General features: G+C 56.1%; 100 protein-coding genes (2 of these 100 cut by a window edge). 32 read left to right on the top strand and 68 right to left on the bottom strand.

Annotated elements, in window-relative coordinates; all coding sequences use genetic code 11:
• Window positions 1-895, top strand: the 3' portion of a protein-coding gene (gene ptsI, locus IAI47_RS05425) for a phosphoenolpyruvate-protein phosphotransferase PtsI (protein ID WP_003848857.1). Its footprint begins 833 nt before the window's first position; only the last 895 of its 1,728 coding nucleotides appear in the window; its start codon lies beyond the left edge, outside the window; the stop codon is at window positions 893-895.
• 42 nt (window positions 896-937) lie between these two features.
• Complete coding sequence (crr, locus tag IAI47_RS05420) at window positions 938-1,438, top strand: PTS glucose transporter subunit IIA (protein ID WP_008926530.1); 501 nt, start codon at window positions 938-940, stop codon at window positions 1,436-1,438.
• A 61-nt stretch (window positions 1,439-1,499) separates the two neighbouring features.
• On the opposite strand, the gene IAI47_RS05415 is transcribed toward crr, so the two are convergent.
• The 10 genes from IAI47_RS05415 to IAI47_RS05370 all read right to left on the bottom strand — a co-directional run bounded on the left by IAI47_RS05415 (window position 1,500) and on the right by IAI47_RS05370 (window position 10,273).
• Entirely contained in the window at window positions 1,500-2,840 is a 1,341-nt protein-coding gene (locus tag IAI47_RS05415; protein ID WP_008926531.1) for an ATP-binding protein, read from the bottom strand.
• Window positions 2,837-3,517, bottom strand: a complete 681-nt coding sequence (locus IAI47_RS05410; RefSeq protein ID WP_003848852.1) for a response regulator transcription factor — start codon at window positions 3,515-3,517, stop codon at window positions 2,837-2,839. The genes IAI47_RS05415 and IAI47_RS05410 overlap by 4 nt, the downstream gene beginning before the upstream one ends.
• Window positions 3,518-3,687: 170 nt before the next feature.
• Window positions 3,688-4,572, bottom strand: coding sequence for a cysteine synthase CysM (cysM, locus tag IAI47_RS05405; RefSeq protein ID WP_003848848.1), 885 nt, complete (start codon window positions 4,570-4,572; stop codon window positions 3,688-3,690).
• A gap of 81 nt (window positions 4,573-4,653) precedes the next feature.
• Complete coding sequence (gene cysA / locus IAI47_RS05400; protein ID WP_003848847.1) at window positions 4,654-5,742, bottom strand: sulfate/thiosulfate ABC transporter ATP-binding protein CysA; 1,089 nt, start codon at window positions 5,740-5,742, stop codon at window positions 4,654-4,656.
• Window positions 5,732-6,607, bottom strand: a complete 876-nt coding sequence (cysW, locus tag IAI47_RS05395) for a sulfate/thiosulfate ABC transporter permease CysW (RefSeq protein WP_008926532.1) — start codon at window positions 6,605-6,607, stop codon at window positions 5,732-5,734. Before cysW ends, cysA begins: the two co-directional genes overlap by 11 nt.
• A complete protein-coding gene (gene cysT, locus IAI47_RS05390; RefSeq protein ID WP_003848842.1) occupies window positions 6,607-7,440 on the bottom strand; it encodes a sulfate/thiosulfate ABC transporter permease CysT in 834 nt (277 codons plus the stop codon). The genes cysW and cysT overlap by 1 nt, the downstream gene beginning before the upstream one ends.
• Window positions 7,440-8,441 carry a sulfate ABC transporter substrate-binding protein gene (locus tag IAI47_RS05385; protein ID WP_370581726.1) on the bottom strand — a complete coding sequence of 334 codons (1,002 nt, stop codon included), beginning with the start codon at window positions 8,439-8,441 and terminating at the stop codon, window positions 7,440-7,442. The genes cysT and IAI47_RS05385 overlap by 1 nt, the downstream gene beginning before the upstream one ends.
• A 267-nt stretch (window positions 8,442-8,708) precedes the next feature.
• Entirely contained in the window at window positions 8,709-9,377 is a 669-nt protein-coding gene (locus tag IAI47_RS05380) for an RpoE-regulated lipoprotein (protein ID WP_255527148.1), read from the bottom strand.
• Window positions 9,378-9,390: 13 nt separating this feature from the next.
• Complete coding sequence (locus IAI47_RS05375; protein WP_008926533.1) at window positions 9,391-9,858, bottom strand: DUF2919 family protein; 468 nt, start codon at window positions 9,856-9,858, stop codon at window positions 9,391-9,393.
• Window positions 9,848-10,273, bottom strand: a complete 426-nt coding sequence (locus IAI47_RS05370) for a GNAT family acetyltransferase (RefSeq protein WP_003848834.1) — start codon at window positions 10,271-10,273, stop codon at window positions 9,848-9,850. The genes IAI47_RS05375 and IAI47_RS05370 overlap by 11 nt, the downstream gene beginning before the upstream one ends.
• Window positions 10,274-10,480: 207 nt before the next feature.
• Here IAI47_RS05370 and amiA point away from each other — a divergent pair, with 207 nt between their 5' ends.
• The 5 genes from amiA (at window position 10,481) to ampH (ending at window position 17,119) form a co-directional block, all read left to right on the top strand.
• Window positions 10,481-11,326 carry an N-acetylmuramoyl-L-alanine amidase AmiA gene (gene amiA / locus IAI47_RS05365; protein ID WP_008926534.1) on the top strand — a complete coding sequence of 282 codons (846 nt, stop codon included), beginning with the start codon at window positions 10,481-10,483 and terminating at the stop codon, window positions 11,324-11,326.
• 100 nt (window positions 11,327-11,426) lie between these two features.
• Window positions 11,427-12,341 (top strand): oxygen-dependent coproporphyrinogen oxidase, encoded by a 915-nt coding sequence (gene hemF / locus IAI47_RS05360; RefSeq protein ID WP_008926535.1) that lies wholly within the window; start codon window positions 11,427-11,429, stop codon window positions 12,339-12,341.
• A gap of 346 nt (window positions 12,342-12,687) precedes the next feature.
• Window positions 12,688-13,638: a transaldolase gene (gene tal, locus IAI47_RS05355; protein ID WP_003848827.1), complete on the top strand. Its 951-nt coding sequence runs from the start codon at window positions 12,688-12,690 to the stop codon at window positions 13,636-13,638.
• Between the two features lie 57 nt (window positions 13,639-13,695).
• A complete protein-coding gene (gene tkt / locus IAI47_RS05350; protein WP_008926536.1) occupies window positions 13,696-15,696 on the top strand; it encodes a transketolase in 2,001 nt (666 codons plus the stop codon).
• 259 nt (window positions 15,697-15,955) lie between these two features.
• Window positions 15,956-17,119, top strand: a complete 1,164-nt coding sequence (ampH, locus tag IAI47_RS05345; RefSeq protein WP_003848822.1) for a D-alanyl-D-alanine-carboxypeptidase/endopeptidase AmpH — start codon at window positions 15,956-15,958, stop codon at window positions 17,117-17,119.
• Here the strand turns inward: ampH and IAI47_RS05340 are convergent.
• From IAI47_RS05340 to IAI47_RS05325, 4 genes are all read right to left on the bottom strand, one after another.
• Window positions 17,116-18,189: a DUF1176 domain-containing protein gene (locus IAI47_RS05340; RefSeq protein WP_008926537.1), complete on the bottom strand. Its 1,074-nt coding sequence runs from the start codon at window positions 18,187-18,189 to the stop codon at window positions 17,116-17,118. The two genes, ampH and IAI47_RS05340, sit on opposite strands and share 4 nt — an antisense overlap.
• A gap of 189 nt (window positions 18,190-18,378) precedes the next feature.
• The gene (nudK, locus tag IAI47_RS05335) at window positions 18,379-18,957 is read right to left on the bottom strand and encodes a GDP-mannose pyrophosphatase NudK (RefSeq protein ID WP_008926538.1); all 579 of its coding nucleotides are present in this window, start codon (window positions 18,955-18,957) and stop codon (window positions 18,379-18,381) included.
• Window positions 18,958-19,101: 144 nt separating this feature from the next.
• Window positions 19,102-20,598, bottom strand: coding sequence for an L-asparagine permease (ansP, locus tag IAI47_RS05330; RefSeq protein WP_008926539.1), 1,497 nt, complete (start codon window positions 20,596-20,598; stop codon window positions 19,102-19,104).
• A gap of 280 nt (window positions 20,599-20,878) precedes the next feature.
• Complete coding sequence (locus IAI47_RS05325; protein WP_008926540.1) at window positions 20,879-21,151, bottom strand: DUF1471 domain-containing protein; 273 nt, start codon at window positions 21,149-21,151, stop codon at window positions 20,879-20,881.
• A 257-nt stretch (window positions 21,152-21,408) separates the two neighbouring features.
• Here IAI47_RS05325 and narQ point away from each other — a divergent pair, with 257 nt between their 5' ends.
• From narQ to IAI47_RS05295, 6 genes are all read left to right on the top strand, one after another.
• Window positions 21,409-23,097, top strand: coding sequence for a nitrate/nitrite two-component system sensor histidine kinase NarQ (gene narQ, locus IAI47_RS05320; RefSeq protein ID WP_008926541.1), 1,689 nt, complete (start codon window positions 21,409-21,411; stop codon window positions 23,095-23,097).
• 128 nt (window positions 23,098-23,225) lie between these two features.
• Window positions 23,226-23,855 (top strand): response regulator, encoded by a 630-nt coding sequence (locus tag IAI47_RS05315; protein ID WP_008926542.1) that lies wholly within the window; start codon window positions 23,226-23,228, stop codon window positions 23,853-23,855.
• 166 nt (window positions 23,856-24,021) lie between these two features.
• Window positions 24,022-27,138: a multidrug efflux RND transporter permease AcrD gene (acrD, locus tag IAI47_RS05310; protein ID WP_008926543.1), complete on the top strand. Its 3,117-nt coding sequence runs from the start codon at window positions 24,022-24,024 to the stop codon at window positions 27,136-27,138.
• A gap of 580 nt (window positions 27,139-27,718) precedes the next feature.
• Window positions 27,719-28,087, top strand: coding sequence for an ArsC family reductase (locus tag IAI47_RS05305; RefSeq protein ID WP_008926544.1), 369 nt, complete (start codon window positions 27,719-27,721; stop codon window positions 28,085-28,087).
• Between the two features lies 1 nt (window position 28,088).
• On the top strand, window positions 28,089-29,216 hold the full coding sequence (dapE, locus tag IAI47_RS05300) for a succinyl-diaminopimelate desuccinylase (RefSeq protein ID WP_003848801.1): 1,128 nt from the start codon (window positions 28,089-28,091) through the stop codon (window positions 29,214-29,216).
• Between the two features lie 22 nt (window positions 29,217-29,238).
• Window positions 29,239-29,427 (top strand): YpfN family protein, encoded by a 189-nt coding sequence (locus IAI47_RS05295; RefSeq protein WP_003848800.1) that lies wholly within the window; start codon window positions 29,239-29,241, stop codon window positions 29,425-29,427.
• A gap of 31 nt (window positions 29,428-29,458) precedes the next feature.
• On the opposite strand, the gene ypfH is transcribed toward IAI47_RS05295, so the two are convergent.
• The 6 genes from ypfH to dapA all read right to left on the bottom strand — a co-directional run bounded on the left by ypfH (window position 29,459) and on the right by dapA (window position 35,979).
• Entirely contained in the window at window positions 29,459-30,139 is a 681-nt protein-coding gene (ypfH, locus tag IAI47_RS05290) for an esterase (RefSeq protein WP_003848796.1), read from the bottom strand.
• 97 nt (window positions 30,140-30,236) lie between these two features.
• Window positions 30,237-32,189, bottom strand: a complete 1,953-nt coding sequence (locus tag IAI47_RS05285; RefSeq protein ID WP_008926545.1) for a tRNA(Met) cytidine acetyltransferase TmcA — start codon at window positions 32,187-32,189, stop codon at window positions 30,237-30,239.
• Window positions 32,189-33,055 (bottom strand): neutral zinc metallopeptidase, encoded by an 867-nt coding sequence (locus tag IAI47_RS05280; protein WP_003848793.1) that lies wholly within the window; start codon window positions 33,053-33,055, stop codon window positions 32,189-32,191. Before IAI47_RS05280 ends, IAI47_RS05285 begins: the two co-directional genes overlap by 1 nt.
• 140 nt (window positions 33,056-33,195) lie before the next feature.
• Window positions 33,196-33,909: a phosphoribosylaminoimidazolesuccinocarboxamide synthase gene (purC, locus tag IAI47_RS05275; RefSeq protein ID WP_003848791.1), complete on the bottom strand. Its 714-nt coding sequence runs from the start codon at window positions 33,907-33,909 to the stop codon at window positions 33,196-33,198.
• 145 nt (window positions 33,910-34,054) lie between these two features.
• Complete coding sequence (gene bamC / locus IAI47_RS05270; protein WP_003848789.1) at window positions 34,055-35,086, bottom strand: outer membrane protein assembly factor BamC; 1,032 nt, start codon at window positions 35,084-35,086, stop codon at window positions 34,055-34,057.
• 14 nt (window positions 35,087-35,100) lie between these two features.
• Window positions 35,101-35,979, bottom strand: coding sequence for a 4-hydroxy-tetrahydrodipicolinate synthase (gene dapA, locus IAI47_RS05265; RefSeq protein WP_003848787.1), 879 nt, complete (start codon window positions 35,977-35,979; stop codon window positions 35,101-35,103).
• A gap of 143 nt (window positions 35,980-36,122) precedes the next feature.
• Between dapA and IAI47_RS05260 the strand changes: the two genes are divergently transcribed.
• The gene (locus IAI47_RS05260) at window positions 36,123-36,704 is read left to right on the top strand and encodes a glycine cleavage system transcriptional repressor (RefSeq protein WP_003848785.1); all 582 of its coding nucleotides are present in this window, start codon (window positions 36,123-36,125) and stop codon (window positions 36,702-36,704) included.
• A 155-nt stretch (window positions 36,705-36,859) separates the two neighbouring features.
• Entirely contained in the window at window positions 36,860-37,327 is a 468-nt protein-coding gene (gene bcp / locus IAI47_RS05255; protein ID WP_003848783.1) for a thioredoxin-dependent thiol peroxidase, read from the top strand.
• A gap of 93 nt (window positions 37,328-37,420) precedes the next feature.
• On the opposite strand, the gene IAI47_RS05250 is transcribed toward bcp, so the two are convergent.
• The 9 genes from IAI47_RS05250 to IAI47_RS05210 form a co-directional block, all read right to left on the bottom strand.
• The gene (locus tag IAI47_RS05250; RefSeq protein WP_008926546.1) at window positions 37,421-38,986 is read right to left on the bottom strand and encodes a sensor domain-containing diguanylate cyclase; all 1,566 of its coding nucleotides are present in this window, start codon (window positions 38,984-38,986) and stop codon (window positions 37,421-37,423) included.
• A gap of 160 nt (window positions 38,987-39,146) precedes the next feature.
• Window positions 39,147-39,977 carry a phosphodiesterase gene (locus IAI47_RS05245; protein ID WP_008926547.1) on the bottom strand — a complete coding sequence of 277 codons (831 nt, stop codon included), beginning with the start codon at window positions 39,975-39,977 and terminating at the stop codon, window positions 39,147-39,149.
• Between the two features lie 10 nt (window positions 39,978-39,987).
• A complete protein-coding gene (locus tag IAI47_RS05240) occupies window positions 39,988-40,971 on the bottom strand; it encodes an ABC transporter ATP-binding protein (RefSeq protein ID WP_003848773.1) in 984 nt (327 codons plus the stop codon).
• Complete coding sequence (locus tag IAI47_RS05235; RefSeq protein WP_008926548.1) at window positions 40,968-41,783, bottom strand: ABC transporter permease; 816 nt, start codon at window positions 41,781-41,783, stop codon at window positions 40,968-40,970. Before IAI47_RS05235 ends, IAI47_RS05240 begins: the two co-directional genes overlap by 4 nt.
• Entirely contained in the window at window positions 41,780-42,655 is an 876-nt protein-coding gene (locus tag IAI47_RS05230) for an ABC transporter permease (protein ID WP_008926549.1), read from the bottom strand. The genes IAI47_RS05235 and IAI47_RS05230 overlap by 4 nt, the downstream gene beginning before the upstream one ends.
• Window positions 42,655-43,677: an ABC transporter substrate-binding protein gene (locus IAI47_RS05225; RefSeq protein ID WP_187961177.1), complete on the bottom strand. Its 1,023-nt coding sequence runs from the start codon at window positions 43,675-43,677 to the stop codon at window positions 42,655-42,657. The genes IAI47_RS05230 and IAI47_RS05225 overlap by 1 nt, the downstream gene beginning before the upstream one ends.
• Complete coding sequence (locus IAI47_RS05220) at window positions 43,661-44,683, bottom strand: LacI family DNA-binding transcriptional regulator (RefSeq protein WP_008926550.1); 1,023 nt, start codon at window positions 44,681-44,683, stop codon at window positions 43,661-43,663. Before IAI47_RS05220 ends, IAI47_RS05225 begins: the two co-directional genes overlap by 17 nt.
• Window positions 44,684-44,808: 125 nt before the next feature.
• On the bottom strand, window positions 44,809-45,417 hold the full coding sequence (locus IAI47_RS05215) for a DsrE family protein (protein ID WP_003848763.1): 609 nt from the start codon (window positions 45,415-45,417) through the stop codon (window positions 44,809-44,811).
• A gap of 30 nt (window positions 45,418-45,447) precedes the next feature.
• Complete coding sequence (locus tag IAI47_RS05210; RefSeq protein WP_003848761.1) at window positions 45,448-46,053, bottom strand: DsrE family protein; 606 nt, start codon at window positions 46,051-46,053, stop codon at window positions 45,448-45,450.
• A gap of 753 nt (window positions 46,054-46,806) precedes the next feature.
• On the opposite strand from IAI47_RS05210, the gene IAI47_RS05205 reads away from it, so the two are divergent.
• Together IAI47_RS05205 and arsC are read left to right on the top strand one after the other, a co-directional pair.
• On the top strand, window positions 46,807-48,270 hold the full coding sequence (locus IAI47_RS05205) for a M48 family metallopeptidase (RefSeq protein WP_003848757.1): 1,464 nt from the start codon (window positions 46,807-46,809) through the stop codon (window positions 48,268-48,270).
• 50 nt (window positions 48,271-48,320) lie between these two features.
• Complete coding sequence (arsC, locus tag IAI47_RS05200) at window positions 48,321-48,662, top strand: arsenate reductase (glutaredoxin) (RefSeq protein WP_008926552.1); 342 nt, start codon at window positions 48,321-48,323, stop codon at window positions 48,660-48,662.
• Here the strand turns inward: arsC and hda are convergent.
• From hda to upp, 3 genes are all read right to left on the bottom strand, one after another.
• Entirely contained in the window at window positions 48,659-49,366 is a 708-nt protein-coding gene (gene hda, locus IAI47_RS05195; RefSeq protein ID WP_033743385.1) for a DnaA inactivator Hda, read from the bottom strand. The genes arsC and hda overlap by 4 nt on opposite strands.
• 101 nt (window positions 49,367-49,467) lie before the next feature.
• Complete coding sequence (gene uraA, locus IAI47_RS05190; protein WP_008926554.1) at window positions 49,468-50,751, bottom strand: uracil permease; 1,284 nt, start codon at window positions 50,749-50,751, stop codon at window positions 49,468-49,470.
• Between the two features lie 137 nt (window positions 50,752-50,888).
• The gene (upp, locus tag IAI47_RS05185) at window positions 50,889-51,515 is read right to left on the bottom strand and encodes a uracil phosphoribosyltransferase (protein WP_003848753.1); all 627 of its coding nucleotides are present in this window, start codon (window positions 51,513-51,515) and stop codon (window positions 50,889-50,891) included.
• A 229-nt stretch (window positions 51,516-51,744) separates the two neighbouring features.
• Here upp and purM point away from each other — a divergent pair, with 229 nt between their 5' ends.
• On the top strand, window positions 51,745-52,785 hold the full coding sequence (purM, locus tag IAI47_RS05180; RefSeq protein WP_008926555.1) for a phosphoribosylformylglycinamidine cyclo-ligase: 1,041 nt from the start codon (window positions 51,745-51,747) through the stop codon (window positions 52,783-52,785).
• Complete coding sequence (gene purN / locus IAI47_RS05175; RefSeq protein ID WP_008926556.1) at window positions 52,782-53,420, top strand: phosphoribosylglycinamide formyltransferase; 639 nt, start codon at window positions 52,782-52,784, stop codon at window positions 53,418-53,420. Before purM ends, purN begins: the two co-directional genes overlap by 4 nt.
• 103 nt (window positions 53,421-53,523) lie before the next feature.
• Here the strand turns inward: purN and pstB are convergent, their stop codons facing one another.
• From pstB to IAI47_RS05160, 3 genes are read right to left on the bottom strand one after another with little or no spacing between them, the layout of a single operon-like run.
• Window positions 53,524-54,291 (bottom strand): phosphate ABC transporter ATP-binding protein PstB, encoded by a 768-nt coding sequence (gene pstB / locus IAI47_RS05170; RefSeq protein WP_003848740.1) that lies wholly within the window; start codon window positions 54,289-54,291, stop codon window positions 53,524-53,526.
• Window positions 54,292-54,303: 12 nt separating this feature from the next.
• Window positions 54,304-55,938 carry a phosphate ABC transporter permease PstA gene (pstA, locus tag IAI47_RS05165; protein WP_008926557.1) on the bottom strand — a complete coding sequence of 545 codons (1,635 nt, stop codon included), beginning with the start codon at window positions 55,936-55,938 and terminating at the stop codon, window positions 54,304-54,306.
• On the bottom strand, window positions 55,935-58,022 hold the full coding sequence (locus IAI47_RS05160) for an ABC transporter permease subunit (RefSeq protein WP_003848737.1): 2,088 nt from the start codon (window positions 58,020-58,022) through the stop codon (window positions 55,935-55,937). The genes pstA and IAI47_RS05160 overlap by 4 nt, the downstream gene beginning before the upstream one ends.
• Window positions 58,023-58,172: 150 nt before the next feature.
• Here IAI47_RS05160 and ppk1 point away from each other — a divergent pair, with 150 nt between their 5' ends.
• The 5 genes from ppk1 to mgtE all read left to right on the top strand — a co-directional run bounded on the left by ppk1 (window position 58,173) and on the right by mgtE (window position 64,274).
• Complete coding sequence (ppk1, locus tag IAI47_RS05155; RefSeq protein ID WP_003848735.1) at window positions 58,173-60,233, top strand: polyphosphate kinase 1; 2,061 nt, start codon at window positions 58,173-58,175, stop codon at window positions 60,231-60,233.
• A gap of 5 nt (window positions 60,234-60,238) precedes the next feature.
• Window positions 60,239-61,765: an exopolyphosphatase gene (ppx, locus tag IAI47_RS05150; RefSeq protein WP_003848733.1), complete on the top strand. Its 1,527-nt coding sequence runs from the start codon at window positions 60,239-60,241 to the stop codon at window positions 61,763-61,765.
• A 41-nt stretch (window positions 61,766-61,806) separates the two neighbouring features.
• Window positions 61,807-62,421: a tellurite resistance methyltransferase TehB gene (gene tehB, locus IAI47_RS05145; protein WP_008926558.1), complete on the top strand. Its 615-nt coding sequence runs from the start codon at window positions 61,807-61,809 to the stop codon at window positions 62,419-62,421.
• A 102-nt stretch (window positions 62,422-62,523) separates the two neighbouring features.
• Complete coding sequence (locus IAI47_RS05140) at window positions 62,524-62,709, top strand: YfgG family protein (protein WP_003848728.1); 186 nt, start codon at window positions 62,524-62,526, stop codon at window positions 62,707-62,709.
• Between the two features lie 131 nt (window positions 62,710-62,840).
• Window positions 62,841-64,274 (top strand): magnesium transporter, encoded by a 1,434-nt coding sequence (gene mgtE / locus IAI47_RS05135; RefSeq protein ID WP_008926560.1) that lies wholly within the window; start codon window positions 62,841-62,843, stop codon window positions 64,272-64,274.
• On the opposite strand, the gene IAI47_RS05130 is transcribed toward mgtE, so the two are convergent.
• On the bottom strand, window positions 64,275-64,772 hold the full coding sequence (locus IAI47_RS05130) for an AlpA family transcriptional regulator (protein ID WP_003848724.1): 498 nt from the start codon (window positions 64,770-64,772) through the stop codon (window positions 64,275-64,277).
• Between the two features lie 20 nt (window positions 64,773-64,792).
• Window positions 64,793-65,038 (bottom strand): hypothetical protein, encoded by a 246-nt coding sequence (locus IAI47_RS05125; protein ID WP_003848722.1) that lies wholly within the window; start codon window positions 65,036-65,038, stop codon window positions 64,793-64,795.
• Window positions 65,039-65,232: 194 nt separating this feature from the next.
• Between IAI47_RS05125 and IAI47_RS05120 the strand changes: the two genes are divergently transcribed.
• Entirely contained in the window at window positions 65,233-65,412 is a 180-nt protein-coding gene (locus IAI47_RS05120; protein ID WP_003848720.1) for a hypothetical protein, read from the top strand.
• A 30-nt stretch (window positions 65,413-65,442) separates the two neighbouring features.
• Here IAI47_RS05120 and IAI47_RS05115 read toward each other — a convergent pair whose 3' ends face one another.
• The 3 genes from IAI47_RS05115 to guaB form a co-directional block, all read right to left on the bottom strand.
• The gene (locus IAI47_RS05115; RefSeq protein ID WP_003848719.1) at window positions 65,443-66,216 is read right to left on the bottom strand and encodes a DUF3750 domain-containing protein; all 774 of its coding nucleotides are present in this window, start codon (window positions 66,214-66,216) and stop codon (window positions 65,443-65,445) included.
• A 302-nt stretch (window positions 66,217-66,518) separates the two neighbouring features.
• Window positions 66,519-68,099 carry a glutamine-hydrolyzing GMP synthase gene (guaA, locus tag IAI47_RS05110; RefSeq protein WP_003848716.1) on the bottom strand — a complete coding sequence of 527 codons (1,581 nt, stop codon included), beginning with the start codon at window positions 68,097-68,099 and terminating at the stop codon, window positions 66,519-66,521.
• 68 nt (window positions 68,100-68,167) lie between these two features.
• On the bottom strand, window positions 68,168-69,634 hold the full coding sequence (gene guaB / locus IAI47_RS05105; protein ID WP_003848714.1) for an IMP dehydrogenase: 1,467 nt from the start codon (window positions 69,632-69,634) through the stop codon (window positions 68,168-68,170).
• 168 nt (window positions 69,635-69,802) lie between these two features.
• Between guaB and xseA the strand changes: the two genes are divergently transcribed.
• From xseA to IAI47_RS05090, 3 genes are all read left to right on the top strand, one after another.
• On the top strand, window positions 69,803-71,176 hold the full coding sequence (gene xseA / locus IAI47_RS05100) for an exodeoxyribonuclease VII large subunit (RefSeq protein WP_008926698.1): 1,374 nt from the start codon (window positions 69,803-69,805) through the stop codon (window positions 71,174-71,176).
• A gap of 116 nt (window positions 71,177-71,292) precedes the next feature.
• Window positions 71,293-72,306, top strand: coding sequence for a M4 family metallopeptidase (locus IAI47_RS05095; protein ID WP_008926699.1), 1,014 nt, complete (start codon window positions 71,293-71,295; stop codon window positions 72,304-72,306).
• Window positions 72,303-72,635, top strand: a complete 333-nt coding sequence (locus tag IAI47_RS05090) for a protealysin inhibitor emfourin (protein ID WP_008926700.1) — start codon at window positions 72,303-72,305, stop codon at window positions 72,633-72,635. The genes IAI47_RS05095 and IAI47_RS05090 overlap by 4 nt, the downstream gene beginning before the upstream one ends.
• Window positions 72,636-72,675: 40 nt before the next feature.
• Here IAI47_RS05090 and IAI47_RS05085 read toward each other — a convergent pair whose 3' ends face one another.
• From IAI47_RS05085 to IAI47_RS05025, 13 genes are all read right to left on the bottom strand, one after another.
• A complete protein-coding gene (locus IAI47_RS05085) occupies window positions 72,676-75,117 on the bottom strand; it encodes a glucose/quinate/shikimate family membrane-bound PQQ-dependent dehydrogenase (protein ID WP_008926701.1) in 2,442 nt (813 codons plus the stop codon).
• A 310-nt stretch (window positions 75,118-75,427) separates the two neighbouring features.
• Window positions 75,428-75,649, bottom strand: a complete 222-nt coding sequence (locus tag IAI47_RS05080; protein ID WP_008926702.1) for a zinc ribbon domain-containing protein — start codon at window positions 75,647-75,649, stop codon at window positions 75,428-75,430.
• Window positions 75,650-75,711: 62 nt separating this feature from the next.
• Window positions 75,712-77,202: a ribosome biogenesis GTPase Der gene (der, locus tag IAI47_RS05075; RefSeq protein ID WP_008926703.1), complete on the bottom strand. Its 1,491-nt coding sequence runs from the start codon at window positions 77,200-77,202 to the stop codon at window positions 75,712-75,714.
• A 174-nt stretch (window positions 77,203-77,376) separates the two neighbouring features.
• Window positions 77,377-78,558: an outer membrane protein assembly factor BamB gene (gene bamB / locus IAI47_RS05070; RefSeq protein WP_003848699.1), complete on the bottom strand. Its 1,182-nt coding sequence runs from the start codon at window positions 78,556-78,558 to the stop codon at window positions 77,377-77,379.
• A gap of 19 nt (window positions 78,559-78,577) precedes the next feature.
• Window positions 78,578-79,195: a YfgM family protein gene (locus IAI47_RS05065; protein WP_008926704.1), complete on the bottom strand. Its 618-nt coding sequence runs from the start codon at window positions 79,193-79,195 to the stop codon at window positions 78,578-78,580.
• Between the two features lie 39 nt (window positions 79,196-79,234).
• On the bottom strand, window positions 79,235-80,509 hold the full coding sequence (hisS, locus tag IAI47_RS05060) for a histidine--tRNA ligase (RefSeq protein ID WP_008926705.1): 1,275 nt from the start codon (window positions 80,507-80,509) through the stop codon (window positions 79,235-79,237).
• A gap of 105 nt (window positions 80,510-80,614) precedes the next feature.
• On the bottom strand, window positions 80,615-81,736 hold the full coding sequence (gene ispG / locus IAI47_RS05055; protein ID WP_003848692.1) for a flavodoxin-dependent (E)-4-hydroxy-3-methylbut-2-enyl-diphosphate synthase: 1,122 nt from the start codon (window positions 81,734-81,736) through the stop codon (window positions 80,615-80,617).
• 37 nt (window positions 81,737-81,773) lie between these two features.
• Window positions 81,774-82,793, bottom strand: a complete 1,020-nt coding sequence (gene rodZ / locus IAI47_RS05050; protein WP_003848690.1) for a cytoskeleton protein RodZ — start codon at window positions 82,791-82,793, stop codon at window positions 81,774-81,776.
• Window positions 82,783-83,517 (bottom strand): type IV pilus biogenesis/stability protein PilW, encoded by a 735-nt coding sequence (pilW, locus tag IAI47_RS05045; RefSeq protein WP_008926706.1) that lies wholly within the window; start codon window positions 83,515-83,517, stop codon window positions 82,783-82,785. Before pilW ends, rodZ begins: the two co-directional genes overlap by 11 nt.
• A gap of 80 nt (window positions 83,518-83,597) precedes the next feature.
• Window positions 83,598-84,767, bottom strand: a complete 1,170-nt coding sequence (locus tag IAI47_RS05040; RefSeq protein ID WP_003848686.1) for a bifunctional tRNA (adenosine(37)-C2)-methyltransferase TrmG/ribosomal RNA large subunit methyltransferase RlmN — start codon at window positions 84,765-84,767, stop codon at window positions 83,598-83,600.
• A gap of 186 nt (window positions 84,768-84,953) precedes the next feature.
• The gene (ndk, locus tag IAI47_RS05035) at window positions 84,954-85,385 is read right to left on the bottom strand and encodes a nucleoside-diphosphate kinase (RefSeq protein WP_003848684.1); all 432 of its coding nucleotides are present in this window, start codon (window positions 85,383-85,385) and stop codon (window positions 84,954-84,956) included.
• 175 nt (window positions 85,386-85,560) lie between these two features.
• Window positions 85,561-87,897, bottom strand: coding sequence for a peptidoglycan glycosyltransferase PbpC (gene pbpC, locus IAI47_RS05030; protein WP_008926707.1), 2,337 nt, complete (start codon window positions 87,895-87,897; stop codon window positions 85,561-85,563).
• A 3-nt stretch (window positions 87,898-87,900) separates the two neighbouring features.
• A complete protein-coding gene (locus tag IAI47_RS05025; RefSeq protein ID WP_033743448.1) occupies window positions 87,901-92,796 on the bottom strand; it encodes an alpha-2-macroglobulin in 4,896 nt (1,631 codons plus the stop codon).
• A 146-nt stretch (window positions 92,797-92,942) separates the two neighbouring features.
• Between IAI47_RS05025 and sseA the strand changes: the two genes are divergently transcribed.
• Complete coding sequence (gene sseA / locus IAI47_RS05020) at window positions 92,943-93,785, top strand: 3-mercaptopyruvate sulfurtransferase (protein WP_003848671.1); 843 nt, start codon at window positions 92,943-92,945, stop codon at window positions 93,783-93,785.
• Between the two features lie 41 nt (window positions 93,786-93,826).
• On the opposite strand, the gene sseB is transcribed toward sseA, so the two are convergent.
• From sseB to trmJ, 5 genes are all read right to left on the bottom strand, one after another.
• Window positions 93,827-94,591, bottom strand: coding sequence for an enhanced serine sensitivity protein SseB (gene sseB / locus IAI47_RS05015; protein WP_003848669.1), 765 nt, complete (start codon window positions 94,589-94,591; stop codon window positions 93,827-93,829).
• 60 nt (window positions 94,592-94,651) lie between these two features.
• The gene (gene pepB / locus IAI47_RS05010) at window positions 94,652-95,938 is read right to left on the bottom strand and encodes an aminopeptidase PepB (protein ID WP_003848667.1); all 1,287 of its coding nucleotides are present in this window, start codon (window positions 95,936-95,938) and stop codon (window positions 94,652-94,654) included.
• A 161-nt stretch (window positions 95,939-96,099) separates the two neighbouring features.
• Complete coding sequence (locus IAI47_RS05005) at window positions 96,100-97,260, bottom strand: IscS subfamily cysteine desulfurase (RefSeq protein ID WP_003848666.1); 1,161 nt, start codon at window positions 97,258-97,260, stop codon at window positions 96,100-96,102.
• An 88-nt stretch (window positions 97,261-97,348) separates the two neighbouring features.
• Window positions 97,349-97,846 carry a Fe-S cluster assembly transcriptional regulator IscR gene (iscR, locus tag IAI47_RS05000; RefSeq protein WP_003848664.1) on the bottom strand — a complete coding sequence of 166 codons (498 nt, stop codon included), beginning with the start codon at window positions 97,844-97,846 and terminating at the stop codon, window positions 97,349-97,351.
• A gap of 130 nt (window positions 97,847-97,976) precedes the next feature.
• Window positions 97,977-98,729: a tRNA (cytosine(32)/uridine(32)-2'-O)-methyltransferase TrmJ gene (gene trmJ / locus IAI47_RS04995; protein WP_003848663.1), complete on the bottom strand. Its 753-nt coding sequence runs from the start codon at window positions 98,727-98,729 to the stop codon at window positions 97,977-97,979.
• Between the two features lie 132 nt (window positions 98,730-98,861).
• Between trmJ and suhB the strand changes: the two genes are divergently transcribed.
• Window positions 98,862-99,665 (top strand): inositol-1-monophosphatase, encoded by an 804-nt coding sequence (suhB, locus tag IAI47_RS04990; RefSeq protein ID WP_008926709.1) that lies wholly within the window; start codon window positions 98,862-98,864, stop codon window positions 99,663-99,665.
• A 64-nt stretch (window positions 99,666-99,729) separates the two neighbouring features.
• Here the strand turns inward: suhB and IAI47_RS04985 are convergent, their stop codons facing one another.
• The 3 genes from IAI47_RS04985 to IAI47_RS04975 form a co-directional block, all read right to left on the bottom strand.
• Window positions 99,730-100,743 carry a TIGR04086 family membrane protein gene (locus tag IAI47_RS04985; RefSeq protein ID WP_008926710.1) on the bottom strand — a complete coding sequence of 338 codons (1,014 nt, stop codon included), beginning with the start codon at window positions 100,741-100,743 and terminating at the stop codon, window positions 99,730-99,732.
• Between the two features lie 204 nt (window positions 100,744-100,947).
• On the bottom strand, window positions 100,948-101,922 hold the full coding sequence (locus IAI47_RS04980; RefSeq protein ID WP_008926711.1) for a nickel/cobalt transporter: 975 nt from the start codon (window positions 101,920-101,922) through the stop codon (window positions 100,948-100,950).
• On the bottom strand, window positions 101,913-102,539 hold the full coding sequence (locus IAI47_RS04975; protein ID WP_008926712.1) for a DUF1007 family protein: 627 nt from the start codon (window positions 102,537-102,539) through the stop codon (window positions 101,913-101,915). The genes IAI47_RS04980 and IAI47_RS04975 overlap by 10 nt, the downstream gene beginning before the upstream one ends.
• A gap of 155 nt (window positions 102,540-102,694) precedes the next feature.
• Between IAI47_RS04975 and csiE the strand changes: the two genes are divergently transcribed.
• Window positions 102,695-103,963: a stationary phase inducible protein CsiE gene (gene csiE / locus IAI47_RS04970; RefSeq protein WP_003848654.1), complete on the top strand. Its 1,269-nt coding sequence runs from the start codon at window positions 102,695-102,697 to the stop codon at window positions 103,961-103,963.
• On the opposite strand, the gene IAI47_RS04965 is transcribed toward csiE, so the two are convergent.
• Both IAI47_RS04965 and glyA read right to left on the bottom strand, forming a co-directional pair.
• The gene (locus IAI47_RS04965; protein WP_003848653.1) at window positions 103,945-105,093 is read right to left on the bottom strand and encodes a 3-phenylpropionate MFS transporter; all 1,149 of its coding nucleotides are present in this window, start codon (window positions 105,091-105,093) and stop codon (window positions 103,945-103,947) included. The two genes, csiE and IAI47_RS04965, sit on opposite strands and share 19 nt — an antisense overlap.
• 128 nt (window positions 105,094-105,221) lie before the next feature.
• Entirely contained in the window at window positions 105,222-106,475 is a 1,254-nt protein-coding gene (gene glyA, locus IAI47_RS04960; RefSeq protein WP_003848651.1) for a serine hydroxymethyltransferase, read from the bottom strand.
• 326 nt (window positions 106,476-106,801) lie between these two features.
• On the opposite strand from glyA, the gene hmpA reads away from it, so the two are divergent.
• Window positions 106,802-107,986, top strand: a complete 1,185-nt coding sequence (hmpA, locus tag IAI47_RS04955) for an NO-inducible flavohemoprotein (RefSeq protein WP_003848649.1) — start codon at window positions 106,802-106,804, stop codon at window positions 107,984-107,986.
• Between the two features lie 405 nt (window positions 107,987-108,391).
• On the opposite strand, the gene glnB is transcribed toward hmpA, so the two are convergent.
• From glnB to purL, 5 genes are all read right to left on the bottom strand, one after another.
• The gene (gene glnB, locus IAI47_RS04950) at window positions 108,392-108,730 is read right to left on the bottom strand and encodes a nitrogen regulatory protein P-II (RefSeq protein ID WP_003848647.1); all 339 of its coding nucleotides are present in this window, start codon (window positions 108,728-108,730) and stop codon (window positions 108,392-108,394) included.
• Between the two features lie 184 nt (window positions 108,731-108,914).
• Window positions 108,915-110,249 carry a two-component system response regulator GlrR gene (gene glrR / locus IAI47_RS04945; protein WP_003848633.1) on the bottom strand — a complete coding sequence of 445 codons (1,335 nt, stop codon included), beginning with the start codon at window positions 110,247-110,249 and terminating at the stop codon, window positions 108,915-108,917.
• Window positions 110,249-110,917, bottom strand: a complete 669-nt coding sequence (gene qseG / locus IAI47_RS04940; RefSeq protein WP_003848631.1) for a two-component system QseEF-associated lipoprotein QseG — start codon at window positions 110,915-110,917, stop codon at window positions 110,249-110,251. Before qseG ends, glrR begins: the two co-directional genes overlap by 1 nt.
• A gap of 3 nt (window positions 110,918-110,920) precedes the next feature.
• Window positions 110,921-112,348, bottom strand: a complete 1,428-nt coding sequence (locus IAI47_RS04935; protein WP_003848629.1) for a HAMP domain-containing sensor histidine kinase — start codon at window positions 112,346-112,348, stop codon at window positions 110,921-110,923.
• A gap of 579 nt (window positions 112,349-112,927) precedes the next feature.
• On the bottom strand, window positions 112,928-115,343 hold the 3' portion of the coding sequence (gene purL / locus IAI47_RS04930; protein WP_033743456.1) for a phosphoribosylformylglycinamidine synthase. The gene runs 1,472 nt beyond the window's last position; the window shows 2,416 of its 3,888 coding nt (coding positions 1,473-3,888); its start codon lies beyond the right edge, outside the window — the gene reads right to left on this strand; the stop codon is at window positions 112,928-112,930.

Below are 115,343 nucleotides of genomic sequence, written 5' to 3'. Positions count from 1 at the left end.
GCGCGATATCGCCGGTGCTGAGCGCAATGGCGCTGAAGGCGTTGGTCTTTATCGTACCGAATTCCTGTTCATGGACCGTGACTCTCTGCCAAGCGAAGAAGAGCAGTTCCAGGCGTACAAAGCCGTTGCTGAAGCGATGGGTTCACAGGCCGTTATCGTTCGTACCATGGACATCGGCGGTGACAAAGATCTGCCTTACATGAACCTGCCGAAAGAGGAGAACCCGTTCCTCGGCTGGCGTGCTATCCGCATCGCTATGGATCGCAAAGAGATTCTGCATGCGCAGCTGCGTGCTATCCTGCGCGCGTCCTCCTTCGGTAAACTGCGCATCATGTTCCCGATGATCATTTCGGTTGAAGAAGTACGCAGTCTGAAAGCGGAACTGGAACTGCTGAAAGCGCAGTTGCGCGAAGAAGGTAAAGCCTTTGATGAAAGCATCGAAGTCGGCATCATGGTGGAAACCCCTGCTTCAGCCGTGATTGCGCATCATCTGGCGAAAGAAGTCGACTTCTTCAGTATTGGGACAAACGATCTGACGCAGTATACTCTGGCGGTTGATCGTGGTAATGATTTGATCTCGCACCTGTACAACCCAATGACGCCGTCTGTGCTTAACTTAATCAAGCAAGTCATTGATGCATCTCACGCTGAAGGTAAATGGACCGGCATGTGTGGTGAGCTGGCAGGTGATGAACGTGCTACACTACTGTTACTGGGAATGGGGCTGGACGAGTTCAGCATGAGTGCCATTTCTATCCCTGGCATCAAGAAAATCATTCGTAATACTAATTTTGAAGATGCGAAGGCATTGGCAGAGCAGGCACTGGCTCAACCGACAGCGGAAGACCTGATGAACCTGGTAAACAAGTTTATTAAGGAAAAAACGCTCTGCTAATCTGCATGATGCTGGCCCCAAATTACTGCTTAGGAGAAGATCATGGGTTTGTTTTCTAAACTTTTTGGCGAAAAAACGGATAGCGCTGGGACAATTGACATCGTAGCGCCTCTGTCAGGCGAAATCGTGAATATTGAAGACGTACCAGATGTGGTGTTTGCAGAGAAAATCGTGGGCGACGGTATTGCTATCAAACCCAGCGGCAACAAAATGGTTGCGCCTGTTGATGGCACTATCGGTAAGATTTTTGAAACCAATCACGCTTTTTCGATCGAATCAGACAACGGCATTGAGCTGTTTGTCCACTTCGGTATCGATACGGTAGAACTGAAAGGTGAAGGCTTCAAACGCATCGCTGAAGAAGGCCAGAAGGTCAAAAAAGGCGATGTGGTTATCGAGTTCGATCTGCCGTTGCTGGAAGAGAAAGCGAAATCAACCCTGACACCGGTTGTTATCTCCAACATGGATGAAATCAAGGAATTGATTAAGCTGTCTGGCCAGGTCACCGTCGGCGAAACGCCGGTGATTCGCATCAGAAAGTAAGTATGCGTTGATATCATAACGGCACCTGCGGGTGCCGTTATCGTTTCTGCAATACACCTGTTCAGGGCTGCCAGTGTGGCAGACGCAGCGTCAGTTCAAGTCCACCTTCTGGCCGGTTCCGGGCATCAACCTCACCATGATGCGCCAGTACGACCTTGCGCACGATAGCCAGACCCAGACCATACCCTTTACCCATCAGCGGCGAATTTACCCGCACAAACGGGTCAAAGATGCTGGAGAGTTTATCCTCGTCGACACCCGGCCCCTGATCGCACACCTGAATCGCCAGCCACTGCGCTTCTGCGCGCAAATGCACCTCAATCCGCTGTCCTGGCAGAGAGAAACGCAGCGCGTTACGTAACACGTTCTCTACGCCGCGCCGTATCAGCTCGGCATTGCCTCGCACGGTGTAATCAGCCTCGGCATCGACATGCAGCTCAACCTGCACACCGGGAATCTGCGCTTCATAACGGACATCAGTAAGAACTGCCTCCAGTAAACCAGTCAGGTCAAAATATTGCTCATCCGGAATGCTTTCATGCTCGGCCCGCGACAGCGTCAGCAGTTCGCCAATCATCTTGTCCAGCCGACGCGCCTCTTCATCAATGCGATCAAGCGAACTGTTTACGCTCTCTGGCGTCTGTCTGGCCAGTCCGGTAGCCAGCTGAAGTCGTGCCAGCGGTGAACGAAGCTCATGCGAGATATCGTGCAGTAGCTCTTCACGGGCGCGCACCAGGGTGTCCAGCCGCTCGACCATGGCATCAAAGGCTTCTGCAACGTTTGAGATCTCGTCGTGGCGCTTTCGCATGATCGGGAATAGCCGCACACGTAAATCACCCTCGGCGACGCGGGAAAATCCCTCACACAGCTGACGCATAGGCCGCGTCAGATTCCAGGCCAGCAACAGGCTGAACAGCAATCCCACCGAACCGGCAAAGATGAAAATCGGCTCAGGAATATTCAGAAATTTGCGTGGCATCAGATTATGCATGCTGTCTTTGCGCATGCCATCCAGGTCGTAACGCAGCTGATAGTCTTTGCCATCAGCACCCTGAACCCAGCGCACCACCTCTTCAGGAAGACGCCCCACATAATCCAGATTGCCGCTGTTTTGTGATTGTGGCGATTTTGCCTGCTGCGTCACATGGAAAAACTGTCGATCGCTGTTATCCCAGTCCGACAGCATCGCATTCAGCGCGTCGGGCCCGCTGCGCGCCAGCACCGATGCAGCAGAGGTCATCTGCAGATCGACAATGCGCCGGATAGCCACAATTTCAGGCGGTTCGTGACGTTTACCGGAGAGCGTAAAACCCAGCCAGATAAGCTGACTCATGATGACAAAAACAATCCAGAAGCCGATAAAAATCTTCCAGAACATGCGTCCACGGTAACTCTGTTTCATCGAATGCGGTAACCGATGCTGCGAACGGTTTCAATGTTGATGCTGTCAGCAGTTAATGCACTGAGCTTCTGACGGATATTGCTGATATGCACATCGACACTGCGGTCATAGGCTTCACGCGGACGACCCAGCCCCTTCTCAGAGAGCTCATCTTTCGACACCACCCGATCCGGGGCGCGCAGCAGTAAATCCAGCAGGTTAAATTCCGATGCCGTCAGATCGAAGGCTCGCCCCTGCCATTCACTCATGCGGGTAGCCGGATTCAGCGTCAGCTCGCCCCAGCGCAGCGGCTCTCTGGCATCAGGTTGCGGAACCTGCTCTTCGAAACGACGCAATACGGCGCGCAGGCGGGCCACCAGTTCCCGGGGATAGCAGGGCTTTGGCATATAGTCATCTGCACCCATCTCCAGACCGATCACCCGATCAATGTTATCGCCTTTGGCGGTCAGCATAATCACCGGAATCCGGCTGTTCTGGCGTACCTGCCGCAGTACATCAATACCGCTCATGTCGGGCAGCATAATGTCCAGAATCATGGCGGTGAACTCACCTGATAGCGCGCCCTGAATGCCGGCGCTGCCGGTCAGAACCAGCTGCGCATCGAACCCCTCGGCGATCAGGTACTGGCTTAGCATCGTGCCTAATTCAACGTCATCATCAACAAGCAAAATTTTCATGTTTATCTCTCGACAGAATTGGCGCTATTTTGTCCTGTACCGGGCGTTCGTGCAGCCTGATTTACGCGATCCTTACAGATTCAGTCTATCTGGCGCGTGAAATACTGTTAAAAAAAAAGCCTGTGGGCAGCAAACGCTGCGCACAGGCTGGGTTCCCGCATCAGCAAAGATTACTGATGATAGAGTCCGGTAGAGAGATAGCGATCGCCGCGATCGCAGGCGATCGCCACCACCACGCTGCCCGGATTAGCCTGCGCAATGCGCAGCGCCCCCGCAACCGCGCCGCCTGAACTGACGCCACAAAAAATACCTTCACGGCGTGCCAGCGCCCGCATCGTTTCTTCCGCTTCTTTCTGCGCCATATCCATCACATCATCCACCAGATCGGGACGGTAGATGCCCGGCAGATAGGCCAGTGGCCAGCGGCGAATGCCCGGAATGCTGCTGCCTTCACTCGGCTGTAAACCGATCACCTTCACGCCCGTGTTGTTCTCTTTCAGGTAACGCCCTACGCCGGTGATGGTGCCGGTCGTGCCCATGCTGGAGACAAAATGGGTCATGCGCTGATTCGACTGCTGCCACAACTCTGGCCCGGTCGTCTGATAATGGCCCAGCGGGTTATCAGGATTATTGAACTGATCCAGCACCCGCCCTTCACCACGCGCGGCCATTGCCTGCGCCAGATCGCGTGCGCCTTCCATGCCCTGCTCTCGCGGCACCAGAATCAACTCCGCGCCGTAGGCACGCATCGCATCCTGCCGCTCCTGACTCATGTTGTCTGGCATCAGCAGGCGAAGACGATAGCCTTTCATCGCTGCGATCATCGCCAGTGCAATGCCGGTATTGCCGCTGGTGGCTTCAATCAGCTGATCGCCGGGTGAAATGTCACCTCGCAGCTCTGCCTGATTGATCATCGACCAGGCTGCGCGATCTTTTACCGAACCCGCCGGATTATTACCTTCCAGTTTGAGCCAGACCTCACTGCCGTTGGCAGGCGTCAGGCGCTGCAACTTAATCAGCGGGGTATTGCCGATGGTATTTTCAAGAGTCGTCACGGTCTGCTTCCTGGCCTGTTACAAACGAGAGGCGAAAAAAAGGCGGGAGTCACACTCCCGCCCGTTGTTGATGAGAAAATATCAGGCGCTTTGTGCAAAGGCAACCGGGCGCAACGGTGTGTCACCTTTATAGAGGCGCGCCTGCTGCAGGCCTACGAAGAGACGCTCGCCACGAATCGGGGCCGTCTGATCACCTTCAAACACCAGCGAGAACGGCTCGCTCTGCCAGCCAGCAGGCTGCACCACCAGCTGCCAGAAGTGGCCACGCGGGCTCACTTCCAGCACCTGCACCGGCAACGGGGTTTCCAGGCTGCTGCGGCGCGACACGTCGATTTCCCACGGACGCAGGAACAGCTCCACGGCGCCCTGATGTGCCGAGGTATAGCCCAGCGGCCAGTGATGCGCGCCCACGTGGAACTGCGATCCCTGAATTTCGCCATCAAAGCGATTCACTTCACCCAGGAACTCCAGCACAAAGCGGGTTGCCGGATCGCGCCACACATCATCTGGCGTGCCGACCTGTTCGATGTTGCCCTGGCTCATCACCACCACGCGATCGGCGACTTCCATCGCCTCTTCCTGATCATGGGTCACAAACACACTGGTGAATTTAATCTCTTCATGCAGCTGACGCAGCCAGCGGCGCAGCTCTTTACGTACCTGAGCATCCAGCGCGCCAAAGGGTTCATCCAGCAGCAGAATCTGTGGTTCAACCGCTAATGCACGCGCCAGGGCCACACGCTGTTTCTGGCCGCCCGACAGCTGTGCCGGGAAGCGATTCGCCAGATGGGCCAGCTGCACCATCTCCAGCAAACGGGTGACACGTTGTTTGATCTCCGCCGTTGAAGGACGTTCACGACGCGGCAGGACGGTCAGGCCAAAGGCGATGTTGTCGAACACCGTCATATGACGGAACAGCGCATAGTGCTGAAACACAAAACCGACCTGACGGTCGCGCGCATGCAGGCGGCTGACATCGTTGCCATGAAAACGGATCTGACCGCTGTTCTGATGCTCCAGCCCGGCGATAATACGCAGCAGCGTGGTTTTACCCGAGCCTGATGGGCCAAGCAGCGCCACCATTTCACCCGAGGCAATATCCAGAGAGATATCGTTCAGCACCGAGGTGCGACCAAAGGACTTGTTGATCTTGTTAATCTCAATGCTCATGATTTCCCTCCTGTTGCAGGCGTTTGTGCTGTTGCTCTAAACGCCACTGCACAATGCTTTTCAGAAACAGCGTCACAATTGCCATCAGGGTTAACAGTGCGGCTGCGGTGAACGCGCCAACGGTGTTGTAGTCCTGATGCAATAATTCAACCTGAAGCGGTAACGTATAGGTCTCACCGCGAATCGATCCCGAGACCACCGAGACCGCACCAAATTCACCAATCGCACGGGCGTTGGTCAGCACGATGCCGTACAGCAGCGCCCAGCGTATGTTCGGCAGCGTCACACGACGGAACATCTGCCAGCCAGAGGCGCCTAACAACACCGCCGCTTCATCTTCATGACTGCCCTGACTCAGCATCACCGGAACCAGTTCGCGGACCACAAACGGACAGGTCACAAACACCGTCGCCAGCACCATACCCGGCCAGGCAAACATAATCTGGATGTTATGCGCATCCAGCCAGCCGCCTGCCGGACCATTCACGCCCCAGAACAGCAGGTACATCAGACCGGCGACAACCGGCGACACGGCAAAAGGAATATCGAACAGGGTCAGCAGCAGCTGACGTCCCGGAAAGGTAAAGCGCGTGACCAGCCAGGCAAGCAGCGTGCCGAATACCAGGTTAACCGGAACGGTAATCAGTGCCACCATGACAGTCAGCCAGATAGCGTGCAGCATGTCCGGGTCGGCCAGATTGCTGAGCGCCACGATCAGGCCCTGATTGAGCGCCTCCCAGAAGATGGAGGCCATCGGCACCACCAGCAGCAGAACAGAAATCAGTACGCCAGTACCAATCAGCAGCCACTTGCCCCAGTTCACCGGCTGACGCGCCGCGTGATTAAGTTGTGAAACCTCAGCCATTAGTGACCTCCCAGACGACGGCCAAAGCGGCTCTGTAATGTGTTAATGGCGAATAACAGAATCAGCGAGGCCGTCAGGATCACCGAGGCGATGGCGCTGGCCGCCGGATAGTCGAACTCCTGCAGCCGGACAAAAATCATCAGGGAGGTCACCTCGGTTTTCCAGGCGATGTTACCGGCAATGAAAATCACCGCACCAAACTCACCCAGGCTGCGCGTAAAGGAGAGTGCCGTACCGGCCAGCAGCGCAGGGGCTACCTCTGGCAGCACCACGCGGCGGAAGCTCTGCCACGGTGTGGCACCCAGGGTTTCGGCGGCCTCTTCATACTCCGGGCCTAACTCTTCCAGCACCGGCTGTACGGTTCGTACCACAAACGGAATGCTGGTAAAGGCCATGGCAATGGCGATACCAATCCATGTGTAGGAAATTTTGATGTCGAAATGGGCGAACCACTGTCCGTACCAGCCGTTGACCGAAAAGAGTCCGGCCAGGGTGAGACCCGCTACGGCGGTAGGCAGTGCAAAGGGCAGATCCATCAGACCGTCCAGCAGTGCACGGCCCGGGAAGCGATAACGGGTCAGAATCCACGCCATCAGCATGCCGAACACGGCATTAAACAGTGACGCAACACCGGCAGAGAGCAGCGTCACTTTATAGGCGGCAATCAGCTGCGGGTTAGTCACCACATCCCAGTACTGCTGCAGCGTCATCTGCGACAGCTGCATGATCACCGCGCTGATCGGCAGCAGCAGAATCAGGCAGGTAAAGAGCAGGCTGGTGCCAAGGCTGAGACCAAAGCCGGGCAATACGCGTTTATGGCTGGCTGCAAACATTATCCGCGCCCCGCCGCTAACAATTTATCGAGCTCACCACCGCTGGCAAAGTGCGTCTTCATTACTTTGTCCCAGCCACCAAAGGCATCTTCCACCCGGAACAGGCTGGTCTGCGGGAAGCGATCTTTCTGCGCTGCCATCAGCTGTGGATTATTCACGCGATAGTAGTAGTGCGTAATAATATTCTGCGCTTCTGGGGTGTAGAGATAGTTCAGGTATGCGCTGGCCGCATCTGCGGTTTTGTTGGTGGCGACGTTCTTATCCACCCACGCCACCGGAAACTCCGCCAGAATATTGGTTTTCGGCACCACGACTTCATATTCATCTTTGCCGTACTGGTTACGGATGTTATTCACTTCCGACTCAAAGCTAATCAGGACGTCGCCCAGACCGCGCTCAGCAAAAGTCGTCGTCGCGCCACGACCACCGGTATCAAACACTTCCACGTTTTTCAGGAACTGCGTCATAAAGGCCTGCGTTTTGGCCTGATCGCCGCCATCGGCTTTGTCCGCTGCGCCCCAGGCGGCCAGATAGGTGTAGCGGCCATTACCGGACGTTTTCGGATTCGGGAAAATCAGCTTTACATCGCTGCGGGTCAAATCTGACCAGTCGTGAATCTGCTTTGGATTTCCTTTGCGCACCAGAAACGCCATGGTGGAGTAGAAAGGTGAGCTGTTGTTCGGCAGACGGCTTTTCCAGTCTGCGGCAATCAGGTTGCCTTTATCGTGCAGCACCTGCACATCCGTCACCTGATTGTAGGTCACCACATCCGCGCGCAGTCCCTGCAGGATAGCCAGCGCCTGTTTTGATGAACCGGCATGTGACATCTTGATAGTGAGCGGATCGCCTGGATGTGTGGCATCCCACTGTTTAACAAACGGAGCATTCAGGGCAACAAACAGCTCCCGCGACACATCGTAAGAGCTATTAAGAAGTTCAGTGGCGTTGGCTGCGCCAGCAAGGCTCAGCGACAACGCGATACCGCTCACGATTTTTTTCATCGCTTGTAATGTCATTTGGCACCCTGAAAAAGTTTGATGCGGATCTCACCCGCTGATGCATCAGTTTATTTATAACTCAGTGAAAACCAGTAACGGTTTTATATATCGTTTAATGATTTCAAAGTCGAAAAAAGCATAAGACGGCGGCAGAGTTTATGCACAAATCAGCAAAAGCCGATGGGGAGAGGGAACCGCGTGCAGCGTGGGCTGGCAGGGGTTCTGAGCTGTTCAGCGGCCGCCAGGGGGCGGCGCGCTGATAAGGCAGGCTTAACGCTGCCAGACAATCTTGCTGATTTTCCAGTTTTTCAGGGTATCGTCAGAAGGCATCAATCCTTCCGGCCCGTGCCAGTCGCCATGATAGACATAAGTCAGATGCTGAGTGCCTGGCGCACGGCACGCCACGTCACGCGCGTCGGGGCCGCTGGCTAAGGTGCAGTTGTCGAAGGCTTTGCTGAACTTATTACTGAAGGCATCACCCACTTTGCTGCCGTCGCTGCTGGCGATCGCGCTGTCCATGACCTCGATACGATCGACCTGCGACTCTCCGTAAATCACCAGCTTAACTTTTCCATCATTCAGCGCCTGCCAGAATGAAATCACCTGACCATTCTCGCTACGCATGCCCTGTCGCAGCGAATAGTCACCGTTCAGTCCGGCACTGATCGCGTCCTCTTTCATGGCGGTCGAGGCGGTTAACCCACCCACGCCCTGTTCAGTCGCGGTCAGCGTGGAACCAAACCAGTTCCATGGCAGCGCAGAAGACCAGTGATACGTCAGCGGATTCCACCAGCTTGCCTGCTGGCTGCTGTCAGCGCCGGAACCCGAACTGGCACAGCCGCTCAGTGCAACGGCGGCGATCAGTAGCGTGGAACGAACAGTTTTATGAGAACTCCTGTAAATACGATGCCGGAAAGGCGGAAATGATTGGAGTCGCAAAGCGACAAAAAGTTTAGTTGAGATGGTGTTCGGGCAGAAAGCAGTCGCGGCAGCGGCGATTAAACTGCAGCCAGATCAACGCCAGCAGGTCGAACAGCGTCAGCAACAAGGGCAGCGGTGAGCTGAGCAGATCACCCTGCACAAACTGCCAGCCCTGCCAGAGGAGATTCACCAACAGCGACAGCGCCAGTACGCTGCGCCAGTGCTGCCAGAGTCGCGGCAGGCGCGTGCGATAACCGGTCAGCAGCAGGCCCGCCAGCGCGGGTAAACCCAGTGCCAGTCCGATCCAGAACGCCTGACGATCCGGATAGAACAGCGCCAGCAGACCGTTGCCCTGTTGACGTGACGCGCCAGCCATCGCCAGCAGCAGCCAGGTTCGGGCCTGAAGCAACAGGATTAGCCAAAAAAGAAACGGCAGCCGTAGCTGCCCTTTCGCGTCGTATTCGTCCGGCTGATAGCCAGGCAACGGATTAGTATTCACGATCTTCAATCAGACGCTTACCAAACAGCAGCGCATCAACCGGCTCATAATCGAGCTTCTCATAAAACGCCACCACCTGATCGTTCTCTTCACGAATCATCAGATGCAGTTTCGGACAGCCTCGCGCGATCAGCTTTTTCTCCAGACGGTTCATCAGCGCATTCGCGAAGCCGCGTCCCTGATAGTCAGGATGCACCGCCAGGTAATACGCCGCGCCACGGTGACCATCGTAACCGCCCATCAGCGTGCCAACGACGACACCGCCCACTTCAGCGACCAGAAAGAGATCGGGGTCGTGATTCATTTTGCGTTCGATATCCAGCTCCGGATCGTTCCATGGCCGTAACAAATCGCAACGTTCCCATAAGGTGATCACTTCTTCAAAATCTTCCTGGCGGAAGGCGCGGATTTCCATCTTCTTTACCTGCAAATAAGCACAATTTGCTGATTATCACGCATTCTCTGCTGCACGCAACCCTCCATGGCGAGGGACAAATAAAAAAGCGCAAATTTCCTGTTCGCGACCTGCAATACAAAGTAATGCCCTGAAATGGTTCTGTGATCGCAGGCAGCAGAGGCTTAGGCTATAACACCGGCAAGATTCCTGTTACCGGACCCCCACATGCACCTGCTTAAACGTTTGATTCATCGTCGTCAGTTACTGCTTTCCGGGCTGGCGCTAGCCATTTTAACGCCGCGTGCGGTTCAGGCTAAAGAAAAAACCCTGACCGGAGCAAATCCTCATACGCGCCCGGCTCCACCAGCGAAAAACGGCAAACGCATCGTCATGATCGATCCTGGCCACGGTGGCATCGACTCCGGTGCTGTTGGCGAAGAGGGTTCAGAAGAGAAACACATCGTGCTGGAGATCGCTGGCAACGTGCAGCGCCAGCTCCAGAGCCATCCGCGCATTGAAGTGCGCCTGACCCGCGACAGCGACCATTTTATCCCGCTCTATCAGCGCGTCGAGATCGCGCATCAGCACGGCGCCGATCTCTTTATGTCGATTCATGCCGACGGCTTTACCAGCCCCGACGCCAGTGGCGCCTCCGTATTTGCGCTCTCTAATCGTGGGGCCAGCAGCTCCATGGCGCGTTACCTGTCACAGCGGGAGAACGATGCAGACAAACTGGGCGGCGTGAAAGCGCAGCAGCAGGATCACTATCTGCAGCAGATCCTGTTCGACCTGGTGCAGACTGACACCATCAAGAACAGCCTGACACTGGGCAAGCACGTGCTGGACCAGATCCGACCGGTGCATCATCTTCATAGCCAGCACACCGAGCAGGCGGCCTTTGCGGTACTCAAGTCACCGTCGATCCCCTCCGTGCTGGTTGAGACTTCCTTTATTACCAATCCGCGCGAAGAGCAATTACTCGGCACGACGGCGTTTCGCCAGAAAATTGCCTCTGCAATTGCCAGCGGCATCGTCAATTACTTTGATGAGTTTGACCGCCGCAACGCCTGATGCAGATAGCCGGTTTAGGTCCGGGCACTCGCCGTACTCATGCAAGCGGCGCGGTTTTGCGTATAATCGCGTCAGACTTTGACAAACGATAAGCGAAAAGATGGCTGATATTTCACGCGTAAAAGCATTCCTGCTCGCACTGCAGGATGAGATTTGTAACCAGCTGGCAGCTGAAGATGGCGGCGCACAGTTTGCCGAGGATAGCTGGCAGCGTCCTGGCGGCGGCGGCGGTCAGAGCCGCGTCCTGCGCAATGGCGCGGTGTTTGAGCAGGCAGGCGTCAACTTTTCGCATGTGCATGGCGATCAGATGCCAGCATCAGCTACCGCGCACCGGCCAGAGCTGGCGGGTCGTAGCTTTGAAGCGATGGGGGTTTCTCTGGTGATCCACCCGAAGAATCCCTATGTGCCCACCAGTCACGCCAACGTGCGCTTCTTTATCGCCGAGAAACCGGGTGCCGATCCGGTCTGGTGGTTTGGCGGCGGCTTTGACCTGACCCCCTTTTATGGCTTCGAAGAAGATGCGCTGCACTGGCATCAGACTGCAGCAAACATTTGTCAGCCTTTTGGTGAAGATGTTTATCCACGCTACAAAAAATGGTGCGACGACTATTTTTATCTGAAGCATCGTGATGAGCAGCGCGGCATTGGCGGTCTCTTTTTTGACGATCTCAATACGCCCGACTTTGAGCAGAGCTTCAGCTTTATGCAGTCGGTAGGCCGCGGCTTTATCGATGCTTATCGGCCCATTGTGGCGCGCCGTAAAGATCATCCTTGGGGCGATCGTGAGCGCCAGTTCCAGCTCTACCGCCGTGGTCGCTATGTGGAGTTTAATCTGGTGTGGGACCGTGGCACGCTGTTTGGCCTGCAGACCGGTGGCCGCACAGAATCGATCCTGATGTCGATGCCACCGCTGGTGCGCTGGGAATATGATTACCATCCCGAGGCCGGCTCTCCTGAAGCGGCTCTCTATCGCGATTTCCTGCCGGTGAAAAACTGGCTGAACCTGCCCGTCTGATTTCTTCTGCCGCTGCAGCGCGAGCCTGCCCCCGCGCTGCGCTTACCTCTCTCCTGATCGGTTTATTCTTTTTTACAGGGCACGGATTGCTACAGTGCAGCCTGCGTCATTCCGCGTGACTGCTATGCTTACAGATGGAATATGGCGCATCCCACGGTAAAAACCGCATGACGGCTCCTTCGCACCGCCTCGCAGCGCAACAATCAGAGAAACCGCATTTCCATCAGAAAGTCTCTGTTGCAATGTTATGGGTTCGCGTTACCGGTAGCAGAACATGCCACAGACCGGCTGCGAGGCCTGAGGTGCTCCCTGTTCGCTTTCATTTTTCTTTTCAAGGAGTTTAGAGATGAATCAGTTAGAAGCCCTAAAACAGTTCACCACCGTGGTGGCGGACAGTGGTGATATCGAATCGATTCGTAATTACCATCCGGAAGACGCTACCACCAACCCCTCACTCATTCTGAAAGCGTCCGGTCTCGAAGGGTATAAACACCTGATGGATGACGCGATTGAGTACGCCAAAAAACAGGGTGGCAGCAAAGAGACCCAGATTATTAATGCCAGCGACAAAGTGGCGATCAACCTCGGTATGGAAATCCTGAAGAGCATACCGGGCCGTGTTTCGACCGAAGTGGATGCGCGCCTCTCCTTCGATCGTGGCATGTGTGTCACCAAAGCAGAAAAACTGATTCGGATGTATGAAGAGCACGGTATCGACCGCTCTCGCGTACTGATTAAGCTGGCGTCGACCTGGGAAGGTATCCGTGCAGCAGAAGAGCTGGAGAAAAACGGCATTAAGTGCAACCTGACACTGCTCTTCTCCTTTGCCCAGGCGCGTGCCTGTGCCGAAGCGGGCGTGTTCCTGATCTCCCCGTTTGTTGGCCGCATCTATGACTGGTACAACTCACGCAAGCCGATGGAACCCTATGTGGCGGATGAAGATCCCGGCGTGAAGTCTGTGCGTCGCATTTACGATTACTACAAAAAGCACCGTTACAGCACCATCATCATGGGTGCCAGCTTCCGTAAAGTGGAGCAGATTATCGCGCTGGCGGGCTGCGATCGCCTGACGATCTCCCCCAACCTGCTGGAAGAGATGCAGAACAGTGATGCGCCGCTGGAGCGCAAACTGGAGCCCTCCACAGAAGGCTTCCATCAGCCATCGCCGCTCTCCGAAGCGGAGTTCCGCTGGGAACATAACCAGGACCCGATGGCCGTTGAGAAACTCTCTGACGGCATCCGCCAGTTCGCGGTTGACCAGCAGAAACTGGAAGATGTGCTCGCCGCACGCCTGTAGTCCTCATTTTAATCGGGCGGGACATTCCCGCCCTGATGCATAACAAGGGAGAACTGTATGTCCTCACGCAGAGAGTTGGCAAACGCGATCCGTGCACTGAGCATGGATGCCGTCCAGAAGGCAAATTCAGGCCACCCCGGTGCGCCGATGGGTATGGCCGATATCGCCGAAGTGTTGTGGCGCGACTTCCTCCAGCATAATCCGACCAATCCCGCCTGGCTTGATCGCGACCGCTTTATCCTCTCCAACGGCCACGGCTCCATGCTGCTTTATAGCCTGCTTCACCTCAGCGGCTATGACCTGCCAATTGAAGAGTTGAAAAATTTCCGCCAGCTGCACTCTAAAACGCCAGGTCACCCGGAAATTGGCTATACCCCAGGCGTTGAAACCACCACCGGCCCGCTGGGTCAGGGACTGGCTAATGCCGTGGGTCTGGCGATTGCAGAACGCACGCTGGCCGCGCAGTTTAACCGTCCGGACCATGACATCGTCGATCACCACACCTATGTGTTTATGGGCGATGGCTGTCTGATGGAAGGGATCTCGCACGAAGTCTGTTCACTGGCGGGCACCCTGGGCCTGGGTAAACTGATTGGCTTCTACGACCATAACGGTATTTCAATCGATGGTGAGACCGAAGGCTGGTTTACCGACGACACCCACAAACGCTTTGAGTCCTACAACTGGCATGTGATTGGCGACATCGACGGACATGACGCTGATGCTATTCGTGACGCCATTAAAGAAGCACAGAGCGTTACCGATAAGCCTTCACTGATTATCTGCCGCACCATTATCGGTTTCGGATCACCGAACAAAGCCGGTAAAGAGGAGTCGCACGGCGCAGCGCTGGGTGAGGCTGAAGTTGCTCTGACCCGTAAGCAACTGGGCTGGAACTACCCGGCGTTTGAAATCCCGGCTGAAATCTACCAGCAGTGGGATGCCAAAGCGGCGGGTGCTGAACGTGAAAAAGCCTGGGATGCGAAATTTGCCGCTTACAAAGCAGCCTATCCTGAGCTGGCGAAAGAGTATGAACGCCGCATGAATGGCGAAATGCCGGCCAACTGGGAAACTGAAGCAGCCCGTTTCATTCAGGAACTGCAGGCTAATCCGCAGAAAATCGCCAGCCGCAAAGCGTCACAAAATTCGCTGGAAGCGTACGGTAAAATGCTGCCGGAATTCCTTGGCGGCTCGGCCGATTTGGCACCGAGTAACCTCACTATCTGGTCAGGCTCCAAATCGATCAAAGAGGATCCGGCCGGTAACTACATTCACTACGGCGTGCGTGAATTTGGCATGACGGCGATTGGTAACGGGATCGCGCACCATGGCGGTTTCGTTCCTTACACTGCCACCTTCCTGATGTTTGTTGAATATGCGCGAAACGCCGCGCGTATGGCGGCGTTAATGAAGGCGCGTCAGATTCTGGTCTACACTCATGACTCCATCGGTCTGGGCGAAGATGGCCCGACGCACCAGCCGGTTGAGCAGATCGCCAGCCTGCGTCTGACGCCAAACATGAGCGTATGGCGTCCTTGTGACCAGGTGGAAACGGCGGTGGCGTGGAAAGCGGCTATTGAGCGCCATCACGGTCCAACCGCGCTGATCCTCTCCCGTCAGAACCTGCTGCAGCCGGAACGTACCCCGGAGCAGATCGAAAATATCAAACGCGGCGGCTACGTGCTGAAGGATTGCGACGGCACGCCAGACGTGATTCTGATCGCCACCGGTTCTGAGATTGAAATCACGCTGGGTGCAGCAGAAAAACTCACCACGGGCGGTCACAAGGTGCGGGTGGTTTCACTGCCTTCAACTGACCTGTTTGATGCGCAGGATGCCGCTTACCGCGAATCTGTTCTGCCGAGCGGCGTGAAAGCGCGTGTGGCAGTCGAAGCAGGTATTGCTGACTACTGGTTCAAGTATGTCGGTCTGGATGGTGCAATTGTCGGGATGACCACCTTTGGTGAGTCCGCCCCTGCCAGCCAGCTGTTCGCAGAGTTTGGCTTCACGGTTGAGAATATCGTCAGCCATGCTGAAGCATTACTCAAGCCTGTTTAATGCCTGCGCCCTTCCCGGCTCACCGGGAAGGGCCATTTCATCTTAAAAACTGAAACAGAAAAAAACCTCTATTCCCCTCTTCACGCCCCGCGCAAACTGATTACTATAGAGCCGTCCTATTCAATGCTGCCTGTACGCTGGCTGGCCCTCTTTTCCTGCTGTTGTTCCTGCCGGGATAAAAACGGGTCTGACCTGCCGCATTCTGATGAGTGAAGGCAGATTTTCTCCGATATCTATAGCGAAGCCACTTCCGTTGAACATGCGTACACCCTATTTACTGGCCCTGATGGTTTCACTGCTTCCTTTAAAAAGCATGGCGCAGGTCGCGCCCGATCCGCTGCTGGCTTCTCAGATTGTTGATCGCTATGCGGAACATATTTTTTATGGCAGCGGTGCAACCGGCATGGCGCTGGTGGCGATAGATGGCAATCAGCGGGTGTTCGCCAGCTTCGGTGACACCCGTCCCGGCAACAATGTCCGTCCGCAGAAAGATTCACTGATTCGCATCGCCTCGCTGAGTAAGCTGATGACCAGTGAAGTGATGGTGAAGATGGCTGAACGCGGACAGATTCGCCTTGACGATCCCCTGAGTAAATATGCGCCTCCAGGTGCACGCGTGCCCACGTATAACGGCCAGCCTATTCGCCTGATTAATCTCTCAACCCACACCAGCGGACTGCCGCGCGAACAGCCGGGCGGCAAAGCGCAGCGTCCGGTGTTTGTCTGGCCGACGAAAAGCGAGCGCTGGACATGGCTGGCGCGCGCCAGCCTTAAAGCGGCACCCGGCAGCAGTGCCGCCTACTCCAACCTGGGCTACGATCTGTTGAGCGATGCGCTGTCACGCGCCGCCGGCACCCCTTATCCGGCGCTGTTTCAGCAACTGATAACCCGCCCGCTCGGCATGAAAGACACCACCTTTACGCCGTCGCCTGAGCAGTGCGGACGCCTGATGGTGGCGGAGAAAGGTGCCAGCCCGTGTAATAACACGCTGGCGGCGATCGGCAGCGGCGGCGTCTATTCCACGCCGGATGATATGGGCCGCTGGATGCAGCAGTTCCTTAACTCTTCCGTAAACCATCGCACGCCGCAGATCGATCGACTGCAAACGCTGATTTACCGTCGCGATCAGCTGCACAAAGTTGAAGGCATGGATGTGCCGGGTAAAGCGGATGCACTGGGTATGGGCTGGGTCTATATGGGGCCAAAAAATGGTCGCCCGGGCATTATTCAGAAAACCGGCGGCGGTGGCGGTTTCATCACCTATATGGCGATGGTGCCGCAGCATAACGTTGGGGTGTTTGTCGTGGTGACGCGCTCGCCGCTGACCCGCTTTACGCCAATGAGCGACGGCGTGAACAATATGCTGGCCGAACTGGTGGGTAACCAACTGGGCTCACCGATGATGGTGCAGGCCATTCCTTAACGCTGCTGTACGCTAACGTCAGACTGGCTGACCCACAGGGTTGGCCAGTCATCACTGCTGTGCCAGGCGTCACAGGTCGACTCTTCCGCATACTCCGCTAACACAAAACGCGTGCCATCAAACTGCCAGCGTGTCGCACTGCCACAATCGCCCAGTCCCCGTCCTTTACCAAAGGTGTAGAGCTGGCCGCTGGCCGCATCATACTCGGCGTTAATCAGCTCCAGCTGACGATCGCTGGCACCCGGCGGTGTAAACGGCAGGGTTAAGGTAATACCCCGTGCCACGTAAGGCTGGCTGCGTGTCACTTCAAACGCCAGATCGATCACGTTATAGGCCCCCATTTCACAACTGACCAGCAGCAGCGCGCGCTGGTCAGTGAGGGGAGCCACGCTGACTTCCCGGCGTAGCGGATCGAGTGAACAGGAATCGGTATTGACCCGCCAGGTGCCGTAATCAATGAGTCCGCTGGTCTCATCGCGCGTCAGTGCTGCGGGCGGCTCGACAGCAGGCCGCAATGGCGGCAGCGCAGGCGGCGGCGGAACGTCCCAGCTGGCACGGTCGCCACGTTTGATCCACGCGCTCAGGCTGTTGACCCGACCCTGGGTGTCATCCATCAGCAACAGTGCAGCTTTCATGCCGCGCAGCGAGATCAGCGCATTGGGATCAAAGGTGAGCTGCAGGGTTTTCGCCTCCATCACCAGATCAAGGAACTCATCTATCGCGATGGTATTGCTGGTGGCGAGATGATGAGGTTCTACCGTCCAGTGTTTGAGGTCGGGCTTAAGGCGGCGCTGATCGAGCAGCAGGTTATCCTGAAGCGGACCGCCAGGCAGCGCACCACTGTAGGCGCTGCCATAGTCAATACGCAGCAAGGGGCGATCGTTGACGCCCGCATGACGCGAAATCGTCATCACCAACCCTTTGTCGCCTGGAATATTGCGCGCCACGCAAAAGGCGACATTGTTGCAGGTAATTTGCCAGTCGTTGAATGACTTTTGCAACGGTTCCGCCTGAACACAGGCAACCCACAAAGACGGCAACAGCCACAGCGATTTCATCCAATACGACATTAAGAAAATCGATCCCCGAATAACCAGAATGGAGAGGATAGCGCATCAACGGGCCTGGCAGGGTTCGCATTCTGTGAACCTGTGCAAAAAGCGCAGTTAAGTGCTTAAAAAGCGTACATAAGGTGGATAAAGCTGCATCCTTCCACGTTCAGCGCTGCTGCGCGGCAACAGGTATGACAGATGGGTTTCCTAAGGCCTCAGCCATCCCGCAATCTGCGCATGCTGTAGCAGCATAATGGTTTTACCGTCGCGAATACGGCCATCGGCCACCATCGCCAGCGCATCAGGGAAGCTCAGTTCCAGCACATCAATTGACTCATCCTCAACGCCACCGCCTGGGTTGTCGCGCAGTGATTCGTTGTATTCTGCCGCAAAAAAGTGGATCAGTTCGGTCACGCCGCCCGGCGACATATAGCAGGTAAAGAGTGTCTCCACCTCACCGACTGCATATCCGGTCTCTTCAATCGCCTCTTTGCGGATGCAATCTTCCGGGGAGTCGTCGTCCAGCAAGCCCGCGCAGGCTTCAATTAACATGCCGCCGTCGTTGCCGTTGACGTACGTCGCGATGCGGAACTGGCGCGTCAGGACGACGCTATTCTTTTCGCGATTATAGAGCAGGATGGTCGCCCCGTTTCCGCGATCGTAGACTTCGCGTTTATGACGGATAACCTCGCCACGGCGATCGGTGATGTCATAGGTGTAGTTGCGCAGCACAAACCAGTTTTCAGACAGGAGCTTATTTTTGATGATGTTGATCTTAAACGACATGGAGACTCCGCTACCGCATAAAGGGAGTTATTCATCATAGGGCCAGGCTTGCCGGAAAACTATCCTAATTCGCATTGCCAGAAAGGCGATTAGCGGCCAAAAAAAAGCCAGCCCGAAGGCTGGCCCTGATTGATGCAGACCTGATCAGCGTGACGTATCGTCAGCCAGTCGGGTTGACTGAGGCTCATCCTCATGATGATCCTGTTCGGTCTGCGCGATAGCGTTAACACGCTTACGCACACCAAACCATCCCAGCACCAGCAGCACTGCAATCAGCGGAATAGAGGCAATGGTGTACGTCCCGTTCGGGTAGTCAAACGCCATCAGCACCAGCACGCTGAACAGGAACAGCAGCGTCAGCCATGAGGTGAACGGCGCACCTGGCAGCTTGAAGCTGACATCATCTGCTTTGCCTTCTTTGATCGCTTTGCGCAGACGCAGCTGGCAGACCACGATAAAGGCCCAGGAGGAGATAATGCCCAGTGAGGCAACGTTCAGGACGATCTCAAATACCTGAGAAGGCACATAGTAGTTAAGCACTACACCAATGACATAAACGGCAATGGTGACGAGAATACCGGCATAAGGGACCTGCTGACCGTTCATCTTTGACATGAATTTCGGTGCAGAGCCACCCATCGACATGGAACGCAGAATACGCCCGGTTGAATAGAGGCCGGAGTTCAGGCTGGAGAGCGCTGCGCTCAGGACCACGATGTTCATGATGCTGCCAACGTAAGGCACGCCAAGTTTCGAGAAGAATGTCACGAATGGACTCTGGCCCGCCTGATAGGCATTCCATGGCAGCAGCAGCACCAGCAACACAACCGAACCGACATAGAACAGACCAATACGCCAGATCACACTATTGATCGCTTTCGGCAGCATGGTTTGCGGGTCTTTACATTCACCGGCCGCCGTACCGACCAGCTCAATTGAGGCAAAGGCGAATACGACGCCCTGAATCAGCACCAGCGCGGGCAGCAGGCCGTGCGGGAACAGGCCGCCGTTATCAGTAATCAGATGGAAACCGGTGCTGTTGCCATCCAGCGGCTTGCCGGTGCCAAGAAACACCACACCCACCACCAGGAAAATCACAATCGCCAGCACTTTCACCAGCGCAAACCAGAACTCCATCTCGGCAAACCACTTAACGCCAATCATGTTCATGGTGCCGACAATCGCCAGCGCGCCCAGTGCAAAGACCCATTGTGGCACATCACCAAACGCGCCCCAGTAGTGCATGTAAAGCGCAACGGCGGTGATATCGACGATACCGGTCATCGCCCAGTTGACGAAATACATCCAGCCTGCAACGTAGGAGGCTTTCTCACCCAGGAATTCACGGGCATAAGAGACAAAGCTGCCACTGCTCGGGCGGTGTAACACCAGTTCGCCCAGCGCACGCAGAATGAAGAAGGAGAAGATGCCACACACCAGATAGATGAGGGCTAACGCGGGGCCTGCAGCCTGCAAGCGGCCACCGGCACCCAGGAACAAACCGGTGCCGATAGCACCGCCGATCGCAATCATCTGAACGTGACGGTTACCCATCGCTTTCTGGTAGCCAGCATCGTGAGAATTCAGCCAGCGCCGTTTCGCAGCGCGCATCTCACCTGGGGTTTTCTTTTTGGATTTCATAGCATTCCTGTTTGTCCGGACTATCAGTCGTCGTCTCCCCAATGCGGACGTAACGTCCTGCAAAATGGGGGATTTTCCTCTGTGCCTTTGCCCGTGAGTGAGTGCCGGGCAACGCGGGAATTTACGGCGATGAATCCTACCCGTTCTGCAAGAACGAAGCAAAATATACCGGGCAGATGCACAGGCTGATTTGTAAGAATCCATCATGATGCACAAAAACAAAAAAACCGGCCATTTTCAGGCCGGTAAAAGCTACAGGGATGGAAACAGGAGGGTTGGGTTAGCGATAAATCTCTGCGGTGCCGCTCCACAGGCTGGAATCGCCTGGATTATCGACACCGATAACACGGTAATGGCTGGCGCCCATCTCTTGCGCTTTTTGCGATAACTGGCGATTCGCATCATCCAGTGAACCGCGTACGCCGGAAACAGACACACTGCCGATGCTCTGCATACCCAGCGCCTGTGACCGATCGACGGGCGCGGCGGCGAAGGTGGCAAATGAGGCGGTAGCCAGTAAAGCACCCGCCAGTACAGCACTCAGTTTTTTCATTGGATGCTCCTTGATCTGTGATCGGGATTGCGTTGCTAATGACTGAGTGAATTATTAGCGCTGCAATGAAAAGCAACATCGGCACGATGTAAACCTGTTCCCTTTTTAACCGTAAAATCGTAACGCATCCTGGGAAGTGTCAGTCGAGGTCATTTTATGTGCGACCTGTAATGTCCTGTGCGATAAACAGGGAAGGGATCATTTGCGTTGCGTGACTTCGCTCATATAATTCCCCCACTCAGAAGAGGGCCATTCATGTGATCGTTAAACGTTCAGTTACACAAAGCATCGCTCGGGCCCTCAGCGCCATTGTCCTGCTGTCGCTTCTCACCACCAGTCTGGCCTTAGTCACGCTACTCAGCAGTCAGCGCGACGCCGAGGCGATTAATCTGGCGGGTTCACTGCGCATGCAGAGCTATCGCATGGCCTGGGATGCCAGCCGTCAGCCGCAAAACCTGCCGCAACATTTCGCGCGCTATCAGCAAACGCTGGATGCGCCAGTGCTGCACAATCTTGATCGGCCCTGGGTACCACGCGAAGTGGGCGTTCGCTACCAGCGACTGCGCGCCGCCTGGCCTCTCCTGCAACAGGCGTTGCAACGGGGTGATAGCGTGGCCTTGCAGCAGCAGGTGCCCATTTACGTCGGGGAAATTGATCGCTTTGTTCTGGGTCTGCAACGCTATACCGAATTAAAAATGCATCTGGTGGCCGCCAGCAGCCTGGTCGGTGTTATTGCGATTGTGGCGCTGGCGCTCATGACGATTCGCTTTACCCGACTGCATGTCGTGCGGCCACTGAATGCGCTGGTCAAGGCCAGCCGCTACGTCGAGAATGGCAACTTTGCTTTTCCGCCGTTGCACGTTGAGCAACAAAATGAGCTGCGGGTTCTGTCGCATGCCTTTAGCGGTATGGCGGCACGCCTGCATTCGCATTACCAGTTGCTGGAGAGTACGGTTCGCGCAAAGACGGAAGACTTAACTCAGGCGAATCGCACGCTGTCGCTACTCTATGACAGCTCACAAATGCTGACCGCCAGCCCACTGCATCCGGCGTTGTTTGAAGCGGTGCTGACCACGGTGCTGACGCGTGAAAAACTGACGGCAATCTGGCTCGAGAGCGACCAGTTTCAGTTCCGCGCCGGTGACGAAAAGGCGGCTGGTGAGTGGCAACGTCAGCCATTACAGCAGGATGAGCAGCAGATTGGCGAATTGCGCTGGCAGACATGTGGCGCTTCCCCACCGGATGAGCTGATGCGCAGTCTTGCGGCGATGCTGGGACGCGCAATCTGGATCTGGCAGGCACAGCAGCAGTATCAACAAATGCTGCTGATTGAAGAGCGAACGACGATTGCCCGGGAATTACATGACTCACTGGCGCAGTCACTCTCCTTTTTACGTATTCAGCTGACCCTGTTACGCCGCACCGTGGACAAGGATGACAGTGCCGCCCATGCGATTATCGCTGACTTCGATCAGGCGCTGGCTGATGCCTACCGTCAGTTGCGCGAACTGCTGACCACCTTCCGCCTGACCATTGAGCAGGCAGATCTGGTGGCGGCGATGCAGGCAATGATCGCCTCGTTGCAGGAAAAGAGCGGCGCAGAGATACATTTTAACTATCAGACCGGCCTGCAGAGTCTGGAGGCACAGCAGCAGGTACATGTCTTGCAGATCGCCCGGGAGGCGTTGCTGAATGCGATCCGTCATGCGAGTGCGCAGGTGATCAACGTGGACTATCAGCACAGCAATCAGGGTGAGCACTTACTTACAATAACGGATGACGGCGTGGGCATCGGCAGTACTAACGAACCTCCAGGCCATTACGGTCTGACGATTATGGCTGAACGTGCCCAGCGCCTTAATGGTAATCTGACCCTTCATGCACAGGATCAAGGGACACGGGTTGAACTGCGCTTTCCACCGCAACCGGCACGGCAGCTAACGTAATTTATCCTTCAAATAATTAAAACACGCTACTGGCTACAGATAGCAGGCTATTAAAGGCTGAACACAGGCATACCGGTGCGCGATACGTGTTGCCCCGCCGCAGTCTGAAACGATAAAACGGAGAAATTATGCAACAGCCCGCATTAACATTGATGATTGTGGATGATCACCCTCTGATGCGCCGCGGCGTTCGTCAGCTGCTGGCACTGGATCCCCGGCTGGACGTGATCGCCGAGGCTAACAATGGCACCGAAGCGCTGGCGGAAGCCCGCCGTCAGGAACCTGACATCATTCTGCTCGACCTCAATATGAAAGGCATGTCCGGGCTGGATACCCTAAAGGCGCTGCGCCACGAAGGTATCAGCTCGCGCATCCTGGTGCTGACCGTCTCCGATGCCCGCAGTGATATTTTTGCCATGGTGGATGCCGGTGCCGACGGCTATCTGCTCAAGGACAGCGAGCCAGAGATTCTGCTGGGACATATTCTGCAGGCATCGCGGGGCGAGAAAGTCTTTAGTGAGGGCGTCGCCAGCTATCTGGATAACCGTCAGCACAGCGCCGACCCTCTGCGTCTTCTCACTGACCGCGAGTGCGACGTGCTCCAGGAGGTGGCGCGTGGCCTGTCAAACAAAGAGATCGCTGCCATTCTGCATATCTCTGAAGAGACAGTGAAAGTGCATATCCGTAACCTTCTGCGTAAGCTGGATGTCCGTTCACGCGTTGCCGCCACGGTGATGTGGCTTGAAAGCCGCAAATAGCCAACGAATTTACATTTTCTCCTCAATTTCTCCACGATTTCCCTCGCTGCCGCACGTAAAGTGAAAGGCGGCGGAGAATCGTGTAAAGACCCTGCGACCTTTCTGCCTGTGGCCCGTTGCCGGTGGGCCTGACCGATAATAATAAGTCCTGAGGAGTGTCGATTTAATGTCGAATTTCTTTATCGACCGCCCCATTTTTGCCTGGGTGCTGGCGATTCTGCTGTGCCTGTGTGGCACCCTTTCGATTATTTCGCTGCCTGTTGAGCAGTATCCCGATCTGGCTCCACCTAATGTGCGTATCACCGCTAACTATCCCGGCGCATCCGCCGAGACGCTGGAAAACACCGTGACTCAGGTGATCGAGCAGAACATGACCGGCATCGATAATCTGATGTACATGTCCTCGAACAGCAGCAACACCGGTCAGGCGCAAATCACCCTCACCTTTACTGCCGGGACCAATCCCGACGAAGCCCGCCAGCAGGTTCAGAACCAGTTGCAGTCCGCCCTGCGCAAATTGCCGCAGGCGGTGCAGTCGCAGGGCGTGACGGTCAACAAAACCGGTGACAGCAATATTCTGATGGTGGCCTTCGTCTCGACCGACGGCAGTATGGATAAGCAGGATATTTCAGACTATGTCGCCAGTAATATTCAGGACCCGCTGAGCCGTATTGATGGCGTCGGCCAGGTTGATGCTTACGGCTCGCAATATGCGATGCGCATCTGGCTCGATCCCAACAAACTGATCGCTTACGCGCTCACCACCGACGATGTCGTCAATGCAATCCAGTCGCAGAATACCCAGGTGGCTGTGGGTCAGGTCGGTGGCCTGCCGTCGGTGGAGAAACAGGCACTTAACGCCACGGTCAACGCCCAGTCGATGCTGCAGACCCCCGAGCAGTTCCGGGCCATTACCCTGAAGAACAATCCCGACGGTTCTGTGGTGACGCTGGGCGATGTCGCCACCGTGGCGCTGGGCGCAGAGAAGTATGATTATCTGAGCCGCTATAACGGCCAGCCTGCGTCAGGCCTGGGCGTGAAGCTCGCGTCCGGTGCCAATGAGATGAACACTGATAAGCTGGTACGGGCGCGTATAGAGGAACTCTCGCACTATTTCCCTCACGGCCTGGAAGCAAAAATTGCCTATGAAACCTCGCCGTTCGTCAAAGCATCAATTACCGATGTGGTGAAGACGCTGCTTGAAGCAATCGTGCTGGTATTTGGCGTGATGTATCTGTTTATGCAGAACTTCCGCGCCACCTTAATTCCCACCATTGCGGTGCCGGTAGTGCTGTTTGGCACCTTTAGCGTCCTTTATGCCTTTGGATTCAGCATCAATACCCTGACCATGTTTGCCATGGTGCTGGCGATAGGACTACTGGTGGATGATGCCATTGTGGTGGTGGAGAACGTTGAACGCATCATGCATGAAGAGGGACTTTCGCCGCGTGCTGCCACACGAAAATCGATGGGACAGATTCAGGGTGCACTGGTGGGTATCGCGCTGGTGCTCTCTGCGGTGTTTGTGCCAATGGCGTTTTTCGGCGGTACCGTTGGCGCCATTTATCGTCAGTTCTCAATCACCATTGTCTCGGCGATGGTGCTGTCAGTGCTGGTAGCGATGATCCTGACGCCAGCGCTCTGTGCCACACTGCTCAAACCCGCTGCGCAGGGCGAGGTGCACGAGCGTCGCGGCTTCTTCGGCTGGTTCAATCGCCACTTTAATCGTAATGCTGACCGCTATGAACGCGGCGTTGCGGGCATCCTGCGCACAGGTGGTCGCTGGCTGCTGGTCTATGTCGCGATTATTGGCCTGATGGCGTTTCTGTTTCTGCGTCTGCCGACGTCGTTTCTGCCGCTGGAAGATCGCGGCGTATTCCTGACTCAGGTTCAGCTTCCGGCAGGTGCGACGCTTGAGCAAACGGCCAGCGTCGTTGCCAAAGTCGAAAATTATTATCTCACCAAGGAGAAGGCCAACGTACTGTCGGTTTTCTCCACTATCGGTGCCGGGCCGGGCGGCAATGGACAGAACGTCGCACGTCTGTTTGTCCGTCTGAAAGACTGGGAAGCGCGGCCCGGCGCCGATCGGACTTCGTTTGCGATTATCGATCGCGCGACCAAAGCGTTTCAGAAGATTAAAGAGGGCCGGGTGATTGCCAGCAGTCCACCTGCTATCACCGGCATGGGCAGCAGCTCTGGTTTTGACATGGAACTGCAGGATCACGCCGGTATCGGCCATACCCAACTGATGGCGATGCGCGACAAACTGCTGGAGATGGCAGGCAACGATAAGTCGCTGTCACGGGTACGGCACAATGGACTGGATGACAGTCCGCAGCTGCAGATCGATGTCGATGCCCGTAAAGCGCAGGCGCTGGGCGTGTCGCTGGATACCATCAACGACACGATGACCACGGCCTGGGGCTCAACCTATGTGAACGACTTTCTTGATCGCGGCCGGGTGAAAAAGGTCTATGTACAGGCCGCCGCCGAATTCCGCATGCTGCCGGACGACGTCAATAAGTGGTATGTGCGCAACAGCAGCGGCAAAATGGTCCCCTTCTCCGCGTTTGCCACCAGCCGCTGGGAGACCGGCTCACCCCGTCTTGAACGCTATAACGGTTATTCTTCACTGGAGATTGTCGGGGAAGCGGCTAATGGCGTCAGCAGCGGCACGGCAATGGACGAGATGGAAAAGCTGGTGAATGCCCTGCCGCTGGGCGTCGGGTTCCAGTGGACAGGTGCTTCTTATCAGGAGCGCCTCTCTGGCTCACAGGCACCGGCGCTGTATGCGATATCGTTGCTGGTTGTATTCCTCTGCCTGGCCGCACTGTATGAAAGCTGGTCAATTCCGTTCTCGGTGATGCTGGTGGTTCCACTGGGTGTCGTCGGCGCGTTGATTGCGACCTGGCTGCGCGGACTGGAGAATGATGTCTACTTCCAGGTGGGCCTGCTGACAGTCGTCGGGTTATCCGCCAAAAACGCCATCCTGATTGTGGAATTTGCTAATGAGATTAACAGTAAAGGACGCGAACTGGTGGAGTCCACGCTGGAGGCATCGCGTCAGCGTCTGCGACCGATTCTGATGACCTCGCTGGCCTTTATCTTTGGCGTGCTGCCGATGGCAATCAGCAGCGGCGCAGGCTCCGGCAGTCAGCACGCGGTAGGAACCGGTGTGATGGGTGGAATGATCTCCGCCACGCTGCTGGCGATCTTTTTTGTGCCGCTGTTCTTTGTGCTGGTTCGCCGTCGCTTCCCGCTGAAAGAGAAGCCACTCGACTGATCACTGAGGCAAATAAAAAGCGGCCACTGATGTCAGTGGCCGCCTTATTTCTGTGTGTGGTAAGAATTCCAGTCAGCAGGTTTACCCCGCCTTTACCTCAGCCTGTTACTTGTTGCGTAACATTGCTTCGATAAATTCTTTCCAGGTTCCCATTTCAGTGTCAATCATGATGCCCTCTCTTATTGTGCTGGCGATGTTACGCTCTTTTTTTAATCAGGTGAATACGGTTACACCTGTTTTATTTATCGGCAAGCCTGATAAAAACATGAATTCTGCCGGTTCTGGAAGCTGACGCACATTTCAGCAACTCCTTAACCCGATTGAAAATAATTTATTTTAAGCCCAGCGGTAGACTATTTTATCTGCATGGCGAAATTCCGAATAAAATAATGCTAAGCAAGGTAATGATTACCTGAGAAATTGATAGCGGTTACCCGAGGATAAACGGTGGCTTTCACGACACGATCGCGGGTCAGATTCCCGCGCCCCGGCAACTGCCGCAACGGATCACACTATGGTAAACTCGCGCTTTGGCTGCTTTTTCAGCTTTTACTTCTCACAGGACAATAAGGATCGGGCAATGAGCACGCAGTGGGTGATGTTCGGGATTAAAAATTGCGACACCATAAAAAAAGCCCGGCGCTTTTTAACAGACGCAGGCGTTGAGTATCACTTTCACGATTACCGTGCCGATGGCCTGAGCGATGTCCTGCTGCAGGAATTTATCGATGCGCTGGGCTACGAAGCCCTGCTTAATACCCGCGGCACCACCTGGCGTAAACTGCCAGAGACCGACCGTGAAGGGGTTACCGATGCCAGCAGCGCCAAAGCGCTGATGCTGGCGCATCCCGCCATGATTAAGCGCCCGCTGTTGCGCACCCCGGATGGCAGTTTGCTCGCCGGTTTCAGCGAAGCCACCTATCAGAATGCTATCCAGGAGAGGTCATAATATGTTTTGCCCGGTCATTGAGCTGACGCAGCAGCTTATTCGTCGCCCTTCCCTCAGCCCCGATGATGCCGGATGTCAGGCTCTGCTGATCGCCCGTCTTGAAGCTATTGGTTTTAAGATTGAAACGATGAACATCGACGACACCCTGAATTTCTGGGCCACCCGTGGCGAAGGTGAAACACTGGCGTTTGCCGGTCACACCGATGTGGTGCCGCCTGGCGATGCCAGTCGCTGGATCAACCCACCTTTTGAGCCCACCATACGCGATGGCATGCTGTTTGGTCGTGGTGCGGCCGACATGAAAGGTTCACTGGCCGCCATGGTGGTAGCTGCCGAACGTTTTGTTGCAGCACGTCCCCATCACAGAGGGCGACTCGCCTTTATGATTACCTCTGATGAGGAGGCCAGCGGGACCAACGGCACGGTTAAAGTGGTTGAACGGCTGATGGCGCGCCGGGAACGGCTCGACTATTGCCTGGTCGGTGAGCCGTCCAGTACGGAAGTGGTCGGTGACGTGGTGAAAAATGGCCGTCGTGGATCAATTACTGCCAACCTGACGGTGCATGGTGTGCAGGGGCACGTCGCCTATCCGCACCTTGCGGATAATCCGGTCCACCGGGCAATGCCAGCACTGAATGAGCTGGTCGCCACGGAGTGGGATCAGGGAAATGAGTTCTTCCCGGCAACCAGCATGCAGATTGCCAATGTCCAGGCGGGCACCGGCAGTAACAACGTGATCCCTGGTGAGCTGTTTGTGCAGTTTAACTTCCGCTTCAGCACTGAACTCACTGATGAGCTGATTCGCCAGCGCGTCGAAGCATTGCTGGATCGTCACCAGCTGCGTTACACCATTGAGTGGAAACTTTCGGGTCAACCCTTCCTGACCACGCGCGGTAAGCTGGTTGATGCCGTCGTAAAAGCTGTCGCGCACTATAATGAAATTAAGCCGCAGCTGCTGACTACGGGTGGAACCTCTGATGGCCGGTTTATTGCCCGGATGGGGGCGCAGGTGGTTGAACTGGGACCGGTAAATGCCACCATTCATAAAATCAATGAGTGTGTGAAAGCTTCAGATCTGCAGATGCTGAGCCGGATGTACCAACGCATCATGGAACAACTGATCGCCTGATGGCGATGTTAAGGAGCAGCAAATGGAATTTATTAAAGATTACTGGTGGATCCTGGTGATCCTGCTGATGGTTGGCGTGCTGATGAACGTTTATAAAGATCTGAAACGCATCGATCACAAGAAGTTTATGGATAACAAACCAGACCTGCCGCCGCATCGTGATTTCAACGATAAATGGGATGACGACGATAACTGGCCGAAGAAGAAGTAAACGAAAATGCCCCTGCTCTGCAGGGGCATTTTTACATCAACGCGATAACGTCATCGTCACCGGGTTTTGCGCCGCTTAACGCCTCATCAAAGTAGCGTTTTGGCACCGTATAACGCAGATGATTCAGCGCCAGTTCCATACTGCGGTGATCGATGGCATGCGCCAGATCGTCAACGATGTCCAGAGTGACGTCGCCCCCGCGGGCGGTCAGCCGCTGCTCCGCCTCCTGTGCATGGTGCAACGGGATCTGCTCATCATAATCACCGTGGATCAGATGAATCGTGGTGCGGGTACTGGCTTTCTCCGGCAGCGTGATAAACCTGCCATTGAACACCACCGCGCGGCCCGCCAGATCAGGATTCGCTTTGACGCCTTCCAGCACCATACTGCCACCCTGGGAAAAACCGACTAAGGCTGTCGCTTCCGCCCGCACGCCGCTCTTTTTTTGCCAGTGACGCACCGACTCGACAAACTGCGGCATCGCCGCATCAACCCGCTGCTGGATAGTCTGATCGTGCAGGTCAGTTTCGCCAAACCACTGACGAACCGCGCCAGGCGAGCCAACGGACACCACCAGCGCGTCGGGGAAGGTTTTCGCAAACCAGTGACCAATCTCACCCATTGAATCCGGGTTATCGCCAACGCCATGGTAGAGCAGAAACAGCTGTGCTGTGGTAGCAGGCTGTTGAACGATTACATATTTCAGTGTCATGTTGTTGACCTCCTGTGTTCACTCTACGCCGCGTAGCAAAAAATGATATGGGGATAATTTGAACCAGCTGGTCGAATTATTTCAACGGCCGGTGCAGTCAGTCCGCAGTCACGCCCAGGCTCTGGAGCGCTGTTGCTGCCTGCTGACGTAACACCGCGACCAGCGCTTTACGGCCACTCACGCCTGCCTGCCGGGCAAGCTCGCTTAGCGCATCGGGGGCGGCAACGACTGCGGCCAATAACGGGGCGGGCGCGACACTGGCTTCTGCCAGACGCTGCAATACCGGCAGGCTCGCCTCCAGGGGCCGCTGCGCCCAGGCAAAACCGATGGCCAGATGCATATCCTGGGCTGTTAATCCATTATCTGGGATCTGATCAAACTGCAGGTCCAGCGCGATATGTTGTCGCAACAGTGGCCAGTCACGCGCCAGCTGTTCTGCCGCCCGGCGCGCTAATGCCCTGCCCGCAGCAGAACAGGGCAGAATAGCCATTGCCGCATAGCAGCCGCTGCTGGCTTCGCGCTGGCTGCCTATTCGCACCAGAGTAAAACCACAGGCGCGCCAGAACGCCCAGAGTGATTCAGTGTAGCCGAAGCTGACAGAGAGGTAGTCGTGTTCTGCAGCCGCACGGGCCGCGGCGGCCACAAGCTGCTGACCGATTCCGCGGCGACGGCTCTCCGTTGCCACGGCAACACGGCTGATTCGTTGCGAGCGCAGGATTGCCGCTTCGGCAAGACCGGCGTGGGCAGCCAGAGATTGCGCCACCAGATTCCCGCGTGGTCGCCGGGTGCCCGCCCAGACCGCCTGCGCCAGTGCTGGCTCAAGACCGCCCTCCTCCACCAGCCAGAGTGCACCCTGTAATGCAGGTGTCTCGCCCGCCCGCCACAACGTCATACCCGGCGCATCCAGCAGGCGGCGCAGATCAAGTGGCGACGTGCGATAGTGCGCGCTGGTGAGCAGGCGATAGGCGGCTTCCAGCGTGCTGAAATCGTGACGTTCAACAGGATGCGGTGTGGCCGGAGAATCGGGTGCCGTCGCGCTGGCATCGTCAAACAGCAGCGCCTGATTCAGCCACTGCTCCAGCGGATCACAACGCGACCAGCGCAGCGGCTCGTCCAGCGTGTAGTAGTGCACCCCGGTAAGCCCGGCGCAGAACTTAAGGATAAAGCCGCGCCCGCTGCCTTCGTAGCCCTGTACAGTGGTGGTGAGCAGCACACGGGGATACCGGCTGACCAGCGCCTGCAGTAGCGGGGCCGGTATCGCCGCCGCTTCATCCACAATCAGCCAATCCGCCTCGGGCGGCGGCTCCAGCGCCAGCAGTGCATCCGGCGCCATAAAGTGAAAATGCTCAGCGGCAAAGGTGGCCAGCACCTCCGTTGAAGCTTTCGCGGGTGCCGTGACCAGACAATGGCGATTCTGGCGGGCCAGCATCCCCGCCAGCGCCGATTTACCCCGTCCACGGGCGGCGGTCAGCACCGCGATCCCCGATGGCAGTCTCATCAGTTGATCGAGTATCGCCTGCTGCTGTTGCGGGGCCTGACAGTGCCATTCTGGCCAGTCAGGCTGCACCGGAAAACGGCATGGCTGATGCTGCCGCTCCAGCAGTACCTGGTCATCCGCCAGGATCAGCTGTTGCAGATGGTGAACAAAATGGGGTGTTGGGATGGGCTGAGCGACATCGGCCCAGCGCAGGCTGTCGGTGTCAGGCTGCTGCGACCACCCTTCCCAGGGCGGGACCAGCAGTAACAGCCAGCTACCTGCGGTGAGCGTGCCAGCCAGCGCAGCGAAAGCCTCGGCATGAAAGCCCTGGCGGGCATCGAATATCCCATGACGAAATTCACGGCCAAGCAGCGTGCGAACCGCGCCTGGCTGTTTGTGCATAAGTGACTCACCAGAGGAAGCAGAGAAGAGCGGCTCCGGGCTTAGCACCAGCCAGTCGCCTGGCAACGCGTCATGCCACTCTGCAGCACGCTCCAGGCACCAGTCCGGGTCGCCGCTGATCACGGCCAGGCGACGCACACCGGCCTGCTGCATAGACTGTGTTGCGATCATCAGTTGCTGGCGAAGGTGTTGCACTGTCCTGGATTGCCACCATCAAATCCGCGCTTAAACCAGGTGTAGCGTTGCTCAGAGGTGCCATGGGTAAAGCTGTCCGGCACTACGCGGCCCTGACCCTTCTGCTGCAGACGGTCATCGCCAATCGCCTCTGCGGCGTTCAGCGCTTCCTGCAAATCCCCTGCTTCAAGGATGTTCTCTTGCTGCATATAGTGTCCCCAGACACCGGCAAAACAGTCTGCCTGCAATTCCATTTTCACAGAGAGCTGATTGACCTGCGTCTGGCTCGCGCCCTGCTGCATTTCACGTACTTTAGGCTCAATACCCAGCAGTTTCTGAACATGGTGGCCCACTTCATGCGCGACAACGTAGCCCTGGGCGAAGTCGCCGTCAGCGCCGAGTTTGTTTTTCATCTCGTCATAGAAAGAGAGATCGATGTAGACAGTCTGATCGGCTGGACAGTAGAAGGGTCCCATCACGGATTGGCCTGTGCCGCAGCCGGTTCGGGTTGCCCCGCGATACATCACCAGCTTTGGTGCAACATACTGTTTGTTCATCTGTTTGAACAGCTTGCCCCAGGTATCTTCCGTGGTCGCAAGAATCACCTTAGTGAATTTTGCAGCCTCGTCATCATTGGTGCTGACGCTGCGCTGTTGCTGCTGGCTGGTTGGTGCAACGTCCCCACCCGTCAGCAGCGCGGTAAGGTCATAACCGTAATAACCTGCAATAGCCACCACCACCAACAGGATGATACCGCCTTTGCCGCGCGGCAGACGAATCTGACGGCCTCCGCCACCTAAACCGGACGATTGATCGCGACGGTCCTCTACATTGTCGCTTTCGCGACGCCCTTGCCAGCGCATGCTCTCTTCCCTCAGTCATTTTTTTCAGATGGCATGATTTTAGTTGCGTGACCGGGCAATCACCAGCTTTAGGCTGAAATGAAAACGGAGAGCCTGGGCTCTCCGTTTTATTCTGCTTACTTACTGCACTGCAGGCTGACTCAGTCGAGTTTTACGCCCAGCCTCTGTGCCACTGCTTCATAAGCTTCGACTACGCCGCCCAGGCTCTGGCGAAAACGGTCTTTGTCCATTTTATCCAGGGTCTCTTTGTCCCACAGGCGTGCACCATCTGGCGAAAACTCATCGCCCAGCGTGACTTCACCGTTAAACAGACCAAACTCAAGTTTGAAATCAACCAGAATCAGACCCGCATCGTCGAACAGCTTGCTCAGCACTTCGTTGGCTTTAAAGGTCAGTTCCTGCATCCGCGCCAGGTTCTGCTTGCTGACCCAGCCAAAAGTTTCGCAGTAGGATTCGTTGACCATCGGGTCATGCTTTTCATCATCTTTGAGGAAAAGATCAAACAGCGGGGGATTGAGCACAATGCCCTCTTCCACGCCCAGACGTTTTACCAGCGAACCTGCGGCGCGGTTACGGACCACGCACTCTACCGGCACCATCTCCAGCTTCTTCACCAGCGCTTCGGTATCAGACAGCAGCGCTTCCATCTGGGTTGGAATACCCGCTTCCTGCAATTTGGTCATGATGAAGTGGTTAAACTTGTTGTTAACCATTCCTTTGCGATCAAATTGCTCAATTCGGGCGCCATCACCTGCTGACGTATCGTTGCGGAATTCGAGTATCAGCAGATCCGGATTATCGGTGCTGTATACGGTTTTCGCTTTACCGCGATACAACTCAGCTCGCTTTTGCATCTTATTCACTCCAGACTTGAAATAACGGGTGTTCAGCGGCCAGTGCCGCTGCGGCGATTGCCTTGACGCAATCGTTTACTTCGCCGCGCGCTATTATGCCAAAAACAAAATAAAAAGGCCGGAGAATCTCCGGCCTGAGGCAACTTTATTTGTTCAGCGCCGCCTGGAACACGGCCACCAGCGCATCGTTCTGCGACTGGGTCAGCACATGCCCTTTCGGGTCGATAAATTGCAGACTGGTGCGGTTGTCCAAATCACCGACCTGCACTTTGTAATCACCGTCAGGTAATTCCGGGTCTTTTGCGCCAATGGAATCCCAGTCGCTGCTGCTCAGTGACTTGTAGGTCACTTTCATGCTACCCGTTGAGCGAGTGGTATCCGTCACCTCCATCCCAACGCGTTTCATCGCTTCAGGCAGACGCTGCCACGCCACATTATATGGCGTGCGCAGGATCAGCATTGGCAGGCCGGTATCATCTGCGCCGCTCTGCACATCAATAGCCCCACTCACCCGACCTGCCGCCGCGTTTTCACTGGCGGTATCAATCTTGTCCAGACCGGTGCTGATTTCATTCAGCATCTGCGCGGTATAGCGCTGGATCTGCACAGGTGAGGTAACGGTTTTACCCGCCTGCTGCAGCTCCAGCAGACGTACGGTGAGCTGCTGCTGATAGCTCTGCGACTGCACACTGATCTGGTAGCGACCACGATACTGCTGATCTTCATCAGCACGATTCCACTGGACCCAGTCGGTCGTCAGCTGCTGGCCGGCGTCATTACGTGAAGCAATCGCGAAATTGTTTGACTGCACGACGCTCACGACGCGTGGCCAGACTGAACCACGGCTACTATCAATCATCAGTGCGCCCGTGTTGTTGCTGAACTGCGCACGGGTGCCGTTCATCAGGGCCAGCGGCTGGGCAGGTGGACGAATGTCGAGCTGCTTGCCGGTCGGTGCCTGACTGCTGGTGCGCGGTACATCGTAATCACCACGCTGTACCGGCAGGATCATGCCGGCCGGCGCTTTCAGTTCACTTAACTGACTGGCTTCAAGATAAGATTCGTCACCACTGACCTGGCGCTTATAACGCTGATCACTTGAACAGGCCGACAACAGCATCAGGGTAGAAAGCCCCACCACTGTGGCTACTGTTGACCGCTTTACTGAGTAATTCATTCAAACTCCCTAAATTATCGCAAACCCGCTTTCACCAGCGCCTGCTCCACTTTCGGCTGGCCAGCTGCAGTCAGTGGCGTCATTGGCAGACGCAGCGTGTCGTTAGCGATTAATCCTAGCTGTTTCGCAGCCCATTTCACCGGGATAGGATTGGGTTCACAGAAAAGCGTCTGGTGCAGGTGCATCAGACGCTGATTCAGGCGGCGTGCCTCAACGAAATTGCCCTGCTGTGCAAGTTGACACAGTTGAACCATTTCGCGTGCAGCGACGTTTGCGGTCACCGAAATGACGCCTTTACCGCCCAGTTGCATAAAGTCCAGCGCAGTCGCGTCATCGCCACTCACCAGAATGAAATCTTCATTTACCAGCTCTTGGATCTGACTAACACGCGATAAGTTCCCGGTTGCCTCTTTGATTCCGATAATATTTTTGATTTCGGCCAGGCGGGCAACGGTTTCCGGCAGCATGTCACAACCGGTGCGCGAGGGAACGTTATACAGCATCTGTGGCAGGCTGGTGCTATTCGCAATCGCTTTGAAGTGCTGGAACAGCCCTTCCTGGGTCGGACGATTGTAATAAGGCGTCACGGTGAGGCAACCCACCACGCCGGAATTTTCAAAACGCTTCGTCAGAGAGATGCCTTCAGCGGTGGCGTTTGCACCGGTTCCGGCTATCACCGGGATACGGCCATCAGCCAGTTCCAGGGTCAGCATCACCACATCACCATGTTCTTCATGGCTCAGGGTTGCAGATTCGCCTGTGGTGCCGACGGAAACGATCGCCGCGGTGCCGCTGGCGACATGATAATCAATCAGTTTTTTCAGACTCGACCGGCAGACATTACCGTTGTCATCCATTGGCGTAACGAGTGCAACAATACTTCCCGTAAACATTGGCGATCCCCTCGACAAACAAGTGCTTCATGGTACGTTTTACACTTAGGGAAAAGCAAGCAAGCCACGCCATTCCCGCGCTTGTCAGCAGTTTTTTTTATGTTTACCTTATGGTTATTAGCGAAAGCAGAGGAAAAGCCATTTTGCCGCAATCTCAGCCCCATCATCTGGTGATCACCGCGCTTGGTGTTGACCGTCCGGGTATCGTCAACACCATTACCCGACACGTCAGCAGCTGCGGTTGTAATATTGAAGATAGCCGTCTTGCCATGCTCGGGGATGAGTTCACGTTTATTATGCTGCTGTCGGGCAGCTGGAACGCAATCACACTGATTGAATCGACATTGCCGCTGAAAGGCGCAGAGCTGGAGCTGCTGATCGTCATGAAGCGAACCAATGCCCGGCTTCGTCCGCCGATGCCCGACACCGCATTCATCCAGGTTGAAGTGGCCGATTCGCCGCATATTATTGAGCGTTTCACCGATCTTATTGATAAGCATCAGATGAACGTGGCCGAACTGGTGTCGCGAATCACACCTGCGCAACACGAATTGCCACCGACACTCTATATTCAAATGACGGCCCACAGTCCAACGCGAACCCGTGGCACGTCGTTTGAGCAGGCTTTTAATACCCTGTGCCAGGAGCTGAATGCCCAGGGAACGCTACGTCTCTACAGTGTCTCAGACGCCGACAGCAGCGAACCTGTCAGCGCGATACGCTAAGCTTTGGTCCTTAAACCGGAGTTATTTCTCCACATTACTGACGCCTGAATGCTCGGCTATGTGGTGAAATACCCCCTGATGGTAATGTTGCTGCTGGCCGTTTCTGGCCGGATGGTGTATTACCCACAGCCTGAATAAGAAAATGGAGAGATGTGATGAATCCACTGAAAGCCGGAGATACTGCACCCGCATTTAGCCTGCCTGACCAGGACGGCGAACACGTGAATCTGACCGACTTCCAGGGACAGCGCGTTCTGGTGTACTTCTACCCGAAAGCGATGACACCAGGCTGCACCGTGCAGGCGTGCGGTCTGCGTGACAACATGGATGAGTTGAAAAAAGCGGGCGTGGAAGTGCTGGGTATCAGCACCGACAAACCGGAAAAACTGTCAAAGTTTGTCGAAAAAGAGCTGCTGAACTTTACGCTGCTGTCAGATGAAAATCATGAAGTCTGCCAGGCGTTTGGCGTCTGGGGTGAAAAAACGTTTATGGGGAAAACCTATGACGGTATTCATCGCATCAGCTTTTTGGTTGATGCCGAGGGCAAGATCGAAAAAGTGTTTGATAACTTTAAGACGTCGAATCACCACGACATGGTGCTGGATTACGTCAAATCAGCCTGATGTTAAGGGGCGCGTTAGTCTGACCGCCGCGCCCCTGCTTCTCTTTTTCCCGCACGTTTACCCTGCCGTAATGAAACATCCGGTTTCACCCGACTAGGAGTCGGCAACGATCACACAGTTACGTCCGGCACTCTTCGCCTCATAGAGCGCCGCATCCGCCTGTTTCAGGCTGTTTTCCAGTCCCGCATCCTGCGAACCATTCCAGGCCGCCACGCCAATAGACAAGGTAATGCGCCCCACGTCAGTCAGCCAGGCTTCAGCAATGCCCACCCGTACGCGTTCTGCGATGATCTGCGCCTCATCCAGGGCCGTTCCTGGCAATAGCATCAGAAACTCCTCTCCGCCATTGCGACAGACCACATCAGACTGACGGGCGCTGGCACGCAGCGTACTTGCCACCTGCTGAATGACCCGGTCGCCCACGTCGTGGCCCCAGCTGTCATTAACGTTTTTGAAATGATCGATATCCAGTGCCAGAACCGAAAAAGGCTGGCGCAGGGTCCGATAGTACTCCAGCACCGCATTCAGACCCCGGCGATTGAGTACCTGAGTCAGCGGATCGGTCTGCGCTTCTGAGTTAAGCCGACCAATTTTATCCTGCACCAGCCCAATACCGGTGAGCAGCGCACGCTTTACCTGGGCCGCTTCAAAATACCAGGCGGTGATGCCGCCAATTTCTTTTGATACGCCCTGCGCATCCATCCGGCTGGCTTTACGCGCCAGCTGGAAGAGTGGCCGGGCAATCAGACGTGCCATGACTAAGGCCACCAGCAGAGTCAGCAGCGCGAACGGCACAGAATTTTTCAGCACTTTCATCAACAGACCGGACAGCGGATCCAGTGTGACGTTAATCGGCTTCAACGCTACCACTGTCCAGCCTGTCGTCGGCACCACGGCAAAGCCCGCCAGCTGTGTGGCATTACCCGGACCGGCAAGCATCAGCGAGCCATTGGTCTGGTCATCACGCGGATTGACGATGGCAGGCAGCGTTTTGCCAATCAGTTGACGATTCTGGTGATACAACACCTCATTGTTGCTATCGAGCACATAAACCGTTGTGCCATCGCGATAGAACTGCTCACCCAGCAGCGCATTGAGTATGCTTTTCTTCTTCAGGTAGATCGTGCCGCCGATGTAGCCCAGGTAGTCACCCTCGGGACTCCAGACAGGCCATGAGACAAAAACCAGCAGATTATTGGCGGCAGAAAGGGAGGGTTTACTGATGATCGGCTGTCGCAGGGTCAGCGCCTCTCGCGAGGCGTCACTGGTGAGGTGCATACCCTGTAACGTCAGTGACTCGGGGGAAATTGCTTTGATCACGCCCTGCGCATCCACGATCGCGACGGAGTTGAAACTGGTGGTCTGCTCACGCAGTCGATTGACTTCATTGTTCAGCAGCCCCTGATTAGTAAAGTCACGGCTGAGCTGATTGGCGCTGTAATGAAGTTGAGACTGCGCCAGCTGGAAGAAAATTTCACTGGTTGAGGCGAGCTTGGCGGCATACGCCCGGTTAGCCTCAAGCGTGGTGTCAATAAGCACCTGGCGCTGAACCCGCCAGGTAGCGTAGAGCGCGTTCGCGAGTGTGATAACAATGCTGACAATCACCAGCAGGGCGATCAGATTGCGCAAATCGGCCTTGGGCCGGATGTGCTTTAGCATGGCGTCGCCGCGCCGAAGATGAGTGTCATGTCGTGAATGCCTGATTATTTTTTTAAGTGTGCCAGAGGCCCTGATATCCGGGCTTAAGTCTACACTGTGTCGGCATTTTTGAGCAGCACTAAGACAAATTTTACCCCGCTTAATACAGATTTAGCTGGCACTAATCGATTAATCCCTGACTATCGTAAAATGGCCAGGGTCCTGAAAAATGGCCAATCGCGCACTGATGTGTGACCATTCCCTCTCCGGGTTGCCAGCAATGCAGTAAATAGCCGGGCGGCTCCAGGATAAAGTGCGCGGGCCCCTCCGGATGCAGATCCAGCGCGACCTGATGCGATACGCCCGGCGCGACACAGGCGAGCGTGCCAGCAAAGCGGGTCTGCAGGCTGCGATGCAGATGTCCACACAAGACCCGTTCTACCTGCGGATGACGGGCAATGATCGCCTCAAAAGCCTGCGGATGGCGTAACCGTTGCCGATCCATATGCGCAATGCCGCAGGCAAAAGGCGGATGGTGCAGCATGACCAGGGTGGGCTGATCCGCGGACATGCCCAGCGCCTGGTCCAGCCATTCTAACTGTTCCTCATCTACCTCACCCCACGGCTGTTGCGGTACGCTGGAATCCAGGGCAATCAACCTGACGCCGCCCACACTCAGCTGCCAGTTCAGTGTGGGTCCGGATTGCAGATAGCCGTGATCAGGGAAGGCAGCCCGCAACGCCTCGCGGTCGTCGTGATTGCCCGCCATGAGATAAAACGGCGGTTGCAGGCGCTGCAGGGCTTCCCGCAAAGTCTGATACTCATCCGGCCTGCCAAAATCGACCAGATCGCCGGTAATTACCACTGCATCAGGTCGCGGCTGCAGCGAGTTGAGGGTATCGATAACCTGCAGTAACGCCGCATGGGTATCGACCTGTTTGTATGAGAGGCGGCCATGGGCCTTGATATGCAGATCGCTGATTTGAGCAATCAATGTGGGTTGAAGAGACACAACAGACTCCTTAGCAACTGAATTCCAGCGCGGCGTGGCTGGTCAGCGACCAGCTGATACGCTGCCCCGCCTGCCAGATTTCGCGCGCATGACGATCGACCTGAATGGGATTATCCAGTCCGATATCAATCAGTAAGCGCTGTGAAGCGCCGAGAAACATACTGCCCACCACCACGCCGCGCTGGGCATAGCGCGTATCATCGGCCAGCAGAACATCTTCCGGGCGGCAAAAACGCACAGGATGGCCTTCCGGGTCGTGCGCTACGCAGTTAATCGCACCCACAAAATCGGCCACAAAGCGGGAGGCAGGACGCTGATAAATGCCCTGCGGGGTATCAAGCTGCACCAGACGGCCCTGCTCCATCACTGCGATGCGATCGCCCAGCGCCATCGCCTCCTGCTGATCATGCGTGACGTAAACGGCGGTGATCGCCAGCCGCTTAAGCAGCGCACCGATCTCCAGACGCAGTCGGTCGCGCAGCCTGGCATCAAGCGCCGCCAGCGGCTCATCAAACAGCAGCACTTTAGGCCGGGCGGCCAGCGCACGTGCCAGCGCCACACGCTGTTTCTGCCCGCCGGACAACTTATCAATCGCGCGATGTGCCAGAGGCGTCAGATCAACCAGCGCCAGCATCTCTGCAACCCGCGCCTCTCGCTCGGCACGCGGCACGCCCTGCACCTTCAGGCCATAGGCGACGTTCTGCGCCACGTTAAGTGTCGGGAACAGCGCGTAGTTCTGGAACACCATGCCGACATTGCGTTTCTCAATCGGCAGCGCGGTAACGTTACGTTGATCAAACCAGATCTCGCCCGGCGGATCGCTGCTTTCCAGGCCACTGATAATGCGCAGCAGCGTGGTTTTGCCGCAGCCCGACGGTCCCAGCAGAACCAGCGTTTCTCCGGCGTGCACGCGCAGATCGAGCGGATGCAGCGCGACCTGCTGATTAAAGCGACGCGAGCAGTGGCGCAGCGTCACATTGATGGCCTCATTCATACAGTTTCCTCTCTCTGCTGCCGCGACGTTTGCCGTTCCAGCCAGTGATTACAGGCGTTAAGCAACAGCAGCAGCGGTAAAATCATCATGATAAAGATCAGCGTGTAGGCGGACCCGACTTCCAGCCGCATGGAGGTGTAGCTGTCGGCCAGCCCCACCGGCAGCGTTTTGGTCAGCGGTGTGTGGAGCATCCAGGTAATGTTGAACTCCCCCACCGACAGGGTAATGACCATAAATGCACCCGCCAGAATGCCGTTACGGCAGTTCGGAACGACCACAGTAAAAAAGCGACGCCAGAAACTCGCCCCCAGGCTGGCGGCGGCCTCTTCCAGGCGCGGAAGATCAATCGCCTGCATCACCGACAGCACCGGGCGAATCATGAAGGGCAGTGTAAAAAGCACATGGCCGATCAGGATAAAGAGCCAGCTGTCGCGCAACGCACTGAACTGACCGTAAAGCAGAATGATGCCCAGCGCGGTGGCGAGGCCCGGCAACGCCACCGGCAGCATCAGACACTCCTCAATACGCGAGGCCCAGCGTGACGGTGACTTCAGTAAGCCCCAGGCGGCGGGTATGCCAGCAATGACCGTCACCGCCAGACAGCTCAGCGCAATCAGTAATGACAGCCAGAAGGTGTCGGCATACATCTGCCACACCTGCTCCACCCACTTCAGTGTCAGGCCGCTGCGCAGGCCCGCGAAGTAGTTCTGTGTAACACCCGCCAGCATCGAGAGCATGACCGGCACGATCATAAACAGTGCTGTGAGGCTGGTGATCGCCACCTGCAGCCAGAAGAGACCCCGTCGTTTCATGATTCATGCTCCTTCCGGCGCGCAAGGCCATTAGCCAGCATCAGCGCCAGCCAGGCCACGGCGCCCATCACGACTGAGAGTGCCGCCGCAGTGGCAAAGTTAGCGTAATTGGTGAACTCACCGTAAATGGTCAGCGGCAGCACAGCGAGTTCGGTACCCAGCGTAAAGGCGGTGCCAAACGCGCCCATACTGGTGGCGAAACAGAGTGCACCACAGGAAAGCAGCGCCGGTTTCAGTCCGGGTATGATGATGTCTATGATGATGCGCCACTGGCTGGCACCCAGTGAACGGGCCGCCTCTTCCAGCGATCTATCCAGTTTCTCACTGGCCGCCACCAGCGTTACGATGGCACGCGGCAGCGAAAAGTAGAGATAGCCAACAAATAAGCCGCTGAGTGAATAGGCGAAAACCCAGCGTTCATGAAACAGGCTGAGACTGAGTTGCGCCAGCACACCCTGACGCCCCGCCAGCATAACCATCAGAAATCCCACCACCACGCCAGGAAAAGCCAGCGGAAAGGTCAGCAGCGCCAGCAGCGTTCCTCGCCCGGTAAAGCGCTGCCGTGCCAGAAAGCAGCCCACCACCGCCGCAATCAGCAGCGTAACCAGCGTCACCGCCGCCGAGAGCAGGACGGTATTCAGCAGGCTTTGCAGATATTGTTGCTGGCTGATTACCGTCCAGTAGCCACTGTGGTGCGTGGTGCGATCCTCCGTCATGCCGATCTGCAACAGGCGGGCAAACGGCAGCAGCCAGAAGGCAGCAAAGAAGAGCAGCGCAGGCAACAGCATCCACTGCCAGTTTGCCCCCAGCGGGCGGAGCCGATGCCGAAGCGGCCCGCCCGTGGTTAAGGAATTAATGTCTGAAAGTGACATCAGCGAATCTCACTCAGATAGCGGGCGGAGAAGCCCTTCTGTGCATCGGCCATCTGCTGATAATCGACCGTGTGGGCGCGCGCATAATCACTGTCAGGCAGAAAATATTTTTTCGCCTCAGGTGACATCGCGCCAGCCCGTACCGGACGCAGCCAGGCATTGGCCCAGATTGCCTGACCCGCATCGGACAGCACGAAATCGATCACTTTCTTACCGTTGGCCGGATGCGGCGCGTTCTTCACGAGGCTGATAACGTACGGCACCGTCACCGTTCCCTCACTCGGGATAACAAACTCGACATTGGCGTGATCTTTGTAGCGGGCGCGATAGGCGTTGAAGTCATAGTCGATCAGAATCGGGATTTCGCCTGAAATCAGCCGTGCATAGGCGGTCTGCTTAGGCACAATGGGCTGGTTGCGCTGCAGCGCTTTGAACCAGTTGATGGCGGGAGTGAAGTCATGCAGGCTGCCGCCTTTGGCCTGATTCACCGCGACTGCGGCCACATAGCCCACAAAGGCACTGGCCGGATCAAGATAACCCACCATGCCTTTATATTCCGGCTTCAGAAGCTCATCCCAGGATCGTGGCACCGGCGCGCCACCCAGCGCATCAACATTCACCATAAAGCCCATGGTGCCGGAGTGCAGCGCTACCCATTTGCCCGCCGGATCTTTCATACCGGCCGGGATTTCATCCCAGTGAGCCGGCTTATACGCGCTGACCACATCAGCACTGACAGCCTGAATGCCGAAGCTGACGCCGTAATAGACCACGTCGGCAACCGGATTATTTTTCTCTGCCACCAGCTGCGCCAGCGCCTGACCCGAGTTTTTATTGTCCTGTGGCACATGAATCCCGGTCGCTTTTTCAATCGCCTGAAGCTGCGTGGCCCAGTCGGCCCACTCAGGCGGGCAGTTGTAGCAGATCGCATTTTCCGCCGCCTGGACCCATGAACTGGTCAGCGTGCAGCCGGCCAGCAGCGCCGCGCTGGCGATATATCTGAGATTAAACGTGAGTGACATGATGTTTCCCTGAAGAAGAGCCATAAAATGCCGGGGCGATACTCTCCCCGATCCGTAAATGATGGGGCAGCAGGTGGGTTTCACTGCCCGGATTCAGAAGCAGATCAATGGCGAGCGTTCCCATCAGCGCAATCGGCTGAACCACGCTCGCCAGTGACGGTGAAAGCTGTTCGCCCAGCGCAATGCCGTCGAAACCGATCACTGACAATTGATGCGGCACGCTGACACCTGCACGTGCAGCTGCCCCCAGCAGGCTGATAGCCAGCAGATCGTTACTGCAAATCACTGCAGTCAGCGGCGAAGGTGCATTCATCAGCGGCAGCAGCGGCTTGAAATCGGAGTGGATATGGCTCGGCATCTCAACCATCGCCTGCGGTGTCAGACCGGCCTGCTGCATGGCCTGGCAGTAGCCAAGAAAGCGAAGACGTGCGCGATCGGATTGCTGCATTGGGCCTGCGGCCATCACGATGTGACGGTGACCCAGAGAGATGAGATGGGTGGTCGCTTCGGCCATCGCTTTGCGGTTGTCGACGTGCAAAGCAGGCCATGCGTGCTGTTGCGGCACGCTGTGGGTCAGTACAAATGGCATCTTCGCTGCCGCCAGTGTGGGCAGCAGCGCACTGCGGTCGGCGTCTGCCACCGTCAGTACCAGACCGGCAACACGCTGGTGCAGCATATGTTCGACAATGGCTGCTTCCCGCTCAGCCTGATAATCACTGGTCGCCACCAGCAACGCATAGCCTGCCTGCTGCGCCTGCTGCTCCATCGCCTGCAATTGCATGGCAAAAACCGGATTGAGCAGAGAAGGCAGCAGTACACCGAGCGTGGTGGAGTGGCGGGTACGGAGCTGACGGGCAATGTAATTCGGCCGAAAACCTATCTGTTCTGAAGCGGCAAGCACCTTTTGCAGCGTACCCGGTTTAAGCAGATGAGGATCAGAGAAGGCGCGCGCAGCGGTTGCGCGGGAAACCCCTGCCAGTCTGGCTACGCTGATTAAATCGGTCATGTCTGCCTCGTTTATCGTCAATGAGATCGATCTCATTGCGGTCTAAACTAGTGGCGTTATATGACAGGCGTATCTCAGGAAGTTGACTGACAGATGACAGCGGCAGTGACGCCGCTGCTGGAGAGTTAAAGCATCAGGAAGGCGTAACCGCTGTTTTCCAGGGTGGCAACGGTGGTGCCGCTGGAGATGGTATGAGTGACCATCGGGTCAATCCAGTTGCGATCAAGCTGATGAAACGCGACAGACTGATCACAGATAGTGACCTGAACGCCCGCTTTTTTCAGCTCGCTGATCAGCTTCAGGTTCGGGTTATCGACGCCATAAGCTTTGCTGAACTGATCATTATTCAGCGCTGATGACACTGCATCACCGTTAATCGACACCACAAATTTCAGCTGGTCGAGTGGCACACCCGCCGCATAATAGAGGTTGGTGACGCGCGCTACGCGCTCCAGACCCAGATTCGGCTTACGAATATCGCCTTCATTACGGTTAATCTGGAAAACAATTTTATTACTCAGGCCCGCTGTCGTGCCGGGTTTAAATGCGGGCGTGTCGACATAATGTATTTTTCCGTAGCCCTCGATTGCTGGCGTACTCCAGAAATCAGCAGGCTCAGATTTATTATCTGCCATTTTCCCACTGACCTTATCGTATAATTCCGGCAACTGTAAAACATTGCCCCCAATAAATCCGGCAACGGCTGCCATCACCACTAAAGCTGCTGGACGCATTTACGTTTCTCCCAATTATTTAAATATGAATTACATTGCCAGCCACGCGTATCCCTGATTTTGCAGGGTTGATACGGTGGTTGGACTGGAAAGCGCATGTACCACGGATTTATCAATCCAGTTATTGGGATAGTGATGGAATGCCACGGACTGATCGCAGACCGAGACTTTCACTCCCGCCTGATTCAGCTCATTAATCAGCTTCAGGTTTGGATTTTCGATGCCATAAAATTGTTTGAAATGGGCATTGTCCAGCATGGCGGGCGTCGCATCTCCGGTGACTGACACCACAAACTTCAGTTGGTCAGCCGGAATACCCGAGGCGATATAGAGATTGACCACCCTGGCTACACGTTCCAGCCCCAGATTGGGTGCGGTCATCGCCCCGTCACTTCGGGTAATCTGGAAAACAATTTTGTTACTCAGGCCCGGCACCGGTTTAAACGCGGCGTCAGGCTCGTAATGAATTTTTCCGTAACCTTCAATCGCCGGCGTGCTCCAGAATCCGGGCGCTTCCTGTGGCTCGGTTGCAAAATGGCGTGTCACTTTGTCGTAAATATCGCCACTCTGTGTGACAGCCGCGCCAACGACGCCGCCAATAATGGCGATTAACGCGTATGAAACAACTGAACGCATAACCCTTCTCTCCGGCATATTATGTCTGGCAGATTCAGAATTGAATCAGGTCGGCTATCTATACCACAGCGCAGGTGTAATTCTTGCCTCTGTAAATTCAGGTCAACGCAGCGCTGATAACTATTGGAATTATTCACAGCCGGAATTAATCGAAAAGTTTCATGATGAGAAATAAAAAGTCTTATCTGGAGTGGACCTGACTATTTCTCCTTTTTCCTTTTCGATGCTATTCATTATATAAAAATAACAACCAGGCTAATCTGGAACATGTGGAATAAGGCGGGAGAGACGATTTGATTTATCAATGGTTGAAAGGCATTTAGCGGCGCAGAGTGCGCTATTTTTTCAGAGTAGACCTGGAAAAACACATGCCATGTTCAGTTTTTTTGAGTGAATTTACATAACTTTATAAAAATAAGCTTACTGGCTTCGGTTGTCTGGCAGCAGATTCTGCTCTGATTCAACGAAGCGCAATGTAAATAAACAACAACGCCGTAATATAACCGCTGACGACCCCGGCAATACCCCGCCAGTTTTTTTTCGTTTAACTGCCGTTTAAACTGGCAGGATACTCAATTTTTTTCTTCATAATCGGCGATCTTGCTCAAATCAGGCGGGCGATTTGCCAGAAAACAACATTTCTTTCTTTTGAGGCCCTGGTTAAGATAGTCACGAACCGTCGTTATCTGCGAAAAACGGAACATTCCCGCTGCGCACCTGTCCATTTTCAGGGCCTCTCTACAGGATTCAGGCATGTTGAACTCGTTAAAGAAAACGCTGATCGCCGCGCTCCTTCCGACGCTCATTTTCTCCACTCTGACACCCGCTAACGCCGATGTCAGTGACTCACTTCCCGATATTGGTACTACGGCGGGTTCGACGCTATCAATTAATCAGGAATTGCAGATGGGCGACTTCTATGTGCGCCAGCTGCGCGCCAGTGCGCCGCTAATCAACGATCCGCTGCTCAATCAGTACATTAATCAGCTGGGGCAACGACTCGTTTCTCACGCCGACTCGGTGAAAACGCCGTTCCACTTCTTTCTGATTCAGAACGATGAACTTAACGCCTTTGCCTTTTTCGGTGGCAACGTGGTGCTGCACTCAGCGCTGTTCCGCTTTACCGACAATGAAAGCCAGCTGGCATCGGTAATGGCACATGAAATCTCGCACGTCACCCAGCGCCATCTGGCGCGTGCCATGGAAGATCAGAAGCGCAACGCGCCACTGACCTGGGTCGGTGCGCTTGGCTCTATTCTGCTGGCGATGGCCAGTCCGCAGGCGGGCATGGCCGCGCTGACCGGTACTCTGGCGGGAACGCAGCAGGGAATTATCAGCTTTACGCAGGGCAATGAGCAGGAAGCAGACCGCATCGGGATTCAGGTGCTGCAGCGCGCTGGCTTCGATCCCCAGGCAATGCCGAACTTTCTGCAAAAACTGGCCGATCAGAGCCGCTTCTCTTCGAAGCCACCTGAAATTCTGCTGACGCATCCCCTGCCCGACAGTCGTCTGGCGGATGCCCGCAACCGTGCTAATCAGATGCGGCCGGTGGTGGTGCAATCCACGGAAGATTTCTATATGGCAAAAGTACGGTCGCTGGGCATGTACTCCACCGGACGCAATCAGCTTACTGACGAACTGCTGAGTCAGTATGCCAGCGGCAATTCCCGTGAGCAGATGGCGTCACAATATGGCAAAGCCATACAGTTTTTGCAGGCGAAAAGTTACGCCGATGCGAAACGGATTATCACCCCGCTGCTGGCGAAGCAGCCCAATAATGTCTGGTTCCTGGATATCATGTCGGACATTGATATCGGGCTGAATCAGCCACAACAGGCCATCGCCCTGCTCACCGCCGCAACCGGTGCCAAAAACAGTCCGGTGGTGCAGCTCAATCTGGCCAATGCCTACGTTGAAGCGAAACAGTATGCCAATGCCAGCCGTATTCTGAACCGCTACACCTGGGCCAATAAAGATGATCCCAACGGCTGGGATCTACTGGCGCAGGCCTCGGCGCAGCAGGGACTGAATGATGAAGAGTTATCGGCGCGGGCAGAGAGTCTGGCCCTGAATGGCCAGCTTGATCAGGCGATCACCACCCTGAGCAGTGCCAGCGCACAGGTGCCGCTCGGCAGCCTGAAACAGGCGCGTTACGATGCCCGTATCGATCAGCTGCGCCAGTTACAACAGCGCTTTAAGCAGTATCAGAAAGGCTAAGCACTCACACCGCCAGCACGTCGCGAACAGAGAAGAAAGGAGAGTCAGAGATGGTGACGATTTATCACAACCCGCGCTGCAGCAAGAGCCGCGAGACACTGGCGCTGCTGACTGCCCGCGGAATTGAGCCGGATGTGGTGCTCTATCTGCAGACGCCGCCCGACCGCGAGACGCTGCAAATCCTGTTACAGAAACTGGGTATGCAGAGCGCACGCGAGTTAATGCGAACTAAAGAGGCGATCTACAGCGAGCTGGCGCTTGACGACAAAGGTGAAAGTGCGCTGCTGGATGCGCTGGTAGAGAATCCGGTGCTGATTGAAAGGCCGATAGTGATCAATGGCGATAAGGCGCGGATTGGCCGCCCGCCAGATGCGGTGCTCGACATTCTTTAAAGGCCGAGCGTCTCTTTAACAAAGGGAATGGTGAGTTTGCGCTGGGCGCTGATCGAGGCGCGATCAAGACGATCCAGCGTATCAAACAGCGTGCGCATTTCACGATCGAGTCGCTTCAGCAGGAAGCGACCCACATCTTCAGGCAGCTCAAATCCGCGTAACCCGGCACGCAACTGCAACGCCTGTAATTTATCTTCATCAGAAAGCGGCTGCAGGCGATAGATTTGCCCCCAGTCAAGGCGCGAGGCGAGATCGGGCAGCTGAAGATTAAGCTGGCGTGGCGGACGATCGCCGGTGATAAACAGACGCGTGTTACCGGTTTCCAGAATGCGGTTATAGAGATCGAAGATCGCCATTTCCCATTCCGGCTCGCCTGCAATGCACTCGATGTTATCGATACAGACCAGTGACAGCTGCTCCATCCCTTCCAGAACGTCCGGAACAAACCAGGTGCGTTTATCCAGCGGAACATAGCCCACGGCTTCACTGCGCGCGGACATTTCGGCACACGCGGCATGCAGCAAATGGCTCCGCCCACCGCCTTCGCGTGACCAGAAGTAGAGATAGCTGCCATGTTGTTGGTTGAGCGCGCCTTTCAGGGCGGCAATCAGCGACGGGTTTTCCCCCGGCCAGAAGCTGGAGAAGGTTTCATCGTCAGGTAAATAGAGTGGCAATGACAATTGTGCCGGCGTGTTCAGAAGCACCTCAGCAAGAGAACAAGCAAAAAATCGGGGAAGTCTAACACAGTTTTCAGAAAGAGATGAATGGGGCGTCCCTGCCCCGGATCCTGTCAGGCTCGCGGCGATCACTGCTCGCGCGGTTCTTCAGCCTCCAGCACCACTTCTTCAGGTCTGAGCAGCGAGATAACCCGGAAGATCAATGCCAGTCCGACACCGACGATCGTCGCCAGCGCCATGCCTTTCAGCTCCGCTGCGCCGATATGCAATTTCGCCCCGCTGACCCCGATGATCAGGATCACCGAGGTGAGGATCAGATTCTGCGCTTTGTTGTAATCGACTTTGGATTCGATCAACACCCGGATACCGGAGGCGCCAATGACCCCATACAGCAGCAGCGACACACCGCCCATAACCGGAACCGGGATCGCCTGGATCACCGCCGCCAGTTTGCCAACGCAGGAGAGCAGAATCGCCAGAATCGCCGCGCCGCCAATCACCCACGTGCTGTAGACGCGGGTAATCGCCATCACACCGATGTTTTCACCGTAGGTGGTGTTGGGTGTGGAACCAAAGAAGCCGGAGATGACGGTCGATAAACCGTTGGCGAACATCGAACGATGCAGGCCGGGGTCGCGAATCAGATCTTTCTTCACGATATTGGCGGTGACTACCAGATGACCGATATGCTCGGCAATGACCACCAGCGCCGCAGGCAGAATCGTCAGCATCGCCACCCACTCAAAGCGCGGCGTATAAAAGGTCGGCAGTGCAAACCAGGGCGCTTTGACCACGCCGCTCCAGTCCACGATGCCCATAAACGCGGAAAGCAGATAACCCGCCACGACCCCGACCAGAATTGGGATGATAGCCAGGAAGCCACGGAACAGCACCGAACCGAATACGGTTACCGCCAGCGTGACCAGCGAGATCAGCACAGTTTTACTGTCGGGCGCACTGCCTTCAGCTGGCAGCAGGCCCGCCATATTCGCGGCCACACCCGCCAGCTCCAGACCGATGACAGCGACAATTGCACCCATCGCCGCCGGAGGGAACATCACATCGAGCCAGCCGGTTCCGGCGCGTTTGACAATCAGCGCCACGATGCAAAACAGCACGCCGCAGAGAATAAACCCGCCCAGTGCGACCTCATAACCCAGCGGCAGCAATAGCAGTACCGGCGAGATAAAAGCAAAGCTCGAACCCAGATAGGCGGGAATTTTGCCTTTACAGATAAAGAGATAAATCAGTGTGCCGACCCCGTTAAACAACAGCACTGTCGCCGGGTTGATGTGAAACAGAATGGGTACCAGTACCGTGGCACCAAACATGGCAAACAGGTGTTGCAGGCTGAGTGGAATGGTTTGCAGTAACGGCGGTCGTTCACTGACGCCAATGGCGCGACGAGTCATCATTTATCCCCTTATTTTTTCCCCGACGATTCGGGCCTCAGGCACAGCAGCAGGCACGCCGGTGCGCCTTGCGGCAGGCCGAATCCGTGGGGTGTTTTTTGCCAAAAAAAAGCCGACTCTCTGGTCGGCTGTGCGTTTTATTTGGTTCCGAAAATTTTGTCCCCGGCATCGCCGAGCCCGGGAATGATGTAACCCTTTTCATTCAGTCCCTGGTCCACTGACGCGGTGTAAAGCTCGACGTCAGGATGCGCTTTCTCCAGTGCGGCAATCCCTTCTGGTGCGGCAACCAGAACCAGCACTTTGATGCTGGTGCAGCCCGCTTTCTTCAGCAGATCGACGGTGGCGATCATGGAACCGCCAGTCGCCAGCATCGGGTCAACCACCAGCGCCAGGCGCTCTTCAATGTTAGAGACCAGCTTCTGGAAGTAGGGAACCGGCTCCAGGGTTTCTTCATCACGGTAAACACCCACCACGCTGATACGGGCGCTGGGAACGTGCTCCAGCACCCCTTCCATCATGCCCAGGCCGGCACGCAGAATCGGGACCACCGTGATTTTTTTGCCTTTGATCTGGTCGATCTCTACCGGGCCATTCCAGCCCTCAATGGTGACGCGCTCTGTTTCCAGATCGGCGGTCGCTTCGTAGGTCAGCAGGCTGCCCACTTCAGAGGCCAGCTCGCGAAAACGCTTTGTGCTGATATCATGCTCACGCATCAGGCCCAGTTTATGTTTGACCAGCGGGTGTCTGACTTCCACGATCTTCATTGGTGTTCTCCCGGAATGAGTTGAGCTAAAAAAAAATCGCGGGATTATACCGCCTTTTGCGCCCTGCGCCACCTGCTCTTGCGCAAAGCCGCGGCTTTTACCGGAACAAATAGAGGATTAATGAAAATCGCCCGATGCGCAATCCCGGACTCGCAAACGTTTGCCTGCACTGATAGAATTGCCGCGCTTTATTTTAACCACCAACCGCAATTCGCGTGGGGACCTCGCAGTGACCGACAAAACCTCTCTCAGTTACAAAGACGCCGGTGTTGATATTGATGCTGGTAACGCTCTGGTTGACCGTATTAAAGGCGTAGTGAAAAAGACGCGTCGCCCGGAAGTGATGGGTGGACTGGGCGGTTTTGGTGCGCTTTGCGCGCTGCCGCAAAAATACCGTGAACCGGTGCTGGTCTCCGGCACCGATGGCGTCGGCACCAAGCTGCGCCTGGCGATGGATCTCAAACGCCACGATGCCATTGGTGTTGACCTGGTCGCGATGTGCGTTAACGACCTGGTGGTACAGGGCGCTGAGCCGCTCTTCTTCCTCGACTACTACGCCACCGGCAAACTGGATGTGGAAACCGCCTCTGCGGTGATCACCGGCATCGCCGAAGGGTGTCTGCAGTCAGGTTGTGCGCTGGTAGGCGGTGAAACTGCTGAGATGCCAGGCATGTATCACGGCGAAGATTACGACGTGGCGGGTTTTTGTGTCGGCGTGGTGGAAAAGTCAGAAATCATTGATGGCAGCAAGGTGCAGGATGGTGACGTACTGATCGCCCTCGGATCAAGCGGCCCGCACTCCAATGGCTATTCGCTGGTGCGCAAAATTCTGGAAGTCAGCAACACGGATCCACTGGCTGAACCGCTGGAAGGCAAACCGCTGGCTGATCATCTGCTGGAACCGACCCGCATCTACGTGAAAAATATCCTGAGCCTGATTGAGCAGGTCGATGTACACGCTATTGCGCACCTGACCGGCGGCGGCTTCTGGGAGAATATTCCGCGCGTACTGCCTGACAATACTCAGGCCGTGATCGACGAGAAGAGCTGGGAATGGCCGGCGGTATTCAGCTGGTTACAGCAGGCGGGCAACGTCAGCCGTTTCGAGATGTACCGCACCTTTAACTGCGGCGTCGGCATGATCATTGCCCTGAGCCCGGCAGAGGCGGACAAGGCGATTGCGCTGATGCAGGCCGCAGGCGAGAAAGCCTGGAAGCTCGGCGTGATTAAAGCGTCGGATGCTGAAGAGCGTGTGGTTATTAACGGATGAAAAAGCTGGTTGTACTGATTTCCGGCAACGGAAGTAACCTTCAGTCCATCCTTGACGCCTGTGAAAGCGGGCAGATTCACGGCAGCGTCGCTGCCGTGTTCAGCAACCGTGCCGCCGCTTATGGCCTGACGCGGGCGCAGCAGGCGGGCATTCCCGCCCATGCGCTTGCCGCCAGTGACTTCGCTGACCGCGAAGCCTTTGATCGTCAGCTCATCACTGAAATCGACGCATACCGTCCAGACCTGATTGTGCTGGCCGGTTATATGCGCATTCTCAGCAGCGCTTTTGTGGCGCATTTTCATAATCGCCTGCTGAATATCCACCCTTCTCTGCTGCCGAAATATCCGGGTCTGCATACGCATCGTCAGGCGCTGGAAAATGGCGACAGCGAACATGGCACTTCCGTGCATTTCGTGACGGACGAACTGGATGGCGGACCGGTGATCCTGCAGGCCAAAGTGCCGGTCTTTCCTGGCGACAGTGAAGCGGAGATTACGGAGCGGGTGCAGCACCAGGAACACGCTATCTATCCGCTGGTGATCAGCTGGTTTGTTGAGGGTCGGCTGGAAATGCGAGACGGCAAAGCCTGGCTGGATGGCGAACCGCTGCCGCCGCAGGGCTATGCTAACGACTGATGCACTGGAAGCCGTCAGGGGTTTCTCACAGACGGCTGAAAAAATCAAAGCGACGGGGCGGGTGCTTCATTCCCACCTCACGAAAGCCTGCTTTTCCCCTTCTTCAGCCGTAGCGCCCCGTAATATAATCTTCAGTCCGTCGCTGTTTCGGCGCGGTGAAAATCCGGTCGGTCTCATCAAACTCCACTAACGCGCCCTGATGCATAAACGCTGTGTAATCTGACACGCGCGACGCCTGCTGCATGTTGTGCGTCACCAGCACCAGCGTGAAATGCTGCTTCAGTGTGGTCATCAACTCTTCAATCACCAGCGTAGAGATCGGATCCAGCGCGGAGGTCGGCTCATCCAGCAGCAGCACTTCCGGCTCAATCGCAATGGCGCGGGCAATCACCAGCCGCTGCTGCTGTCCGGTCGAAAGCGTCAGCGCATTCTGTGACAGCTGATCTTTGACCTCACTCCACAGCGCCGCCGCGCGCAGTGCCCGTTCACAGGCTTCGTTCAATACCCGCCGATCGCGCACACCCTGTAAACGCAGCCCATAGACCACATTTTCATAGATCGACTTTGGAAAAGGATTGGGCCGCTGAAACACCATACCGACCCGACGGCGCAGCGCAGAGAGATCCTGTCCGGGTTGCAGGATCGGCAGTGAATCCAGCAGCACGTCGCCCTCTACCCGGCAGTGATCAATCACGTCGTTCATACGATTAAAGCAGCGCAGCAGCGTCGACTTGCCACAGCCTGAGGGGCCAATCAGCGCAGTAATCCTGTTTTTCGGCACCTGCAGAGAAATATCCTGCAGCGCCTGGCGCTCGCCATACCACAGCGACAGATGGTTAACGGTCAGCGCGATATCCGTGTCGGACGTCATAGTCATAGCCTGTTATTGAGTCATAAGACGATAGCGTTCACGCAGACGGTGGCGCAGGCCCATCGCCAGCAGATTAAGCGACAGAATAATCAGCACCAGCAATAGCGCGGTGGCAAACACCAGCGGCCGGTCAGCTTCAATATTCGGACTCTGAAACGCCAGATCGTAAATCTGGAAGCCCAGATGCATAAACTTGCGATCCAGATGCAGATAAGGAAACACTGCGTCGACCGGCAGTTCCGGTACCATTTTTACTACCCCCACCAGCATCAGCGGTGCGGTTTCACCAGCAGCACGCGCTACCGCCAGAATCAGGCCGGTCAACATGGCCGGCACCGCCATCGGTAACACTACGTTCCACAGCGTTTCCGCCTGGGTCGCGCCCAGCGCCAGCGAACCCTGACGCAGGCTGTTGGGAATACGGGATAAGCCTTCTTCAGTCGCCACAATCACCACCGGCAGCGTCAGCAAGGCGAGCGTCAGTGAGGCCCACAGCAAACCCGGCGTGCCAAAAGTGGGATTCGGCAGCGCGCTGGCGAAGAAGAGCTGGTCAAGGGTGCCGCCCACCAGCCAGACAAAGAAGCCCAGACCAAATACGCCATAAACGATTGAAGGGACGCCCGCCAGATTAACCACTGCGATACGCACCAGCCTGGTCAGCGCATTGCGTCCGGCATATTCGTGCAGCCAGATGGCGGCGATGACGCCCAGCGGCATCACCACCACCGACATCAGCAACACCATCAGCACGGTGCCAAATATCGCCGGAAACGCCCCGGATTCACTTTCACCCTCGGCGGGTGTGTCACTGACGAAACGCCATAGCTGATGCAAAAAATGTCCGGTTTTGCCGGTCAGCGTCATCGCATTAGGTTTCCAGCTGTCGACGATTTCGGTCAGCGGGATCGCATGCTCGGTACCCTGCACATCCCGCAGAACTAACACATCGCGCTGACTCTGCAGTTGCAGAGAAGCCAGTGTCTCACTCAGTTGATTGAAGCGGCGCTGTAAGGCAGCCTGATTGGCCTGATATTCCGATTCGGCCTGCAGATCAAAGTGGCCGGCAGCACGGTTTGTGGCCGCCTGCTCATCAAGCTCCTCACGCTGGCTGTTGATGCGCGCCATCCCGACCCGGCGAATCTGGTTAGCCTGCCGCACCAGCATCTGCACCTGTCCGAGCCGCTGATTCAGCAGCGCATCGGGATCCTGCGCAGTTAACTCTTCATTATCTTCACGCAGGCCAACAAACCAGCCATAAGCCTGGCCGTGACTGCGGCGTTGCAGCACCATGATTTCTGCTGGCTGGCTGACCTTCGCTGCCGTGCGACTGTAGACGACGCGGAAATCGGGTGCGTCCCAGTCACGGTTACCGGTTTTGATCAGATAGCGATTCACCTGACCGCCGCTGTTACCCTGCTCATCGGCCGGGGCCGGAAAACGTCGCTGATGTTCCAGCGTTTCGCCCAGCAGACGTGTTTCGCCGCCCTCAGGCTGACTGAACGTATAAAGGTCAACGCGCTGCGGCCAGAAAGCGCGAACGCCCTGCCACGCCAGTAGCCCAATCAGCAGCGTAAAAGCCAGCAGGCAGACGGCGACGGCACCGGCGGTTAACCAGCGCCAGCGGTCATTCTGTCGCATCGCTTTCATGCCTGCTCCTCGTGCTGGCTGTAGCGCTGACGCAGTCGCTGACGGATCAGCTCGGCAACCGTGTTAATCACCAGCGTAAACAGCAACAGCATCAGTGCGCTGAGAAACAGCACGCGATAGTGGGCACTGCCCGCTGCCGCTTCCGGCATCTCAATGGCGATGTTTGCAGAGAGCGCGCGCAGCCCGCTGAACAGGCCACCTTCACTTTGCGGCGTATTGCCGGTCGCCATCAGCAAAATCATGGTTTCTCCTACGGCGCGTCCCAGACCGATCATCAGGGCGGCAAAAATACCGGCGGACGCACCCGGCAGCACGACGCGGGTCAGTGTCTGCCAGGGCGTCGCCCCCAGTGCCAGCGAGCCCTGCCCCAGTGCAGCAGGCACGCTAAACAGCGCATCTTCCGAGAGGGTGAAAATCAGCGGCACCAGCGCGAAGCCCATCGCCAGCGCAGCCACCAGCAGATTGCGCTGCTCGTAATGCGGGAGCCAGTCACCGGCATCCGGTATAAACAGTGTGGGCAGCCACAGCGTCAGCAGCGTGACCAGCAGCAACAGCGGCAGCAGAACCATGACCTCACGGCCCGGCTGACGCCAGCGTGGTGGTAAACGCGCACTGAATACGCCGCACAACAGCAGCGCGCCTGCCAGGGTCAGCGGCAGCAGCAGCACACCCACCAGCGCCTGACCAATATGCGGCGCGAGCCAAATCCCGGCAATCAGCCCCACCACCACGCTCGGCAGCGCACCCATCATCTCAATGGCCGGTTTAACCCAGCGCCGCAGGCCTGGCGCCATAAACCATGCGGTGTACATCGCCGCCGCCAGCGCCAGCGGTGTCGCAAACAGCAGTGCTAAACTGGCCGCTTTCAGCGTTCCCGAGACCATCGGCATCAGGCTGAATTTGGCCTGATAGTTATCGCCGGCCGCAGTCGATTGCCAGACCCAGTCGGGTCCAGGGTAGTTTTCATACCAGATTTTTTGCCAGAAATTGCGCCAGGTGACATCCGGCCACGGATTATCAAGCCGCAGTGTCTGCCAGCTGCCCGGCCGCTCAATCAGCAGGCTGTCGCCGTGGGGAGAGAACTGCGCCTGCACAATGCCCGGCGCCAGCTGACGCTGCAGTATCGGGCCACGCTGCTTGCTGGCGAACAGCCGAAGCGTCCCCTGTTTACTGAGGGTCGCAAACACGCGACGTTGAGATTCCGTCACCAGAATCGTCTCGCCGTCGCTGTCGGCAAAGGTCCGGATTTGCTGCAGCCGTGGCCCCTGATCGCTGGCAATCGCAAACCACTGGGTGACACCGCGATTATCCTGGATCAGCAGGCTTTTCCCCCCCACCAGCAGATGCAAACTTTGCGGAGGCTGCGGCAGCATGTGGGTTTCGCGCAACAGTGCCCGATCATCATCAAGTTGCCAGACCCGCAGCAGATTGCCTTCAGTGGTGTAGAGCAGATCGCCGGATGGCGAGAGTGCCAGCAGATCCAGCTGACGTTGCGGAAGCGGGATAATGGATGCCTGACGATCGGTGCCCAGCGTCAGCACCCGGAGTCCGGCCTCGGTGAGAGCAGCAATGCGCCACTGGCCCGCATGACGCGTCGCCAGCGCCATCTTCGTCACCGCGCCATCAGGCAGATGGAACGGTTTGTCACCCAATGGAAAACGCCATTGCTGGTCGGCTTTCGGCTGCATCAGTGTTAGCGCGCCCTGCATATTCAGCAACAGTGTTTGCCCATCGGCACTCTGCACGGCGTCATCGGGAGCGGGAGTCAGGGTCAGCGCCGGTTCCGCAGGCTGTCCATCCAGCGGAATAAAACGGGCCGCACCGCGCGCGCTGATTCGCCAGCCAACACTGCCCTGATTGCCCATGGCTAAAGCGGGCGCACGATCCCAGAGCTGCTGGCTGGCCGCAATTTGCAGGCCAGGCGCATTAAATAGCGGTAATACCACGCCGATCAACCAGCAGAATAGCAGCAGCATCAGCAATAGGATCGCTACGCCACAGCAGGTGACCAGTCGTCGCGTCAGACGGTCAACGGCACGACGCTTACGATCGCTGAATTGGACAGGAATGTGGTTTGCGCTCATGCGGTTCCGGTGGCAGCCTGAAATAAGCCGCTATGTTGCCCGTAGCCGATTGATAAGACAACTCCTGGCGTTGGACAACGCTGCCATACTCTCGCCATAATGTTGGTGGATACTGGATCTTCAGTCCTGCAACCGCTAAATGGAGTGAGAATGGGTCAGGTAAAGCTTTATATTGAAAAAGAATTAAGCTGGTTATCCTTTAATGAACGGGTTTTGCAGGAAGCCGCAGACAAAAGCAATCCACTGATTGAGCGGATGCGCTTTCTGGGCATCTACTCCAATAATCTCGACGAATTCTATAAAGTGCGTTTCGCCGACCTCAAACGCCGCATTCTGATTGGTGAAGAGCAGGGTTCCGCCAGTACGCCACGCCATCTGTTTAAGAAAATTCAGCAACGGGTGATGAAGTCCGATCAGGAGTTTGATGCGCTCTATAACGATCTGCTGCTGGAGATGGCACGTAATCAGATCTTCCTGATCAACGAACGTCAGCTCTCATCCAATCAGCAGGCCTGGCTGCGCCACTACTTCAAACATGAACTGCGTCAGCACATCTCGCCGATCCTGATCACCCACGAAACCGACCTGACGGAATTCCTCAAAGACGACTACACCTATCTGGCAGTAGAGATTATCCGTGGTGACCATATTCAGTATGCACTGCTGGAAATTCCGTCTGACAAAGTGCCGCGTTTCATTAATTTACCGGCAGAGCCACCGCGTCGCCGTAAACCGATGATCCTGCTGGATAACATTTTGCGTTACTGCCTGGATGATATTTTCAAAGGCTTCTACGACTACGACGCGCTCAACGCCTATTCAATGAAAATGACGCGTGACGCCGAGTATGACCTGGTCACGGAGATGGAGTCGAGCCTGCTGGAGCTGATGTCCTCCAGCCTGAAGCAGCGACTGACGGCGGAGCCGGTACGTTTTGTCTACCAGCGCGATATGCCCGACACCATGGTGTCGCTGCTGTGCCATAAGCTTTCCATCTCTAATCTGGATTCCATTTTGCCGGGCGGCCGCTACCACAACTTCAAAGACTTTATCGGCTTCCCGAACGTCGGCAAAAACAACCTGGTTAACCGCCCGCTGCCGCAGATTCGCCACATCGGCTTTGATGGCTTCCGCAACGGCTTTGATGCGATTCGTAATCGCGACGTGCTGCTCTACTATCCATACCATACCTTTGAGCATGTGCTGGAGCTGCTGCGTCAGGCATCGTTTGACCCCAGCGTGCTGGCAATCAAAATCAATATCTACCGCGTCGCCAAACACTCCCGCATTATGGATGCGATGATCCATGCCGCCTATAACGGTAAAAAAGTCACGGTGGTGGTGGAACTGCAGGCGCGCTTTGATGAAGAAGCTAACATTTACTGGGCGAAACGCCTGACTGAAGCGGGTGTGCACGTCATTTTCTCCGCACCAGGCCTGAAGATTCACGCCAAGCTGTTCCTGATTTCACGCCGCGAAGGCGAAGAGATTGTGCGCTACGCGCATATCGGTACCGGCAACTTTAATGAGAAAACCGCGCGACTCTATACCGATTACTCATTGCTGACCGCGGATGCGCGCATCACCAATGAAGTGCGTCGGGTGTTCAACTTTATTGAGAATCCCTATCGGCCTGTGACGTTCGATCACCTGATGGTGTCGCCACAAAACTCGCGCCGGATGCTGTATGAACTGATCGACACCGAAATTGCCAATGCTCAGCAAAATAAGCCCTGCGGCATTACTCTGAAAATAAACAATCTGGTGGACAAAGGTCTGGTTGATCGGCTTTATACAGCCTCGAGCGTAGGGGTAAAGGTCAATCTTCTGGTGCGCGGAATGTGCTCATTAATTCCTGACTTGCCTGGGATCAGTGAAAATATTCGTGTCATCAGTATTGTTGATCGTTATCTGGAACATGATCGCGTCTATATTTTTGAAAATGGCGGCGATAAAAAGGTGTTCCTCTCCTCCGCTGACTGGATGACGCGTAACATCGATTACCGCATTGAAGTGGCTGTGGCGATCCTCGATCCCCACATCCGGCAGCGTATACTCGACATTATTGCTATTCAGTTGAGTGATACGGTGAAAGCCCGCATCGTCGATAAAGAGTTGAGTAACCATTACGTCCAGCGCGGCAATCGTCGTAAAGTGCGCTCGCAGCTGGCCATCTATGATTACATCAAGAAACTGGAACAACCTGAATAAATCCTATGCCAATTTCTCATAAAAGTACGCCAAAACCCCAGGAGTTTGCGGCGATTGACCTGGGCTCGAACAGTTTCCATATGGTAATTGCGCGGGTTGTCGATGGTGCGATGCAGGTACTGGGCCGCCTTAAACAGCGCGTCCATCTGGCGGACGGGCTGGATGCTCAACACAACCTCAGCGAAGAGGCGATGGAGCGGGGCTTAGCCTGCCTGGCCCTGTTTGCCGAACGCCTCCAGGGATTCAGTCCCAGCAACGTGACGATTGTCGGCACCCATACGCTGCGCGAGGCGATCAACGCCGAAACCTTCCTGCAGCGTGCTGCCGAGGTGATCCCCTATCCAATCGAGGTGATTTCAGGCCATGAAGAAGCGCGTCTGATCTTTATGGGTGTGGAGCACACACAGCCGGAAAAAGGCCGCAAGCTGGTGATCGATATCGGCGGTGGCTCCACTGAGCTGGTGATTGGTGAGGATTTCGAACCTCAGCTGGTTGAGAGCCGGCGCATGGGTTGCGTCAGTTTCGCCCAGCTCTATTTCCCGAAAGGGGAAATCAGCCGTGAAAACTTCCGTCGTGCCCGCTTAGCGGCTGCACAAAAGCTGGAAACGCTGGCGTGGCAATATCGTCTGCATGGCTGGCAATATGCGCTGGGCGCATCCGGTACCATCAAAGCTGCCTGCGAAGTGCTGCAGGCGATGGATGAAAAAGAGAAGCTGATTACGCCTGAGCGTCTCGAAAAGCTCTATGACGAAGTGATGAAACATAAATCCTTCTCTGCACTGAGCCTGCCGGGCCTTTCAGAAGAGCGCAAAGGTGTGTTTGTCCCCGGACTGGCGATTCTCTGTGGCGTCTTCGATGCGCTGGCGATTCGCGAGCTGCGCCTCTCCGACGGTGCGCTGCGTGAAGGTGTGCTCTATGAGATGGAGGGCCGTTTCCGCCATCAGGATATTCGCAGCCGCACAGCACAAAGTCTGGCTAACCATTACGCCATCGACAGCGATCAGGCTCGACGTGTGCTGGAGACGACCGAGCAGCTTTATCTGCAATGGCGCGATCAGAACCCAAAGCTGGCGAATCCGCAACTGGCTGCACTGCTAAAATGGGCGGCGATGCTGCACGAAGTGGGCCTGACTATCAATCACAGCGGCCTGCAACGTCATTCAGCCTATATTCTGCAAAACACCAACCTGCCGGGGTTCAATCAGGATCAGCAGATGCTACTGGCGGCACTGGTCAGATTCCATCGTAAAGCGGTGAAGCTTGATGAGTTACCACGCGTAACGCTGTTCAAGAAAAAGCAGTTTGTGCCGCTGATTTTTCTGCTGCGCCTGGGCACCCTGCTGAATAATCAGCGCCAGGCTACCACGCGTCCGGATGCGTTAACCCTGAAATGCGATGATGGCCACTGGACGCTGATTTTCCCGGCGGGCTACTTTGCGCAGAACAATCTGGTTCAGCTCGATCTTGAACGCGAGCAGGCTTACTGGAACGACGTCACCGGATGGAAGCTGATCCTCGAAGAAGATATCTGACAACCCGGGCGCACCGCGCCCGTTTAACTGAATTGATGACTATGACACAACCAACCGCACCGCTTTCAGGCGAAAACTATTTTGCCGACACCTATGGTTTAACGCCGCCCCACTCCGAAGTGGTTGCGGCTCTGCCCCAGCTTAACGTCGGCAAGGCGCTTGATCTTGGCTGTGGCGTGGGACGCAATACGCTGTTTCTGAATCAGCACGGTTTTGACGTCACGGCATGGGATCACAATCCGCAGAGCCTGGCGCGCCTGCAGGAGATTATTGCGCAGGAAAACCTTCAGGGTATACACACTGAGCAGCACGATCTGAACAACACACGCTTCAATGGCGGCTTCAACGTTGTGCTGTCGACCGTGGTAATGATGTTTTTGCAGCCGCAGACCATTCCGCAGCTGATTGCCGACATGCAGGCCTGCACGGTCAGGGATGGTTTCAACCTGATTGTGGCGGCGATGAACACGGACGATATGCCCTGCCCGGCAGATTTCTCTTTTGCGTTTAAATCGGGTGAGCTCAGCCACTATTATCGCAACTGGCACATCGTGAAGTACAACGAGCATCCCGGTCAGCTGCATCGTAAAGATGAAAACGGCAACCGCATCACCTGCCGCTTTGCAACGTTACTGGCGCAAAAAGCGAGTTATTGATCTTTATCTGCTGTTTTTTTCAACAGCGATTGATTTCATCAGGCGACTGTGACTAAATATTGCAGTCGCCCTCTGATGGGCTCATTACAGGAACCACCCCGCGTGAACAGCGCTATTTCTCCCCGAAGACGTCAAAAAACCGGCACCATGACCCGCATTGTGCTGCTGATCAGTTTTATCATTCTCTTTAGTCGCCTGATTTTTATCCTGCCTGCTGCCTTCGAGCATCATCAGCAACAGAAAGCTATTCCTGAGCCTGTCACCGTCACATCAAATGATACGCGCTAGCGAATAGTGATATTTCGCCTGAATTGCACTGAAACCTGAACGGAATCCAGATAACTGGACTCTTTTTTGCATCCCTTTTTCAGGCGAAACGCTACACTGCGTGCTGGTGCTTACAGACTAAGGGATCCAATGTGTCTGCCTCTCAATCTCAACGTTTAAGTGAAATACGTCATCGCATTCTGACGCTGCTGCTCAATGAGCACGATCTGGTTGATTCCCTGCTGGAGAAATCCGGCGATCTCAACCCTGAACAGCAACGTGAAAATGCGGCCCAGCGTGATGCGCTGGAACAGGATATTCAGCAGCTTCATGCCGCTGACCTCGCCGACATTCTTGAAGCCCTGCCCGAAGAGGAACGTCAGGCGCTGTGGCGGCTGGTGCCAAATGAGCGGCGTGGTCACGTGCTGGTTGAAGCCTCAGAAACGGTCTGGGCCAGCCTCACCGAAGAGATGAGCGACCGTGATATCCTGCGCGCTATCCAGCCGCTGGACATCGACGATCAGGTCTGGCTGGCACAATATCTGCCGCGTGACCTGACCGGGCGCCTGCTGGCGACCGTGGAGCCAGCCCTGCGCGCCCGCATGCTCGATATGGTGCAGCTCGACCGCGACCGCGTAGGCCGGGTGATGGATTTTAATATCCTGACGGTGCGCGACGATGTCACGCTGGCAACGGTGCAGCGTTTTCTGCGCAAGCGTAAAAGCATGCCAGGCGGTACCGATAAACTCTTTATTACTAACAAAGACAATCAGCTGCTGGGCGAACTGCTGCTGACGGATATCCTGCTTAACAAACCTAAAACTCTGGTCAGCGACGTTATGAACGCGCGCCCGACCACCTTCCAGCTCAACGACAAGGCCGAAGATGCGGCCAGCGCCTTTGAGCGTTATAACCTGATTTCTGCTGCCGTCACCGACGCGAAGGGCAAACTGATTGGCCGTGTGACCATCGAAGACATTGTCGACCTGGTGAATGCCGAAAACGAAAGTAACATTCGTAAAATGGGCGGCATCAGTCAGGAAGAGGATGTGTTTGCCCCGGTGCGTAAATCAGTACGCAAACGCTGGGCCTGGCTGGCCATTAATCTCTGTACCGCCTTTGTTGCTTCGCGGGTTATCGGGCTGTTTGAAGGGACGATTTCGCAAATCGTGGCGCTTGCCACCCTGATGCCAATTGTTGCGGGTATTGGCGGCAACACCGGTAACCAGACCATCACCATGATTGTGCGGGCGCTGGCCTTACATCAGGTTGAACCGGGTAACTTCTCGTTTCTGATTGTGCGTGAACTGGGCGTAGCGCTGATCAACGGCCTGTTCTGGGGCGGCATTATGGGCGGCATTACCTGGCTGATGTATGACAATATGGCGCTGGGCGGCGTCATGATGCTGGCCATGGCGCTGAATCTGCTGCTGGCCGCGCTAATGGGTGTACTGGTTCCGCTGGTAATGACCAAAATGAAGCGCGATCCGGCCGTAGGCTCCAGCGTATTGATCACCGCCCTGACCGATACCGGCGGCTTCTTTATCTTCCTGGGACTGGCGACGATCTTCCTGCTGCCCCACTGATCAGGCGTGCAGGCCGTAACGTTGCAGCGACCCGTTGAGATTGCGCTGGCGCGTCACCTGTGCCAGCTCACGGGTCGCCGCAGGCAACGTGTAATTGCCGCGCTGGCTCAGCCACTCCAGCACGTCCGCTAAGTGCCAGATGGCGGTTTTACCGTCGTGCACCGGCAGTGGAAACGGCGGGCGGTGGCTGAGCATTAACTTACGCATATTCTGACGCGTCATGCCGATGATCTCGGCCACATCCGTCAATCCCACAAAATCAGGTGCCGCTTCTACCAGCGTGGCACCCGGTATAGCACGCAGCACATCCTCTTCTGCCTGTCTCAATACCTCCGTGGCAGAGTCAGACTCCCGGGTAAACTCCAGTGCAATGCGCCCTGGCATACCCAGACCGATCAGTGCATCATCACAGCCTGCTGCTGCCAGTGTTTCCAGCAACTCATCCACCGGCGCATGCCCTTCCGGCAGGCTAAACCGCAGTGTAAAACAATATTCCATATGCCTCTCCTTGTGCTGCTTCAGGACTTCAGATAGTGACAATTATCTACCACGCGCCGCAGCGCCTGGGCATGCTGATGTGCATTTTTCGGTGTGCTCCAGATGCAGGTCAGACAAAACTCCCCACATCGGCACATCAACAGATTTTTCGGGCAGTACATTTTGCCCCAGGCGTGATGACCTCCCGTCACGACCAGCCAGCCATGGGTTTCGGCGTAACGTAACGCCGTTTCAATCTCTTTACTGGGATGTCGCTTCCTTGCCATGTGTGTCCCTATCCTGACGCTGAATGATTGAGTTGTCAACTGACAACCAGGTGAATATTTCTTAATGCGCCTCAGCATGCGCAGACTTTTTCTGGCAGTAAAACGGTCAGGGTATAAACTGGAAAACGTCACGCAAAAAATAAACCGCGCCAGCGAGAATCCGGCCGGACTCATGTTCAACAACGGAGGCAGGAATGTTTAAAGCAGAGGATTTTGTTCAGTCGAAAACCGGCGGACCTAAAATGCAGGTACTGCGCGTCGACGGCGACACCCTGTGGTGTGCGCGCGTTGATGATGCGGCAAAGAAAGAGATCGAAGTGAAGGCAGAGAGCGTCAATCTCTATCATGAAGAGGGTGACTTTGGCGTGTGCTGACGCAAAATGGCCCCTGACGGGGCCAGACTGTCAGGGTTTGTCCTGCTGAAGGTTGTCATTGCCCAGACCACCGATAAACGGCAACCGCAGCCGGAACGGCGTAAAATCGAGTCCCATATTAAGCCCCAGCAGGTTCACTTCAAGTCCCTCTTCCGCGCCCAGCGTCACGCCCGCCACGCCCAGAATCGACACCTGCAAACCGCGCCCGGATGGCGGCAGCCCGATGGGATGCCACAGTGACCGGTAATCTTTGCCCAGCGCATTGGCGGGCAGATCCAGTTTTAAAGCCGGCACTTCACGGCCGATATGCGCCAGGAAGGTATTGCTGTTCGGTCCGGGCCAGGCACGATAAGTTGTCGGCCACGGATAGGATTTAATGGCGGCTTCAATCTGCGGAATCATCGCCTCGGCTTCCGGTCCGCGATGCTCCACCAGCAGCCGGGGTTTTGCGCCATACCAGTAACCATCCGGCAGGTTGGTGTTGCGCCGGATTTTGTCGCCGCTGCCCCAGCTAATCACTTCGTAGCGGGTGAAACGCGTTTCACCTGCGCGCTTAAAGATGATCCAGGGATGCACCGCCACCCGCCCTTTCCAGCCATAGGTCGGCGCCGCATAGACCTGCACGATAGCCAGGTTATATAACGCACGCGGATCGGGCGCGATTCCGGACGAATCCCGCCGGGCAGTGGCCCAGCCACCGGTCTGTGCGGTTTCGCCGTGACGCGTCGCCTGCGCAATGCTGGCCCCCAGCGACAGCAGTAGCACGGCAACAAAAAACAGGCTGAACACTTTCAGTGAGAGCATGACAACATTCCTGATGACGTAAGAATCACGAAACGCCTGAGTGGCAGGCGGTTACAGTAAGTGGCGGCTTTGGGATACGGATTATCGAAGCGGCGAATAAAAGCAGGACACAAAGGAAGTTAAGTGCAGGCTTCTACTGCAGGGAGAATAGCGCAATTTCCGGTAAAGTGAACAGAAAACCGCCAGTGATGGGGATAGATGTGCTGAAAGGTTAAAATGGCCCGTCTAAGTGGAGTTCAGGCAATAAAAAGCCCGCTGGAAGCGGGCTTTTTTGCATCAGCGCTTAATCGGCATGGGCCGGTTTATTCCCACTCAATCGTCGCCGGTGGCTTGCCGCTGATGTCGTACACCACGCGGGAGATGCCGTCGACTTCATTGATGATGCGGTTTGAGACGCGGCCCAGGAAATCATACGGCAGGTGCGCCCAGTGTGCGGTCATAAAGTCGATGGTTTCCACCGCACGCAGCGAGACAACCCAGTCATATTTACGGCCATCACCCATCACACCAACCGAACGAACCGGCAGGAAGACAGTGAACGCCTGGCTGACTTTGTTGTAGAGATCCGCTTTATGCAGCTCTTCGATGAAGATGGCATCGGCACGGCGCAGCAGGTCGCAATACTCTTTCTTCACTTCGCCCAGCACACGCACGCCCAGACCCGGACCCGGGAATGGATGGCGATACAGCATGTCGTACGGCAGCCCCAGCTCGAGACCAATCTTGCGCACTTCGTCTTTGAACAGCTCTTTCAGCGGCTCAACCAGGCCCATCTTCATCTCTTTCGGCAGGCCACCCACGTTGTGGTGTGACTTGATGACGTGCGCTTTACCGGTAGCTGACGCCGCCGACTCAATCACGTCCGGATAGATGGTGCCCTGTGCCAGCCACTTCACATCCTGCAGCTTCAGCGCTTCTTCGTCGAACACTTCCACAAAGACGCGACCAATGGTCTTACGCTTGGCTTCAGGCTCATCAATACCCGCCAGCGCATCCAGGAAGCGCATCTCAGCCGGCACATGGATGATGTTCAGGCCGAAGTGGTCGCCAAACATATCCATTACCTGTTGTGCTTCGTTCAGACGCAGCAGGCCGTTATCCACGAACACACAGGTCAGACGGTCGCCGATGGCACGATGCAGCAGCATTGCCGTCACAGAGGAGTCTACTCCGCCTGACAGACCAAGGATGACCTTGTCGTTGCCAACCTGCTCACGCAGGCGTTCAACGGCATCTTCAATGATTTTGGCCGGTGTCCACAGTGCTTCACATTCACAGATGTCGATAATGAAGCGCTCAAGCATCCGCAGGCCCTGACGGGTATGGGTCACTTCCGGGTGGAACTGCACGCCGTAGAAACGCTTCTCTTCGTTGGCCATAATGGCAAATGGACAGGTTTCTGTGCTGGCAACGGTCACGAAGTCAGCCGGGATAGCCGTGACTTTGTCGCCGTGGCTCATCCAGACATCCAGCAGCGGTTTACCGGTGGCGCTGATTGCATCTTCAATGTCGCGAACCAGTGCACTTGGGGTCGTCACTTCAACCTGCGCATAGCCGAACTCGCGCTCGTTAGAGCCAGATACTGTGCCGCCCAGCTGCATTGCCATGGTCTGCATACCGTAGCAGACACCCAGCACCGGCACGCCTGCGTTGAAAACATATTCAGGTGCACGCGGGCTGTTCAGTTCTGTGGTGCTTTCCGGGCCACCAGAAAGGATGATGCCGCTAGGGTTGAACTGGCGAATCTGCTCTTCGGTGACATCCCATGCCCAGAGTTCGCAATAAACGCCGAGCTCGCGCACGCGACGTGCCACCAGCTGCGTGTATTGTGAGCCGAAATCGAGAATCAGAATGCGGTGCTTATGGATATTTTCCGTCGTCATTGAGGGGTTTCCAGAACGGTGACTTGATCAATAAAAGCGCCCGGCTGAAGCCGGGCGTGAAATCGGGATTATGAACCCATGCGGTAGTTCGGTGACTCTTTAGTGATGGTCACGTCATGCACGTGGCTCTCATTGATGCCCGCGCCGCTGATGCGAACAAATTCCGCTTTGGTGCGCAGGTCGTCAATGGTCGGGCAACCGGTCAGGCCCATGCACGAGCGCAGTCCGCCCATCTGCTGATGCACTATCTCTTTCAGACGGCCTTTATAGGCCACGCGACCTTCGATACCTTCCGGCACCAGCTTGTCAGCGGCGTTATCAGTCTGGAAGTAACGGTCAGACGAGCCTTTGGACATCGCGCCCAGTGAACCCATACCGCGATAGGATTTGAATGAACGGCCCTGATAGAGTTCGATCTCGCCCGGCGACTCTTCGGTCCCCGCCAGCATTGAACCGACCATCACACAGGACGCACCCGCCGCGATTGCTTTGGCGATATCACCAGAGAAACGGATACCGCCGTCAGCAATCACCGGAATACCGGTGCCTTCCAGCGCTGTAACCGCGTCAGAAACGGCAGTGATCTGCGGAACGCCCACGCCGGTTACGATACGGGTAGTACAGATTGAGCCCGGGCCGATACCGACTTTAACGGCGCTGACGCCTGCCGCGACCAGCGCCAGAGCGCCTGCGCCAGTGGCCACGTTACCGCCGACGATTTCCAGATCCGGGTATTTAGCGCGGGTTTCACGGATGCGTGACAGCACACCTTCAGAGTGGCCGTGTGAAGAGTCAATCAGCAGCACGTCAACGCCTGCTGCGACCAGCGCATCAATACGCTCTTCGTTACCGGCACCCGCGCCCACCGCTGCACCGACACGCAGTCGACCCTGCGCATCTTTACAGGCGTTAGGTTTACGTTCGGCTTTCTGGAAGTCTTTAACAGTGATCATGCCCAGCAGATGGAAGCTGTCATCCACGACCAGCGCTTTCTCAACGCGCTTTTCGTGCATCTTGTGCAGGACCACATCACGCGCTTCACCCTCTTTCACCGTCACCAGACGCTCTTTCGGGGTCATGACCGCAGAGACCGGCTGAGAGAGGTCGGTTACAAAGCGCACATCACGACCGGTGATGATACCCACCAGTTCGTTGTCGCGGTTAACTACCGGGTAGCCTGCAAAGCCGTTGCGCTCGGTCAGCACTTTCACATCAGCCAGAGGCGTGGTTGGCAGCACGGTCTGTGGTTCAGTGACCACGCCGCTTTCATGTTTCTTCACCTTGCGCACTTCGTCCGCCTGGCGTTCAATCGACATATTTTTATGGATGAAGCCAAGGCCGCCTTCCTGTGCCAGCGCAATCGCCAGACCCGATTCGGTCACGGTGTCCATGGCAGCGGAGAGCATAGGAATGTTTAAACGGATATTTTTGGTCAGCTGCGTGCTGAGATCGGCCGTATTAGGCAGGACGGTGGAGTGTGCAGGGACGAGCAGAACGTCGTCAAAAGTGAGTGCTTCTTTAGCGATTCTTAACATGGCAATACTCCACCTCGGGTGATTGAGAATAGATAAAATATTGCCGCGGCATTATACAGGCCGTAATCGATTGCCTCCAGCATTATTTAAGAAAAACTCTTGATCCGCACAGGCAGCAATGTAGTATCGATGAATTAACCTGCTGATTTGGAATTTGATCTTCGTCACATGTCGCTGCCACCCATCGCCAATATTTTTACCGTCAGCCGTCTCAATACGACAGTGCGTCAACTGCTGGAGAAAGAGATGGGTCTGGTCTGGATCAGCGCCGAGATCTCCAACTTCACGCAACCGGCATCCGGTCACTGGTACTTCACTCTGAAAGATGATGGCGCTCAGGTTCGCTGTGCCATGTTCCGTAACAGCAATCGTCGCGTCACCTTCCGTCCGCAGCACGGTCAGCAGGTACTGGTGCGTGCCAACATCACGCTCTATGAGCCCCGCGGTGACTATCAGCTGATTGCCGAGAGCATGCATCCGGCAGGTGAAGGCTTGTTGCAGCAGCAGTTCGAACTGCTGAAAGCAAAACTGGCGACCGAAGGATTGTTCGATCCGCAGCATAAGCAACCACTGCCGGAACCGGCACGCCAGGTCGGGGTTATCACCTCTTCCACCGGTGCGGCACTGCACGATGTGTTACGCGTGCTGCATCGCCGCGATCCTTCGCTGCCCGTGGTGATCTACCCGACCGTGGTTCAGGGTGTTGATGCGCCCGCGGCGATTGTCCGCGCAATTGAAATCGCCAACCTCCGCAATGAGTGCGACGTGTTAATCGTCGGACGCGGCGGCGGTTCACTGGAAGATCTGTGGAGTTTTAACGACGAACGCGTGGCGCGCGCTATTTTTGCCAGCCGCATTCCCATCGTCAGCGCCGTCGGGCATGAAACCGACGTCACCATAGCCGACTTCGTTGCCGATTTACGCGCCCCTACCCCTTCCGCCGCAGCTGAAATTGTCAGCCGTAACCAGCTGGAGCTGCTGCGCCAGTTGCAATCTCAGCAACAGCGGCTGGAGATGGCGATGGATTATTACCTGGCTCGCCAGCAGCGGCTTTATACCCGCCTTGAGCATCGTCTGCAGCAGCAGCACCCGCAGTTGCGTCTGGCTCGTCAGCAGACCGCCCTGTTCCGCCTGCAACAGCGTCTGGGTGAAGCGATGGAAACCCGTCTGCGTCACGCAACACGTCAGCAGGATCGCCTGTCCCAGCGACTCAATGCTCAACAGCCGCAGCAGCGCCTGTTCGAGGCGCAAAAGCAGCTTCAAAACTGGCACTATCGCCTGCAGCAGAGCATCACTCAGCAGCTTAACAGCAACAGGCAGCACTTTGGTCAGTTGGTGGCGCAGCTGGAAGGCGTCAGCCCGCTGGCGACGCTGGCGCGTGGGTTTAGTGTGACCACAGACACCACAGGACAGGTGGTGAAGAAAACGGCACAGCTCCAGAGCGGCGATCTGCTGCGCACCCGTCTGGATGATGGCTGGGTTGAAAGCCAGGTGACCCAGCTGTTACCTGAGAAAAAACGCCGCCGCAAAACCGCGTCCTGACGCTGACGCTTGCTGTCAAATCACACTTTTCCCTCACCGCTGGTCTGATGAATAAGGTTTAACCAGACTGGCGGGTCTATACTTTTTGGTACATTCATGATGCCAAGGAGTTCCAGATGGCTTACAGCGTTATTCCTCCCTATATCCTTCGCAAAATCATCGCACACGGTTCCGGCCACCAGCAGGAGCAGGCGCGTCGCACCCTGACTCACGTTCAGCACCTCATGGCGGAACACTGGCAAAAGCCGACCGGCGTAAAAACCGCGGCGGGTGGTCATGTGGATCGTGAAATTTATGATGCGCAAAGTCAGCAAACGCTGCCGGGTAAACTGATTCGTCAGGAAGGTCAGCCCGGCAATGACGACGTGGCTGCAGAAGAAGCCTGGGACTATCTTGGCGTAACCTATGACTTCTTCTGGCAGGCTTATCAGCGTAACTCGCTGGATAATCAGGGGCTGAAATTGCTGGGTACCGTGCACTACGGTGAGAAATACCAGAACGCTTTCTGGAACGGCCAGCAGATGGTATTTGGTGATGGTGACGGCGAAATCTTCAATCGCTTCACCATTGCGATTGACGTGGTGGCGCACGAGCTGGCGCATGGCGTCACTGAAAACGAAGCCGGGTTAATCTACTTTGAGCAGTCTGGCGCGCTGAATGAATCGCTGTCGGATGTCTTTGGCTCGCTGGTGAAACAGTTCAGTAAAAAACAGCGCGCCGACGAGGCCGACTGGATCATCGGTGAAGGTCTGCTGGCAAAAGGAATTAACGGGCGTGGTTTGCGATCGATGTCTGAACCTGGCACCGCCTACGATGATCCGATGCTGGGCAAAGATCCGCAACCGGCCCACATGGATCACTTCGTGAAGACCCGTGAAGATAACGGTGGGGTTCATATTAACTCCGGCATTCCTAACCGGGCCTTTTATCTGGCGGCTAAAGCACTGGGCGGTTATGCATGGGAACAGGCGGGATATGCCTGGTACGACACCGTGTGTGACGACGAACTGCCACAGAATGCGGACTTTAAGACCTTTGCCCGCTTCACCGTTGAGCATGGTAAAAAACGCTTCGACGCGTCGGTCAGCAATGCTATTGAACAGGCGTGGAAGGAGGTTGGCGTGCTATGAGTGACCTGCCCGAACTCACCGATGATGCCACCATCATCGTCGCGCGTGAAGGCGGCATGGCCTTTATTCCGGGGCTCCGCGCCGAACGTCGTTTTATGCTGGGTGAGCTGCCGGCACCGGAAAAAGAGCGCGTCTGCCATGCGCTGGAGCAGGCAATGCCGCTGGGCGAACCCGAGGAAAAAGCTGCGCAGGTGGGCAGTGGCGATCAGCGCTATTTTCGCATCCAGATTCAGTATGCCACCCGCCGCGAGGTGGGCACCATTGTGCTGCTGATTCCGGAACAGGTGGCACCACCTGAGTTGCAGGCGCTGTGGCGCGACGGCAAATAAAAAAAGGGCCGACAATGTCGGCCCTTCTCGTTAAGCGTTGTTACTTGCTGTCTGGCAGCGCGTACGCAATCACGTAATCACCACGGTCCGGAGACTGACGTGCGCCACCTGCCGAGATCAGGATGTACTGCTTACCATCTTTCGGTGAGACGTAGCTCATTGGGCCGCCCTGACTGCCCACCGGCAGACGTGCTTTCCACACTTCTTTACCGGTTGATGCATCAAAGGCGCGCAGGTAGTAATCCTGTGTACCGGCGATGAATACCAGGCCACCCTGCGTTGCCAGCGTACCGCCCAGCGTTGGCATACCAATCGGCATTTTCACGCGCATTTTAATACCAAACGGACCGGTATCCTGCACCGTGCCGACCGGCACCTGCCAGACGATTTTCTGTGTTTTCAGGTCAATCGCCGACAGCGTACCAAATGGCGGTTTCTGACAAGGGATGCCCAGCGGTGACATAAAGCGGTTCTTATTCACAGCATAAGGCGTGCCTTTCAGCGGAACCGCACCCATACCGGTATTGATCGCTTCGCCACCGTTGCTGCCACGCGCCGTTTTATTGGTATCCGCCGGGATCATCTGAACCCACAGGCCCAGACGCATGTCATTGACGAACAACAGGTGATTGTTCGGATCGATCGACATGCTGCCCCAGTTCATCCCACCCAGTGAACCCGGGAAGCTCAGAGACTTGTCAGTGTCTGGTACGGTGAACAGACCGTCATAGCGCATCGATTTGAAACCAATACGGCAAGCCAGCTGGTCAAACGGTGTGGCACCCCACATGTCAGACTCTTTCAGCGTCTGGTTGCCGATCTGCGGCATACCGGTCGAGTGCGGCTGTGTTTTGGTGTACTGCTCGTTCGGGATATGACCCTGCGGCATCGGCAGTTCTTCGACTTTGGTCAGCGGCTTACCGGTCATACGGTCAAGCACGAAGATCATGCCGGTTTTGCCGCCAATCACCACCGCTGGCGTGGTGCTGCCATCTTTTTGCGGGAAGTCGATCAGGCTTGGCTGCATCGGCAGGTCAAAGTCCCACAGATCGTTATGTACGGTCTGATAGACCCACTTCTCTTTACCGGTGGTGGCATCCAGCGCCAGCACCGATGCGCCATATTTGTGATCCAGCGCGGTACGGTTCGCACCCCAGAGGTCAACTGACGAACTCCCCATTGGGATGAACACGGTGTTCATTGCCGGGTCATATGACATCGGCGCCCATGAGTTTGGCGTACTGCGGGTATAATCTTTGCCCGGCATCAGTATCGCATTCGGGTCAACATTGCCCGGGTCAAACGCCCAGCGCATTTTGCCAGTAATCACGTCAAAACCACGTAACACACCACCAGGCATATCGGTCTGTACGTTATCTGCGACACGGCCACCCACCACAACCGTGGTACCGGCCAGCGTTGGCGCGGAGGTCAGCTGATATTGTGGGTCCGGTGCCTGACCCAGGCCCGCTTTAAGATCTACGATGCCGTGATTACCAAAATCTTCACAGAACTCACCGTTGTCGGCGTTGATCGCAATCAGTCGTGCATCGATGGTATTCATCAGAATACGACGCTGACAGCTGTCACCAGCTGGCAGCACAGCCGCCGTCACCGGTACAGAACCCGGCTTGTCCGGCTGTTGCACAGGTTTGGTGGCGTCAAAGTAAGCCAGACCACGACAGCGCGGCCAGACTTCAGCCTGGGCGTTGATTTCACGTTTCCAGAGCTGCTTACCCGTGTTGGCTTCAACGGCAATAACGTTGTTATGCGGCGTACAGAGATAAAGGGTATTGCCAATCTGTAATGGCGTCTGCTGATCTTCTGCGCCGTTACCGGTCGGGCTGACTGGGGTATCACCCGTGCGGAAGGTCCACGCGACCTGCAGATCTTTCACGTTGTCGCGGGTGATTTGATCGAGTGCCACAAAGCGGCTGCCCTGAGGCGTGTTGCCGTAGTTATCCCAGTCTTTCTGTTGTTTCGCTTTGTCTACCGGGATCAACGGTAACTCTTCGCCCGTAGCCGCAACGGTAGGATGAGGCTGGAACATCTGCACCAGTGTTGCCACCATGCCTGCCGCCAGCACTGCCGCGAACGCGTAAGAAGGTTTCGCCAGTGAGTGCTTACCTTCGTGCTTACGCAGTGAAGGCCAGATCAGGAAAGCCAGCAGCGTCAGTCCGGCTGGAACCATCAGACGCGAGACCAGTGGCCAGAAATCCAGACCTGCGTCAAACAGCGACCAGATCAGGGTGCCAGCAAAGACCAGCAGGAACAGAACCACTGCCGAAGATTTGCGACGAAAGAACTGAATTGCGGAGAGGACAGTAACAATACCCGCAATTAAAAAGTACCAACTGCCGCCCAGGGCAACCAGTTTACCGCCGCCAATTGCAAAAAACAGACCGGTGGCAAGCAGCACCAGTCCGAGCAGCATGGATGCGATTCCCAGCCCCTTTCCGGCGCGGGAGGATGTTTCAGCCATAACACTTACTCTCCTGAATAAACAGAGCGCCCGGACATAGGCCATCCGGACTCCGGCGCGTTAACAGGTGCGCGTGGAGCATCGCTCGGTTTCAAATCGAATATAAACAGACCCGCGTCCGTGAGAATCTGTGGGCCGGAAGAGCACTGATGTGGCTGACCCCTCCCACGACGCGGCAGGATTGTACCACCTGGTACGTTACAGAGTGAACATATCTAACCGGTTTGTTACGGCGCAATAGCATTTTTGCTACAAATAGCCGGGTGTCGCGGTGGATTCTCAGACAGATTACGCGTAGCTGAAAGCGGCGTTAGTGACCTGGCGGCTGGAACAGTACGCGCTTGCGGGAGATCAGACCATGTCCATTGCGGCAAAAGTAGTCCACTGCACCGCAGGCTTTGAGTACGTCAAGCGACTGGTGACACTCAGGGCAACAGGGTTTCGCGGGATAATGCGCACCACAGGCACTGCAGATAATTTCACCGTTGCTGAGCGACAGCGGTTGCTGACATTTTTCACACATCACCATCATTTTCTTCTCCCTGCCTGATGAGTTCAGAGCAAAAAAAAGAGGGCCAGATGGCCCTCATTTTGTTAACGCTTATTCTTTTTCATATGCGCCATCAGACGCTTACGTTTACGCTGCTGCGTTGGCGTCAGCAGGTTACGTTTGCCTTCATAAGGGTTATCACCCTCTTTGAACTGAATACGAATTGGCGTTCCCATCACGTTCAGTGATTTACGGAAGTAGTTCATCAGATAGCGTTTGTAAGAATCGGGCAGATCCTTCACCTGATTACCGTGGATCACTACGATAGGCGGGTTATAACCACCGGCATGCGCGTATTTCAGCTTAACGCGGCGACCGCGTACCAGCGGCGGCTGGTGATCGTCTGCAGCCATGTTCATGATGCGCGTCAGCAGCGAGGTATTTACGCGTCGGGTCGAGCAGTCATAAGCTTCAGTGATCGACTCGAACAGATTACCCACGCCGCTGCCGTGCAGCGCAGAGATAAAGTGGATACGGGCGAAATCGATAAAGCCCAGACGGAAGTCCAGCGTCTCTTTCACTTCATCACGTACTTCCTGCGACAGGCCATCCCATTTGTTGACCACAATCACCAGCGAGCGACCACTGTTGAGAATGAAGCCAAGCAGTGAGAGATCCTGATCGGAAATACCGGCATGCGCATCAATCACAAGCATCACCACGTTGGCATCTTCAATCGCCTGCAGCGTCTTGATCACCGAGAATTTCTCTACAGTGTCAGAGATTTTGGCACGCTTACGGACACCGGCGGTGTCGATCAGAACGTATTCACGTCCATCGCGCTCCATCGGAATGTAGATGCTGTCGCGGGTGGTGCCCGGCATATCGTAGACCACCACACGGTCTTCACCGAGAATGCGGTTGGTAAGCGTTGACTTACCTACGTTTGGACGACCAACGATAGCCAGTTTGATCGGCAGGCCCGTCGGGTCGAAGTTTTCTTCTTCCTCTGCGGCTTCCTGCTCAGCAATCTCGTCAGCTTCTAACGCAGCCCAGTAAGCCTGGTTCTCTTCTTCTTCAGTGAGCTCGACCGCCTCAACTTTTTCCATCCACGGCAGCAGCGCCTCTTCAATCAGGCTGCTCACACCACGACCATGCGACGCCGCAATGGCGTGGATTTCGCCCAGGCCCAGTGAATAGAAGTCGACAATCGCCTGATCCGGATCCATCCCGTCAGTTTTATTTGCCACCAGGAAGGTCGCTTTCTGACGGGAACGGAGATGCTTCGCAATTTGCTGATCGGCGGCCATCATGCCCGCACGCGCATCCACCATAAACAGCACAACATCGGCTTCTTCGATCGCCAGCAGTGACTGTTCAGCCATCCGCGTTTCAACACCCTCTTCGGTGCCGTCGATACCACCGGTATCAATAACAATAAATTCGCGCCCTTCCACTTCGGCGCGACCATATTTGCGATCGCGAGTCAGTCCAGGAAAATCCGCTACCAGCGCATCACGTGTGCGTGTTAAACGGTTGAATAGCGTAGATTTTCCCACATTGGGACGCCCAACCAGCGCGACCACAGGTACCATAACAAAATGCCTCAATAAAAAATTAATCGCCCGAATGGCGAGATTATAACGGCTCTGGCCGTTAAGTTCAGGCTTAAGGCGCAAAGAATACCATGCCTGACTAAAAACGAAACGGCCCCTGATTAAATCAGGAGCCGTCGGAACGGAGGATTTCACCTGCCAGACGTTTACCCGTTAACGGGTAATCGCATAAACCTCACCGTCTTTGGACTGGATCAGCAGCTTGTCGCTGGCAACTACCGGCTCGGTCTGGAAGCCTGAGCTATCCAGTTCCTGCTGCGCGACAAAACGTCCATCTGTGGTGTTAAGCCAGTGCAGATAACCTTCGCTGTCACCGACTATCAGATAACCGTTGTAGAGCACCGGTGAAGTCAGGTTGCGATGCAGCAGATCGCTTTGACGCCAGATGGCAACACCGCCGTCAGTGTTAAGAGCGATCACACGATCGTCCTGATCGACCAGATAGATACGGCCGGCATCAACAATCAGATCCTTCACACCGCCGATTTCGCGTTTCCACAAAATCTGACCTGAACGCAGATCCAGCGCCGACAGATTGCCATTGTAGGCCAGTGCATAAACGACGCCGTTAACGATAACCGGTGTGGTATCGACGTCATTAAGACGGTCAATCTCCGTGGCACCGCTGACCTGAGAAATACGCTGCTGCCAGATCAGCTGTCCCTGGTTCATTGCCACGGCACTGACACGGCCGTTGTCGCCACCGACAATCGCGCCGCCAAAGGCTACAGCCGGCGCAGATTCACCGCGCAGAGACAACGCTGGCATATCCAGGTTGACGCTCCACTTCACCACACCGCTGCTCTGATCCAGTCCCTGCAACATGCCGTTGCTGGTATGAATCAGCACCAGACCATCGCTGACCACCGGACGTGACAGCGCTTCACCGGCGACTTTCGTCTGCCAGGCCACGCTACCATCGCTGCTGTTCAGGGCAAAAACCTGGCCGCGTTCGCTGCCAACATAAATGCGGTCGCCATCGGCCGTCAGGCCACCTGATAGCAGGGCTGAAATATTTTTCGAGAAGAAGCCGGTTTTCTCAGAGAGATCGACTTTCCACTTTTCTTTACCGTCTGCGGCATCCAGTGCTTTGACGATACCAAAGCGGTCGGCAGCGTAAACCGTATTATCCTGCCAGGCAGGATGCAGATTTGAGTAGAAATCACCCACACCGTCACCGACCGAGGTGCTCCACACTTTCTGTGGCGTGAACTGGTTTTCGACCTTCGGCAACGGGGCCATTTTTACTACATCTTCTTCGCCGCTAAACAGCGAACAACCGCTGAGCAAAGTGACTGAAATCAGTCCCGGCAGCAGGTATTTACGTAATTCCATGCGCTCTCTCTTGACTGGCTTAGCTTAAGTTATTCATCTTCATCTGCATCATTTGCTTCAATGCCGGAGAGGCGTCAGATTCAACCCCTTTACTCCATGCATCGCGCGCGCCCTGCTTGTCGCCTTTGGTCAGCAGCGCTTCGCCGCGAATATCGGCCACAATGGCTGTCCAGCCATCACCCTTCACACCGTCAAGGGTTTTAAGCGCCGCATCTGCTTGATTCTGTTGCAGTTGAATGCGTGCCAGGCGCAGGTTAATCACCGCCTGCAGATTGGCATCTTTGGTATCTTTCAGACCGTTTTGCAGCAGTGATGCCGCTTTATCAAGCTGACCGGCGTCAACGTACTGCTTCGCCAGATCCATCGCGGCCAGAGCACCGTAAGTGTTGCTGTTTTCACTGGCAAAACGGTTTACCGCTTCCAGCGTTTCCGGCTTGCCTGCCTGCATGGCGCTGGTCAGCTGCTGATACTGTGCGGATACCGATTTCGCCGTATCATCCTGATGACTGCTCCAGTAACGCCAGCCACCCAGCGCAGCAATGCCGATCACTACGCCAATGGCTAACGCTTTGCCATTATTGGCAAAAAAGTTGCGCAGCGCGTCGGTCTGCTCGTTTTCATTGCTATACACTTCCACGCAATCCTTCTCCTTTCTATGGTTGGTGCTGTGTCACGCTTACTGTAGCAGCGTACGCAATACAGCAGCAGCCTCTGCCTGATCCAGCGTTTGCTGCTCGCCACGGCGCAGATCTTTAATCACGACCTGACCGGCTTTAACTTCATCCTCGCCTAACACCAGGGCAACGCGCGCGCCCCACTTGTCAGCACGGGCAAATTGCTTCTTGAAGTTGCCGCCGCCAAAGTTGGTCATCAGCCTCAGTTCAGGCGCTTCATCACGCAATTTCTCAGCCAGCTGCATCGCAGCAGACTGCACGCCCTGACCTGAAGCGATAACATAGACATCCACATTGCTCGTCGGTTCAAATTCAGGATTAACTGCCTGAACCAGCAATACCAGACGCTCCATACCCATAGCAAAGCCAACGGCAGGTGTCGCGCGGCCACCGAGCTGCTCAACCAGGCCATCATAGCGACCGCCGCCGCATACCGTGCCCTGTGAACCCAGGCTATCCGTCACCCACTCAATCACGGTGCGGTTGTAGTAATCCAGACCGCGCACCAGACGCTGATTGACGGTGTAGCTGATTCCGGCATCATCCAGCAAGGCACACAGGCCGCTGAAATGTTCACGTGATTCATCATCCAGGTAGTCGCCAAGCTGTGGCGCATCATTCAGCAGTTGCTGAACGTCGGAATTTTTACTGTCGAGAACACGCATCGGATTGCTGTACATGCGGCGTTTGCAATCCTCGTCCAGCACCTCTTTGTGCTGTTCAAGGAAGGCGACGAGCGCATCACGGTAGTGAGCACGCGCTTCCAGCGAACCGATAGAGTTAAGTTCAAGGCGAACGTGCTCAGAGATACCCAGGGCTTTCCACCAGCGGGCATTCAGCATGATCAGTTCAGCATCGATGTCTGGTCCCTGCAGACCAAAAACTTCCACGCCAATCTGATAGAACTGACGATAGCGGCCTTTCTGCGGACGCTCATAGCGGAACATGGGACCCATGTACCACAGACGCTGTTCCTGGTTGTAGAGTAAACCGTGTTCGATACCGGCTCGCACACAGCCTGCTGTGCCTTCCGGACGCAGCGTCAGGCTTTCGCCGTTGCGATCGTCAAAGGTATACATCTCTTTTTCAACCACGTCGGTGACTTCACCGATGGCGCGCTTAAACAGTGGGGTTTGCTCTACCAGCGGTAAGCGAATTTCGCTGTAACCGTAGCTCGCCAGCGTCTGCTTGAGAACGCCTTCAATCCGTTGCCAGAGGGCAGTATCCGCAGGCAGGTAGTCGTTCATCCCGCGAATCGCCTGAATATTCTTCGCCACGTTAGAATCTCTTAATGCAAAAAAACCTGTCCGGCATCATACCTTATGAGGATGAAACCGCACAGGTTCAGTCAAAAAAGTCACGCACGCAGACCGCGCGCGCCATTATTTTTCCAGATGCTGCACATCAATACGGCGGCTGGCATCCAGCATCGACGCTTTGGCGCGAATGCGCGCTTCCAGCTGATCGATCATGTCATTGTTGTCGAGACGATCGCGCTGACGCACGCCATCTTCGTAGAAACCACTCTTCTTGCTGCCGCCGGTCACGCCCAGCGTAGAGAGGGTCGCTTCACCCGGTCCGTTGACGACACAGCCGATAATGGAGACATCCATCGGGGTGATCAGATCTTCCAGACGCTGCTCCAGCGCGTTGACCGTGCCGATAACGTCAAACTCCTGACGTGAACAGGTTGGACAGGCGATGAAGTTGATCCCGCGAGAGCGAATGCGCAGTGACTTCAGGATATCGAAACCGACTTTGACTTCTTCAACCGGGTCGGCCGCCAGCGAGATACGCAGCGTATCGCCGATCCCTTCTGACAGTAACAGGCCAAGTCCAATCGCAGATTTTACTGCGCCTGCGCGTGCGCCACCCGCTTCGGTGATGCCGAGATGCAGAGGCTGTTCGATCTGTTTCGCCAGCAGGCGATAAGATTCAACGGCAAGGAAGACGTCAGAGGCTTTTACGCTGACTTTGAATTGATCGAAGTTAAGACGGTCAAGATGATCGACATGACGCATGGCTGATTCCAGCAACGCCTGCGGCGTCGGCTCGCCATACTTTTCCTGCAGATCTTTTTCCAGTGAACCGGCGTTCACGCCAATTCGAATCGGAATATTGTTGTCGCGTGCGCAGTCAACCACCATACGGATGCGCTCGTTGTTCCCGATATTACCGGGATTGATGCGCAGGCAGTCGACGCCATACTCGGCGACTTTCAGGGCGATGCGGTAGTCAAAATGAATATCTGCAACCAGCGGTACATTCACCTGCTGTTTGATCAGTCTGAATGCTTCTGCGGCATCCATGGTAGGCACCGAGATACGAACGATGTCGACACCGACTCGCTCAAGGGCTTTGATCTGATTTACCGTCGCTTCCACGTCAGTGGTGCGGGTGTTGGTCATCGACTGAACAGCGATTGGCGCGCCGTCACCGACCGGCACCTTGCCGACGTAAATGCGTTTGGATTTACGGCGGATAATGGGTGCTTCGTTATGCATATTTCTTCTCCACAATTGCCCGGTACGCGATACGCTGTTATTGCGCACCCAACGTCAGGCGAGCAACCTGGTTATTACGGATAAAACGACTTAAATCAACGGGCTGATTCTGATATTGCACCTGAACCGCACGAGGCGCGCCAATTTTCAGACGATACGGAGGCGTTCCTGCGAGGCTGAGTTTACCACCACTACGCTGAATGCCGCTGAACAGTTTTTTGCCGGTCGCGTCACTGACTTCCAGCCAGCAGTCGGCGTTGAAGTTCATGACCACCGCATTAGGGTCAGCTGCCGGCTCATTGACCGCAGCTGCACCGACGGGCATCGGAGGTGCCGCGCTGGTTGTCGGCGTCGTGGCTGCTGGTGCAGCCGCTGAGTTGTCCACTGGCGCCTGGCTCGGCGACACCACAGCATTGCTGGTGTTATCCGGCTGAGTGGTGGTCGCGCTATTGCTGGCGGTGGCGGCCGGAGCCGCACTCGCCGGCGCACTGGCTGCGCCGCTGTTACTGGTCGTGGTGGTGTTGCTCTCGTCAGTTGCGGCAGGTGCCGCGCTATCACCACTGCTTTCACCCAGCGGAATCGACTGACCATTATCACCGCTGCTACTGCTCTGGTCGGTCATCGGCACCAGATCGTCCTGGGACGCTTTATGGTTCTGCCACCACCAGGCGCCCGTCAGCCCCACGACCACAAACACCACCAGCCAGGTAAAAATCATTAACCAGCCGTCGCGTTTCTTGCGGCGTTTGCCCAGTGAAAAACTTTGCATCGGCTCAATCTTTGAAGACCGAATCGGTGTCTGCTTCGCCATCATCGGCAGCAGTTCCTCTTCAGGAATATGCACCAGACGCGCGTAAGAGCGAATGTAGCCGCGCAGGAACGTGGAAGCTAAATCAGCAGGTGATTTGTCCTCCTCGATGTCACGCACGGTAGAAAGTTTCAGGCACAGGCGTTCAGCGACGTTCTGCTGCGTCAGCCCCATCTGCTCACGGGCCAGACGCAGGCGTTCACCTGTTGATTGTAATGCAGAGTTTTCTTGAGTGGCTTCAGTATTCATTAGCTAAATAACGCTGGTACTGTATCGATTGCGGAAAACGTCGCGCTAACCGGTCGCCATAACGTGAAACGTCAGCGGCATTTCCCTGTAGCGCGGCGAAACGTAAGTGTAACGCCAGACTTCGTGCTGTTTCAGGCAGCTGTTGCTGGTAAACACCAAGCAAAACCTGGGCCTTCGACAGATGGTTATCTGCCAGCTGCTTTTCAGCTTCCGACAGCAGCGAGTCAGCTTTACGCCTGTCAGCATCAATGGCCTGACGTAACGCCCTTCGGGCAGCAGCAACATCGCCAGCCTGCAGATAACAAAAGCCTGCCAGTTCAAGCGCGTCATTGCGAGCATCAAACTGCTGTGCTGCGCTTGCCCGACTAAACTGTTGATGCGCTTCGTCATACTGCCTTAAAGCGCAGAGAAACGCACCGTAATTGTTAGCAACAAAACCATTCTCCGGCGCCTGCTGCTGTGCCAGTATAAACCGTGCCTGCGCCGCTGTCTGATTACCCTGCTTCAGTGCCAGCCGTGCCAGCGCAAGCGAGACCCGGTAATCATGTGGCGCAGCGGCCTGTGCCCGTAGAAAGTTTCGCTCAGCCGCAGCAGCGTCGCCACTGGCCAGATAGTGCATCCCTAACTGCAGACGCACCTCTTCTGCGCCAGGTTCACGCGGCTGACTGACACACCCGCTTACAACAAACAGCGCCAGCAACACTGCAGGTAATCCATTACGCATAATCGTTTCCCTCCGTTTGACGTTGACAGGCTGCAGCCTGCCACGGGTCATCACGTCAGGAAACGCGCGATTTCAACCTTCTAGAGAGGCTTCACAGATATGGCTTCACCCGCCATTTTGATGCGCATCGTCCGCTTGGTACGGTCAATGACTTCGCCGGCTAACTGACCGCAGGCGGCATCAATGTCGTCGCCACGGGTTTTACGCACGATGGTGGTAAAACCATAGTCCATCAAAACTTTGGAGAAACGATCGATACGGCTGTTAGAGCTACGGCCATACGGCGCGCCCGGGAAGGGGTTCCACGGAATCAGGTTGATTTTACACGGTGTTTCTTTCAGCAATGCGGCAAGTTCATGCGCATCATCAGTGCTGTCATTGACGTGATCCAGCAGGACGTACTCAATGGTCACGCGTCCCTGGTTGGCGTTGGATTTCGCGATGTAACGCTTCACCGCGGCCAGGAAGGTTTCGATATTGTACTTTTTGTTGATCGGCACGATGTCATCACGCAGCTTGTCGTTTGCTGCATGCAGCGAGATCGCCAGCGCCACGTCGATCATATCACCCAGTTTATCCAGCGCAGGCACGACGCCTGACGTTGAGAGGGTTACGCGACGCTTCGACAGACCAAAACCGAAGTCATCCAGCATGATCTCCATCGCCGGAACCACGTTATTGAGGTTGAGCAGTGGCTCGCCCATGCCCATCATCACCACGTTGGTGATAGGACGCTGGCCGGTGATTTTGGCTGCGCCGACAATTTTCGCCGCACGCCACACCTGACCAATAATTTCTGACACCCGCAGGTTACGGTTAAAACCCTGCTGTGCGGTCGAACAGAATTTACACTCCAGCGCACACCCCACCTGTGAAGAGACACACAGCGTGGCGCGATCGCCTTCCGGGATGTAGACCGTTTCCACCAGCTGGTCGCCCACGCGAATGGCCCATTTAATGGTGCCGTCGGTGGAGCGCATCTCTTCCGCCACTTCTGGCGCGCGGATTTCCGTCAGCTCCATCAGCCGGTTACGCAGCTTTTTGTTGATGTCGGTCATCTGCTCGAAGTCATCGCAGCAGTAGTGATAAATCCACTTCATGACCTGATCGGCGCGGAAAGGCTTCTCGCCCAGCGACAGGAAAAATTCCCGCATCTGCTGACGGTTGAGATCCAGCAGGTTTATTTTCTGGCTTTTGGGAGAAACGACAATGGGGGAAGCGGACGCGGACGTCTCAATCTGTTCGGACATAATATTCTCTGGCCTCGTTGTTACACGTTATGGCGCTGTTCAGGGATAGGTGAAAAAATTGCGCCTTCATTAAGCGATGTCAATGAAGGCGCAATATTGTACAACATCTGCGGCCTGATAACAGGCGGGAGTGACCTCCCCTACGCAGATTTTTGTAAAGCCGCTGTAACGTTTATCGCCGGGCGATTAACGGGTACGTGGGCAGATTTCGTTTTCGCCGAAGAAATAAGCGATTTCGCGGGCAGCGGATTCAGCAGAATCTGAACCGTGGGTCGCGTTTTCGGTGAAGCTGTCAGCGTAGTCAGCACGCAGTGTGCCAGCCAGTGCGTTTGCCGGGTTAGTTGCACCCATCAGGTCACGGTGACGCTGAACCGCATTTTCACCTTCCAGCACGGATACAACAACCGGGCCAGAGGTCATGAATTCAACCAGACCATCGAAGAATGGCTTGCCCTGGTGCTCAGCGTAAAAGCCTTCAGCCTGCTCTTTGCTCAGCTGCAGCATTTTTGCGCCAACGATTTTGAAGCCAGCGCTTTCAAAACGGTTATAGATAGCACCAATCACATTTTTAGCGACGGCGTTTGGCTTGATGATAGAAAAAGTACGTTCGATTGCCATGATGACCTCTGTCTTGACGTTCTGAAGAAACCGGTGGCGTCCGCCCCGGTTAAGAAACGGCGCCGATTATAGGGGCTGAGTGCGGCATTGCCTATCAGAGATCCCCAATTTGTTGAAAATTCTTGATCTGAGTCGAGGCAGGCGCGCCATAGTTATGATTTAGCGCAAAAAATCGTCAGCCCCGAGTGAAGGTGACCGAGACAAGTTGTCCCTCTTCATCCATTACCACCAGCTGATACTCGCCGGGATGATCAAGATGCAGCGACAGGCTGTTCGCCGCGTTTTGCGTCATCAATGGCTCACCATTCAGGAACCACCAGCGTTGCGTGCCCTGCCCTCCCTGCACCGCGACCGAGATCGTCAGCGTGCTATTACCCGGCAGCGGTTTAACGATTTGCCGCTCAACAACGCCGGTGACAATCAGTGGTGCGCTACTGCCCTGTTGTAATGGCGGACAATGGGTATCGACAGGCGGTAAGCGCTGCGCCCGCCGCTCCTGAGGCGGCAGCCAGGCCTCCAGCGGCAGCGGCCAGACCAGCCGTTCGTGGCGGGTAGCGCCGGGGCAATCTGCTGCGACGCGCAGTCCCTGCACATTTTGCCAGTAGCCGGCGCGTAATCCGCTGAGGCTCTCCTGACCGGGCGCCAGCAGTGTTGGCGGCAACGTATCAGAAGCGACCCAGCTTTGCCGACGCTGGCGGCAGTTTACATCTCCGGCAGGCAACGGCTGACCACCAGGCCAGCATATGGTCGCGACCGTTACCGAGGCCGGACGTGGGTCGACCTGCACGTCACGCCTGCCGAGGCGGCTCATCAGCACGCTGTTAATCTGATTCATGACTGGCACGGCAGAGGCGAAACCAAACTGCCCGGCAACCGGAGTCGCATCCGGCCGCCCGACCCAGACGCCAATCAGATAACGGGGATTGATGCCCACCGACCAGGCGTCGCGATAGCCGTAACTGGTGCCGGTTTTCCAGGCCAGCGGCACCACATCAGGTACGCTGCCATTACCGGCCGGTTGCGCTTCACCCGCCAGGATGCGCCGGATGATCCAAGCCGATGCGGGTGAAAGCAGCGGTCGCTGCTGCAAGGGTTGATCGGGCGTCCAGCGCAGTGCAGCGGCATTGCCGTGACGGGCAAAGGCGCTATAAGCCGCCACAATTTCATCCATACGGGCGCCGGTGCCGCCAAGAATCAACGAAAGATTGGGTTCCGCGCCTGGCGGGAAACGTAAATTCAGACCCACATTGCGCAGACGCGCCGCAACGTTTTTCGGCCCCAGCGCCTCCAGCACCTGTACAGCCGGCAGATTCAGGGAGCGTACCAGCGCATCGCTGGCGCTGACCGGCCCGTGAAAACCGGTGTCGAAATTGCCTGGCCGGTAATCGCCAAAGCGACGCGGCACATCCTGCAGCAGCGATTCGGCATGAATCAGCCCCTCATCCAGCGCCATGCCGTAAATAAAAGGTTTTAACACCGAGCCAGGCGAGCGCACGCTGGCGATCATGTCCACATGCCCGAACCGACTGTCATCGGTAAAGTCAGCCGAACCGACATAGCCCCGAACCGCCATGGTGGTGTGATCGACCACCAGCATCGCCAGTGAGGTGCGAGGCGGAAGCTGGTTTTTAACGTTCAGCGCCAGGCTTTCCAGTTCGCGCTGCAGTGAGGGATCGAGCGTGGAGACAATCTTGTCGCTGGAACTGATCGACAGTAATCGCCGGGCCAGCAGTGGCGCCATCTGCGGCATCTGCCGTGGCGGCAGCCAGACCGGCTCCTGCCGGATTTCCGCCACCTGCTCAGCGGACCAGATGCGGTATTCCGCCAGCCGATCCAGCACTTTATTGCGTGCCGCTTCTGCCCGCTCTGGCCAGCGATCGGGTCGAAGTCGGCTGGGTGCCTGCGGCAAAACTGCCAGCAGCGCCGCCTCGCCCGGTGTCAGCTGTGACGGGGATTTCCCCAGCCAGCTCCAGCTTGCCGCGCCCACCCCTTCCAGCGTGCCGCCAAAAGGCGCACGGTTAAGGTAGAGCGTCAGGATGTCACGTTTGGAAAGGTGCCATTCAAGCTGCAGCGCCCGCCACGCCTGGATTAGCTTGCCCCGCAGCGTACGGGGTTGCGGGTCGATAAGGCGTGCTACCTGCATGGTCAGCGTGCTGCCACCGGAAATAACGCTTTGATGGCGCAAATCCTGCCAGGCCGCACGCACCAGCGCCAGGGGATTGATGCCGGGGTGATACCAGAACCAGCGATCTTCGTAGGTGAGCAGCGCCTGCAGATAAGCCGGAGCGACCTCTTCTGGTGTGACGGGATAGCGCCAGATGCCCTTGCTGTCCGCAAAGCGCCACAGCGGCGTGCCGTCGCTGGCCACAATCACCCGCGCAGGCTGCACCTCTTTAAGCGGCAGCGGGAACAGCCGATCCAGTCCCCATGTCGCCAGCCATAACGCCAGAAAAAAAAGCGGCAGCGCGAGCCACCGCTTTTTAATGGCGCTGATGTTAATCACGCCCTGCATCACTTACTGGATATGCAGCTGCGGCGGTGTACTGCCGGTGGCGCGCCACTCCGGCACATACATCGACTCCACCTGCGGCGGTGGCATCAGATAGCGACCCGGCGTGACCGCCCGGGCCAGATAGACCAGTGTGGCGGGACGATAGGTATCCACCGCCAGGGCCGCGACGAATCGATCGTCTCGGAACTCGATGTGTTTGATATCAGCCTGCTGCATGTCACCCATGCTCTCCTTCAGCGCATCCGCACTGTCACCGAGGCTGGCGCTGCTATCCGCCAGATTCTGGTTTTCCAGCTCCAGACCAGCAGGCAGCAGATCCACCACCAGCGCATCGCTGATGCTGCGTTTCGAGGAGACCGTCAGACGAACCACCAGCAATTCACCGCTGCGCAGATTACTGAGATCGGCAGCTTTGCCATCCAGGGTGAAATATTCACGTTTTATCCCGAGCACATTACTCTCCGGCTGAGGCGCAGCCAGCGGATAACCGGTGACGTCCAGACGACCATACAGCGGCGCACTGCCCGGATTACTGATGGTTAGCCCCTGCAGCAGTTGCTCAGCGCCCAGCCCTTTATTCAGCGGTGCATCGCCCTGTAACGGAGCTGGGTTACCGGACAGCTGCGCCTGCCAGCTCCCGCCCTGCGCCTGCTGTAACGTATGCGCAGCCAGATAAAGCGCGTTATTTTCCTGGGTCGAGAACCAGCGTTTTCCCCTGACCTCTTTGGAGAGCGACAGCAGCAGACTATTCTGCAAATCAGGCTGCAGCTTATTCTCTGCTAACAGGGCAATCATCATCCCCTCATCGCGCACCGTGCTGCCATAGTCGCCGTACCACGCTTTGTCCGAGCGGGTCAGCGTGGCACCCTGCATGATCGCAAGCGATGCGCGCTGCCCGTCACCCATCAGCTTCAGCGCGACACCCAGCTGCATCAGCGCCAGGCCGGAGCGGGCTTTCTCACGCTTTTCATACAATGCACGCAGCGCACCCAGTGGCGCGCGCTGCTGACGCGCCAGCACCAATCCGGCGTAAGCCTGCACGCTGAACTGCAGCGCGGCGTTGTCGTCACTGCTGCCGCCGCTGATCTGCGCGGGATCCTGCAAGTAGCGCAGCAGCCGTGCGTTAGCGCGATCAACCACATTATCTGGCAGCGCATAGCCCGCCTCACTGGCGCGCAGCAGGAAGTCCGTTACATAAGGCGTCAGCCAGAACTCCTCTTCACTCTGTTTATCCCACAGCCCGAAACTGCCGTTAGCCCGCTGCATGCCCGCCAGACGAGCAATGCCGGTGTCGACGGCGGCCCGTCGCGCTTCATCGCTGCTGGTTTTAATGCCCATAGCAGTTAGCTCAGCATGGCTGGTGTAAAGCGAAGGCCAGAGCCCGCTGGTAGTCTGTTCCAGACAGCCGTAGGGATAGGCATAGAGCGCACTGATATAGCTGGCGATATTCAGCGGCGGACGATTGCTCAGCGTGAGTTGTCCACTCAGGGTCTGTGCATCCAGGCCAGTCAGCGCCGCTGCCGCGATCTGCCAGGGCTGATCGGGATTGATAACGGCATCAAAGTTCAGCGTCAGGGCAGGATAAGGCGGCCGGACGCCGATTTTCCACTGCTGTTTGCTGGCCTTAACCTGTTCACCCGGCAGGTTCAGACCGGAAATCTGTACGGCAATCTCGCCATCACCAAAGCCGGTTTTCGCCGTGACCGGAATCTGCAGTGTGGTACGAGCGCCTTTGGCCAGCGTCACGCTCTGGCTGGCCGCACCGGCCAGATCGACTAAGCCACTGCTGGCCACATCCACTTTCAGAGTTTGCGGCAGATCGGTCAGGTTCGTGAGATCGAGCGCCAGTGATGCCGAGTCGCCGCTGGCAAGGAAGCGCGGCGTGGCCAGTTCGCTGATCAGCGGCGCCGCAACCACCAGTTTGCGCTCTGCCGCGCCGAAGCTATCGTCGCTCCAGGCCTGGGTCATCAGCCGCAGTTCGCCGTTAAACGCCGGGATCGGTAGCGTAATCGTCCCGTTGCCCTCTTTATCCAGCGTTACCGCTTGCAACTGTTGCGCCACGATATTCACATGCGTTACCGGCTTTTTACCGCCGCGCGTCATCGATTCATCTTCACCATCACCACCAAAACGCAGCGCCGCCAGTCGGCCACCGCCTTCGATCAGCTGACCAAAGACATCGTACTGATCGACGTTGTAGCGTTTACGGCCAAAGAAAGCCTGCCACGGATCGGGCGTTTTAAAATCTGTGACGCTCAGCACGCCACTGTCCACGGCTGACAACAGTACATTCACTTTTTCAGGCAGCGGACCGCCGTCACGACCGGCGTGAACCCTGACCGTCAGGCGTTGCTCAGGACGAATTTTATCGGGTGCATCCAGCGTCAGGTTTAAGCGGCGCGCCTCTGTCGCCATCGGCAGGTGTAATAGCCCCACCGCGCGTTTTGGCGTTGCGCCACTGACCTTATCACCGTCACGCACCACGATAGCGCTGAAGTAGAGATCGTGACGCCGCCAGCTCTCAGCAACAGGGACATCCACTGTTGTGCCGCCCTCAGGTACAGTCAGCGGTTGCCACCAGAGCGTGCCGCTGCTCGACTCCACCATCAGGTAACCTTTACCGGCTGCCGGGGAGTCAACCTGCAGATGCACGGTGTCGCCCGGCTGGTAAGCCGCTTTGTCCAGCTTCAGTCTGACCTGATCCGGACGCAGTGCACCCGTGCCGTTGGTGTTGTCCTGCCAGTCATAACCGGCCTGGAACCGCACGCTGCTGACGATCTTCTCGCCCGCCTGCACTTCCAGCCGGTAGTGGCCCCACTCAACCGGGAAGCTGACTTTGGTGCTGCCGTCAGCCGGAACAGAGATAGCGCGTTCATCTTCCTGCAGGTCTTTGTCGCCATACTGCGACTGCCAGCCTTCGCTGTCCGAGAAGCTCCAGTAGTAGTCACGGCGCTCACGAATCAGGCGCACATCCAGCTTGTCTGCCGCCAGTTTCTTGCCCTGACTGTTGGCATAGACAATATCGAATTCGGCCAGGCTCTCTTCTGGCACGGTAGGCTCATCGTGATAGCTGTCACTGCGGTAGTCATAAACGGCCTTGTTACCGAACAGCGGCCGGATACCCGGCAGAGCTTCTGCAGGCCAGATGGCCTGGGTAGCGCGTCGGGTGACCGGACGTCCACCGGTCTCCAGCAGGCTGGCCTGCAGGATCAGGTTGAGCGGAGAGTGCAGCTGATCCCACTGACTCTCTACCGAAAGCTGCGCTTTACCGCTGGCGTCGAGTTTGAGATCGACCTCATCCAGCGTGCGCTTTAGCCCCTCTTCGGTAATGTCACCAAACTGGTAGCCCGGCAGTGCAGCCACCGCTTCGCGTGCCGGTCGCAGATAGAGTTGTCCCTGTAACGTGTTACCCGCCGCCGGTGCGCCATAGAGATAACGCCCCTCAATACCAAACTCAACGGGGGCATCAGCAGGCTGCGGCTGAGGGTCATTTTTCAGGGTTAACGCCATACGCTCCGGCAGAAAATCCTCGACGTGGAACGTCCATTCACGCTTGAGGTTATCGCCGGTATTGAGTCGCAGTATCCAGTTGCCGGTCATGGCAGATTCGGGCAGTGTCAGGCGCTGCTGGTAGAGGCCCGCCTCAGGCTGCCAGACAAAGGTTCGCATCACCTGGCCATCGGGCTGCACCAGTTCTGCTTTTATCGGCTGAACGGGCAACGGATGTCCGTCGGCATCACGCAGCAGCGCATTGACGATGACGATTTCGCCTGGGCGATAGATATCGCGCGGCCCAAAGACAAACAGCTGTTTGTCATAACCCTGCGGTCCGGCAACCGGAAACTCCGCGAGATCCAGCGCCGGACGCGACAGGTCAATCATTGAGGTCTGTTCACCCTGCACGGCCAGCAGGATCCTGCCTTTTTCATCCGCCCTGAGGCGCAGATGGCCGGTGTTGTCACTGGTGCCGCTTTGCAGCACCTGCCCTTTGGCATCCAGCAACCTGACGCTGACGCCGGAAAGTGGCTGGCCGTTTGCCAGGCTCTGGGCAAACAGTTCAAATTGAGTCGGGAAGCGATGCAGTGAGAGGCCAATGTCGCTCAGGGTGAAAAGTGTAGCGGGCTGGCTGTAGCGATACGTTCCGGCCTGCTTCATCACCGCCAGATAGACGCCCGGCTGCTGAAGCGCGGTAATGTCACTCATCGGCAACTGCAATTTTTCACGGGTGTTGCGCGCCGGATTAAGCTCGAAGCGACCGGAGTAGACCAGCTGGCTGCTTTTCAGCAGATCCTGTGACTGCCAGCTGGAGAGGTTATTGCCGTAATTCCACTGCGAGAGGAATTCTGCCAGGCCGGCATTCTTAATGCGGAAGAAATCGACATCGACCTGGTTCACATTTAGCGCCAGCACCGGCAGTCCCTGCGTGATACGCAGCGGCAGCAATGAACCGCGACTGGCAAACCCCACCATCGGCTGGATATCACTGGTGGCGATTTTCTGGCTGTAATCGGCGGCAAGCGTTTCACCGCTGGCCGCGCGCAATCCTGCATCCACCGTGACGGTGAAGTGACGTGAGGGTTCAGGATGACGGAAGCGCAACGTTTTGCGGTTAGCGGAAAGCTCCCAGCCGCCATCCACCCGGCCCTGTTTATCGTCAGTCAGCCTGACTTTTTGCGCGATATCCTGTTTATCATCCAGCGGCTGACTGAAGGTTAAGACCAGCGCAGCGGCACCGTCGATCTGCAGCTCTGAGAGATCGATAATGGTCAGCGGTTTGCTGACCTGAGCCGTTGAGGGTGCCTCTGCCGCCTGAAGAGGCAAAACAGGTAATAGAGTTGCTGACAGCAGCGAGCCACCGATCAGCATGCTGAGCAGCAGCCGGGTGTTGCGTTTCTTCATGGTAGTTCCTTCACCGGGACGCAGGGAGTGTCGTTTGATTACGCCGCGCAATTTCATATCAATGCTCGCATTTAATCAACGCTTCTCTTGAGATGGTGCGCACATTCCCTGACACTGGTATGACAGATTGCTGAGATGAGGTTGTTATGACGACGCCACTGTTTGTGTCCGCCGACTGGTTACAAGAGCACTACAACGATGAACGCCTTCAGGTACTGGATGCACGTTTGTTGCCACCCGGAATGGAAGCGGTTCGCGATATCCAGGCTGAGTATCTGGCGGGTCATTTACCTGACGCCCCTTACTTTGATATTGAAGCCCTTTCCGATCACACCAGCCCTTATCCGCATATGCTGCCGCGTGCCGAGACCTTTGCCGTCGCGATGCGCGAGCTGGGCATCAGCAGTGATAAACATCTGGTCGTTTATGACGAAGGCAATCTCTTTTCCGCACCCCGCGCCTGGTGGATGCTGAAGACCTTTGGTGTGGCTCAGGTGTCGATTCTGGCCGGGGGATTGCAGGGCTGGAAAGCGGCCGGTTTTGCGCTGGCAAGCGGCGAAGTGAATCTGCCGGAAGGTGAGTTTGAAGCCCACGCGGATGAAAGCCGGGTGAAACGCCTGACGGATGTGCTGCTGATCAGCCATGAAGGCGGCGCGCAGATTGTTGATGCCCGTGCTGCCAATCGTTTTAACGCTGAAGTGGACGAACCGCGTCCCGGCCTGCATCGCGGCCATATTCCCAACAGCCTGAACGTGCCGTGGAATATGCTGGTTGAGCAGGGAACACTCAAGCCGGAAGCGGAACTGCGCAGAATTTTTGCTGACGCAGGTGTCGATATTTCCCAGCCAGTGGTCGCCAGCTGCGGCTCAGGCGTAACGGCGGTGGTGTTGATTCTGGCGCTGACCGCGCTGGGCGCACGGGATGCCACGCTGTATGACGGATCCTGGGGCGAATGGGGCAGCCGGGACGACCTGCCTATTGCGAAATAAAAAACAGGCGGCTCATGAGCCGCCTGTTTGTATTGAGTGCGTCAGATAATCCGCTCACTGCCCTTGAAGTCACGCAGGAAACTGCCCCAGCGACGTTCATAGAAGGGTGTGATGTGCGCGGTAAAGAAGTGGCTGATGCCGCGATCGTTCGGCATCACTTCACAGATATCCACTGGCGCATCGTCTGGCAGCGTATCCGTTGCCACACTGCCCGCCGCCTGGATGATCGCTTCAATGTTGCTGTCCGCTTCAATGCCAATCAGTAAATTAGGTGCTTCGTCTGCCCGTTCACGAATACTGGCAATAAATGCCCGACGCACCTGCTTATGCTTCGTGAACAACTGAGTCAGCGAGTCGATCATCTGTGCAGGCGGTTCAGCCACCTCAGAGAGCAGCAGTGACTGCCCGCCTTCCAGCACAGTCTGCTGACTTAGCGCACTGCCCTCTTCCGCCAGCAGATGCGTGATCTCCGCTGCAGTGAACTCTTTGCCGGAAGGCAGTTTAGGATTGAGAAACAGCGTCTCGCCACGCGTCATCTCAAACAACGTCCGTACCGGCAGACGCAGCCATGACTGCTCACCGTTTACCGCTTCACTCATCGCCTCTTCTGACGTGAAAAAAGGAATAATGCTGCTGCCATCCTCTTTTTCCCAGTGCTGGAGATCAACGGGCGTGCTGGCATCAAACTGTTGCGTGGTACTTTCGCCCGGAACAAAGACGTCAGATTCCAGCAGCAACTGGAAAAACTCGGGCCGATGGGCAGGCTCAGTCGCCGCCAGCTTCAGCACCTCTTCAAGACGGTTCATAGTTTCCCTCTGAACGTTTCCCTCTGAACAGCGGCAGCATCAGCCACCGCTGAGATCGGCTTATTTCAGTAACAGATTGGCGAGGGTACGCACGCCCAGACCTGTTGCACCTGCCGCCCACTGATCAACGGCGCCTTTGCGATAGGTCGCAGAGCAGTCGATGTGCAGCCAGCCCTGCTGATAGTTGCTGACGAAGTGTGACAGGAACGCTGCCGCGCTGCTGGCACCGGCCGCATGAGACGGACTGGCAATGTTATTAAGATCGGCAAAGTTAGACGGCAGATGGCTGCGATGGAATTCGGCCAGCGGCAGACGCCAGAAAGGTTCGTTCTCACTCACTGCGCTGCCCATCAGCGACTGCGCCATCACCTCATCAAAGGTGAACAGCGCATGGTAATCGTTGCCCAGCGCCGTTTTAGCCGCGCCGGTCAGCGTTGCGGCGTCAATGATCATCGTCGGGTTCTGCTCGCTGGCGTCGATCAAACCGTCGGCCAGCACCAGGCGGCCTTCCGCGTCGGTGTTCATCACTTCCACCGATTTGCCGTTGCGATAGCGAATAATGTCGCCCAGCTTGAAGGCGTTGCTGCTGACCATATTATCGGCGCAGCAGAGGTAGAGTTTGACGCGCTTGTTAAGACCGCGCGAAATCGCCATCGCCAGCGCGCCAGTCACCGTCGCCGCGCCGCCCATGTCAGACTTCATCGAGTCCATAAAGCTGCTCTGCTTCAGGCTGTAGCCGCCGGTATCAAAGGTAATGCCTTTACCGACCAGGCAGGCGTAAACCGGCGCATTCTCGTCGCCGGTCGGGTTGTAGTCGAGCGCCAGATAGACCGGCGGACGATTTGAACCGCGTCCCACAGTATGCAGGCCCATATAACCCTGCACCCGCAGTTCATCGCCTTTGGTAATACGATAGCTGACGGCGTCACCGCCCACTTCACTGATCAGATCGACGGCATTGTGCGCCAGCTGCTCCGGCCCCAGATCTTCTGCGGGCAGGTTAATGACGTTGCGCACCCAGTCGATGATTTTCAGACGGCGATCAAACTCCGCCTGCTCATGTTCGCCCAGTTCAGGCCAGTCAACCTGACGCTGGCCTTTCGGGCCACGGAAGCCCTGCCAGAATGCCCAGCACTGCTCAAGGTGCCAGCCTTCGCCGGTCAGCGCCACATGGCGGATGCCCTGGCCATCGATTTTATGGGCCGCACGCTGAATGGTATTCAGCGCATCTGCGCCGGTCAGGTGCAGTGTCATGCCGCTGTCGTTGCTGCTGAGAATCGCTTTTTCGCCCCAGCGCGCATCGGCGGGCTGGCTGCTAAGCGTAATGTTCATCGGTTGTGTGGTCATCGAAAAGCTCCGTAATCGTTATCTGTTTCATCCAGCCTGATTGTTATAACGGCTTTAATAAGATGTTAAATGTAATTCACAGAGAGACCTGATAACAGATTCCGCCGGGCGTTGCCAGCGAAGTGCCCATATTGGCGCAGTTTCCGGACTATCGCCGGGTATCAGGATTTCATTAAGGCCCGCAGACGGGTCACTGACTTCTGCACCAGTGCAATGGCGTAGTCGATCTCTTCTTCCGTCGTGAAGCGTCCCAGCGAGAAGCGAAGCGAACTGTGCGCCAGTTCTTCACTCAGGCCCAGCGCGCGCAGGACATAGGAAGGCTCCAGGCTGGCGGAGGTACAGGCCGAACCGGAAGAGAGCGCCAGGTCTTTCAGCGCCATGATCAGTGATTCACCCTCAACATCAGCGAAACTGAGGTTAAGAATATTCGGTGCACTCTGCTGCAGATCGCCATTAAGGGTAACGTCCGGCAGTGCGCTGATGCCCTGCCACAGGCGATCGCGTAGCGCCTGAATCCGCGCCATTTCAGTTTCGCGCTCTTCGGCGGCAATACGATAGGCTTCACCCATGCCGACAATCTGATGCACCGGCAAGGTCCCGGAGCGCATTCCGCGTTCATGTCCGCCGCCGTGGATCTGCGCAGCGATCTGCACGCGCGGTTTACGCCGTACATAGAGCGCGCCGATGCCTTTCGGGCCATAAAGCTTGTGGGCAGAAAACGACATCAAATCGACCGGTAACTGGCTGAGATCGATGGGCAATTTGCCAACGCTCTGGGTGGCATCAACATGGAACAGAATCTCACGCTCACGGCAAATTTCACCAAAGGCGGCAATATCCTGAATCACCCCGGTTTCATTGTTCACATGCATCAGAGTGACCAGAATCGTGTCGTCGCGCAGCGCCGCACGTAACTGGTCAGGCGAGATAATGCCATTGGTTGCTGGCGTCAGATACGTGACATCAAAGCCTTCACGCTCCAGCTGCTGGCAGCTGTCGAGCACCGCTTTATGTTCGGTCTGGCTGGTGATGATATGTTTGCCGCGTGCCTGGTGGGCATGGGCAGCGCCTTTGATCGCGAGGTTATCGGATTCGGTGGCGCCAGAGGTAAAGACGATTTCGCGGGGATCAGCGTTGACCAGTTCGGCGATCTGATTACGGGCAACATCAACCGCTTCTTCAGACTGCCAGCCAAATCGGTGCGATCGCGAGGCCGGATTACCGAACGTGCCATCCAGCGTCAGAAACTGCATCATTTTGCTGGCTACACGCGGATCGGCCGGCGTGGTGGCGGCATAATCCAGGTAAATCGGTAATTTCATTGCGCTACAGCTCCGTATAAAAAATCATACGTCTTTATAGCAGATTCGGCCCTGACCGCGTTAGCAGTTAGGGCCGCAACAGCGGGGATCAGGAGGCGCGTTGGTTAACGTTAATTCCCTGAGAACGCGGGCTCTGGAAGCGACGATTATCAATTGCATTCTGACGATCGGCCACATCCAGAATCTCCTGATTATTCACCAGCTCAGCCAGCGTAATATTGTTCAGGAATTCACTGATGCGCACACTCAGATCGCGCCACAGTACGTGAGTCAGGCAGCGCTCGCCACCCTGACAACCTTCTTTACCCTGGCATTTGGTCGCATCAACAGACTCATCCACGGCGGTAATCACTTCACCGACGGAAATGGTGTTGGATTCTTTACCTAACAGATAACCGCCACCCGGACCACGCACGCTCGAGACCAGACCATTTTTACGCAGTCGGGAGAATAACTGCTCCAGATAGGAGAGCGAGATGCCCTGACGCTCGGAAATATCCGCCAGCGGGACCGGACCTTCATGGGAGTGAAGGGCAACGTCCAGCATTGCAGTAACGGCATAACGTCCTTTGGATGTCAGTCTCATAGCGTGTGACCTCAATAGCGTCCGGTTATCGGAGGATTAGCAACAGATGCGCTGAAGTCTGCCATTCCCGAGTAATTTGGTCAACTATTTAACCTGGTAAATTAGTCAGGTATTTAACCTGGTAATTTACTCAACTATTATCTGCTTCTTTTTTCTCGTTTTTACGCTTTTCAAACGATGAAAGCATGCCACGCAGGATGTTGAGTTCATCACGTTCCGGGCGTGCGCGGGTGTATAAACGACGCAGTTTACTCATCACCTGACCCGGATTAGCTTCACGGATAAAACCGCTGTTCAGCATCATCTGCTCCATATGCTGATAGAAGCGTTCAAGGTCATCCACCAGCGGATAAGGGGATTCTTCATACTTCGGTGCCGGGCTGGCCTGCTCCTGCGACTGCAACCACGCCATGCGCACTTCATAGGCAATAATCTGCACCGCCATCGCCAGGTTCAGCGAACTGTATTCCGGGTTAGCCTGAATCGCGACGTGATAATGGCACTTCTGCAACTCTTCATTGGTCAGGCCAACACGTTCACGACCAAACACCAGTGCAACAGGTGCCTGCTGGCCCTCTTCCACGCTTTTCACGCCACATTCACGTGCATCCAGCATCGGCCAGGGCAGCGAGCGGGAACGGGCGCTGGTGCCAACGACCAGACTGCATCCGGCGATCGCCTCATCCAGCGAGTCGACGATTTTAGCCTCGCCGATAACGTCACTGGCACCGGCGGCCAGGGAGATAGCCTGTGAGTCAGGCTTGACCAGCGGATTAACCAGATAGAGGTTAGTTAAGCCCATGGTTTTCATGGCGCGCGCAACGGAGCCCATGTTACCGGTGTGAGACGTCTCAACCAGCACGATACGAATATTTTGCAACATGATTAGGGATACTCAGAAACGGGTCAGTAAAATCAGTAGGTCGAATATTAACATAAAGCAGGACATTTACCGAACACACTGCTATACTCCGCGCCGTTTTCCCCGTTCTTTAACATCCAGCGAGAGATACCGATGCATCCAATGCTCAACATTGCCGTGCGCGCAGCGCGCAAGGCCGGAAATTTAATTGCCAAATATTATGAAACCCCGGACGCCGTCGAAGCCAGCCAGAAAGGCAGCAACGACTTCGTAACGAATGTTGACCGCGAAGCAGAACGCCTGATTATCGAAATTATTCGTAAATCTTACCCGAAACACACCATCATCACTGAAGAAAGCGGTGAGCTGGCGGGCGAAGATCAGGATGTTCAATGGGTTATCGATCCGCTGGATGGCACCTCTAACTTCATCAAACGTTTACCTCACTTTGCTGTTTCGATCGCTGTGCGCATCAAAGGCCGCACTGAAGTCGCCGTTGTTTACGATCCTATGCGCAATGAACTGTTCACCTCTTCACGTGGTCAGGGCGCGCAGCTGAATGGCTACCGTCTGCGTGGCAGCACGGCACGCGATCTGGATGGCACCGTTCTGGCAACCGGCTTCCCGTTCAAAATGAAGCAGCACGCGCCTGCTTACATGAACATCATGACCAAACTCTTTACCCAGTGTGCTGATTTCCGTCGCACCGGTTCTGCTGCGCTGGATCTGGCTTATGTCGCTGCCGGTCGCGTCGATGGCTATTTTGAGATTGGCCTTAAGCCATGGGATTTTGCGGCGGGCGAACTGCTGGTGCGTGAAGCGGGCGGTCTGGTCACTGACTTCACCGGTAACCACGGCTATCTGCTGTCAGGTAACCTGGTTGCGGGTAACCCACGTGTCGTGAAGTCAATGCTGTCGAATATGCGTGATGAGCTGAGCGAAGCGTTAAAACGCTAAGTTTCAGTACAGAATAAAGGCGGCTTCTCAGCCGCCTTTTTTGTTGCCTGTTATTCAGTGATGATTAACGACGTTCGTGTGCCAGCACCTGACGAGGCTGTGTACGACGACCGACCATACCCATCACACCGGCCAGTACGGCTTCGATGATCAGCAGAATCAGTGCATACCAGCTTGCTTTAGCGGTTGCAGCCGCGGCTTTCTCACCGGCTTCACGCGCTTTCTGTTCAGCCTGCTGTTTCAGTTCCTGGTATTTCTGAACGGCCTGCTGATAGTTCTGCTCAGTTTTAGCGACAATCTGATCCACTTCCTGATCGCTTTTACCGGTACGCGCTTTAATAATATTTTTCAGCGCATCACGGTCGGCTGCCTGCAGAGTATCTGAATGGCGATCCATCACACCTTTTACCCAGTTAGTCAGATCAGTATCAGCTGTCTGCGGATGATTCGCGGTGTTGCTAGCCTGGTTTTCTGCATTCTGCGCTTCTTTATTTGCGTCCTGCTTCAAATTCTCGGGTTGTAATTCCGGTTTGCCTGTCTGGCGTAATGTCGTTTCCAGTTCGTTCTGCAGGTTATCTAAATTAATATTATTCTCCTGCAGCTTTTGTTTTGCCATTTGAGTAACCGAAGGCGCTGCAGCGGAAATACCACTACCGAGTGCCTGGAAACCTGAACCCACAATATTCATCGCGCCGCCTAATACACTGGTCGCCAGTGCAATAGCCAGGTAAATAGTGAAAATTGTGCTAAGGCCAAACATCAATAAACCGTGCAGGGCCCCTTCGCGCTGAGCCAGTCGCCCGGCAACATAACTCCCTGCCGCCATCGCAACCAGCATTTCAATGGCTGTCCAGACCAGTGCGCCAGTACCCAGGCCGTCGAGAGGATTCTGTTCTTTCATCGGATCAATGGTGGTGGCACCAATGGCTGTTCCCAGCAATGTCAGAATGATATGAACGATTAAGGCACAAATAACACCGGCAAAAACGGCGCTCCAGGAAATACGCTTTAAAGGTAATCCTGCAGGTCCGGTCGCCAGCGTTTCGGTGTAGCCATTATTAATACGGGTATCAGCCATGAAATATACTCCTCGCAATAAACAGAAAGCTGTCTTGATCTTTTATCATGCCGACGGCGGAATGCCGTTTTGGTATTAACAGCGTAGACAGGGAATAGTGATTTCACCACTGAACTACTCAGATAAAAAATTAAAGTGATGAAGCCTCAGATAATTAGCGAGGTAAAGATAACAGCGGAAATTTTATTCCCGCTGCGCTTTTAGTCAGAAAGGTCGAATTCCGCCGCCCAACGTTAACCGGGCAGACTGCCATAATGCAATACCCACTACGATTAATATCAGGCTACCGGTCAAAGCCAGGATGGGAATCAGAAGTCGCATGATGCCAGCACCAGGCTGTGCCAGCCGCTGTGCTACCGAGCGCGCCTGTTGCACCAGCAAACCAATAGCGGAAATAGTCAGAGCCGTGCCCAGTGCCATTACCGCAGCAGAGAGAATGCCCCAGCCATAAACACCAATCACTTTGGCGAACAGCAGCATCATAATCGCGCCAGAACAGGGACGTAAGCCCATCGACACCACAACCAGCATCTGAGTTTTCCAGCTGACGTTGCCATTCATCTGCTGCGGCGTCGGCAGATGTGCGTGGCCGCATCCGCAATGCTCGTCATGCTGATGCTGCGGCTGGAAAGCACGAAATACCGGAGCGGGTCGTGGGCGCAACGCCAGCCACAGCGCACGCAGCGCCCGATACCCGATCATCACACCCAGCCCGATCACCAGCAGATAACTGCCCTTTTCAAGCCAGAAACTGCTGAGATGCAGCTGGCGCGATGAGGTTTTCAGCAGCACCAGCATCACCGTGACCAGCACAATCGCGACCGATCCCTGCAGCAGTGAGGCAAGCAGCGTCAGCCTGATACTGGTTCTGACGCGGCTCGGATGGGTCGCCAGAAAGGTCGCGATCACCACTTTTCCGTGGCCCGGTCCCAGCGCGTGCAGCACGCCATAGATCAGGCTGAATATCACCAGCGATATGCCTGCCTGGTGTGGCTGCTCCGCGACCTGCTGTAACAGCTGAGTCATCTGCCGGTGCAAATCTTTCTGCCACAATACACTCTGAAGCAGAATCTGCGACCAGTAAAGCCAGACCAGCAGTGCGCCGCCAGAGAAGAGTCCTGCTATCAGCCAGAGTGGCCAGAGTCGGGTGGCCCTGGAAGGCGTGGAGATTATTGACATGTCAGTACCACCGTTTGTGCGAACTGGCGGCCTAAATCCATCTCTTCAGCCGGGGCATCCGCTTTGTCCAGCGACAACGCATACTGTTTCAGCGAGTCGTTGGGTTTGGGCGTATTGAGGGTAAACCGGCAACGCGTCTGCAGTGCAGGCGGCAGCGTTAAAGCACCGGGATTGTCGTAAAACATATCGACGAAATAGGTGGGATCAAAAGTCAGGATCTCAAAGCGCTGTCCGGTCAGCTTCGGGGGTTCCGCCAGCGGCAGAATAAATTCCAGCACCGCTTTGTGGCCGTTTCGCGAAAGGTTATATTCCGTTGGCAGATTCAAAAACTTTACCCGCTGTTGGTTGTGCCAGATTTCTGAGAAGTAGTGCTGGCCCAGCACGTTTGCCATCACACCCGCTGCCAGCTTTTTCCACACTACAGTGCCAGGTTTCGCGTCGCCCGCGTCATACAGCAGATCAGCGGAGGTAATCTCATCCATGGTCCAGGTCATCTTCAACCCGGTAAAGGTGTCATCCTTCACCACCAGTTCCGTTTTCATATCAATGAAGCTGTGAGGGTGTGCCAGCACAGCCGGACTTAATACCATTAACAGAGCAAAGAGTGCGCGTTTCATAATGTTATAAAGTAACGTTCCCGACGAAAAGAATCTGTAAGTAACAAAATTTTGTGACCCGCCTTAAACCTCTGGCAAATAAACCGCGTAAACCGCGCAGGCGCTGAACGGGTTGACTATTCTTAGCTCAAAATAGCCTGCTGGAAATCTGATTGATGAGTTCTGCTACCCCTTTGGCACCACTCTTCTCCCGTTCACAGCGTCAGTGCCATCTTTTATTGCTGCTGTTTCTGCCGACACCTTTGCTTACGCTTGAAAAAGTCTGCCAGCTGAATGGCGTCGATCCTGACGTTGCCCGACAGGATATCGCGGATGTGGGCCATGAGATACAGCGATATCACCAGCTGGAATTGCATCAGATGGTAGATGGCAGCTTTCGTCTTCATGGAACTGAGCTGGATCGGCGCCTCTGTCTGCTGCATAACCTGCGACGCAGTCTGCGTTTATCGCAGGACTTCGTCTGCGAACATTTTGCCGCGCCTCTGCGTCAGCGCCTGAAAGTCATGAAGATTGAGAAAGCGCTGTGGGATGAGACCAATTTACAGGCACTGATTCAGCACTGTAGCCTGCGCCTGAAGCGTGACTTCAGCGAACGTGACCGGCTGTTTCTGCAGATATTCATGAAGTATGGCTTGTGCCAGCGTCAGCCGGTGCTGTTCAGTGAGGCGCAATGTCTCTGGCTGCAGCAGAAGCCTGAGCGGCAGGCCGCTGAGGATGTGATCTACCACTGGCGCAAACGCTGCCATATTGCTCCGCCCGTCAGTGAAGCGGATTTCTGGACGCTGCTGTTCAGCCAGATACATACGCCGGTCGTGGACGCGATTGCGCATCCTGCTGAACAGCAGTTAATGAAAGCGACTCAGCAGCTGATTGATGATTTTGAAGCCTGTGCCGGGATTACCTTTGCTGACCGCAATGAACTGCTGCACCAGCTCTATCCGCATCTGGCGCAGGCGCTGGATCGCACCCATTTCAATATCGGTATCGACAATAGCGTGGCACTGGATGTCAGCCGCCTCTATCCGCGTCTGCTTCGCACCACTCAGCAGGCGCTGCAGGCTTTTGAGCAGCACTACCGCATCGCTTTTACACCGGAAGAGGTGAGTTTAATTACCATTATTTTCGGCGCCTGGCTGATGCAGGAGAGTGCGCTTCAGGAGAAGCAGGTGCTGATCCTGACCGGCGACGACGCCGATCTGGAACAGGATGTAGAACAGCAGATTCGTGAGATCACGCTGCTGCCAATTAATATTACCTATCAGGACGTGAAACTGTTTCAGCGGGAGGGCGCGCCACGTGATGTCGACATCATCATTTCGCCCTACCCGACCTCGTTGCCACTCTACTCTCCGCCGCTGGTGCATGCGGAACTGCCGCTGACGTTACACCATCAGCAGCGTATTCGTTATTTACTGGAGTCGTAGCCGGGCCGCAGAAACAGCGCGGGCAGTGCCACCAGTGCCATCACCCAGAACAGATGCCCCTGCAGATGGGCGAACAGCACGCCGCAGATCATCGTCATTATCGCAATGCCACCGCCCATCGCCAGCGCGGAATAGAGCGACTGCAGTCGGATGACTTCCGCCCCCTGACGCGCGGCGATAAATCGCATCGCTGCAAGATGGCAGACGGTGAAGCTGCCACAGTGGAGAATTTGCGCCACAATCAGCAGCGGCAGCGCCGTTGTCGCCCCCATCAGACCCCAGCGAATTAGCGCGCAGATGCCCGAAAGCAGCAGCAGATCGCGCGCGCTCCAGCGGCGGAACAGCCGGTTGCTCATGGCAAAGACGACAATCTCTGCCACCACGCCCAGCGACCAGAGATAGCCCACCGTCGAGGCGGAATAGCCGCTCTCCTGCCACCAGATAGCACTGAAGCCATAATAGGCGGCGTGTGCACCCTGCAGCAGTGTCACGCAGAGCATGAATCGCCATACCGCGTTCTCACGCAGCAACGCCCGCCACTCCTGCCATCCACCGCCCGCAGGGCCCTGTCGCTCATGGCCCTGCGGTTGTGTGACGGGTGTCAGCATCATGCCCGCCAGCATAGAAATGACGCCAATGGATAACAGCATCAGAATTGCGTTTGAGGACCAGGCGCTGACCAGCACGCCGGTTAACGCCGAGCTGATGACAAAGGCCAGCGAGCCCCACAGCCTGACCGGCCCGTATGCCAGCCCAATCTGCTGTGTCCAGGTGGCGGCCAGCGCATCGCTGAGCGGAACCAGCGGTGAGAAAAAGAGGTTAAAGCCAATCATCACGGTAAGCAGCCACATCCACTGCTCGCCCACCCAGAAACCGGCGGCGAACAGACAGGTCATCAGCGCCAGCAGGCGCAGCGCCGTAATCAACCGTGATGGATTTTTGACCTGAGAAGCGATAAGCAGACTGCCGACAAAGCGCGCGACCATGCCACATCCGAGCAGCAGGCCAATCTTTTCAGCATCCAGGCCGGTGCCTTTCAGCCACACGCCCCAGAATGGCAGATAGATGCCGTAACAGAAGAAGTAAGTGAAGTAGCCCAATCCGAGCCATCTGGCGGAGCCGATTGCCATATTCCCTCCAGTAAGTTTGCTGCCAGGCAGCATAAACAGGCGTTACTCTGGCAGAGCACTGCGGAGCAGGCAATAAAAAAGGATGGCAATTGCCATCCTTTTTGTGCTGTCTTACAACAGGTTAGCGATTAAGCATAGACCGGCAGACGGCTGCAGATATCCAGCACTTTCTTTTTGGTCCGCTCAATGGTGGCTTCGTCATTGACGTTATCCAGTACATCAGCGATCCAGCCAGCCAGCTCACGCACGTCTGCTTCGTTGAAGCCACGACGCGTAACGGCAGGTGTACCGATACGGATACCCGACGTCACAAACGGGCTTTTCGGGTCGTTCGGTACGCTGTTCTTGTTAACCGTGATGTTGGCACGGCCCAGCGCGGCATCCGCTTCTTTACCGGTCAGGTTTTTGCTCACCAGATCGATCAGGAACAGATGGTTATAGGTGCCACCGGAAACGATGTCATAGCCACGCTCAATCAGCACTTCAACCATCGCTTTGGCATTTTTTGCCACCTGCTGCTGGTAGGTTTTAAACTCCGGCTCCATCGCCTCTTTGAAGGCAACTGCTTTACCCGCGATAACGTGCATCAGAGGACCGCCCTGGCCGCCCGGGAAGACAGCAGAGTTCAGTTTCTTGTAGAAATCTTCGTCGCCGTTTTTAGCCAGAATGATACCACCGCGCGGACCCGCCAGCGTTTTGTGGGTGGTGGAGGTCACGACGTGCGCATGGGGAATCGGGCTTGGATAAACGTCTGCGGCAATCAGGCCGGCAACGTGGGCCATATCGACAAACAGCCAGGCACCCACGCTATCCGCGATTTCACGCATTTTCGCCCAGTCGCAGACGCCAGAGTAAGCTGAGAAGCCGCCAACGATCATTTTTGGCTTGTGGGTTTTCGCCAGTTCAGCCAGCTCGTCGTAATTGATTTTTCCGGTCTCATCGATACCGTAAGCAACCACGTTATAGAGTTTGCCAGACAGGTTAACCGGTGAGCCGTGAGTCAGGTGTCCACCGTGCGCCAGGTTCATCCCGAGGATAGTATCGCCCGGCTGAAGCAGCGCCGTATAAACAGCGAAGTTAGCCTGAGACCCTGAGTGTGGCTGCACGTTAGCGTAATCAGCACCAAACAGCGCTTTTGCGCGGTCAATCGCCAGCTGCTCAACGATATCAACGTACTCACAGCCGCCGTAGTAACGTTTGCCCGGATAGCCTTCAGCGTATTTATTGGTGAGCTGAGAACCCTGTGCCTGCATAACACGCGGGCTGGTGTAGTTTTCAGAAGCAATCAGTTCAATGTGCTCTTCCTGACGCACTGTCTCCTGCTCCATTGCCTGCCACAACTCGGCATCGTAATCGGCAATGTTCATATCACGCTTTAACATCCGGATCTCCTGACTCAGCTAACTTTCTGACGGTATTTACCCCCCTTCAGGGGCGAAGGCCAACAGTGTAAACCGTTTTAACAGGTGAAGGTAGGGTGAACCGCCTCTTTTTACGCAAACGATTGGCTGGCGACTGGCAGCGCTTTTTTACACCTTTTTAGCCTGTTCAGCCGTCACATTTTTTCTCAACGATGTGACGGCGGCGTCTGTTGATGCACCAAAAAGTTGCCACATGGGGAGCCAGAAAGTTTCCCGGGTTATTTACACCACAGGCAAGGCGGCTATAACATGCATTTAAAATACATGTTTAATAAGAGGCCATTGATATGCTTGATGCACACACCATCGCCACCGTTAAATCGACGCTGCCTGCCATAGCCGCCTGCGGTCCAAAGCTTACCGCACACTTCTATGACCGTATGCTGTCGCACCACCCTGAACTCAAAAACGTCTTCAATATGAATAACCAGCGCAATGGCGATCAGCGCGAAGCGTTGTTCAACGCTATCTGCGCCTATGGCGCGAATCTGGAGAATCTGGCCGTGCTGCTGCCTGCGGTAGAAAAAATCGCGCAGAAACACACCAGCCTGAATATTCAGCCTGCCCAATACGCCATCGTCGGTGAAAATCTGCTGGCGACCATCAAAGAATTGCTGAATCCCGGTGACGAGGCGCTGGCTGCGTGGGGCCAGGCCTATGGCGTCCTGGCGGATGTGTTCATCAATCGGGAAGAAGAGATCTATAGGGCCACAGCGCAGCAAACCGGCGGCTGGCGCGGCACCCGAGCGTTTCGCATCAGCGCAGTTGAGCAGCAGAGCGAGGTCATTAAAAGCTTTACCTTCACGCCGGTGGATGGCGGCCCGGTAGCCGCTTTTAAGCCGGGTCAGTATCTGACAGTACACCTGCAGCCTGCCAGCTTCGAGCATCACCAGATTCGTCAGTATTCACTGATGCATCTCAGCAACGGTAAAGCGTATCGTATTGCGGTGAAACGCGAAGCGCAGGGCACGGTCTCCGGCTGGCTGCATCAGCATGGCAAAGTGGGCGATGAGCTGATGCTCGCCGCACCGCACGGCGACTTCTTCCTGGAGGTCGATTCTGGCACGCCAGTCGCGCTCATCTCTGCGGGCGTGGGCCAGACGCCGATGCTGGCGATGCTGCATTCACTGGCAGCCAGTGAACATCGCGCGCCGGTCAGCTGGCTGCACGCTGCAGAGAACGGCAAACAGCATGCGTTTAGCGAGGAAGTCGGTGCCACTGGCGCGCAGCTCGCCGATTTCATCAGTGAGGTCTGGTATCGCGATCCCGCTGCTGAAGATGCAGGTCGCTATGACACGCAGGGGCTGATGGATATCAGCAAAATGGCTGCACGATTAGCGTCATCCGATACCCACTTCTATCTCTGTGGACCGCTACCCTTTATGCAGCATGTGGTGGCGCAACTGCGCGATGCCCGCGTGGCAGATGCACGCATTCATTACGAACTTTTTGGCCCGCACAAAGGGATGTAAATCTGCTACTAAGTTCAGGCAGCAACAGACAGCTTCAAAGCGAAGGGAACTCGGGCAGAAGAGGAAAGCGTCCCGCGACATGGACAAAAACGCCGGGAGCGTTTTTGAACAACGCAAAGCGTCGGCCCGGCAACGGGCGCACCTCAGGGACGAGGTGCGTACTAAAAACGCCGGGAGCGTTTTTGAACAATGCAACGCGTTGGCCCGTTTACGGGCGCACCTCAGGGATGAGGTGCGTAATCGTCCGGGCCGAGCGTGCCATGGATGGCGGGTTTTGCGTCTTTCCGATCTGACCGGGTTCTCTGAGCTGGCTTGATCTCACAGTAGACCTCATCCGATTTCCAGGTATAAAAAAGCCCGCAACGCGGGCCTTTTTATACTGATTAATCGCTGATAAAAAGACGATCAGATCGCCTCTTCATCCTCTTCACCCGTACGGATACGCACCACGCGCGCCACGTCGAAGACAAAGATTTTACCGTCACCGATTTTGCCGGTCTGCGCGGTGCGCATAATGGTCTCGACGCAGGTATCAACGATATCGTCGCCCACCACCATCTCGATTTTCACTTTAGGTAAGAAATCGACCATATACTCTGCGCCGCGATACAGCTCGGTATGCCCTTTCTGGCGACCAAAGCCCTTTACTTCACTCACGGTCATCCCGGTGATGCCGACTTCCGCTAAGGCTTCACGAACATCATCGAGCTTGAATGGTTTGATAATCGCATCAATCTTTTTCATGTCAGACCCTTTTTCACTCCCTCCATGGTCAGAGGGTTTATCAAGTATAAATGTTGCTGGCGCTGTCGGGCGGTAATATCCGGGATTCTTCAGGTTGCCGCAAGCGCTGTCAGATTATGCTGACCGCACCCATTCTGATTCGGGCCTGAGCAGGCAACCTGCCGGTATTACGTCGCAGCCTCCGCTACTCTTTGAAATCACTGGCATCCAGTTCATGGCGAGACAGCAGCTTATAGAACTCCGTGCGGTTGCGTCCAGCCAGACGTGCGGCGTTGGTCACATTGCCTTTGGTCATCTGCAACAGCTTACGCAGATAGTTCAGCTCAAACTGATTACGCGCCTCCGCAAAGGTCGGCAAGGCGCTGTTCTCGCCGCTCAACGCCTGCTCCACCAGCGCATCACTGATCACCGGTGATGAACTCAGCGCCACGCACTGCTCAATGACGTTTACCAGCTGGCGCACGTTGCCTGGCCAGCTTGCGGCCATCAGACGCTTCATCGCATCAACGGAAAAACTGCGAATCTGTGGCTTATGCCGTTCCGCTGCCTGGCGCAGCAGATGATTGGCCAGCAGCGGGATATCTTCTGTGCGCTGATGCAGCGCGGGTATTTTCAGATTCACCACATTCAGACGATAGAAGAGATCCTCACGAAACTCTTTCTTCTCCATCGCCTTCGGCAGATCGCGATGCGTGGCTGAAATGATTCGCACGTCGATCTCACTATCGTGGTCGCTGCCCAGCGGTCTGACCTTACGCTCCTGCAACACCCGCAACAACTTAACCTGCAATGGCTGCGGCATATCGCCAATCTCATCCAGGAACAGGGTGCCGCCGCCTGCCGCTTTAAATAACCCCTCACGCGCACTGACCGCACCGGTAAAAGCACCTTTGGCGTGACCGAACAGCTCTGACTCCAGCAACTGCTCCGGCAAAGCGCCACAGTTAATGGCGACAAAAGGCTTGCCGTTACGCGGGCTGGCGGCGTGAATCGCCTGCGCCAGCATCTCTTTGCCGGTGCCACTCTGACCATTAATCAGTACGCTGACATCCGACTGCGCCACCATATGCGCCTGCTCCAGCAGCTTTAGCATCAGCGGACTGCGGGTGACGATCGCCTCGCGCCAGCGGTCATCACTGACCGGTGCCTGTTGTGCCAGCGCCTCATCAATCGCTTTGTAGAGCGCGTCCCGATCAACCGGTTTTGTCAGGAAGCTGAATACGCCCTGCTGCGTGGCGGAAACGGCGTCCGGGATGGAACCATGCGCCGTCAGGATAATCACTGGCAGACCGGTGTGGCGCTTCTGGATCTCGCCAAAGAGCGCCAGCCCATCCATCTCATCCATCCGCAGATCGCTTATCACCAGCTCAATCTTCTCTTTCTGCAACAGACGCAACGCTTCGGGTCCGCTGCCTGCAGTGGTGACCTGATACCCTTCACTGCGAAGACGCATGCCCAGCAGCTTCAGCAGACTGGGATCGTCATCCACCAGCAGCAATTTTGCCGCTTGTCTGACCATCATTGCTCCTCATCCTGCGGCAGCGCTGTACCATGACTGCTGTCAGAAACATCCGGGGCTTTACGCGATGAGAGCTGCCGCTCAATGTCAGTCAGCCGCTCCAGCTTATGCTGCGTGTCACTGAGCTGCTGCTGTTGCTTAACCATCTGCTGGCGTATCGCCTCAAGCTGACTATCGCTGCTCTGTTGCAGATGGACATAACGGGTGCGCGCCTCACTGAGGTCAAGCTGCGCGGTCTGGTTGCTGCGCCACAACTGAATCAGCGGGCGCACAGACTGTGGGAAATCAGCGCTGTAACGATCCAGGGTTTCCACATAGCGACGACGCTCAACGGGCGTGACGTTGCCATTAGACATCAGCACGCCCTGTTTAAAGGCGCGCGACCAGTTCTCTGCCGGCCAGCGATGGGCTTCGGCTCTGGCTTCTGCAGGAGAAAGGCGCTCAGCACAATCGATCGCCCGCATCCAGTAAAGGGGATTATCCAGTGCGGCCCTCTTCTCTATCGGCCAGAGATCATTGCAGCGGGTCGCCAGATAATCAGCAATGCTGACCTCGGGTTCCGCTACCTGATGGCCTGACGACAGGGATGAGGTGGCCGGGGAGGTCGTACATCCGCTGAGGAGCAGCGTCGTCAGCGTGCTTAACAGCAACGCGGGTAAATATTTCATCAGTCAGACTTTCCCGGCAGTGGTGTTCAGTTCAATTCGAAAACAGACGTCAGCCTGCTCACAGGGGACCAGCGTCAGGTCGCCATGCATCCGGCGCAGGCAATCTTTGGCAATACTCAATCCCAGCCCACTGCCTTTTACCGGCCCTTTGCGCTGCTGGCTGCCCTGGAAGAACGGTTCGAAAATCATTGCCTGCTCTTCCGGCGGAATCGGCGTGCCGCTATTCGCGACCTCAATCCAGATCCGATCGCCCTGCTGCTGACTGCGCAGCCAGATGGTACCGGATTCGCTGCCGTAGTTCACGGCGTTCGAGTAGAGGTTATCAATGACCCGCATCAGTAACGTCGGTTCAGCAAGACAGTGGCTGACCTCAAGATTAACGACCGTCTGCATGAGTTTGGCGCGCGCCGAGAGCGCATGTGCATTGACGACGCCCTCCACGATCGCTGCCACGCTGACCGGTTCCAGCTGGATCGGGCCATCCGCCAGTTTGCGATTGTAATCGAGCAGTTGTTCAATCAGCCGCTGCAGATGGCGGCTGCTGCTGTCGAGAATAGTGACCACCTCTTTCTGGTCGGCGTTCAGCGATCCGGCGACTTCATCCGCCAGCAACTCAGTGCCTTCACGCAGGCTGGCCAGCGGCGTTTTCAGTTCGTGTGAAAGATGGCGCAGAAACTCATGACGCTGAGATTCCAGCCATGCAAGCCGTTCGCTGAGCCAGACGATGCGCTGTCCCAGCGAGCGTAACTCGCGCGGGCCGCGAAAAATCACGCTGTTACCCAGCTCACGCCCTTCGCCAAGCCGGTTGATCATCCGCTCAATGCGCTTGACCGGCCCGATAATCATGCCGGTAAAGAGCGTCATCAGCGCGAGACTGATGATAAACAGAATCAGCGCCTGCCAGCCAAAAAACTGGCCGCGATCGGCGATTTCACGCTGCAGTTGTAAGCCGCGCGAAAAGACCACTTCGCGCGTGTCCTGCACCATCTGCGCGTTAGTAGCAGAAAAGCGATCCAGCGCCTCTGCGGCGGGTGTAATGGGATTGCCATTATCACATTTCAGCGGCGTCAGCAGCGGCAGAGTCGCCTGCAAGGTCTGAAAAGCAGGCAGTTCGGGCAGACTGGCGCTATGCGAGCTCAGCATCTGACTGTAGCGGGTGTACTGCGTCTGATAAAGACGAGACAGCGAGGCATCATCCAGCACGCAATATTGACGGTAACTGCGTTCAAGCTCTACTGCCGTTCGTGCCATTGCCTCACTTCTGCGCACATCGGTGAAGGTGTTGCGGTTAGTATCAGCGGCCTGTTCACTTAACGCAGAGAGACTTTCCCACGCCTGCCAGGCCAGTACCAGCAACGGTAGCAGCACCAGAACAAACGCCATCAACACCAGCTGACGCAGAGAACGGGGAAATAAACGCCATTTTTTCACGCAGACGCTTCCTTAAGATTTACTGTCTGGATGCTAGCGGACTCTGACAGCAGAAGAAAGGTGTGGTGGGCAGAAAGAGAAACAAAAGAAAACGGCAGGCTCAATGGCCTGCCGCTGTCACGACGCGTGGTGCATCGCGTTAGAATGGGTGGAGCCTTACTCAACGTTACGTCCGGTGTTTGATAACGCAAGCGATTATCGGTCAGGTGGACGGCAGGCTCCGTTTGGTGCGTCATTCGGACTTTATGAGCTCTTATCCGCTTCGCAGGGCAATCATAAACAGGTGAATGAGCAGCTGCATAAGTATAGCAAGTTTCATGCCAGAAAATAAATCATTATATTTTTCAGCAGATTGAACGAGCTGTTCCAATGACACCTGCGAAAAGTCCGATGCAGACAGCGTCAATGTGTCTCCACAAGGCGACAGTAAATCACCTCTGATACCCGCTCATTTAAAATCAATGAGATAGGTGTCGCCATAAAGAGACAGCACAACATCCCCCTTGTCGCCATTTGCCAACAGCGGCGTAAAAAAGAACAGGAGGCACACCGGCCTCCTGTTCATTTCAGCGGATTACATTAACCCAGCTGTCTGCGCGCATTGCGGAAAATGCGCATCCACGGGCTGTCTTCGCCCCACTCTGCCGGATGCCAGGAGTTGCTGACGGTACGGAAAACACGCTCCGGATGCGGCATCATAATGGTGACGCGACCACTTTCGTTGGTCACGGCGGTGATGCCGTTAGGTGAGCCATTCGGGTTAGCCGGATAGGTTTCTGTCACCTTGCCGAAGTTATCAACAAAGCGCAGTGCCACCAGCCCTTTCGACTCCAGGGCCGCCAGATGCGTTGCATCACGCACCTCAACAAAACCTTCACCGTGCGAAACCGCGATAGGCATATGTGAACCGGCCATGCCGTCCAGCAGCAGTGACGGACTGGCCGCCACTTCGACCAGGCTGAAGCGCGCTTCAAAGCGTTCAGACTGGTTACGCACAAAGCGCGGCCACAGATCGCTGCCCGGAATCAGTTCACGCAGATTGGACATCATCTGACAGCCGTTACAGACGCCCAGCGCCAGGGTCTGCGGACGGTGGAAGAAGGTTTCGAACTCATCGCGAACACGCGGATTGAACAGAATCGACTTCGCCCAGCCCTCACCGGCACCCAGCACATCACCGTAAGAGAAGCCGCCACAGGCAACCAGCGCCTGGAACGCTTCCAGACCGCGACGCCCGGCCAGCAGATCGCTCATGTGAACGTCAATGGCGGTAAAGCCAGCACGATCAAAGGCAGCGGCCATCTCCACATGGGAGTTCACACCCTGCTCACGCAGCACCGCGACGCGTGGACGTGCGCCCGTCGCGATCATCGGTGCCGCCACATCTTCCTGCGGATTAAAGGTCAGATTGACGTTGAGACCAGGATCGCTGTCGTTTTTCTTCGCTTCATGCTCCTGATCGGCACACGCCGGGTTGTCGCGCAGGCGTTGCATCTGCCAGGTGGTTTCCGCCCACCAGGTACGCAGCGTATTGCGGCTTTCACTGTAGACCGCGCTGTCACCGGAACGGATCACAAAGCGATCGCCCGGCTGCGCGCTGCCCAGCAGATGCGTGGAAGCGGCAAGACCGTGATCGGCCAGGATCCGCTCAACGGCATCGCGATCGGCGGCGTTGATCTGAATCACCGCACCCAGCTCTTCGGTGAACAAGGCCGCCAGCGCATCGCTGCCCAGCGAGGCGATATCAACGTCAATGCCGCAGTGCCCGGCAAAGGCCATCTCGGCCAGCGTCACCAGCAGACCACCGTCAGAGCGGTCGTGGTAGGCCAGCAGTTTCTGCTGAGCCACCAGCGCCTGAATCGCATTGAAGAAGCCAGCCAGCTGGGTGGCATCACGCACATCGGCAGGTTTGTCACCAAGCTGGCGATAGACCTGTGACAACGCGGTTGCGCCCAGCGTATTCGCGCCGTTGCCCAGATCGATCAGCAGCAGCAGGTTGTCCTGATCGGCCTGCAGCTGTGGCGTGACGGTGCGACGGACATCTTCGACGCGTGCAAACGCAGTAATCACCAGCGACAGCGGCGAAGTCATCTCGCGCTGTTCAGTGCCTTCCTGCCAGCGGGTTTTCATCGACATCGAATCTTTACCGACCGGGATGGTGATCCCCAGCGCCGGGCAAAGCTCTTCGCCGACGGCTTTCACCGCCGCGTATAAACCCGCATCTTCACCCGGATGACCCGCAGCGGACATCCAGTTAGCGGAGAGTTTCACGCGCTTCAGCGAACCAATCTGCGTTGCCGCCAGGTTGGTCAGGGCTTCCCCCACCGCCAGACGACCTGACGCTGCGAAGTCCAGCAGCGCAACCGGTGAACGTTCGCCCAGGGCAAAGGCTTCGCCGTGATAGCTGTCGAGGCTGGCAGTGGTCACCGCACAGTTGGCCACCGGGATCTGCCACGGCCCGACCATCTGGTCGCGTGCCACCATGCCGGTCACGCTGCGGTCACCGATGGTGATCAGGAAGGTTTTTTCCGCCACAGCAGGCAGATGCAGTACGCGATTCACCGCATCAACCAGCGTAATGCCGTCACGCTGCAGCTCGGTGCCCTGCGCCTGCTGCGTCACCACATCCCGCGTCATCTTCGGCGTTTTGCCCAGCAGGACATCCAGCGGCATATCGATAGGCTTATTATCGAAATGGCTATCTTCCAGACTCAGGTGCAACTCTTCGGTGGCTTCACCAATTACGGCAAAAGGTGCGCGTTCGCGCTGGCAAATCGCCTCAAACTGCGCCAGCTGATCGGGTGCTACGGCCATCACATAACGTTCCTGTGATTCGTTACACCAGACTTCCAGCGGGCTCATGCCTGGCTCATCACTCAGGATGTCACGCAGGTTAAACCGGCCACCACGACCGCCATCGCTGACCAGCTCCGGCATAGCATTGGAAAGGCCGCCCGCGCCCACGTCGTGGATAAACAGAATCGGGTTCTCATCG

Origin of the sequence: Pantoea sp. MT58, from assembly GCF_014495885.1 — a bacterium.
Lineage (GTDB): Bacteria > Pseudomonadota > Gammaproteobacteria > Enterobacterales > Enterobacteriaceae > Pantoea > Pantoea eucalypti.
The sequence above is the reverse complement of the archived record's forward strand: the minus strand, read 5'-3'. Positions and strand labels throughout refer to the sequence as shown.

Excerpts from the sequence above, each read along its gene's own strand:
- IAI47_RS04985 (WP_008926710.1), bottom strand. The coding sequence starts at position 100,743 with ATGGCTGATACCCGTATTAATAATGGCTACACCGAAACGCTGGCGACC.
- IAI47_RS05415 (WP_008926531.1), bottom strand. The coding sequence starts at position 2,840 with ATGAAACAGAGTTACCGTGGACGCATGTTCTGGAAGATTTTTATCGGC.
- hmpA (WP_003848649.1), top strand. The coding sequence starts at position 106,802 with ATGCTTGATGCACACACCATCGCCACCGTTAAATCGACGCTGCCTGCC.
- IAI47_RS05220 (WP_008926550.1), bottom strand. The coding sequence starts at position 44,683 with ATGACCGATTTAATCAGCGTAGCCAGACTGGCAGGGGTTTCCCGCGCA.
- IAI47_RS04975 (WP_008926712.1), bottom strand. The coding sequence starts at position 102,539 with ATGAAACGCGCACTCTTTGCTCTGTTAATGGTATTAAGTCCGGCTGTG.
- guaB (WP_003848714.1), bottom strand. The coding sequence starts at position 69,634 with ATGTTAAGAATCGCTAAAGAAGCACTCACTTTTGACGACGTTCTGCTC.
- ndk (WP_003848684.1), bottom strand. The coding sequence starts at position 85,385 with ATGGCAATCGAACGTACTTTTTCTATCATCAAGCCAAACGCCGTCGCT.
- acrD (WP_008926543.1), top strand. The coding sequence starts at position 24,022 with ATGTCGAATTTCTTTATCGACCGCCCCATTTTTGCCTGGGTGCTGGCG.
- IAI47_RS05240 (WP_003848773.1), bottom strand. The coding sequence starts at position 40,971 with ATGAATGAGGCCATCAATGTGACGCTGCGCCACTGCTCGCGTCGCTTT.
- IAI47_RS05125 (WP_003848722.1), bottom strand. The coding sequence starts at position 65,038 with ATGGCAAGGAAGCGACATCCCAGTAAAGAGATTGAAACGGCGTTACGT.
- tal (WP_003848827.1), top strand. The coding sequence starts at position 12,688 with ATGAATCAGTTAGAAGCCCTAAAACAGTTCACCACCGTGGTGGCGGAC.
- IAI47_RS05120 (WP_003848720.1), top strand. The coding sequence starts at position 65,233 with ATGTTTAAAGCAGAGGATTTTGTTCAGTCGAAAACCGGCGGACCTAAA.
- ppk1 (WP_003848735.1), top strand. The coding sequence starts at position 58,173 with ATGGGTCAGGTAAAGCTTTATATTGAAAAAGAATTAAGCTGGTTATCC.
- IAI47_RS05385 (WP_370581726.1), bottom strand. The coding sequence starts at position 8,441 with ATGAAAAAAATCGTGAGCGGTATCGCGTTGTCGCTGAGCCTTGCTGGC.
- IAI47_RS05315 (WP_008926542.1), top strand. The coding sequence starts at position 23,226 with ATGCAACAGCCCGCATTAACATTGATGATTGTGGATGATCACCCTCTG.
- pilW (WP_008926706.1), bottom strand. The coding sequence starts at position 83,517 with ATGCGTAATGGATTACCTGCAGTGTTGCTGGCGCTGTTTGTTGTAAGC.
- ispG (WP_003848692.1), bottom strand. The coding sequence starts at position 81,736 with ATGCATAACGAAGCACCCATTATCCGCCGTAAATCCAAACGCATTTAC.
- IAI47_RS05280 (WP_003848793.1), bottom strand. The coding sequence starts at position 33,055 with ATGCGCTGGCAAGGGCGTCGCGAAAGCGACAATGTAGAGGACCGTCGC.
- IAI47_RS05025 (WP_033743448.1), bottom strand. The coding sequence starts at position 92,796 with ATGAAGAAACGCAACACCCGGCTGCTGCTCAGCATGCTGATCGGTGGC.
- nudK (WP_008926538.1), bottom strand. The coding sequence starts at position 18,957 with ATGTCGTTTAAGATCAACATCATCAAAAATAAGCTCCTGTCTGAAAAC.
- IAI47_RS05305 (WP_008926544.1), top strand. The coding sequence starts at position 27,719 with ATGAGCACGCAGTGGGTGATGTTCGGGATTAAAAATTGCGACACCATA.
- IAI47_RS05080 (WP_008926702.1), bottom strand. The coding sequence starts at position 75,649 with ATGATGGTGATGTGTGAAAAATGTCAGCAACCGCTGTCGCTCAGCAAC.
- IAI47_RS05230 (WP_008926549.1), bottom strand. The coding sequence starts at position 42,655 with ATGTCACTTTCAGACATTAATTCCTTAACCACGGGCGGGCCGCTTCGG.
- IAI47_RS05340 (WP_008926537.1), bottom strand. The coding sequence starts at position 18,189 with ATGTCGTATTGGATGAAATCGCTGTGGCTGTTGCCGTCTTTGTGGGTT.
- crr (WP_008926530.1), top strand. The coding sequence starts at position 938 with ATGGGTTTGTTTTCTAAACTTTTTGGCGAAAAAACGGATAGCGCTGGG.
- bamB (WP_003848699.1), bottom strand. The coding sequence starts at position 78,558 with ATGGAATTACGTAAATACCTGCTGCCGGGACTGATTTCAGTCACTTTG.
- IAI47_RS05235 (WP_008926548.1), bottom strand. The coding sequence starts at position 41,783 with ATGAAACGACGGGGTCTCTTCTGGCTGCAGGTGGCGATCACCAGCCTC.
- qseG (WP_003848631.1), bottom strand. The coding sequence starts at position 110,917 with ATGAAATATTTACCCGCGTTGCTGTTAAGCACGCTGACGACGCTGCTC.
- cysA (WP_003848847.1), bottom strand. The coding sequence starts at position 5,742 with ATGAGCATTGAGATTAACAAGATCAACAAGTCCTTTGGTCGCACCTCG.
- IAI47_RS05225 (WP_187961177.1), bottom strand. The coding sequence starts at position 43,677 with ATGTCACTCACGTTTAATCTCAGATATATCGCCAGCGCGGCGCTGCTG.
- dapE (WP_003848801.1), top strand. The coding sequence starts at position 28,089 with ATGTTTTGCCCGGTCATTGAGCTGACGCAGCAGCTTATTCGTCGCCCT.
- ansP (WP_008926539.1), bottom strand. The coding sequence starts at position 20,598 with ATGAAATCCAAAAAGAAAACCCCAGGTGAGATGCGCGCTGCGAAACGG.
- bamC (WP_003848789.1), bottom strand. The coding sequence starts at position 35,086 with ATGAATTACTCAGTAAAGCGGTCAACAGTAGCCACAGTGGTGGGGCTT.
- IAI47_RS05210 (WP_003848761.1), bottom strand. The coding sequence starts at position 46,053 with ATGCGTTCAGTTGTTTCATACGCGTTAATCGCCATTATTGGCGGCGTC.
- trmJ (WP_003848663.1), bottom strand. The coding sequence starts at position 98,729 with ATGTTGCAAAATATTCGTATCGTGCTGGTTGAGACGTCTCACACCGGT.
- csiE (WP_003848654.1), top strand. The coding sequence starts at position 102,695 with ATGAGTTCTGCTACCCCTTTGGCACCACTCTTCTCCCGTTCACAGCGT.
- glnB (WP_003848647.1), bottom strand. The coding sequence starts at position 108,730 with ATGAAAAAGATTGATGCGATTATCAAACCATTCAAGCTCGATGATGTT.
- IAI47_RS05215 (WP_003848763.1), bottom strand. The coding sequence starts at position 45,417 with ATGCGTCCAGCAGCTTTAGTGGTGATGGCAGCCGTTGCCGGATTTATT.
- guaA (WP_003848716.1), bottom strand. The coding sequence starts at position 68,099 with ATGACGACGGAAAATATCCATAAGCACCGCATTCTGATTCTCGATTTC.
- cysT (WP_003848842.1), bottom strand. The coding sequence starts at position 7,440 with ATGTTTGCAGCCAGCCATAAACGCGTATTGCCCGGCTTTGGTCTCAGC.
- cysW (WP_008926532.1), bottom strand. The coding sequence starts at position 6,607 with ATGGCTGAGGTTTCACAACTTAATCACGCGGCGCGTCAGCCGGTGAAC.
- sseA (WP_003848671.1), top strand. The coding sequence starts at position 92,943 with ATGACGACGCCACTGTTTGTGTCCGCCGACTGGTTACAAGAGCACTAC.
- ppx (WP_003848733.1), top strand. The coding sequence starts at position 60,239 with ATGCCAATTTCTCATAAAAGTACGCCAAAACCCCAGGAGTTTGCGGCG.
- suhB (WP_008926709.1), top strand. The coding sequence starts at position 98,862 with ATGCATCCAATGCTCAACATTGCCGTGCGCGCAGCGCGCAAGGCCGGA.
- tehB (WP_008926558.1), top strand. The coding sequence starts at position 61,807 with ATGACACAACCAACCGCACCGCTTTCAGGCGAAAACTATTTTGCCGAC.
- IAI47_RS05285 (WP_008926545.1), bottom strand. The coding sequence starts at position 32,189 with ATGATCGCAACACAGTCTATGCAGCAGGCCGGTGTGCGTCGCCTGGCC.
- amiA (WP_008926534.1), top strand. The coding sequence starts at position 10,481 with ATGCACCTGCTTAAACGTTTGATTCATCGTCGTCAGTTACTGCTTTCC.
- uraA (WP_008926554.1), bottom strand. The coding sequence starts at position 50,751 with ATGACTCGTCGCGCCATTGGCGTCAGTGAACGACCGCCGTTACTGCAA.
- IAI47_RS04980 (WP_008926711.1), bottom strand. The coding sequence starts at position 101,922 with ATGTCAATAATCTCCACGCCTTCCAGGGCCACCCGACTCTGGCCACTC.
- IAI47_RS05095 (WP_008926699.1), top strand. The coding sequence starts at position 71,293 with ATGGCTTACAGCGTTATTCCTCCCTATATCCTTCGCAAAATCATCGCA.
- pepB (WP_003848667.1), bottom strand. The coding sequence starts at position 95,938 with ATGACCACACAACCGATGAACATTACGCTTAGCAGCCAGCCCGCCGAT.
- ampH (WP_003848822.1), top strand. The coding sequence starts at position 15,956 with ATGCGTACACCCTATTTACTGGCCCTGATGGTTTCACTGCTTCCTTTA.
- rodZ (WP_003848690.1), bottom strand. The coding sequence starts at position 82,793 with ATGAATACTGAAGCCACTCAAGAAAACTCTGCATTACAATCAACAGGT.
- purN (WP_008926556.1), top strand. The coding sequence starts at position 52,782 with ATGAAAAAGCTGGTTGTACTGATTTCCGGCAACGGAAGTAACCTTCAG.
- IAI47_RS04965 (WP_003848653.1), bottom strand. The coding sequence starts at position 105,093 with ATGGCAATCGGCTCCGCCAGATGGCTCGGATTGGGCTACTTCACTTAC.
- pstA (WP_008926557.1), bottom strand. The coding sequence starts at position 55,938 with ATGAAAGCGATGCGACAGAATGACCGCTGGCGCTGGTTAACCGCCGGT.
- IAI47_RS05295 (WP_003848800.1), top strand. The coding sequence starts at position 29,239 with ATGGAATTTATTAAAGATTACTGGTGGATCCTGGTGATCCTGCTGATG.
- IAI47_RS05370 (WP_003848834.1), bottom strand. The coding sequence starts at position 10,273 with ATGGAAATCCGCGCCTTCCGCCAGGAAGATTTTGAAGAAGTGATCACC.
- IAI47_RS05130 (WP_003848724.1), bottom strand. The coding sequence starts at position 64,772 with ATGGAATATTGTTTTACACTGCGGTTTAGCCTGCCGGAAGGGCATGCG.
- pbpC (WP_008926707.1), bottom strand. The coding sequence starts at position 87,897 with ATGCAGGGCGTGATTAACATCAGCGCCATTAAAAAGCGGTGGCTCGCG.
- dapA (WP_003848787.1), bottom strand. The coding sequence starts at position 35,979 with ATGTTTACGGGAAGTATTGTTGCACTCGTTACGCCAATGGATGACAAC.
- tkt (WP_008926536.1), top strand. The coding sequence starts at position 13,696 with ATGTCCTCACGCAGAGAGTTGGCAAACGCGATCCGTGCACTGAGCATG.
- ypfH (WP_003848796.1), bottom strand. The coding sequence starts at position 30,139 with ATGACACTGAAATATGTAATCGTTCAACAGCCTGCTACCACAGCACAG.
- iscR (WP_003848664.1), bottom strand. The coding sequence starts at position 97,846 with ATGAGACTGACATCCAAAGGACGTTATGCCGTTACTGCAATGCTGGAC.
- hemF (WP_008926535.1), top strand. The coding sequence starts at position 11,427 with ATGGCTGATATTTCACGCGTAAAAGCATTCCTGCTCGCACTGCAGGAT.
- sseB (WP_003848669.1), bottom strand. The coding sequence starts at position 94,591 with ATGAACCGTCTTGAAGAGGTGCTGAAGCTGGCGGCGACTGAGCCTGCC.
- IAI47_RS05005 (WP_003848666.1), bottom strand. The coding sequence starts at position 97,260 with ATGAAATTACCGATTTACCTGGATTATGCCGCCACCACGCCGGCCGAT.
- glrR (WP_003848633.1), bottom strand. The coding sequence starts at position 110,249 with ATGGTCAGACAAGCGGCAAAATTGCTGCTGGTGGATGACGATCCCAGT.
- IAI47_RS05115 (WP_003848719.1), bottom strand. The coding sequence starts at position 66,216 with ATGCTCTCACTGAAAGTGTTCAGCCTGTTTTTTGTTGCCGTGCTACTG.
- IAI47_RS05410 (WP_003848852.1), bottom strand. The coding sequence starts at position 3,517 with ATGAAAATTTTGCTTGTTGATGATGACGTTGAATTAGGCACGATGCTA.
- IAI47_RS05085 (WP_008926701.1), bottom strand. The coding sequence starts at position 75,117 with ATGGCTGAAACATCCTCCCGCGCCGGAAAGGGGCTGGGAATCGCATCC.
- IAI47_RS05250 (WP_008926546.1), bottom strand. The coding sequence starts at position 38,986 with ATGCTAAAGCACATCCGGCCCAAGGCCGATTTGCGCAATCTGATCGCC.
- IAI47_RS05205 (WP_003848757.1), top strand. The coding sequence starts at position 46,807 with ATGTTGAACTCGTTAAAGAAAACGCTGATCGCCGCGCTCCTTCCGACG.
- upp (WP_003848753.1), bottom strand. The coding sequence starts at position 51,515 with ATGAAGATCGTGGAAGTCAGACACCCGCTGGTCAAACATAAACTGGGC.
- IAI47_RS05160 (WP_003848737.1), bottom strand. The coding sequence starts at position 58,022 with ATGAGCGCAAACCACATTCCTGTCCAATTCAGCGATCGTAAGCGTCGT.
- IAI47_RS05090 (WP_008926700.1), top strand. The coding sequence starts at position 72,303 with ATGAGTGACCTGCCCGAACTCACCGATGATGCCACCATCATCGTCGCG.
- bcp (WP_003848783.1), top strand. The coding sequence starts at position 36,860 with ATGAATCCACTGAAAGCCGGAGATACTGCACCCGCATTTAGCCTGCCT.
- glyA (WP_003848651.1), bottom strand. The coding sequence starts at position 106,475 with ATGTTAAAGCGTGATATGAACATTGCCGATTACGATGCCGAGTTGTGG.
- der (WP_008926703.1), bottom strand. The coding sequence starts at position 77,202 with ATGGTACCTGTGGTCGCGCTGGTTGGGCGTCCCAATGTGGGAAAATCT.
- purC (WP_003848791.1), bottom strand. The coding sequence starts at position 33,909 with ATGCAAAAGCGAGCTGAGTTGTATCGCGGTAAAGCGAAAACCGTATAC.
- pstB (WP_003848740.1), bottom strand. The coding sequence starts at position 54,291 with ATGACGTCCGACACGGATATCGCGCTGACCGTTAACCATCTGTCGCTG.
- IAI47_RS05325 (WP_008926540.1), bottom strand. The coding sequence starts at position 21,151 with ATGAAAAAACTGAGTGCTGTACTGGCGGGTGCTTTACTGGCTACCGCC.
- xseA (WP_008926698.1), top strand. The coding sequence starts at position 69,803 with ATGTCGCTGCCACCCATCGCCAATATTTTTACCGTCAGCCGTCTCAAT.
- arsC (WP_008926552.1), top strand. The coding sequence starts at position 48,321 with ATGGTGACGATTTATCACAACCCGCGCTGCAGCAAGAGCCGCGAGACA.
- IAI47_RS05040 (WP_003848686.1), bottom strand. The coding sequence starts at position 84,767 with ATGTCCGAACAGATTGAGACGTCCGCGTCCGCTTCCCCCATTGTCGTT.